Origin of the sequence: Pleionea sp. CnH1-48 (assembly GCF_024124665.1) — a bacterium.
Lineage (GTDB): Bacteria > Pseudomonadota > Gammaproteobacteria > Enterobacterales > Kangiellaceae > JAMXSB01.
The window spans coordinates 1-115343 of sequence record NZ_JAMXSB010000005.1 but is presented as its reverse complement, the minus strand read 5'-3'; the positions used below and the strand labels follow the sequence as shown (position 1 = coordinate 115343).

Below are 115343 nucleotides of genomic sequence, written 5' to 3'. Positions count from 1 at the left end.
TTATTTGGACGTTAGTAAATGGATATTACTCGTGATTACATGCATAGGAGGTGTGGGAACACGGATGGAATTAAATGGGTTATTTCTTAAGGAAGTTAGAGATGAAAAAATTTACTGCTCTTATTTTTGTTATCTTGAGCATTGTTGTTTTCCATGTAATTTTTGATGGCCAGTATGAGAAATCAGAAAGAGAGTCATATCAGCGGATCAGAGATCACTGTTTGCTTCATCAGATGTCTCTCATTTTGAACGACTATTATCAAAAGAAAGGAGAATATCCTAAGCCTGATGAGTGGCAAAAAATTATTCTAGATAACGGCTTTGCTAAGGGACTCGGTTGTGGCAGTTATGGAAATTATCCCTATGGCAACCGTGTTATAAATTCCTTCTCTGAACCGTTTGTGTATGTGTTTTCATCAAAGCAAAAGGTAGAAATTTACTCTGATATCATATATGAGACAGATAAGTTGAAGTATGTGTTAGAAGAAGGACAGTGGAAAAGAGTGGATATTGAATGATGTAGTTGGAAAGAGGAAAAGAGTATTAACGGCTCTCTGATGTTGGTTGAGAACAGTCGTACTTTCGATTTATGTTTTTGGGTCTAATCTTTCCTTTCAAAACTAATAACCGGAGTCCAATTTTCGGCCCAGGTATGATTGGTACTTTCTCCCATAGTGGCTAATGAATCTGTAAGAAAGTCGATGAATACTTTAACTTTGGCTGGAAGATAATCACGTTTAGGGTAGATGGCGAATACGCCGCTGTCTGGTTGTGGAAGTCTGAAGTAAGGATAAAGAGAAATTAGAGTGCCATTGTTTAAATCTTCTTTAGCAAGAAAGTGTGGTAATTGAGCAAAACCTAAACCATCGGCACACATAGATGCCATCGCTTCGCCATCATCAGTGATATGAGTTCTTTCTAACTCATAAGGAATATATTCCCCCTCACTGTCTGGCAAGAAGATAGGCTGTAGTTGCTGTGTTTCTTTGATTCGAAAACCAATCCATTGATGTCGTTGGAAGTCTTCACCGCAGCTTGGTGTTCCATGTGCCTCTAGATAATCAGGTGACGCACAAGTAAGAAAGTCCATTGGGCTGAGACGGCGTGCCACCAGTCGGCTATCTTTTACATAACCCGTACGTAAAGCGACATCAATATCATTTTCAATAATATCCGCGTGTAAATCGTTGAGCTCAATCTCCAACTTAATGTCAGGGTACTGATGGCAAAATGCTCGTAATAAAGGGCGCAGATAAAGATGGCCGTAACAAACGGCAGAGCTGATTCGGAGAGTTCCTCTGGGAGCATCATTCAAGTGCTTCAACTCATCTTCGCAGGAAGATAGGTCTTGAACCAATTTGCGTACGGTATGAGAGTAGTGTTTACCTGCCGTTGTAATGCGTAGCTGTCGAGTAGAGCGCTGAAAAAGGGTTAAACCTAGCTCTGCTTCCAATCGACTGATTGCTTTGCTAACCGTAGATGGATCGCTACCACACATTCTCGCTGCTGCAGCAAAGCTGCCGCCATCGCAAGTTGCTAAAAATATTTCTAAAGATCGTAATTTATCCATTCGAAGAGTATATCAAAAATATTCCTGAATAATATTCATGGCTGCTAGGAATGCTAGCCCATTTTTCGCCGATTTTTAAATCCTTACAATAGGTCAAGCGGAGATAGAAACTTTTTCTTTAGTTTGGATCTGTATCGACAGCTTATTTTAACTATTCCATATTAATGCGGATCAACATGGTTTCTATTTGTCGTCTAACTTACCAGAGAATAATTAAAGGCTCATTATTAATATAGGGTGATTAAAAAATGATTCGATATGTATTCAACAAAATGTTGGTGGCGTTTAAGCATCGTTATAATTACGATGTTCATTACCAGCAGGATATCTTGAAAGCTGACCTTGGCGCATTCCTGAAGTTTATGGGATTTCAAACTATGTCATCTTATTCGGGTAAGTTATCTGCTGGGCCTCTATTCGCCGCGAGAATTCGGGCGGCTTTATGGGATGACTGCGGACCTTGTGCCCAACTAGTTGTTAATATGGCTTTGGAAGCAAAGGTGAGCCCAGATATTATCCATTCAATTATTCGTAGAGAGCTAGACAACTTGCCAGAGGAGATTGCATTAGTGATGCAATTTACTGAACTTGTTTTAGCTCATGACCCCGGGGCTGATGAGCTACGTGAAAAAATACGCACTTTATGGGGGGATCAAGGACTTATTGTTCTTGCCTATAGCATTAGTTCCTGTCGAGTTTACCCTACACTGAAATATGCTTTGGGCTACGGTAAAACCTGCCAACAAATAAAAGTCAATAATTTATCTCTAGTGCCTTACTAAAAGGAAAAAGTCTCTAGGCGAAATAAAATTACCACTACCAGCTTAGGAAAAGGAATTGGTGCACCTTTTCCTAAGTGATATTGCTCATCGATAAACAACTATTAAGGACGACATTCACCAGTCCAAGGTGGAAGAGGTCCAACTCTAGGTACCTGGATTGTGAAATTAATAGGTGCTGACTTTCGAGCATGGATAGAACCCACCGCTACTCGCTCACCAATATATGTACCACAATGGATAGGATCGTAGGGTAATCTTGGTAATACAACAGAAAGAACGCCATTGCCATCGGTATAACCAATGAGCTTAGCGTTCTGATTGTGGATACCTAGTGTGCCATCAAAATTACGATGCTCTCGCCAAGAATACACGGGCTGGTGAGCTTGCACTGGATTTGTATAAATCACCTGAATGGCATAGTGGCCCAGATAGTGAACATTGCCACTTGTATTACGATAAACGTGAGTTCCCGCCATAGTACTTATGCTGGCAAATAGGAACAATACCCCTAATAGCTTTTTCATTTTTCAGTCCTCAGAATAATTTGTTTTAGTAGCTATGCTTAACACAGTTACTGGTGCTGCGAACTTAACCCATCAAGTGCTGTTCCTAATAAAAGCTAAGCTGGCAGCGCTGTCAAAACAACAATATTTCGACGTGAGGAATTGTAACTATTTGTCATTAAAAGAAAATATGAATGTCGCTATAGGTTAACGAGTTGTCGCAATAGGTAAATGCTTTCTGCAGTTAACTAACACCAGCTGAAGTTTTGCTTGCAGAGGATGAAAAATATCGCCTACTAGATTACATCGGCATTAGATTTTTTCTTCTTGAGTTCCTTCTAGGTAGAGTGCTTATGAGGATTTGATATTTTAAAATGATACTATCAATAAGAAGAATATGTTTATTAGAGCTGAACCATTGAGTCCATAAGACTATAGGATTGGATAACTTTTTATGGTTAAAGTTAGGAAGGGAAGTATGAAGATTTTCTCTAATTTATCCAACGACCTTTTATTGGATTATAGTTGCAGTTAGTTGGCTCTGAATATAAGTCTTCTCTGTCAGAACGAGACCATACAGGGTTCTGACAGACAAAACGATATTCACAGTCGCGACATTTCGCTACTTTATTTTTACTTACTTTTTGATAGATATTTGCCTTGCTACTCTTTAAAGTAGTTTCTAATTGCTCAATAGTATGGGCTTGTCCTAGCTTGTAGGATGATTCTAAAGGATGAGGGTAAACGTTCTTATTGAGATCTATGTATAAGCTTTCCATGCCCTTACTTCCGTCAACACACTTTTGGTAGGAAAAAAAGTCACAGGTAAATCTATTGACAGAAACATCAAGAATATCCGAAAGTTCTATGATTTTATATGACTCATCCTCTGTGTTCTTTGATAGGTATCTTTCCTTGAAGTCTGAGTCACAGATGATGAGTTCTATATTCGAAAACAAGGCACGATGGCTTTCTAAATAATAGTCATTTGCTGTTATAAATAAACCGATGCTCTGAAAACCTAATGTGCTCGTAGTGTCTATAGCATCGAGATAGCTGAGCCTTTCTAGATCCGACTGTTCAGAAATAACAAAAATAAGGTTTTTTACGACATTATGCTTTCTTAACCCTACAATGATTCTCGATAACCATTCTAGAGAGGTTTGTCCATCGAGTTTTACATATAAGCTTTGTATAACTCTGTGTGTTGATGTTGAAGACTCTTCATGACGATCTTGATTTTTATCTGAACTCGTTGTGATCCAGCCATTCTCAATCAAGTAGTCAACATAACTTGATACTTGCTCTCGTTGCTTTTGAAACATGTTTTGAATTTGAGTGATATTTTTTGGTTTGCCACTTAAGTAATCCAATAGATAAACAACACCAAGTGGCATTTGCTGAAATCTCTGTTTACTAAGGTCCATTATCAGCGCGTGGCGCTTTCCCTTGCACCATTTAACAACAGGATTGATTTGAATTTGACTGTTTTTGTTCAGGGAAGAGTTCATTATCGACTCTCCTCTGAGCGCGTATTTTCAGTGTCGGCTTGATTTCTTATTCGTCTCAAAAAGCGTTGAGAGGAAGAGAAAGCGGTTGGCGAGGTATTGTGAGTGTTATTGGTTCTGTGTTTGGGAGAGAGGATCGGAGTACCGATAATGCCTCCCGATAATTTGTGTTCCAATGAGCATGCTGACTTGGCTTTATGATATCGAATGGCATTTTTCGGCACTAGTAACAGCATTAAGAGGAAGGAGGGTATTACTGTTGATAGGCGACAGGCCAAAAGTTCTACACGGGAGATATTCTTTGACTTCATCATGTCGGCTCCTTTGTTGATAGAAGACGAGAGCTTGTTACCAAGACACAAAAAGCTTAACTTGGTTTAACCATAACTACTTGTTAATTATAAAGAAATAGCTATGTCGCCATAGGTTAACGAGTTGTCGTAATAGGTAAATAAGAGCGCTAAGAAGGAGGGGCTTTGCTTATTGAGGAGTTGAGGATTGTCTAACTTCGCTGGGAGAAATGTTATAAAGAGACTTAAAGCATTTACTAAAATAAGGCATTGAAGAGAAGCCTGTGCTCAAGGCTGCCTCTTTAACGGTCGTGCCGTTGCTGAGTAATTCGTGGGCTTTGGCCAGGCGAAACGTGCGCATAAAATCTGACACAGATTGTCCGGTTATTGCTTTGATCTTTCGCTGAATTTGGCGTTCACTTAAACCACACTCACTGGCTAATTGGGGTACCTTAAAGGATTGCTCTGTGTAATTTTGAGTCAGTATATGATTCACTTTCTCTAGAAAGGGATCTAAAGAAGAGGGGATATCCGTTGCTTTTTCGGTGGCTCGTTTGGGCTCTGTTTGTTGATATCGCAGCTTCAACATCTCTCTTAGGGACAGCAATGATCGCATTCTCAAAAGAAGTTCCTGCGAACTGAAGGGCTTTGTCATGAAGTCGTCGGCTGTCTCACTCCATCCTTTTAAGCGGCTTTGAGCATCGGTTTTTGCTGTTAAGAGAATCACAGGAATATGTGATGTTATCTCATTACTTCGAATACGCTGTAGCAGCTCAAAGCCATCCATAGAAGGCATCATAATATCTGAAACGATAATATCTGGGATTTGTTCGCTGGCTACTTCAAGCGCCTGGACACCATTAGCTGCTGAGAGTACGAAAAAATGCTCCTGCACAGACTCAATGATAAAAGCCCTTAGTTCTGGGTTGTCTTCAACGATCAGGGCGACGTTTTTGCTATTTGAATCGATATCAATATCGATGAGCTGATTATCATCCACATCCTCCAGGGACATCGACACCTTGTCGTTGAGTTTTTTCAGCGTTTCTTCGTTACTATTATGCGACGAAGGATATAGCTGTTTTGCGAGAGGGAATTGAAGACAAAAGGAAGTACCCTGTTTCGGTGTACTTTTTACCTCTATGGTACCGTGATATTTCTCAACCAGTTCTTTTACCAGTGCGAGCCCAATACCGGTTCCCTGAATTTGATTTTTTGACTTTTCCTGTACTCGATAAAGTGGTTCAAATATTCTTGATAGATCCTCTTCCGGAATGCCAATACCCGAGTCAGTGATTCGTATTCCAACATAACCCTGAGAGGTTTTACTTACGTAAATAGCTAACTCGCCATTCTGTTTATTATATTTGATGCCATTATGAATCAAGTTCGACAGAATCTTTTCGTAAGCATTGTAAGAAATAGCAATCGAGAGATTGGGCTCTAAGTGAGTATGCAACTGAATATTGGCTGAGTCGGCCAGCTCTGTGAAAGCAAGAGCGATGGAGTCAGTCACCTCGGATACGTCAATCGTTGATTCTTCAGTGGGAGCTTGTTTGACGAGGGAGAAATCAAGCAACTCTTCAACGAGGCGTAACAGATGTTGAGCATTGTGCTTTAGCTTGTTGGCAATGTCAGTCACATCTGGAACAAGTATGGCTTGTAGGTTTTCGACACCGGCCTGGATTAAGGTGAGAGGCGTGCGAAATTCGTGTGAAATACCTGTAAATAATCGTTCTTTTTGAGCTAAAAGCTCTGAGATTTCTTGGGTTTTTAGTTTGACTAGTCGGCTTAATTTCTTGCGTTGATAGTTCGTCCAGAAATAGTAGGAGGTCAGCAAAAATAACAGCAGAACTGAGTAGAGAGCGTAAGCTGACGCGCTTCGCCAAAAAGGTGGCGCTACAACAATAGACAGTTGACTGTCTGTACTCCACATATCATCATTATTTGATGCGCGTAAAGATAACTTATACTGACCCTCTCGCACATTCACTAAATTTATTTGTGATTCTGTTGATGTGAAATGAGCAACACCATCAGAAGAAAGTATCCATAACCATTGATTTTTCTCTGTCGCAGCATAGCTACTGTTGCTGCCGTTTATTTCTATATCGTCGCCTTCATTGGCATAAATGTTATGACCTGCTGATATCTTTATAGGTTGGCGATTAACATAGACAGTTTCAAAATCTACTTTAGGCTGGATGGTATTTTCTTTTAGATCACTTAGATTGAGTGTACTTATAAAGTTGCTGGAGCTGAGAGCCAGTTGCTGTTGTTGAGAATCAAGCCTGCAATACTTACCATCGAGTCCTGATGGTGGAATGCCATCGTGTTGGCTAAAGCGCTTAAGTTTATCGGTCGACTTGGTCCAGTGCCAGAGATCCCCTTGTCTGTCAACAAGCCAAAAGTTTTCCAGGTCTAAGCTGGCAAGACACTCAACTCCTGGCCTTGGTAAGTCGATGGTGGAAATTTTAGGGATACCATTGCCTGTCCAAGAGAAGTAAGTGACTCGATAATCGTCGTGATAAGTCCATTGTCTTGTTAGTGTAGACTGTATTTTTCTTGTGTTTAATGTCAAGCCATCGGCAAGTTTTAACCTAATAAACTGATTACTATCTATATCATAGATTCTAGGGAAATTAGCGTTGGTATCGACATATAAACGATCTCGTTCAGGACTAATAGATACATGCAGCCAGTCAAAGGGTTTAACATACATTGGATCGTTAGAGTCATACTCCGAAAAATGTTTTTCATTATGACCGATTCTTAACAGTTGGCTGTAATCAAAACTGGACAAAGCCATCCATACTCGGCCTGTCTTATCTTCCACTAGCGAGGTGACTTTTAGTCCTTTGTTCTTGAGTTCATCGACTTTTACTTGTCTAACCACGTCTTTTGTTATGGTGTCGAACCAAAGAACTGATTGCTTGCTCACCGCAATCACTGAGTCGATACCTTTATAAATAAGTGAAAAGCTTTTATCTTTTTCTAACCAAGATGCTTCTTTGTTAACTACCTTGATGCCCTTATTGGTAGCAATCCAGGTTTCTTCACGCAATTTAATGATATGGGAGATTAAAGTCTTTTTATCAGAGTCAATAGCCTCCAATTCAAACTTATTAACACTTGGTGAGTGTTTAAGTATTCCTCCTGATTTGCTTGTTGCCCAAATGTTTTTCTCTCTATCCAGAAAGAAGCTTTTCGCATCGAGGTTACTTACTATGTTCATCTCTTTGCTAGAGATTGAGTAAGACAGCAAATTAGAGTGTGTCGATAATAGAATTTCTTTGTCAACGAGCAGTAGTGACAGTACGGCCTTACCTGGGTTGATAACTTGGGTGAGTTGATTAGATAGCCCATTAAATTTCCACAAGCCATACTCGCTAGCGATCCATAAAGATTGCCCTTGAGTTTCGCACTGAAAAACTTGTCCTAAAGTACGGCTCGAAGCTGAGGAAAAGGTATTCTTTTCTTTGTCAAATAGGATGAGTTGACCGGATACTGTCACAATATATAAATAGGAGTCAGTATCCAGGAAGCATAGTGCCGTATTTAAATTATTATCATATTGTTTTATTAGCTCATCCGGAAAATAGTAATTCAGAAACTGGTTGTCTTGTTGAGAGTAGTGGCTGATTCCATAGTAGCTACCTAGCCATAATTGATTTTTATTGTCCACAAAGAGCGACCAGATCTCCCCGCGAATAAGGGATTTATCGTTCTTTCGATTATGTTCGAATTGAAAGAAGTCTAATGAATCTCTGTCGTATCGAATGAGGCGCTCCCGAGTGGATATCCATATCGACTCATCCCACTCAATTAAGTCCGTTGCAAACGTTTTTTTTATTCGTGACTCATCATCATAACCTGGAAGTCGCTGCCATATTTTTCCGTTAAAGGTTAAGATGTCATTTTCTGTTGCTGCCCAAAGCTTTCCTTTTGAATCTTGATAATAGCTAACTATTTTTTCTCTTTCAGTAAGCCCTTCTGAAAGCTGCTTTTCTAGCTCAATTGTGTTGCCTGTGCTGGTGACAACACAAAAAAGTAGAAGCAAAGCAACTTTCATCAATGATTAAATTCCTTCATAGCAGCCCGTCTCTTCTGGACAGGTTGGAGAGGGCGTTGGGCTGTTTATTGAAAACGTTGTTTGATATATAAGCTCAACATTTCCGGTAATACCTGGAAAGCGCACTTTTATGCGAAATTGTTCTACGTCAGATACATAGTCTGGATGGTAGTTGCATGAAGCGTGATTGACACTAGAGAAGTTCCAACAATTTGTATCAGCCAGATTAGCAAGATTATTACGACCTAAATGTATTTCGGTTTGCCATGAGCCCAGAACAAAGCCATTCATGGTTGTGCCACTTTCATCCAGTGAGCCCGAAGTAAATGGATTTACAGTGTGGGCTTTTGCCTCATAGAAGTAGGTCTTGCCTCGGCTATCAGGAGTGAAGACTTTGGGTGTTTGCCATTTTAGAGCTTTGACTTCTCGGTCACGCCAAATGGCATCAATCACATCGGTATCAACTTCTGCCGTAACACTTATCTGGGTCTGAACGAGTTTCTTAGTTTGTGCAATAAGCTCTACAAAATAAGTGCCTTTTACTTCCTCCAAGTCACATCGACCTGGCTGATTCTTCTGCACTATGGTTTCGCAAACTGGAAATTGCCCTTTTGCATTATTTTGTGCGTAGACTTTTAAAAGCAGGTCTTCTTCATTTTGTTCAACTAAGAAGGAGAGGCGTTTTCTTGGAAGAGTAAGAGTCTTTAGAACTAAAGAGCCATTGACCTCAACTACTTGGGCTTCATCAAACTTAAGAAGTCCTTGTATAACAAAAGGGTTTTTAGATTTTGGTGGTTTATGTATTTGGTAAGTAACACGTAAATTTGCCTGGGAACCCGGTTGAAAGGCCTTCGCTATGAGGCGGTATTGACCTTTACTCGGCATGGTTAATTGACATTTCTCGTTAGAGTTTTGCCTGCGGTTCTGGCAGAAAGAAAAATCTAAATAGTCTTCTTCTCCGGGGCGATATAAGAAGATATCAACATCACCTCGGTAACCAGAGGACTCAACGGTTAATTGTAATACCTGTTCTGGCAGATCAATAAGAAAAGTGTCACTGTCGCCATCGTTACCAGCGAAGGTATAGAGTAATTCAACTTGTTCATCCGCTTTAGCAATAGCACATGAGAACGCTATCAAGACAATGAGTAAACGCCACATAATCGACCCCTATTTAATATTGGATGAAGCTTTCTTATTATTAGGAGCTTCATTCTAGCTAATTGGCTTCACCAGTTACAATCAGAGATATAAAAAAATGGGTAGTATGAGTATCTCGGATTGTTATTGTGTGTTGTGGATCTGGCTCTCCATCACAGCCTTTGTAGTCAGGGACTGGTTCGACCTTGTCATATTAACCTTTATAGACAGAGCTGGGATTGAGTGTGAAAAAGCTTTTAAATAGTAGGGTTGATGCATAATAAATTAAACTTTGGAGGGTTCAATGAGCTTAAAACGCAAAATATATAAGGTTAAATTAAAAATCGAATTTGAACATGAGTGTGAGGTAGAAGCGGTGAGCGAATCTGCGGCTTGTGAGCTCGCTTTGGATGATGCTATGGACCACTACTGATAAGGTCTTTTCGGATTCTCGTAAGCTTGATATTTTCTGGGAATACGATATTTCCTACGCCCCAATTTCTATGGAGGTGATTCAGTAGGGTAGTTGTTCTGATAGGGAGGTTTTTTCTGATAGAGGGGAGAGAAGTATATTGGCAGTGAGCGCGCTTGTTGCCAAAAAAAAGCTCTGTTATTAACAGAGCTTTTTAATCCAACGAAAGTTACTTGGTCACCAACCAGATAGCGTGAATCATTCCTGGTAAGAACATTAGGATACATAGAACAATATTTATGATTAAATCTTTGCCTAAGCCACTTTTAAGAAAAACGGCAATAGGAGGTAGAAAAATAGCTAATATAATTAATACCAGTTTGTTCATTATGATACCCTCTTTGTGCAAGTGCACTTTTTTATTATGATGGCGATAAGTCTAACGCCGTTTTTAAGCAGCCCTAAATATAGACTGCTTTATGATTCAGAGAAAGCGACTAAAAAACTAATCATCTTTCAATAATTTAACTTCTCGTTGCGGGAATGGTATATCAATACTGTTCGACTTGAGTACGTCCCATATCGCTTTGTTGACTGAAAAGCGAGAGGCGTTCAGCTTTTTAGAGTCTACCCAGACTCTTACTTCGAAATCAACACTGCTGTCACCAAAGCCAGAAATACCTACCAACGGTGCTTTGTCAGTACTTACATCTTGATGATTGTTAACAGCATTTTGCAAGATTTCAGTCACCTTATCCAGATCACTTGAGTAAGCCACCCCAATGCTGAGTTCCAACAAGGAGACTTCGTGAGAGTTATGTATGATCTCACCCACTATATGCTTGTTCGGAATCGTGATTTCTACGTCGTCTTCGGTGACTATGAGAGTATAAGCTAAAAGAATGTCTCTAACCTGACCGCTGACACCTTGCACACTGATGGTATCACCGACGACAAAAGGACGAGTGATGATGATATTTAAGCCTGCACTGTAATTAGATAGCAGGCCTTGTACGGCCAATCCTGCACCAAGCGAAATGGCACCTATTGCGGCTACAATGGGAGTAATGCTAATTCCAACCTTATTTAAGCAAATCACTGCAACCATGGCGATAATAACAATTTTGGATACATTGCCAATAAAGCGAGAAAGGGTGACATCAATGCCTTTGCTTTCGCATACTCGTTGTACAAATTTTGCAAATCGACTGGCTAGCATTAAACCAATCAACAGGACAATAACCGCCCCGATTAATTGAAAGCTGTAATTAATAAAAAAATTAACAATCGTGTCGTAGATGACCTGGAGCTGTTCGAGTTCTTTTTGTATTTCTTGTTCCATTGACATATCCCGATAGTCTTGGCGATTAACTCTGTTGATAGTAAGCGTGTCTAATATTTCGAGTCTATGTCCTTTATTTGAGTAAAACAAGTTATCCTTAGCGACCATACTTATGGGATTGCCTAGATCTAAAGAAACCTTCTTTACTATCAATAGGTTAGATGTTTCCTTGAGAGGGGGAGTCTACATTGCTTATAGAGTACCATTTTGTAAAAGGGCTTGAGCCAATAGGCTCCAGATGCGTGGGCCTATTGATTAAGCAATGAAAGGTGGTGAAACCTTCTCGACGATTCAGTTTTGGTACTTCGAAAAGATGATTATTAGAGAGGTTTTATTGATGGTCGAAAAATTGATAGCTTCCCATTCTTGAGTCATCTAAAGCTTCGAGGTATGATCCGGCCTCACTATCTATATGGATATTGGGATGAATCGCTTAACCTTTGTCGCTCTCTCTTTTTTTCTATTTTTTTGTTCCTTTATTTTCGCTAAAAAAGAATTTTCTACAACTTTAAAGCCATCGTTAAAATTTCAACACTATTCGAAAAAAGATGGTTTAACAAACAACAGCATTAATGAGAACTCCATTATTCAAGACCGTCATGGTTTCTTGTGGATTGGTACACAAGAAGGGCTCAATCGATATGATGGCTATCGGTTTAAGCATTACTTCCACTCCTCGATAGACAAGAATTCATTATCCAATAATTTTGTTTCTGCCATTTTTGAAGACAGCGAAGGGATCTTGTGGATTGGTACCTGGGGTGGAGGTCTTAATCGATTTGATCCTGTTACGGAAACCTTTACTCACTTTGTTCATGACAAAGCATCCCCAGATAGTCTCAGCAGTAATAATGTTACTGACATTGCAGAAGACTCAGAAGGAAACTTATGGGTATCGACTAAAAATGGGTTGAATAAAAAGCTTAAAGATAAAGATTTCTTTGAGAAGTTAACCGGCGGAAAAAATGGTGTTTCATTAAAAGGAGCCAACATTCGAGTATTAGAATATAGCTCGAATGATGAACTATGGATTGGTACCTGGAACGATGGAGCTTACCGTTATGACGTTCGTAACAATATTATGCATGCTTATCGAAACAAGATGCCTGTGGGTCGGCGCATTATACGTAATCAAATTCAGAGTTTCTTTGAAGATTCGGTGGGCAATATATGGATAGGCACATTCAAAGGGCTCAACAAATACGATGCTAAAACTCAAACAATGTTAGAGCCTTTCCGTTTTATTACGGGGCATCCTTTTCAGGGAACAACGATCCGAATGATTGTTGGGGGAGATTCAGGAGCTTTATGGATAAGCTCCAATAAAGGTTTATTCCGATTTGAACCAGAAACTGGTGCTATTGAGCAATATGTTAATGATACAAAAGACGTCGACAGTTTAAGAAGCCATAATATTAATACTCTATATCGAGATTCGGACAGCAATATCTGGGTAGGGATGTATGAAAAAGGTCTAAATCGATTCAATATCCGTCAACGCCGCTTAGGTGGATATAAGTTGCTCTCGTCAGCGCAAGAAAATGTGTCGGTGACCAGTATTCTCCGAGATAAGAAAAAACGCCTTTGGATCGGCAGTATTGAGTCTGGACTGTATCGAAAAGATGAGTCTATGACATCATTTCAGCACTACCGAACTAATCCCAATCGACAGTTTCAAGACGGTGTTTTATCTATTCTAGAAAGCCGTGAGGGAGAGCTTTTTATTGGCACTATCGGAAACGGTTTTGGCATTTATAATGAAGCGAAAGATAATTTCTCTTTTTATCAGGCAAAGGCTGGAAACAACTCTAGTCTGGCGGGTAATTTTATTAATGCTATCGCAGAAGATGAGCTCGGTGGTGTGTGGGTTGGCTCTTCTCAAGGGTTAAGTCGTTTTGATCCAGAAAACAGAGTCTTTAAGCAATTTTTGTATTATGAAAACGATAAGTTCGTCAATGGAAAAAACGCCGTCTGGGCACTGAAACCGACGAAAGATAACAAACTCTGGATTGGGACGAGCAGTGGTCTGCATCAATTTGATTTAGAAAAAAATCAGTACGAGAGTCAATTAAATGCCATTAACGAAGCTTTTCAAGGTATTTGGGTTTCTAGTATTCATACTGATTCAAATGGTAGGGTTTGGGTTGGGAGTTATGGTCAGGGGCTTAAATATTTTTCGAGTAGTGATTTAATTGTTACCAGTATTGGCGTTGAAGATGGACTACCCAGCCTGAATATTTTTGATATTTTAGAAGACGATAATGGGCAGATTTGGTTGACAACGTCTTCAGGTATTGTGCGTTTCGATCCAGAAAGCCAAGAGATACGAATTTTTGATGCTAAAGAAGGCGCCATGGACGACTTCAATCATGGGGCTTTTTTGACTTCTGCGGGAGAGATGATTTTCGGTGGGCCTTCCGGTGTTAATCGATTTTTTCCTGAGAATTTAACGCGCTTGAATAAAGTGGCCCATAAAACTCAACTGACTGACTTTCTTCTTTTTAACAAGTCAGTGCTCATCGATCCTTTAGCTACAAACAACAAAAGAAGCTTTGCATTAAATCGAGCTATTAACGAAACCCAAAGCATCACTTTAAGCCACCTACAAAATTTGTTTGCTTTTGAGTTTTCTGGTATGAACTTTGACCGTCCAAATCAGCGTTATGCGTATCGTTTGAAGGGGTGGGATGACCAGTGGATTACAACCAGCGCCGATAGGCGATACGCTACTTATACAAACATACCTGCAGGTAATTATACCTTTGAGGTTAAAATCGATAATCTGGAGTTTGTACGAAGTATTGAAGTTGAGATTCTGGCTTCACCCTGGCGAACTGCCTGGGCTTACTCGATTTATGTTTCTTTATTATTGAGCATTGTAAGTGTCATTTTGTGGTTGCTGTATCAAAAAAGTGTTGCAGAGAGAGAAAGAGTCCTCGCTTTGGAGCTAGCGAAAACTAAAGAAAATATCCTCGAGAATATTTCTCATGAGTTCAGAACACCGCTCACGCTTATTTCTGGACCTGTAGGATTACTTCGAAAAAAGCGAACTGATGCGGATGATCTAAAATCCTTGGCGATGATAGAACGAAGTGCTCAAAGCTTGCTTGCGATGGTTGAACAAATGCTGAGTATGGCTAAGTTGAGCTGGAATGAGGAGGAAACTTTTTATCCCACTCAAGTAAAGGCTTCTTACGAACCTATTCTGCAGGCATTTTCTGACATTGCTGAGAATAATAAAATTCATTTTCGCCTACTTGGTGATATTGAGCATGAGTGGTGGGTATCCGCTCCAGAGCATGGGCTCGAAACGGTGCTGACTAATCTGCTATCAAATGCGATTAAGTATACGCCACAAGGGCAATCGATAGAGGTCGTGTTTCAAAAGACGGGTACGAGTTTTGAAATGAGCGTATCTGATACTGGTGTTGGTATCAATGAGAAAGACAAGTTGAAAATATTTGAACGCTTTACTCGTTTGGACAACACAAAAATCAAGACGAAAGGTACTGGAATTGGCCTGGCTTTAACCAAAGCTCTTGTTGAGAAAATGAATGGTACGATTGATGTGACCAGTGAGGTTGGGCGGGGCAGTTGTTTTAAAGTGCGTCTGCCAATGGTGAATGTTTCTATCGACTCTTCTACGGAGTCCAGTGCTTTTAGAGAGGAGCTAATCGAAAGAGCTATCCAAGATCTAGCAAAGGATAAAGATCTTGAGTTGAGCTCTATGGCTATTTCTGAGCAGTCTGCTTCGGGCACCTTTGCTCGTAATCTAAATAAAAGTGTAGTTCTTATCGTAGAAGACAATCTCGATATGCAGAGTTACATGTGTGAAGCCTTGAAGCATCGCTTTACTTTGTTACTGGCAAGCAACGGAGTTGAAGGTTTGGAAGTAGCAACTCGTGAATGTCCTGACTTGATCGTTTCTGATGTGATGATGCCAGAGATGGATGGGTTTGGCATGATTCGCCAACTAAGACAAAATATGGTAACCAGCCATATTCCTGTTGTATTGTTAACAGCTAAGTCAGATAGAGAAAGTCGATTGCTTGGATTTTCAGAGTTGGCCGATGATTACATCAGTAAACCGTTTAATACCGATGAACTCATAAGCCGAATAGACAATTTGATTGGTATCAGAAACATCTTACGAGAGCGGTTTAACGCGACCGAGCATACGCCAGTCACCGATAGCGTAGTCGATAATTTCGTAATGCAGGAGGCAGACTTTATTAATAAGTTCAAGACTGCCATCGACAGACGTTTCAGAGAGCCTGAGTTAACTTTGACGGATATTGCATCAGATGTCGCTATGAGTGAGCGTCAGCTCCAACGAAAGCTAAGCGCAGTTCTAGGCGCTGGCTTTTCCGAGTATCTTAGAAACTATCGCCTTGAGCAGTCACTGCACTTATTGGGTGGGAGTATTAAGGTTTCGGCCATCGCCGATCAGGTTGGCTTTAGTTCGAGTTCTTACTTTACTCGTTGCTTTAAAGCAAAATACGGCGAAACGCCGTCTCAATTTAAGAATACTCGGGTTCAAACTATGAAATAGCTTTCAGGGCGGGAGTCAAGTTGGTAAACCTGCCCTGGTGGAGTCAGGATTTTCTGGATTTGCTCCATGGATCCACGGGTGCTTGATTTGTTTGTGTTCTCTTCTTGGTAGTAATATAAAGCTCTTCTACTTTTTGTCGTGCCCAGGGGGTGCGTCTTAAAAACTTCAAGCTAGAGTTAATACTTGGGTTTGACTTAAAACAATTGATATTGATGCGTTGAGCGAGCCCTTCCCAGCCATAACGTTCTTGAAGCTCCGTTACTATTGCTTTCAAGGTAATACCATGGAGCGGATCATTGGGATGGTTTTGAGTCATCTTTCTTTTTAGCCTGAGCTTTTTTGACACGGATTTTATGGCCTGCTACTTCGATGCCATTAAGCATCTTGATTGCGGCTTTAGCATGATAAGGTTTTGGCATATCAACAAAGCCAAAGCCTTTTGATTGGCCTGACTCTGTGTCCATAACCAGTACGCATGACCGTACAGTACCATGTGCTTCGAAGATCGCCCGAATTTCATCTTCGGTGGTTTCGCGATTAAGGTTTCTGACCAGTAGTTTCATGAGCTATCCAAGTAGGAAAAGGTAGGCATTATACAGACTTTAGCATCGAACGATAAAAATATCGCGTTTATCCCCACGCATTAACTTTCTATTGGGATAATGCTTGAATTTAATACACCGTTATCTCAATACATTGAGCTTAAAGACCATCGATTGTTCTAGCTGACTAGGCCCAGAGTTTGTTTGCCCATTTTGTTAACCCCGAGGCCACACTGCCATAATAGTCGCCATCGAGTATTTCGATACCTGGAGCTACTTTTTGGATAGCGTTTCTTACGGTCGGTGATTTTGCTGAACCACCAGTAATGTATATGAGATCCGGCTGACTACCTGCTTGCTTTATGGACTCCCGGATCAGGTTCTGGATCAACGTGAGTGGTCTTTGGATTGCCGTTTCGTACTGTTCTAGTAAAACACTATGATTTAAATCGGCCTCTATATAGTGCAAATCGACTTCTATGTTGGAACGGGTGCTGAGCTCAATTTTTGTTTGTTCTGAGCTTCTCACCAGGCGGTGGTTTTGTTTTGAAGCCTGCAGTTGAATAAAGCGTTCCAGTAAGTCTGGTCGTTGAGCATCTTGCCTGAGTTCATTTAACGTTCTGACAAATGCCTGGCTGGTAAATAATGACTGGTCACCCACATTATTAACAGAAACTGCAGTCCAAAAAGGTGAATGAGGCTGTTCTATGCCTCGCTTTTGTAAACTACCGAGACCAAACAGGGGCATAAAAGCACGATACGCTAGGTGAATGTCTAAGTCATTTCCGCCTATGCGTTGCCCTGTATGAGCCAGAAAGTCGTTACTTCTATCTGACTTCTTTACGTAGGAAGGGCCCATTTTTACCATCGAACAATCGGATGTCCCCCCTCCAATATCAACAACCAACACCAACTTATCTGTTTGCAGGTGTGTTTCAAAGTCAATACCAGCAGCAAGAGGTTCGTAGAGAAATTCTATGTGCTCGTAACCGCAACGTTTTGCTGATTGAGTAAGAATCGCCAGAGCTTGCTGGTTGCTTTTTTCACTATCAACACCCTGAAAATTAACTGGACGTCCGATCACTACTTGATGAATGCTTTGTTGCAGCTGCGCTTCGGCCTTTTTCTTGATGTTTAGCATCATGGCAGAGACGAGATCTTCAAAGAAAGATATCTGCGTTGTCGAGAGGCCCGTAGAACCCAGAAATGATTTGGGAGACTTAATAAAGAGTCCTTCTTCTGGGTGATTGACATAGTTACTGATGGCCTCTTTACCAAAGAAACAACTCGCTTCGTCGGAGCCTAGGCCCAACTCTCTTCGTTCAGCCTGCGCTCGATGGAGCTGAGGAGAGTGCTCTTTTTTATAGTCGGATTGATGTTCGCCAGTTAAATGATGATACAGATATTCCGATACCAGACTTCTACCATAAGTATAGAGTGTAGATGGAATAAAAACGTCATCATGATAGAGAGGTAACAATGTTGGTATCTGGTTTTGATAAACTCCTATAGCAGAGTTGGAAGTTCCATAGTCTAAACCGGCATACATTTTTTGTTCCTCTTTGGGCTGATAAAAAAGGGGCGGCGATTCTACTGGAAATAGGGTGAAATGAAAAGTACTAACGAGCATTTTTTATTCGGCAGTATTGGTCTGAAGATTGTCAATTCAGTTGATAGAGATTTATACTGCAACGCTTTCTATCTTGATAGGTACTATTGTGCGTAAGTTCCATCGATATCTGGGCTTGTTAATGTTGCTGCCTTTTTTAGGTTGGGCGGTAACGGGCGTTTTCTTTTTCGTTAAACCAGGTTATCAGTCGGCTTATGAGCCGTTAAATATAAAAAGCTATCCGTTAGGCAAGTTACCTGAGCTTCCTGAGTCAAATGATTGGCAGCAGGTGAGGTGGATCCGAAGCATACTTGGGCTTCACCTTTTAGTTGAGCAGGATGGCAAGTGGCAGCAACTTGATCCTGATACATTAGAGCCTCGGTCTATGCCAGACGAAGCCAGTCTGCTCCAAATGGTTAACGACGCCATATCTGCAAACCCCGATCGTTACGGCAATGCAAAGACGGTCAGTGAGCAAAAAGTATTAACGGACACCAACATTAATATATCCATAGATTGGCATCAAATGCGCTTGCGGCAGAAAGGAGATGATACAAAGTTTATTAACACGATGTATAAAGTGCATTACTTGCAATGGACAGGGATTAAGTTTGTTGACCGAGTCTTAGGTGTGGTTGGTTTAGGGTTGGTTGTTATCCTTGGTATGTTAGGTTTGGTTATGACCTTGCGGTCTCGTAAAGCTTGATTAGATTGTATTCTTTAATTGGTATATTTTTCTACAGAATGAGTCTTATCTCTACATTATTGGCAATAGTGCAAAAAGAGGTATTTGCGCCAACGTAGCAAAATAATAGAATAGGTTTGTCTTTGGATTTGGGCTATTCATTGTGTTGGGATGCAGTGATAGAAAATGAACTAGGAATGTTTGTGTTATGAGTAGCCCGGTCACATTCAGACATTAGCTTTATATTTTATTTAGAGGTTTGTAGCAGAAGCTACTTTCCTGTCATTGGATATTTATCTTTATATCAGTATTAATCATCTTGGAGTTTATATGAAGAATATGGTAACGATTTCTGTCGCGTTGGCTTTACTGGCTGGTGCTTCTGGCATTCAAGCAAAAGAGTTGAGTATGGTCGTTCAGGGAGTGATTCATAATCAACCAGAGCTGAGCGGAAAAGAAGTTAAAATTCATTTAGCTTACGATTCTGAACATGGCATTACCGAAGATGCCGAAATGAAACCTATGCAAAATTATAGTTTACCAAGCGAGTACAGCATCTTAAAGATTGAAGTCGATGGCGTTACTTATCTGGGCGACTTCCCTCACACGGGAGGTTCTTTTATTGATGCTGTTGTAGAAAATCGTCCTGATTCTAACGACATTGATTTCATTCGTTTTTCTTCGAACCATCCTTACCGTCAAATTGGTGGAGAGTTTACCTATATTGACTCTGTTCATTTAGATTTTCAGGTGAAGGGTTTGTCTTCGGTCAATTTACCGGATTCTATTGATGCCTTTAATCAACCATCAGACGTTCCTCCATCCCATTTATCATTTAATTTAAATGGTCAATCTGTTAATGCCAATATCACGGGTGTTTATTCGTCACTGGATGCGGGTTGTATGCGTCAAACAACTTACGATATTGTGGCTGAAGCACCAGGGCAAAACCCAACGCCAGAAAATCCTAACCCCATAGTAACTTTGAATGCTTCTTTAACTTTGTCGCCGGGATACACCGTTAATGAGTCATCTTTTTATCGGGACTTTGGTTATTCGAGCAAAATAGAGCTAGAGTATTTTGGAGTCACCTATCGATCGATACAGTCGAGCAGAGAGCATAATATTTCGGCAATTGATTTACATTCTTATGATCGTCAGTTGAATATTATTAGCCCCATTCTAAATGCTGATGGCTTTCCTGATGGTGCTGTCGATATTAACTTAACTTTTTTTAACTCATTAAACGAGAAGTTACCCAAAGTACTTCGCCTTGAAGAAATGGGACAGCTGAACTTTCATTCTCCTCAAGGTCCACTAACTGCTGATATTAAATCTATTAAAATCAGCTCGGGATCTTGTAGCGTTGTGCCATACCTACGCCCGAATCCTCAGAGCGTAACGATTCCTTTTCCTGGTGCAGGCCATCAAGAATATGTTTTGATCCCTGAAACTGGTGGCTATCTGTATCTTGATAGAGAGTTTGTTAATGGTTCAGATGAGGCACAAAAGATCCGTCGTTGGGCTGTTATCGAAATGCCTAATGGTCAAATGATTCCTCATGGTGGAGCCGGTACTCGAAAAATTGAACCGGGAATGCCATTACAAGAGTTAGAGACTCGTTTTAATGTCCCTAAGTTTTGGCCTAATGGTCTTTACACCTATCATTTATATACCTTAAGCCATGATCAGGACATAGTGCCAGAGGCAACCTCTATTCGCTTTTATAAAGGTGAACCAAAGTTCTAATTTTTTGTTAACAGGTTCCCGTTCTTAATCTTTTAAGAGCGGGAATTGTTTTTATATACAACAATTTAAGAAGGACTTTTATTGTTCAGTTTTTCCCTTTCCTGATTCGAGATGTATTCATCTTATTCTATACATCTCAAGAAAGTAATAATTATAATGTTCTGTTGGCAAGTGTCATGATCTTGCTGATTAATGTCCTATTGTGTATCTCAAGTTACTAAGTTATTGCATTTTAATTAAACATTTGATGCGAACTTCACTACTCTGTCGATGACAGTCCAATAAAGGGTAGGTAGGGCTGTTGTCTAAAAGTAGGTTTATACAACTGGAGATAATAAATGAGTTTACTCAAAACAAAACCCGTTGTTGTATTTGCCGTATTGACGAGTATGATGTCCGTCGCTGTAGCGGAACAAAACAACAAGCACGTACTGTATAACGAAATTGTTCAAGAAAAATCGACCGAAAATATTTATCGTGTCACCTTTGCATCAGAAGATATTGCACGCAAAGCAGCTATCTCATTTCATGGCCAATTATTGGAGTCTCAGCTTTCTGAGCGTTCGCTGACGCTGGAACTGGATGCTGAAGATCGAAAGAAATTGGCGCCATTTATCAAATCTATTCGTGTGGATCATGATTTCATTCAACGCCGTAATGAACGACTGGAAATGATTCAGCAAAGAATGATGCAGTCTGACGGTAATGCAAGTATTCAGTCAATTCCTGGCTATGAGTGTTACGAAACCGTAGAAGAAACTTTTTCTACAGCTCAATCATTGGTGAGCCAAAACTCAAATATTGCTGAATGGATCGATATCGGTGACTCCTGGGAAAAAACACAAGGCAGTGGCGGTTACGATTTGCAGGTGTTAAAAATCACTAACAAATCCATCAGTGGAAATAAGCCCAAACTTTTTATTAATAGTGCGATTCATGCAAGGGAATATACGACTGCGCCTTTAAACTTAGAGTTTGCTCGTTGGTTGGTAAACGGTTATGGCAGCAATGCAGATGCAACCTGGATTGTTGATCACCATGAAGTGCATTTACTGTTACAGGCAAATCCTGACGGTCGTAAAAAGGCAGAAACAGGATTGTCCTGGCGTAAAAATACCAATCAGAATTATTGTGGATCGAGCTCTAACAGTCGTGGCGCTGATCTCAACCGAAACTTTAGTTCTCGTTGGAACATTACCAATGGACAAGGCTCCAGCGGCAGTCAATGTAGTTTGACATATCGTGGACCTTCTGCGGCGTCAGAGCCAGAAATACAGGCACTAGAAAGTTACGTTCGCTCTATCTTCCCTGATAGTCGTGGACCAAATGATAATGATGCTGCGCCAGCAACAACAAGTGGTATGCATATCGATATTCACAGTTACAGTGAGCTGGTATTGTGGCCATGGGGTGATCAAAGTAGTGTGGCACCTAACGGTGTCGCTATGCAAACTCTGGGACGTAAATTTGCGTTCTTTAACGGCTACAATCCAATGCAGTCCATTGGTCTTTATGCGACGGATGGTACCAGCGATAATATCAGTTATGGTGAGTTAGGCATTGCTGCGTTTACCTTTGAGTTAGGCACCAGTTTTTTCCAGAACTGTTCGACTTACGAAAACACCATCAAGCCAGACAACTTGAAAGCGCTTATCTATGCGGCAAAAGTTGTGCGCACACCTTACATTACACCCAGTGGTCCTGATGTTGCGAGTCTAACGCTTAATGGCAGTAGCGGATCGGTATCCGTACAGCCTGGCAGTAATGTGGCTTTGGTTGCGTCTGTTTCTGATAGCCGTTTTAGCACTCGTAATGGAACTGAGGCTACGCAAAATATTAACGCCGCAGAATATTATATCGATACGCCCCCATGGGCGAATGGTGCCACGCCAATCGCTTTAGCTGCGCAAGATGGTTCTTACAACAGCAAAACGGAATCGGTGGGAGCAACGATCAATACCACGGGTATGTCGAATGGTCAGCATATTATTTATGTTCGTTCCAGAGACACGTCGAATACCTGGGGTGCATTGTCTGCAATCTATTTGAATATTACTGATGAAGTGCCACCTAATGATAACGAGTTAGAGAATAATGTTCCGAAAACTGGATTAAGTGGTGCTCAGGGCGACCAGGTATTCTTTACGATGCAGGTTCCTGCTGATGCGAGCAATCTAAGCTTTAATATTTCTGGTGGTTCAGGTGATGCCGATATGTATGTTCGTTTTGGTAGCCAACCAACAACAGGCGCTTATGATTGTCGTCCTTATCGCAATGGCAACGTCGAAACTTGTAACATTTCTAATGTTCAAACGGGAACTTACCACGTTATGTTACGCGGCTATCGTGCATACAGTGGTGTGAGTTTAGTGGGCAGTTACACAGCGGGTGGTTCTGTTGGCGAAAGTTTCGAAAACACCGATGATGTCAGTATTCCTGATAACAATACGGCTGGAGCATCCAGTAGTATAAACTCGACGCGATCGGGCGCATCTGGAACTGTGGCTGTCGAAGTGGATATTGTGCACACCTATATTGGTGATTTGGTTGTGGATTTAATTGCACCGGATGGAAGCACTTATAATCTACACAATCGCACCGGAGGCACGACCAATAATTTACAACAGACTTACTCCGTTAATGTCGGAAATGTCGACTCTAGCGGCACCTGGCAGTTGAAGGTAGTTGATCGAGCCAGAATCGACACTGGTTATATTAATCGTTGGAAAATAACGTTTAATTAAGACGGCAAGCAAAGCTCTGCGCGTGAGTGCAGAGCTTTTTTATTGAGTGGTCATCCACATCACATTAAAGAATTCTCTGCCAATCTGTGTTAAATCTTCCTGGCAATCGTTGAGCAGCCAACGAATAATCACTCGAGCAACAGCACCGGATGTAATATCTTGAATCAAGGTAAGATTGAGTTCTTTGTTTAACAGTTGTTCTTGTTGAGCTAGGGTGAATTGTTCTACCAGAAGCTCCTGAAATTCTTTTTGCGCACTAGAGTTTTGCTGAATCCAAAAAGCTGCGGGCACATTCATAAAGGCCAATCGTGCAATCGCTGGATGTTGCGCATAAAACTCAAACTGAGCGTTATTGAGGGCTAATAATTTTTGCTGGGTACTATTGGCTTCTGCCATCTTTTGTTTGGCATTGATCGTTAGCTGCGCCAAATCTTGTTCGATGCAGGCAAGCAGTAGCTTTTCCTTTGTACCATAATACTTATAAATGGTTTGAGGGCTGACGCCAGCTTGCTGACAGATGGCACGGATCCCCGTTGTATGGAACTGGCCTTCGGCAAACTGATTGATAATCGTTTGTCGGAGCTTTTCCAGTGCGTTGGCACTTATTTTTCGCTTATCAATATCCATTCGCGGAAGATACCTCGGCTTTATCTGATATTCAACTTTTGAGGACGAGCTATTGATTGGCATCTGATTGGAATTGTAGTATAAATATGGAAACGATGTTTCCGTATTTAGGGCTTAGTTCGAACGAACAATTCAAAAGATGCTTTTTGAGTAACACGAGAGAGTGCAATCTTATGGCTAAAGAATTTAAATCTTTTGCGGAGTTTTATCCTTACTATTTAAGTGAACACAGCCATCCCACATGTCGAAAGTTGCACTACGTGGGGAGCTTTTTAACATTAGCGATACTGGCTTACGGTTTGGTGAGTCAAGAGTATTGGAGTTTATGGTTTATGCCTTTGGCTGGATATGGCTTTGCCTGGATCGGTCATTTTTTTATTGAGAAAAATAAACCAGCGACTTTCACTTATCCTTTTTATAGCTTTATTGGTGATTGGGTGATGTTAAAAGATTTTTTAACGGGAAAACTTCGCTGAAGCAGTGTTGCGGTGACTCCGAGAGCACCGCAACTTCCAAACTTAGTTGCTGGTCAACACTCGTCCATGAATTCGACAATCGTTCATTTCGTTGGCTTGCAAACGGTGTCGTATCGATTCTGCTTTTCGCTTACTGTTAAATGGCCCTAACTGTACTCGATACCAACGTCCGTTTTTGTTGTCTACCGGAAGTACCTGTGCTTCGAAGTTCAAAAAAGCAATACGCGCCTTTAGCGATTCTGCCATCTGTTCATTACGGAATGAGCCACAAGGCATGACATACTCGCGTTTGATGTCGCTATTGGGAGCGCTCAACTCTTCCTCTGGAATTTTAACTTCTTTGCCCATCAGTTCTTTATGATAAGTATACTGAGGTTTCGTTTCTTTCTTTTCTGGTTTGGGTTGAGGTTTCTTTGTTACTTTTTTCTCTGGCTTAGATTGAGTCTTCGTCGCAATCTGCTCAGGTGCCTGGCTTGGTAACCACTTTAAATAGACTAAAAAGCCAATAAAGCCACCCAACACCATGCCCACAATGAGCACGGCGAATATAGGGAAAGGCTTTTGCTTTTTTCGGCTAGCGCCTTTACGGCTTTTGGGTTTTGCTTTTCTTTTTGCGTAATCTTGAGGCATACAACTTACATACTTTCTGGAGCGGAAACTCCCAGTAGGTTTAACCCATTTGCTATAACTTGTCGAGTTGAACTGATCAAATTGAGACGAGCGTCCGTAAGATCTTTGTTACCCTCAACAATCCAGCGTTTGGTTGGATCTTCTTTACCCAAATGATTGTAACTATGAAGATCGTTGGCGAGATCTCTTAAGTAGTGTGCAACCAGATGCGGCTCATGATTACGCGCAGCAGAAGCAACTAAATCAGGGTATTGGCTCATTCGTTCCATCAACTGGGTTTCATGATCCATTGTCAGCAGGTGATGGTGCTTTTTACCATTCTCCGCGTCATGAGTTTGCGCTTTTTCGGCCAGTTTATTAAAGGCGCTGCATACTCTCGCATGAGCATATTGAATGTAGTAAACCGGATTCTCTGATTTTTGCGATGTTGCCAGATTAATATCGAAGGTCAACTGAGACTCGGCTCTTCGTGCAGCAAGAAAATAGCGAGTAGCATCACAGCCCACTTCATCAATCAGATCACGCAGTGTGACATAACCACCAGCACGTTTGGATATTTTAACTTCTTCGCCATCGCGCATGACTGTAACCATCTGGTGGAGCACATAATCTGGGAAGCCTTTCGGTACATCTAGATTGAGTGCCTGTATTCCAGCTCTTACTCGTGTGATGGTGCTGTGGTGATCAGAACCTTGTTCGTTAATGACTTTTTTGAAGCCTCGTTGCCATTTATTAAGATGGTAAGCAACATCAGGAACGAAGTAGGTGTAGCCACCGTCTGTTTTGCGCATAACACGATCTTTGTCATCGCCAAACTCGGTCGTTTTTAACCATAAAGCGCCGTCTTTTTCGTAGGTATAACCATTGTCGATCATGCGCTGAACTGCTTCTTCTACCTTGCCTTCTTCATACAATGAAGATTCCAGGAAGAAGACGTCAAAGTTGACTTCAAAGGCTTTTAAGTCGAGATCTTGCTCGCGGCGCAGATAAGCAACAGCAAATTCTTTGATAGCTTCAAGATTGTCGGCATCAGCAGCACCTGTTACCTGTTTATCTTCGGCGACGACACTTTTGCCTGCCATATAGTCGTTAGCGACATCTTTGATGTACTCGCCCTGGTAACCATCGGCAGGCCAGTTGTCTGTATCAGCGGGACCAAAGCCTTTACAACGAGCCTGGACCGAGAGCGCCAAATTATTAATCTGCTGACCGGCATCGTTGTAGTAAAATTCACGGGTCACATCCCAGCCACTGTTCTCTAGTAATCGACAGATACAATCACCGACGGCAGCCCCGCGACCATGACCAACATGCAGTGGTCCTGTTGGGTTTGCAGAGACAAACTCGACCTGTACTTTTTGTCCTTGGCCATCGTTATTACGACCAAAGTCGGCACCTTGTTTTAGAATGCTGTCGATAATCTGTGTTTGTGCGTCCTGAGCCAGAAAAAAGTTAATGAAGCCTGGGCCAGCAATTTCGGCGCGCTCAATTTCTGGCGTATTCGCCAGTTCATCAACCAATAGCTGAGCTACTTCCCGTGGTGGTTTGCCTGCACCTTTAGCCATCATCATGGCAACATTGGTGGCTAAGTCACCGTGAGACTTTTCTTTGGTGTGAGTAACTTGAATGCGTGGGGCAATGTCAGCTGGAAGTTTTCCTGCTGTCTTCATCTGCTCGATTGCCTGCTCTATTAATTTGCCGATAACGTCTTTCATTAATTTGGTCTGTTAGTAAACGCGAATAGTGGTTAAATGAACCGAGCATTATGCTTTATATAGGTGCTTTTTTCGATAGGGATTTAAGGAAAAAGCTTAATTTTGTTGGGAAATATTGCGCTTTTACAAAAGAATCTCCGTATTTACAACAAATCTTGCGGATCGATGTCGAGAGACCAGCGCACTCGGTTTGCTAAAGGAAGCTTATCAATGTCGTTGAGGTTGTTCTGGATCAATTGATGCAGAGGCTGTCGTTGCTGGCTGTTGAGTAATAGCTGGAAGCGAAATCGGCCAGATTTTCGAGTAATGGTTGAAGCAACGGGACCCAATAATTCTACGGAATGGGACTGACGATTAAGAGTGGCTTTTATCTCGCGTAAAAAGGCTTCGGCTTTTTCTTGATGATTTGATTCGGCACGAAAGATAGCCATGTAACTAAAGGGGGGGAATAGAGCCGCAGCGCGTTCTTGCAATTGAGCTGCGGCGAAGGTGGCGTAGTCCTGACGGCTGAGTGTCACGAGTAAAGGGTGTTCTGGATGATGGCTTTGCACATATACTTCGCCACTTTTCTCTGCTCGCCCTGCACGGCCTGCCACTTGAGTGATCAATTGAGCGGCGCGTTCGGGTGCGCGAAAGTCACTACTGAATAGAGCGCCATCAATATCCAGGATGGCGACCAGAGTGACATTGGGAAAGTGATGTCCTTTGGCCAGCATTTGCGTGCCGACCAGAATACGGGTTTGCCCAGATTTAGCTTCAGCTACATATTGTTCCATAGCTTGTTTACGACGTGTTGTATCGCGATCGATGCGTTGGATGGCATAGCCAGGAAAGCGCTGACCTAAGGCTTGCTCTATACGCTCGGTGCCTTGGCCAATGGCCAGTAACTCTCCCGCATCACACTTAGGACAGTTTGATTTTTGTTTGCTGTAGGCACCGCAATGATGACATTGCAGAAACCCCTTGTTATTGGCCGATTGGTGCAGCGTCATATAGCGATCACAGCGATGACAGTCAGCGATCCAGCCGCAGCGATGGCACATAAGGACGGGGGCAAAGCCTCGACGATTAATAAACACCAAAACCTGACCGTCTTGCTTCAGATGCTTTTCGATCTGTTGTAGTAGCGGGTGGCTCATACCCTCAATCATGGGTTGGTCGCGGCAATCAATGACACGAATAGGTGGCAGAGGCTGAGCCTGTGCTCGTTGTTTTAGATGCAGGTGCTGGTAACGGCCTGACACCGCATTGTTCAGACTTTCTAGAGAGGGGGTTGCACTGCCCAACACAACAGGGATGTTATGGTTTCGTGCTTTGATGATGGCCAGATCTCTTGAGGAGTAACGCAATCCATCCTGTTGTTTAAAGGACAGATCATGTTCTTCATCAATGATAATGACGCCGAGGTCTTGCATATCAGTAAAGATGGCTGAGCGTGTGCCTATGATGACCCGGAGTTGCCCAAGTTGTGCTTTTAACCAGGTTTGTAAGCGCTGATTATCGGTTAAACCTGAGTGCAGTATGCCTACCTGCCCAGGAAAGCGTTGCTCAAATCGAGTCAATGTTTGAGGCGTCAGGCCTATCTCGGGTATTAGCACCAGCGCTTGTTTCTGTTGTTGAAGGACGCCCGCGATAATGCGTAGGTAGACTTCGGTTTTACCACTTCCGGTAACACCTTCCAGCAAGGTTGGAGCAAAGCTTGAAGATTGTTCGAGAACTTTTTCGACGACTTCTCGTTGTTCATCGGTTAGTTGCAGTTCGGATGGTGTGATTTCGCAGGTGTCCGATGGTTGTTCATCACGGGCTTCGAGCCAACCTTTATTACTCAGGTTTTTGAGTTGGCTAAGAGCAATATCGTGTTGAGAAAATTGGGATTGGTTAATGCCATCTTTGCCACTTTCTGTCACCAATTGCATGACTTTGCGTAGTTTGACAGCGTTGGCTGGCAGCTGTTGTTGCCAATCTTCTGGGGCCTCACTCGTGAGATGCCAAAACACCTGTGGCGTCAGGCTCGCGGGTTTGCCTTTCATCAGAGCGTTGGGTAGGGCCGTAGCCAAAACGTCACCCAGAGGATGCTGATAATATTGACCGCACCAATGCAACAGTTTCCATAACGACTCAGATACAACCGGATTAAGATCGAGTATCTGATGAATAGACTTAAGCTTTTCTACCTCAACGGAGCTGATTGCAGGGTGCTCTACAACCAGACCAATCAGCGTTTGTTTGCCAAAAGGGACTTCAACTCGAGTGCCCAGCTCTGGCAGCGAGAAGTGTTCGGGCAGAGTATAATCAAACAAACGCCGCAGTGGGACTGGTAGAGCAACACGTACAATGGCTGGCATAGCGAAGTATCTGTTATTGAATTAAAAATCAAAGCTGGATGAAGGATTGAGTGTAATAGTAGGGTGTTTTGAAGTGCTTAGGAAGCCTCTTTTGAGCGCCTCGGGGCTTAGGCAAAGAGCGCTTGAACTTTGTACGACATAAGAGTATGATCGCGCGTCCTAATCTAGGTTGATGGTGTTTAGGCAAGTGTGCCTAGATAGCGATCTTCCCACAAAATGAGAGTAATGATCATGAGAGATGGTATCCATCCAAATTATGAGCAGATTTCTGCAACATGTAGCTGCGGAAACGTAATCAAAGTTGGCTCAACTCTGTGCCGCGACATTTCTTTGGACGTATGTTCTGAGTGTCACCCATTCTTCACTGGTAAGCAGAAAATCGTTGATTCTGGTGGCCGTGTTGATCGCTTCCGCAAGCGTTTTGGTAGCAGAAAGTCAAAATAAGATTACGATGCGTTATCGTATTCTGAAAAAGGCGCTTTATAGCGCCTTTTTTTGTGCCTGCATTTCGACGGTTGCGGCAGAGTGTTTGACACCAAAGCCACATCATCTAACTCGCGCGCAGGTAACGAAAGTCATTGATGGTGATACTCTCTTACTTACGGATGGACGCCGACTGCGCATGCTATATGTCGATGCGCCTGAGTTAAATACAGCGACAAAGAAACATGCAGAGCCTTACGCCAGATCCGCTAAAAGCTGGCTGCAAAAAAGATTACCCAAAGGTTCGACTATTTACTTAGCTGTTGGTCAACGCAAAAGAGATCGCTTTAAGCGCGTGTTGGCGCAAGTGTATGATTTAGAGCGTCGCTATCTGGCCGCAGAATTGTTAGATGCCGGTTTGGCGCAACTCATCAAAATCCCTCCCGATAACTACCCTCCACAATGCTTGGTTGATGCAGAAAAACAGGCCCGAATTCATAAGAAAGCGATTTGGAACTCGAAGCTCACAGCTCCTATAGCGGCAAGCCAGCTCAAAGGCGCTGAACGAAAAGTGATAGTTGAAGGACGAGTGAGTCGACGTTGGCAAAAAGGAAAACGTTACTATTTAATGTTGGATAAACGTCTTTTGGTAAGCTTTGAGCACAGTGAATTGTTTGCTGCCTCTTTGTATGAAAAAGCGCAAAAAGATAGCAGGATAGTATTAAGAGGATTTGCTTATCGGCATGGCAGACAATGGCGTATGAAGATCAAACATGCTGCTGATGTGTTTGTACCTGAGATTGAATGAGAGAGGCGAGGAGCCTCTCTCTTAAGATTAAAAAATATTAGATGAAGGATCCGCATCCAGATCGGGCAGCGTTTCGTCCACTGGCATTTTCTCTGGTGTGTTTTCTGCTCTAAAGATTTCAAACTCGGCCTTCAGGGTATTGTTGTTGGCGAGCTTTCCTGTTTCGGGATCGATGCGTGCTCTGACAATACCGATAGGCTCAAACATAGTGCTTTGAGGCTTTCCTGCAAGGACCACTTCCATATACTTTTGCCAGATTGGCAGCGCTGCTTTACCGCCATACTCATTCGAGCCTAACGAGATTGAGTGGTCTGCAAAACCTACCCATGCGGTTGCCGCATGATCGCTGTTAAAACCCGAGAACCAAGCGTCTTTTGCGTCATTGGTCGTTCCTGTTTTTCCACCAATGTCACGACGTTTGAGTAGCGGGCTTTTAGAGTTAAAGAGTGTTCGCCAAGCGGTGCCACGATGAATGACATCGTGCATCATACTGGTAAGAATAAAGGCATTGCGTTCTTCGATGACCCGTGGAGCCATTTTATCTTTATCAATGGGCATCTCTGGAGATTGAATCAGCGGTTTGTTGCTGTCGGCAATCAACTGCAATGCTGTTTCTTCTGTTCCATCTGGCTGTTGTATGACTTCTTCTACTGTTGCCTCAGAACCTTCAGCGGGAACATCTTGCTCAGCAGCAGCTAGCGCCTGTTGCTCTAAGATTTCTTCACACTCGATACAAACCGTCATAGGTTCTTCTTTAAATAGAATATCACCGTTGGCTGACTCGATTCTTTCAATAAAATAAGGCTTTACTTGATAGCCACCATTCGCAAAAGTCGCGTAAGCTGTAGCAACTTCGAGAGGGGTAAAGCTTGCACTACCCAGACCTAACGAAGGAACAGCTTTCATGTGTGCAGCAGGTAAGCCAATTTGCTCTAGATAGTTTTTGGCAAATCTTGGAGTGATAGAACGAACCAGACGTGCAGAAATAGTATTGGTTGAATTTCTTAAGGCAACGCGCAGGCGGGTTTGTCCTTTATATCGTCCACTATCATTTTTAGGACGCCAGAAGTTTTCTGATGAAATATCTTCTTCAAATATAGGGGCGTCATTAATAATGCTGGCGGCTGTATAGCCTTTTTCGAAGGCTGCGGAATAGATAAAGGGTTTGATATTTGAGCCAGGTTGTCGACGTGCCTGAGTGACCATATTGAACTGATTTCGAGTAAAGTCAAAACCACCAACCAAGGCTTCAACGGCACCATCCTTCGGGCTAATTGATACAAAACCACCGCTTACTTCTGGGATTTGAGAGAGTTGTAATTGGTTGTTGGCAATACGAACTCTAATCACGTCACCTACTTGCAAAATATCGGCTGCTTGTTTGGGTTTGGGGCCTCGTTTGTTGGTCGAAATAAACTGACGAGCCCATGATAAGCCTTCCCAATCAATCACAGCTTGACTGCCATCAGCAAGAAAAACTGTTGCGGCTTGTTCGGCAATTTCTACAACGAGTGCAGGTGCTAAGTCAGCAACTTTAGGCAGCGTGTCTAAAAAACTTTGCCATTGTTCTGGCGACAAGTTAGCGAAGTCTGCTAGCTGAGTTTCTGCCCCGCGATAGCCATGACGACGATCATAGTCGAGTAAACTATGACGCAATGCATCTTGAGCAGTATGCTGAAGCTTAGACTCTACGGTTGTATAAACTTTAAAACCATCACTGTATGCTGCTTCACGACCAAAACGACCAATCATTTCTTGGCGAATAATTTCGGCGACAAAAGGCGCGTTGACGGAGATTTTTGCGCCATGTTTTTCTGCCGTTAAAGGCGTCGCATTGGCTTCAGTATAAGTCGCTTGATCAATATAACCTTCTGCCAACATACGTCGTAAAACATGACCGCGACGTTCTTTCGCTTTGGTTGGGTTCGAAATAGGGTTATATACCGACTCTCCTTTGGGGATACCTGCCAGTACCGCTAATTGGGGAAGTGTCAGCTCTTTTAGCTCTTTGCCATAATAAACTTGCGCAGCAGCTCCGAGGCCGTAAGCGCGGTGGCTAAAGTGAGCGAGGTTGAGAAACAGCTCCAGTATTTCGTTTTTATTCAACCGTGATTCTATCTTCCAGGCAAGAAAGATCTCGCGGAATTTACGGGTGAAGGTTCGTTTACGATGAAGGTAAACATTACGCGCTACCAGCTGAGTGATGGTACTCGCTCCCTGGCTCTTGGTACCAGTTGTGATGAGGTTCACAAATGCACGCATTACCCCCACAAAATCTACTCCAGAGTGCTCGTAAAATCGCTTATCTTCTGTTGCAATAAGAGCGTGAATAAATTCCTCGGGAACGTCACTTAGGGTGATCGGTATTCGACGATAATCACCAAACTCTGCGATTAGCTCATTATCTTTCGAAAAAATCGTCATGGGGGTTTGCAGCTTGATTTGGCCGATAGAGTCGACATTTGGCAAAGTTGGTCCAAGATTTAAATGTAAACCTGTGAACCCCATAACAATCATTAAACCGATAAGACTGATAAAATAAATGCCTTTTGAGGCGTAACGAAGTAGATATTTCATTGGCTAGAAACTATATATTTAGTGGTGCCGTAAAGATTTAGACACAGTATATCGTTTAATCGTTTCGAATGGATAACTTTTTTAGAAAAAAGGTGAAATAACGCATAGTTAGCGCTATTATTTAATGTTAAAACACACATAAATAATGTAACACTTTAAAGTTATAGGAATTTTACGCTTATGCTGGCTCAGCTAATTGGGACAAAAAAGCCCTCCGTGGTTGGACTCGATATCAGTTCGACTTCCTGCAAACTGCTGGAGTTAGGTCGCGTTGGTTCACGTTATCGTGTGGAAGCTTACGCTGTCGAACCCTTACCCCAGGAAGCCGTTTCTGAACGGGATATCCGTGACCCTGAGGCCGTAGGTGAAGCGATTAAACGCGTTTTAAGTCGCTCCAAAAGTGGACTCAAGCATGCTGCCGTCGCAGTGGCTGGGTCTGCCGTTATTACTAAAATCATTCAGATGGACAAAGGTTTGAATGATGACGATATGGAAAGTCAGATTCAGGTAGAAGCTGACCAATACATTCCTTATCCGTTAGAAGAGGTGGCGCTAGACTTCGAAGTCGTAGGTGAATCTGAAAAAGCTCCCGACAAAGTTGACGTGCTATTGGCCGCTTCTCGATCCGAAAATGTTTACAGTCGCGTTGACGCAGTTGAGTTAGGTGGCATCACCGCTCGCGTGGTTGACGTAGAGGCTTACGCCATGGAGCGAGCCTTCCGCCTGTTGGAAAATCAATTGCCCGACCAAGGTGAGGGCAAAATCATTGCGGTGGTTGATATCGGTGCCAACATGACGAGTCTCAGCGTGTTGGAAGACTTTAAAACGATATACACCCGAGAGCAGGTTTTTGGTGGCGCACAACTTACCGAAGAAATTCAACGTCGTTACGGTCTCTCTTATGAAGAAGCCGGAATGGCAAAAAAGCAAGGCGGACTGCCTGACGATTACGAGCCCGAAGTGCTCGAACCTTTCAAAGAAGCGGTGATTCAGCAAGTAAGCCGTTCTCTCCAGTTCTTTTATTCTTCCAGTCAATATAGCGAAGTAGACCATGTGGTTCTGGCCGGTGGTTGTGCTGTTATTGATGGACTGGACGATATGCTTGAAGAACGCCTTGGGGTGTCAGCGTCCATCGCCAACCCGTTTGCAGATATGTCGATAGCTTCGCGAGTGAATGCTCAGGCATTAAGTGTGGATGCGCCGTCGCTAATGATTTGTTGCGGTTTGGCATTAAGGAGTTTTGACTAATGGCAAAGATTAACCTCTTACCCTGGCGTGAAGAACTCCGCAAGGAGAAGCAGCGACAGTTCCTAAGTATTCTCAGTCTGGTCTTTGTGTTGGGCGCTGTCGGCGTATTTGCCTATCTACACTTGCTTGGACAGAAAATCGATTCGCAACGAGAGCGAAATAACTACCTGGCTAAAGAAATTAAAGCCATCGAGCGACAGATCAAAGAGATTGAAAAACTTGAAAAAGAGCGCGAGCAGTTAATTGAGCGCATGGAAATGATTGCCCGTTTGCAACGCAGCCGTCCTCAAGTGGTTCATATCTTTGACGAGTTAGTGCGTTCTATCCCAGAAGGTTTAAATCTGAAAAATATTTCTCGTGAGGGAGCAACTCTCAAATTTGAGGGGGTCGCAGAGTCATCTCAACGAGTCACCGCGTTCATGCGTAACATTACCGACTCAAAGTGGTTTTTGAAACCTGTACTCAAGGACATTACAACGGATAGTGACTTTGGGGCCAGTCGAAAACTATTTTTGTTGGTTACTAAAGAAGCGTCTGCCGAGGAAGATGAAGATGCAGCACCGGCAGAGGGAGAGTAATCAATGAGCAGTTTAAATGATTTTGATGTCAATAATCTCGACTTTAACAACATGGGCTCTTGGCCCCTGCCTGTTAAAGTTCTGACCGGAGCTATTGTTTTTGGCTTGGTCATTTTGTTGGGATATCAGTTCTTTATTAGTGATGATGAAGACACCTTGGCTCGAGAAGTGAGAAAAGAAGCCCAACTAAAGCAAGAATATGAGCAGAAATACGAGAAAGCCGTTCATCTAGAAGCTTACATAGAGCAGATGAAAAGCATTCAGTCGTCCTTCAAGACTTTACTTAAGCAATTGCCACGTTCAAGCGAAGTGGCTGGTTTGGTAGATGAAGTGACTTACGCTGCTAATGGTGCTGGTCTTGAAGTTAAAAGCATGAAGCTTAAAGAAGAGCAGGATCGTGATATCTATATCGAGAAGCCGATTGAGATTTCTGTAACAGGGAGCTATCACCAATTGGCTGAGTTTGTGAGTCGGGTTTCTAATTTACCGCGTATTGTAACTCTGCATAATTTTGAAATTACAGTTACAGATAAAGAGGTGTTTGGTGCCCCCAACGAGAAGATGTTGGTTATGAATGTGACGGCCAAAACCTATCGTTATGATGATGATCTCGAAGGAGGTGAGTGATGAAGCCGAATGCTCTTCTCTTCGCTGCAACTGCGGCTTTATTGCTTGCTGGGTGTGGCTCATCAACTGAAGATTTGGATGATTGGATCAAAACAGTTAAAGCTCGACCGGCTGGACCAACGGATCCATTGCCAGAAATCAGTCAGGCACCATCTTTCGAATACTCTGCGCAAGATATGCGCAGTCCTTTTGCCGATTTGGAGCCCGATTTAGAAGAAGTGTTAACAGAAATAGCTGAAGGTTGTGATAGCAGCGTTCAACCGGATCCTAATCGTCGTCGTGAAGATTTGGAACGATTCTCTATTGATTCAATGGAGATGGTTGGTGCGATGAGCAACGCTGGTGGTAACTGGGGGTTAATCCAAACAACTCTAGGACCAACAGAAGGCACTATTTTTAAAGTCAGTGTTGGCCAGTATCTGGGTGTTAATCATGGCCGCATTATTGATATTGATGAATTTCGTATAGCGATTGAAACCTTGGTTCCTGATGGCCAGGGCTGCTGGGAAAAACGTGTCATAAACTTGGCGTTAGACGAATAGAGTGAGATCAGGAGAAAGATGATGTTACTGGGTAAATCGGGGAGTCAAATGAATAAAATAAGCCTGACTCAAGTACTCTTTGTATGGTTAATGAGCCTTGCCTCATTGTCCGTCAGTGCTAATGAGCTATCTAAAATTGATTTTAATGTTCTTCCAGGTGATCGCGTTGAGTTGCGTTTCAAAATGTCTTCACCACCTTCAGCACCGCGTGAGTTTACGACGGAAAATCCTGCGCGTATCGCATTGGACTTTGCTGGCACTTCTGTGGCGATGGAAGACCGTTCGTTAGCCGTTGGTGTTGGTGCAACGCGCAGTGTGAGTGCTGTCGAAGCACAAGGTCGAACGCGAGTGGTCATTAACTTGGTCGAAACCACAGCTTATACTAGCCGTGTTGACGGAAATGATTATGTTGTCACTATTGGTCAGGCGAGCGGCGGTAACAGCGCTGCTTCTGCATCAACTGCAACCTCAGGAAGCACTGGCGCAGCATCAAGTTCGTCGAGTTCTTCTCGAGCAAGTGGTGAAGGTATCGCCGGAATTGATTTCCGCCGTGGTGAGCAAGGCGAAGGTCGCGTAATTATTTCTTTGAATGATCCTTCTATCGGTATCGATTTACGTCAAGAAGGACGTGAAGTTGTTGCCGATTTTGTTGGCGTAAATATCAGTAACGATTTGATTCGCAAGTTAGATGTTATTGATTTTGCGACACCAGCAAAAATCATTGAGACTAAGCGTGTTGGCAGCAACGTTCGCGTGAGCATCCAAACGGTTAATGAGTTTGAGTTTCTAGCCTATCAGACCGATGGTATCTACACCATTGAGTTAAAACCACTGACAGAAGAAGAAGTTGAGCGCAAACGTTTGAGCGAGCCTCAATACACTGGCGAGCGCATGTCTTTGACCTTCCAGGACATTTCGGTGCGTGCAGTACTGCAGTTAATCTCGGATGTAAATAAGCTTAACTTGGTGACCAGTGACACGGTTGCAGGTTCTATTACCTTACGTTTGAACAATGTACCTTGGGATCAGGCGTTAGATATTATCTTGAAAACGAAAGGTTTGGATAAGCGTCAAAACGGTAACGTGATGCTGATTGCTCCAGCCGATGAAATCGCCGCTCGAGAAGCTTTAGAACTTCAATCTGAGCAGCAGGTTGAACAGCTATCGCCACTGCGCAGTGAATTTGTTCAGGTTAACTACGCCAAAGCAGCGACTTTGTCAGAAATTATTCAAGGTGAGAAAACTTCTTTCCTTTCTGATCGCGGAAGTATCACCATCGATGAGAGAACCAATACTTTGCTGGTTCGTGATACTGCTCGAAAATTAGACGAAATACGCCAGTTGGTAAGAGCGCTTGATGTACCTGTTCGCCAGGTAATGATTGAATCTCGAATTGTTGTTGCTGATGATGGTGTTGGTAAAAGCATCGGTGCGCGTTTTGGTGTTTCTTCTCAGCTTAACAGCAACGAAGTTTTCACCACTGGTAACTTGGATGCTATTCACTCAACTCAGGCCAGTGGTTTAGGTTTCCCTATCGGTAGTATTCCAATGACAGATACAGCGTTGACCACTATCGAAGATAACTTAAATGTTAATCTTCCTGTTGCTAATCCTGCAGGACAGATTGGTTTAACCTTTGCTCGATTGGCTGATGGCATTATCTTAGATGCTGAATTATCTGCTTTAGAAAGTGAAAACCGCAGTGAAGTTATTGCTTCTCCAAAAGTTGTGACGGCTAATCAGAAAGAAGCTTACATCGAAGCTGGTGAAGAAATACCCTATTTAGAGCAATCTTCTGCTGGTAATACAAATATTTCTTTCAAAAAGGCCGTACTTAGTTTAAAAGTAACCCCTCAAATCACTCCAGATGATAGAATCATTCTTGATTTACAAGTTAATCAGGACACTCGTGGTGAAGTGATCTTGAGCAATGGTGCTCCTTCTATTAATACGCGAGAAGTTGGAACCCAGGTATTGGTTGAAAACGGTGAAACTGTTGTTCTAGGTGGTATTTATCAGCAGCGAACCAATAAAGACGTATCTAAAGTTCCTTTGCTGGGCGACCTTCCTGGCATCGGTGTTCTCTTCCGTCGCATAGAAGAAAGTGAAGCAAAAAGTGAATTGTTGATATTTGTGACTCCAAAAATCATTAAAGAAGGGGTAAGATAGACCCCAAAAAATGGCGCAAGAACCCGCCTAGTGCGGGTTCTTGTATTTATGAGAGGTAAATATCTAACAATTTCAATTGTTTAGGGTTAAGTTGTTAATAAGCGATGAAAAATAAACGCAATGTATTCCTTGTTGGTCCTATGGGTGCTGGTAAAACAACCATAGGAAAACAGTTAGCCGAACTCCTAAAGCTTGAATTTATTGACTCTGATCAGGAATTGGAACGCCGTACTGGTGCTCCAATCGATTGGATATTCGATATTGAAGGTGAAGAAGGGTTTCGAGAAAGAGAACAAAAGGTAATCGAAGAGTTAACTTCGAGTCAGGGCATTGTACTTGCTACTGGTGGTGGCGCGATTTTACGCAAAGAAAACCGCATCCATCTGGCAGGTCGTGGTGTCGTTATTTATCTTGAAGCATCGATCGAACAGCAAATGGAAAGGACTCGTCGAGACAAACGACGACCATTGTTACAAAGCGGCGATCCTGAGGATACGCTGGTGTCGTTAATGGATGAACGCGATCCTATGTATCGTGAAATTGCTGACTATGTGGTGGCTACGACAGATAACACAGTGAAATCGGTTGCTAACCATATAGCCGAATTGATTCTGCAAAATTAAGTTATGCCTATCGAGGGATTAAAGCAGGTTACTGTCCACACAGAAGATTGTCATTACCCAATTTTTATTGGAAGTGACCTGTTTGATTCTGAACTCTCCCTCTCTTCTTATATCGTTTCTCCGCAAGTTCTGCTGGTATCCAATGAAACGGTGGCTCCTTTGTATCTGGAGCATGTCAAAAATCTCATTGATGGTGACGTATCTGTCTACTTGATGCCCGATGGTGAGGAGCATAAATCTTTTGCCACGTTTTCGAGTTTGATGGACTCGTTGATTGAGGGGAACTTCCGTCGAAATGCGACCTTGATTGCCTTAGGTGGTGGTGTGGTTGGCGATATGACGGGGTTTGTTGCTGCTTGTTATCAGCGCGGTGTGCCTTTTATTCAGGTGCCTACCTCTTTGCTGGCGATGGTTGACTCCTCTGTGGGGGGCAAGACAGCCATTAATCACCCTCAAGCGAAGAATATGGTCGGGGCTTTTTATCAGCCTCAGGCTGTTTTTATCGAGCTGAACTTTCTCGACTCACTACCGCCAAGAGAATATCGGGCTGGGCTTGCGGAAGTCGTAAAATATGGCCTGATCGATGACTTCTCGCTGTTTACCTATATCGAAGATAACATCACTGCCATTAATGCTCGAGATAAGCAGGTGCTTGCAACTCTTGTTGAGCGTTGCTGTCAAATTAAAGCAAAAGTGGTAGGGCTCGATGAGAAAGAGTCCGGTATTCGGGCGATCTTGAATTTGGGGCACACCTTTGGCCACGCCATAGAAAAAGTCGGTCGATACAAAGATTATGTACATGGTGAAGCGGTTGCTATTGGTACCTGCATGGCCTTTGACCTGGCGGTCAAATTGGGGCAAATTGATAGTGGATACGCTCTGCGGGTAGAAAAGCTGTTTGAGAGTTTGGGCTTAGCAACTCATGTTGAAGTTGAGTACGATGCCGAAGAGATTATGCGAGCAATGCAATTAGACAAAAAAAATCTAAGTGAACGCATTCGCTTAATTCTTCCTGCCGCAGAAGGCCGTGTTGAAATTGTTGATACTGTTGATATAGAAAAAATAAAAAGCGTAGTCATTAACAAACTCAAGGAGTGAGATCTTCATGGGCAAACAAGTTTCGACCTTTCGACAAATGATAGAGCTTAGTCAGCGTATGTCGCTCGACTCGCAGAAAACCTTGTGCGAAAGACTTGAGCATTATTCTGTATATTCTGATCGCATCATCGCTTTAAAAGGGGCTCCTGGAACGGGACGCTCGACTTTACTTAGCTTATTAATAGAAGCCATTGAGCCACCTATAGCCGTTGCCAAGCTGACTGCAGAAGATCATTTTCAGCAAACTTTTGCTGATCAGCTGTCATTGAACGAGATGGATACTGAGCAGGACTACGGCGACTTTTTAGCGTCGATTCCTGAGTCAAAAGAAGTATTGCTACTTATTGATGAAGCTGATTACCTGCCAGACGAGTTGTTATTTGCTCTTGATGAGAAAGTGAAGTCTGACACTTTTCATTGTGTGGTCGTAGTTAATGAGCACATGGATAAGGACAGTTGGTACCTCCAACACCATGAACAGGTTTTAGAGTTACTGGTCCCTACCATTAGCGACGATGAAGCGGTCGGGCTCATTGCTCACAAAATGCAGCTGTCTGATAGCCAGTTATTGTTAATCGTTGACGAAAAGAAAGTGGATAACATTGTCAGACAGTGTAACGGTAATATCGGTTTATTAACTGAAGCTGCGGAAGAATTGTCGGCCCAATTAAACCGTCAGCAGGCTACCGCATCCAAAGCAGAACCCACTGCTAATCTAATTCGTGGAGCTGGTTTTGTTGCAATAGCCGTATTATTGGCCTTGGTGTTGATTTTTCAGGATTCGGTTAACCAGTTATTTAAAGCTGAAGAAGCGAAACCTGTTGTTGATACTCCTGTGATTGAAGATAAAGCCAGTGAGCCTGAAGAGGTTGTTGCGCTAGCAACAGACTCCGAAACCTCTGATGTTGAGAAAGAATCTCTGGCGGCTACTAGCTGGCGTGACCAAAGTGTTGCGGACCAAGAAACAAAGACAGCAGCAGACGAGGCTACGACACAGGCGCGGGATAACACTGGCAACGCGAATGTAGTACAGAATGCTATTGTTGATGAACCGTCACAACCTAGTGAGCAGACGGTGCCTCAAGACAGTACAGCGACACAGCCTACTGAGCAATTGCCATCCAAGCCATCATCAATGCCTCCCCCCAAACAAAGACTGGTTCCCCCGATTGATGATCCTGTGGTTGACTCTTTGCCTGTTCAAACAAAGCCAGCAGAATCCAAGCCTGCAACAGGATATTCGCTTACTGCGATGGAAAAAGAACTGTTAACGGTCGGTGATGCCGGTGCCTTGATTCAAGTGGCTGGTTTTAGCGAATTGAAAAATGTAGAGACGTTTCTACAAGCACATCAAAATCAGGGCAATCTTCAGTTTTATCGCACCCTGCGCAATAACAAGCTGTGGTTTGTGGTGGTCGTTGGTCCTTATTCATCTATGGATGAGGCTCGTAATCAACGTGGACAACTGGTTGCAGCGCTACAAAAATCAAAGCCCTGGGTGAAAAGCATGCAACAGGTAAAGAGCGAGATCCGTCAGCTAACTACCGCTCGTCGCTAAATCTAATAAGTGAGTATCTTCCTCTGTCATTCAAAAATACAAAGGGGAGCGCTTACTCACCGCAATCACTTAATTATCTTGGCTCAGTGCCCCTGTTTGCGGCTTGCCTGTACTATGAAATACTTTGGGTATTGATGCCTTTTCTGGTGTAAAATAGCGCATCTTAAAACAGTCAGCGATGTACTGTTTGTCTTTAAGTGGAGTTCCTGAAAGTGACAAAATTAAAAAATGATCGTTATCTACGAGCTGCATTAGGTCAGCCTGTTGATTACACGCCTGTTTGGATGATGCGTCAGGCGGGGCGCTATTTGCCAGAGTATCGTGAATTACGAGCAGAAGCAGGCAGCTTTATGGCTTTGGCGACTAACCCGGAGTTAGCATGCGAAGTCACTTTACAGCCTTTGCGTCGATTTGATCTGGATGCGGCGATTCTGTTTTCTGATATTTTGACTATCCCTGATGCGATGGGATTGGGACTGCACTTTGTTCAGGGAGAAGGCCCTGCTTTCGAAAAGCCTGTACGCACAAAAGCAGATGTTGAAGCCTTGTTCGTACCCGACCCTGCAGACAAGCTGAAGTATGTTACCGATGCGGTTTCTGTGATCCGCAAAGAGCTGGATGGCAAAGTGCCTTTGATTGGATTTTCAGGCAGCCCGTGGACATTGGCGACTTACATGATTGAGGGCGGGGCGACTAAAAACTTTTCTGTCATCAAAGAGATGATGTTTAGTGCGCCTGAGTTGTTGCATCAAGTGCTCAGTGTTTTGGCTGACTCTGTGGTTGAGTACTTAAATGCACAAATCGAAGCCGGTGCACAGGCTGTTATGATTTTTGATACCTGGGGTGGTGTGTTAACTCCCAGAGATTACCGTGCTTTTTCATTGGATTATATGGCGCGAATTGTTGATGGCCTCAAGCGTGAGAACGAAGGGCGCCAGGTTCCAGTTACTTTGTTCACTAAAAACGGTGGCCAATGGCTGGATCAAATGGCTGCAACAGGATGTGATTGTCTTGGTGTCGACTGGACAACAAATTTGGCTGACGCTCGTGAACGCGTTGCTGGTAAGGTCGCTTTGCAGGGCAATATGGACCCATCCGTGCTCTATGGTTCTCCTGAGCGCATTCGTGAAGAGGTCGCGACGATTTTAGCCAGTTATGGTAAAGGCTCTGGTCACGTATTTAATCTGGGGCATGGTATCCATCCAACGGTCAATCCTGAACACGCTAAAGTGTTTGTTGATGCTATCCACGAACTCAGTAAACCTTATCATCAGTGATTGTAGAGTCTCAGTTTAAACCCCTGTCTTTATTGGCTAACCGACATTTACAAACGTTGGTTGGCCCGCTCTTTGTGCCTGTTACTCACCAACCTGAGCAGTGGCAGTCTATTGCGTTAGAAGACGATGATTTTCTTGAGCTGGCCTGGTTTGGACTGGAGGCCCAAGGACCTCTGCTTGCTATTGCTCATGGACTGGAGGGGAGTTACGAGTCTCACTATATCCAACGAGTGTTAAGTCGATTGCTGCCAGCAAATTGGCAAGTGGTGGTGATGCACTTTCGTAGTTGTGGCCCTACGATGAACAAAAAAATGCGCAGCTACCACTCTGGATCGAGCGATGACTTAGATAAGGCACTGGAGTTTATTAGTGCGCGTCAACCTGGCCGAGAGCTCTTTGCCTTAGGCTTTTCTCTTGGCGGCAATGTGTTGCTTAATTGGCTAGGTGAGAACCCAAAACAAAAGCTTTTGCGCGCAGCTATGGCGGTGTCGGTACCGCTATTGTTGCATGAGTGTGCAAGCACTATGGAGCGCGGATTTGCTCGAATCTATCAAAAGCACCTTATTGATTCTTTAAAGAAAAAATCGCAGCTAAAACTCGACTTGGCATTGCCTGGTTATGAGATGATTGCGGCGGCCGATATTCATCAACTGGATACCTTCTGGCAGTTTGACGATCAGATCACGGCCCCTTTGCATGGATTTGATGGGGTACATGACTATTACCTACGAGCTTCCAGCTTTTATAAGCTCCCTGCTATCGAAACGCCGACTTTAATATTGCACGCTCAAGACGACCCCTTTATGTCAGAAAAAGTCATACCGGAAAGCCAGTGGCTAAGTGCTTCAACGGTGATGGAGGTGAGTCAGTCTGGAGGTCATGTGGGCTTCATTGATCAAACGCGTTTGCAAGGCGATTGCTTTTTAGCTCGCCGTGTTCAGAACTTCTTTCATCGCTTCTTCTAAACCCTGCTAATCAGTTTCCTAAATCCTGAGGGTGTCCATTTAGGACAAATCTAAACGGCTGTTTTAATTACTATTGTTTCCAATCTCTTAAGTCGCTAAAGTGAAGCCATGTTCTTATAACGGCTTGCGAACCCTATGGTACAACGAAGAGAGTTATTGAAGTGGACGCTTACTAGTGCATCACTGCTTTGTGGTGGTGTGATCGTTAATCAATACTGGCAGTCAGAAGATTATGAGCAACTGCTTGAGGACGAGCATTCTTATGGTTTTTTGCAACAGGAAGATCGCATCATTTTACTGGCCTTGGCTCCTGTCATTCTTGGCCCTTCGTTGCTGCAAAACTGGCAGCAGAAGCGTGTCCCTCTTAGCCGGATGACGAAGAATGTTGATCTAGCGATAGGGTTTCTTCCTGCAAGAACTCAGCAAGAATTGAGAGAATTGTTTGATCTTCTATGGAACCGCCTAGGTAAGCTGCTCTTAGCGGGTGTATGGGCATCGTGGAGTTCTGCTAGCCAAAACACCTTGAATGACTTTTTGACGGGATGGCGCGAAAGCTGGTTGCCGTTACTCAATTCTGGTTACCTGGGGATTCAGCAACTGGTTATGGCTGCTTATTACAGCGAAAAGCCAAGTTGGGAAATGTGTGGTTATGATGGACCTTGGGAGCTTTAACGATGATGGATCTTAAACAACACGTAAATCATCAAGATTTAAGCCGTGGTGAGGCACCTAAGGTTTTAGAAGCTGATGTGATTGTTGTCGGTACCGGTGCTGGTGGCGGTATGGTTGCCGACATCTTGTCTCAATCGGGCTTGCGCTTGATTATGTTGGAAGAAGGGCCGTTAAAAACGGCCCAAGATTTCAAGATGAAAGAAGCTATTGCTTATCCGGATCTTTATCAGGAAGCCATGGCTCGACGTACCAAAGACAAAGCGATTTCTATATTGCAGGGACGCAGCGTCGGTGGTTCAACAACCGTCAACTGGACCAGCAGTTTTAGAACACCTGAACAGACTTTGTCGTACTGGCAGCACGAGTTCGGTTTAACAAGGCTGACACCTGATTCTATGGCACCCTGGTTTGAGCGCGCCGAAAAACAACTCAATATCACTCCTTGGGCTATTCCACCCAATCAGAATAATCAGGTTTTAATGGATGGGGCTAAGGCATTGGGCTGGAAGGCTGAAATCATTCCTCGTAATGTAAAAGGCTGCGCCAATCTGGGCTATTGTGGTATGGGGTGTCCAATCGGCGCCAAGCAATCCATGTTGGTTACCACGATTCCTGCGGCCATGGAGCGAGGGGCTCATCTTTATTCTCGTACCCGTTGCGAACGTCTGATTCAGCGCGCGGGCCGTATCGAACAGGTCGATATCAGGGCTATGGATAATAATGGGCAACCGACAGATAGAGTCTACCGCCTAAAAGCCAACCACATTATTTTAGCGGGCGGTGCAATCGGCTCGCCTGCGGTCATGTTACGCAGCGAACTTGAAGATCCTCATCAACGCATTGGTCGTCGAACTTTTTTGCATCCTGTTGCTGCGACTGTTGCAGATATGAAGCAAAGAGTTGATCCCTATAGTGGCGCGCCTCAAAGCGTTTATAGTGATGAATTTTTATGGCGAGATGGAGTCTCGGGAAAAGTGGGGTATAAATTGGAAGTTCCGCCTATTCATCCTGTTCTGGGCAGTTCGATCATCCCGTTTCATGGCCTGGAACACGCAAAAATCATGGCTGGGCTGCCTCATATGCATGCATCGTTGGCGTTGATGAGAGATGGTTTTCACCATGGCAGTGTTGGTGGACAGGTTGAGCTGGATGATTATCTGGCGCCCGTATTGGATTATCCGGTGACCGATTATTTATGGGAAGGGGTAACTCATGCCATGCTGACGATGGCGGAGTTGCAATTTGCAGCTGGCGCCAAACGGGTTCGTCCAATGCATATGGATGCCCCCTGGGTTAATAGCTGGTCTGAAGCACAGCAGCAAATTCGAGCGTTAACACAGAAAAATATTCGTACCCTATTGTTCTCTGCCCACGTAATGGGGGGCTGTGGCATGGGGGATAAGCTAGAAAACAGCGTAGTTAACGAGCAAGGACGTTTCCATCATCTGGACAATTTGTGGGTTATGGATGGTTCCATTTTGCCTACCAGTTTGGGGGTGAATCCTCAATTAACGTTATATGCGTTGATCAGCCGACTGGCAACTGGCTTCGCTGAAAGTGTAAAATAGGGAATACTGATGCAAAGTGGCAGCAGGTAAGGCCGAATCTTGCCTGCTGTTGATACTTGGAATGATTTTATTATGAAAATAGCATTGTATCCTGGAACCTTCGATCCCATGACAAATGGGCATGCTGATCTGGTGGCCCGGGCTGCTAAAATCTTTGATAAAGTGATTGTGGCTGTTGCCGAAAATCCTGGCAAAGGGCCTTTGTTTAGTGTTGATGAGCGTGTCGATATGGTGCAACGCTCATTAACCCATGTTTCAGGCGTAGAAGTCTGTGGATTTTCTGGATTGCTGGTGGATTTTGCTCGGCAGCATAATGCTCAGGCCTTATTGCGGGGCTTGCGAGCGGTCTCCGATTTTGAGTATGAATTCCAGTTGGCGAATATGAATCGTCGATTACACCCTGAGCTGGAGAGCATATTTTTGACGCCTGGTGAGGCAAATTCGTTTATTTCATCTACCTTGGTAAGAGAAGTTGCGCGATTAGGCGGCAATATTGATGAATTTGTTCCTCCTTATGTAGCAGAGCAACTGCATAAGAAGTTTAATCGCACATCAAGCTAAAGCGAGCAGATCTTCTAACCCAGGCCTTTTAAGATGCAGCCACATCGCTTCGTTTTAAAAGGCGACAAGTATTAATGTCGGTTTGGCATTTGCATTATTAAAATAGAGCAGTACAATACGCGACCAGTGCGTATTGCAGTGAGAGTTGCGCGATGTCTTTGATTATTACTGATGAATGCATCAATTGTGATGTATGTGAGCCTGAGTGCCCTAATGAGGCGATTTCTCAAGGCGAAGAAATTTACGAAATTGATCCGGACAAATGTACGGAATGTGTTGGTCATTATGAGGAGCCCCAATGCCAATTGGTGTGTCCTGTTGATTGCATTCCGTTGGATCCTGAGAATGAAGAAACCAAAGAGCAGCTGATTGTTAAATATGAGAAGCTGACAGGAGAGTCTTTTAGTTAACTCTCTTTCTTAGTGATTGAAAAGGCCGATATTTATCGGCCTTTTTCGTTTTTATGACTTTCTTCTATATTTAGTGATACGAAAAATAAAAAATCAGGAAGGAAGTGTTTCATGCGCATAATGAGCTTGCTTTGGTGTGTCGTCGGATTTTCTATATTACTCGATGGTATAGGTATTCTCATTGGCTCAGCTTCGCTTTCCTTTGTGCTTATAAAGAATCTGATTTTCTTGGTCGTTTTATTCATTGGTGGTCATTTGTGGCTGTATGCTCCACTAACTCATTTATTTAATAAAAGTCGTATGAGTGAGGATTACAAAGTGGATTTGGCTTTACGGCTGGAGCCTGAGCACTCTGGTCCCTTTTTTGGCAAACTCTTTGAGCAGCAGAATGAACAATGGAACGAAGCGGATAAGTTGATGCAGTCGGTTTTGGGCTCTATTTCTCGTTTTGTCCCGATTTCTGAAGGTGTTAGAGACAACCAGATTGAGTTTGAACAGATGGCGCTGATTAATGGGATCCGTAATGAAGAGATATTTACCGGATTAAAGAAAATATTGGCATCGAATCATGTCGTCCAGGCTGATGTGGGAGAGGCGTTCCGTAGCATTGGTGAAGAAAAAGAGCTGGTCACTAGTGCTCGGGAGGTTATTGAGCAGGCTGTAGATAGTATCAATTTACTGGTTGAGAATGTTAGGGAGGCTGGGGCTCAGATTGCCAGTCTTAAGGAGGCCAGCGAAGAGATTGATGGGATCATTCAAGTCATCAATGCCATTGCAGAGCAAACCAATTTATTAGCTCTTAATGCCGCCATTGAAGCCGCTCGAGCGGGGGAATCTGGTCGTGGTTTTGCTGTTGTGGCAGACGAAGTTAGACAACTGGCTACGCGGACTCATGAATCAACTTTAGAAGTCCGAGATAATATTGAGCGCATCCAAACGCTGACTCAATCGGCCTATGACTGTATGAACCGAGGTGAATCGATTTCTGAAGAAGCGGTTCAGCATACTAAAAGCTCTCACAGCCATCTGGCTGAGATTTTTGAAGCTCTGAATCGGGTCAATTCGACCGCCGAACATATTAAATCTTCTGCTGAAAAAGAATATATGGAAACCGAGCAGGTGATTGCCTCTATTGAGGGGCTAGAGCGCCTTAACTCGGTATTGCAGGATAAGGCTAAGGAATCCACTCTGACGGCCGACGACATGATTAATTTGTTTCGTGTCATTAGTGACAAAATGCAGTCCATCGGGCTTTCAAAACGCGAGCAGGATACTTCGATGCGTACCAAACGACGGGTCACTGAATCGACGGAATCAAAGTCGTCTGGCGTTGAATTGTTTGTTTCATCGTAGAGTCATGACATTAGCTGAGGCATAATAAGCTTAATAGCATTATCTAAACGATGGATACACGAGCATGTCACAAGTGCTTTCGGATTGGCTTTCGGAACGTCCTTTTACCTTAACCCTGTCTTCTGGCTTTTTTGGTTTTTTTGCTCATACCGGGGTGCTAACTGCATTACTGGAGCGCGATTTGGTTCCTCATCGGCTTACAGGGTCGAGCGCTGGAGCATTAGTCGCAGGATGTTGGGCATCCGGTGCCGATATTTCTTTGATGAAACAAAAGTTATTTGCTCTACAAAAGCAGGATTTCTGGGACCCTTTTCCTGGTCTTGGATTATTACGCGGGCACAAATTTCGTCAGCTTTTGGGGGAGCTTTTGCAGTGTCGCACTTTTGCTGATTGCAAAGTGCCTCTGGCGGTATCGGCCTGGAATGGTCTATCGCAAAAAACAGAAGTGCTAACAGAAGGTGAACTGGTGACGGCAATTTATGCTTCATGCGCAGTCCCTTTTCTCTTTCAGCCTGTTTGGATAAAGGGTAAGCCCATGTGGGATGGTGGTATTAAAGATCGTCATGGGCTTGCTGCGACAGACTCGCAAGAAAGGGTGCTTTATCACCACCTTTCTTCTCGTTCACCTTGGCGAAGCAAAAACAGTCGTTCTTTAAAAATGCCTGTAAGGGATAATTTGACGGCACTAGCTATTCACGGGCTACCCAGATCGGGGCCGGACAAATTGGCTGTTGGTCCTGAGGCTTATCAGAAGGCCTACGAAAGCACCCTTAAAGCGCTGGATATGCCCTTGGATAATCAGCGGCACATTGAATTAGGCGTTGCCTGATCCTTAATTAAGATGAAAAGGTTCCATATGGAAGTCGACGACATAAAGACCTGCCATCTGAACCCAGCCGCGATAGCGGTGTTCTCGAGTTGAAGTGAACTCAAACTCGTACTTTCGAAACCAGCGCATCTTGTCATTGGCGTCTTTGGCGAACCATTGACGTGACAGTGCGATAGTACCGTCGAGCAGTTCAACATCGGCTTTGTAGCAATGTTTTAGACATTCTTCATAGGCTTTTTCTTTAATCTGTTGGCTACGCCACCAGTAATAAATTAACACACCAAGAAAGAGTAAGAATAAAACACGAAACATAGTTGAAATGTCTTTTGTGAGCTAGAGAGGAGAGTGCCAGCTTAATGCTGGCACAGAGAGCTGATTACTTATTAGGCAAGCGTGCAACGATTGGAGAAGAGATGCCTGCTTCTCGAACACCATCAACAACACTCACTAAGGTTTCTACACCTGCTTCTTCGTGAGCCTGGATGATAACAACAGTTTTAGGGTTTTCTGCTCGCTTACGCTCGATATTCGCCTGAACAGCACCGACATCAATGATACGGCCTTCCATTCGAATTTCGCTTAAATCGGTAATCTCGATGGCTACAGGAGCGCTTGGGTTATCGGTTTGCTCCGACTGATTGTTAGATGGGCGGCTCATATTAATCGTATTTTCTTTAACGAAAGACGTGGTAACGATAAAGAAAATCAACATGATGAAGACGATATCCAACATGGGAGTCATGTCTACATTAGCTTCATCTTGATCATCGCGATGTCTACGCATTGCTTTTCCTTTCTGACAACTGTAAGTGAAAGTCGTTGATTAATTGATGTTTCAAATTATTCAACGACGCAATATAGCGGTTCCGCTGGAGCAAGTCCAGCTTTGCTGGTCGAATCAGGTCTGGCAGCCAGGGCAGTAAACGGTTGCACGCTGACCCTGACGTATACCTTTGAGGGTAGTTCCGCATTGAAAACAGGTTTCTCCCTCGCGCCCATAAACCATCAGCTCTTGTTTAAAATAGCCCGGTTTACCGTCACTGTGAGTAAAATCTTTTAAAGTGGTGCCACCCTGCTCAATGGCTTGTTTTAATACGCTTTTTATCTCGCTAACCAGTGCCTCATATCGGTTAGCACTGATCTTGCCCGCAGCCCGTTTGGGATGAATACCTGCTTTGAACAGAGATTCAGCTGCGTAAATATTGCCCACACCCACAACGACCTTATTATCCATGATGAAATTCTTTATCGCGGTCTTACGGCCACGAGAAGACTGGAAAATATAGTCGCTATTAAATGCATCGGTTAGTGGTTCAGGCCCCAGATTTGATAGCAACATATCGACTTCAGGCTGTTCGCTCCATAACCAGAAACCAAAGCGGCGTGGATCGGTAAAGCGCAAAGCTTTGCCATTGCTAAGGCACAAATCTACGTGGTCATGTTTTGCGGCGGCTTGGTCACTGGTCACAATACGCAAGCTGCCCGACATACCCAGATGAACAATTAAGTCGCCATGCTCAAATTCTATCTTTAAGTACTTGGCGCGCCGTTTGACGGCTTTAACCGGATGCCCTTCGACCCATTGTGCGAGCTGGTTAGAAACTGGCCAGCGCAAGCTAGGGTTTCTCACTACTAACTTTTGAACGATCTGATTGAGCAAATGGGGTTCGATACCTCGTCGCGAGGTTTCAACTTCCGGTAGTTCTGGCATGGTTTTCTATATGTGTTTGTAAACTGGGTGGCAACAATTGTGTCAGATCTTGCTGCGATAAAACAACGGCTTTGCCTGTTTTCTGGTTAACCAGGATGGGATAAGGGTGAGTCAATAACTGCCACTGTTCAAGCTCTTGTGGATTATTCAGTTGGATATTTAAGCCTTGGCTCTCCGGGGCTTGTTGCAGCCACAAATTTGGAATAAAGCTCTGCCAGGATTGCACCATCTGCAAAAGTTCCTGATGGGAGAGAACAGCGGGCTCTTGGTGCCATTGTTCTTGCTGTTGTGATACTGACCATTGAGCTATCGTCAATTTAGTCAATTGAGAAAACAAAGGTGATGGTTGATTGGGCTCGAGCTTTTTCTCAATGATTCGCCCAGTCATCACAAAGACCAGCATCATTACAGCCATCACCATAATGATTATGTTGAGCCATTGGCGCTGTGTCAGCTTTTTTTTCTTATAAGCCATTGGCGGCAACCTATGAGTAATAACAGTACCGGTAAAAAGAACGGAAAGAACCAACCAATAGCATGCTGTACTAACGGCGAAATCGTCAAGGTTTTATCAACCGGTTGCTTTTGCGGAGCGGTGACGTCTGACGCTGCCGTTAAATAGTTGAACAAGTTAATGGCCAGCTGTGTGTTGGCGTAGTTATTGATCGCCGTATTCGCTAAAAAATGACTGTCTCCACTGATCACGATACGCTGGGTATGTGGACCCTGCTGACGTTGCAACTCTACCATGACAGGAAAACGGCCCCGCAGCTCCCCTAGTTCTTCGTTAAAGGCGACTTCTGTTGCCTCTGTGTTCAATTCTGTCCAGGTTTGACTATGACTATTGAGTAGCGTCTGAGCCTGCCATTCTGAGGTCGGCCTTAGAGCAAAAGCGCTGGTCCAGGGAAGGGCGACCAAAGTGGTTAAGTTGGCGGTGATTTCATGGTCTTTAGAAAAAGACTCAATCAGCAAAACACCCGGGTGTGGTGTACCTCGTTGAAACCCTAATGCATCCATCAAGGTGCCGTCGATTTTGGTCACCGGAAGTTGCTCTAATACCTGCGGGGCTACATCTTCTGGATCTCTTAACCACAAAAGATTGCCGCCAGTTTGTAAGTATTCTTTGAGTCGCTCTTCTTCTTGGTCAAACCAGGGCTGGCGTGAGGACGCGATAACTACCAGCTCGACGTTACTGGGGATGCTATTGAGTTGTGACAAAGAAGCGCTCACCAGAGTCCATCCACGAGTGTTTAGTATTTTGGCCAGCTCTGAAAGGTGACGCTGGCCTTTTTGGTTATGGGAGGCTTCATCATGACCTTCTACTAACATGACTACCGATTGATGGCGTTTTTTGAGCGTATTCAATCCATCCAAAAGCTGCATTTGTGGGTGGCTGCTAAAAGGGTAGTCAATCCAAAGTTCTTGTTTGTTATAACGAATCAATAATCCGGTATTTTGTCTGTCCTCCCACAACATGGTGGATTTGTGAGGGGTAAACTGCATATCTGGCAACGTTTGTTGCAAGGGGTGTATTAGACGTTGTTCTACTTCGTTTTGAGCGATGCTGTTGAGTCCATAGCTATCAATGGACAGTTCTGTTTTGTCCGATATATGTTCGGTTAAAGGCGCTATCAAACTAAAACGATGATTGCTGGTTAAATCCCAGTGATGAGAAAGTTGACGACTACCGATTAACAAAGCCGCAAGAACAAAAACGAACAGCCATCCATAATGTTTTCTTTTCGGTTGCAATAACGTAAAACACACGACGATAACAAGTGCTGACAATAAAATAGGAGATATCAGGTTGGCAGCGCTGAGTAAGCCGACTCGAAAATGAGAATACCAGCCTATGAGGTTGAGCCAGGTTAGCCACGCACTTAAGTTTGGCCACTCCGAAAGAACAAGCTGAACAAGCCACAATGCAAACAGTAATGAGTAGCCAAAAATTAACGCGCCGAGTTGACTACGAGTAAAACGCATTATGGCCAGAGTAATCGACAAAAATGTGATGCAAGATAAAGCGTGGCCAAGAATTTGTGCCATAAATACGGGCCAGTCAATATGACTGTTGTAAAGCAGACCCAATTCTAAAGCCGATAATAAGCCATTAAGAATGAACATGGGGAGCATTAACGCTAGCCAGTCAATCCACCACAGCTTAGCCGCAGACAACGGCAGCGTTCTATTTAAACGTTGGATCCCAGATTGCTCATCTTGAACAAAGGTTTGTGCACTTAACATTGGGATAATGATAAATATCAGCAGGAGTGAAAGACTGTTAAGTGGGGCAAAAATAAATCCGCTAATACTCAGACTTTGAGCATTAGCGTTTTGCAGTGATAGATAACTGTAAGTAAAGTTATTTAAAAAAGTGCTGACAATAAATATATAGAGCGCAAGAATAAAATAAAAATGTGGAGCCGTTAATAGTTGCTTAATTCGCAAGGACAACATAGGTTTTACCATTGCCACTCTCCTGTTGCCTGCAAGCGAAAAAGTTGTTTGAGTACATCCAGTGCATTACCTGATAAAAGTAATTGCTCTTGATCTTTTTGTCGCAGTTGGTTCAAGGTTTCTGAATCATTAACCGACAATATTTGAGAGTGAATGCTTGAGGCGGCTAATCTTTCTGGAGCGGAATTTTTGTAGACCACAAAGTAACTGTGAGCGTCAATATTGCAATCAAGAACGATCGATTGTTCGCTCATTAACAACAGGCGTTTACAGTATCGGATAATTTCATGCAGGTTATGACTGGCAATTAAACAAATACAAGCATCTGGCAAATGATCAAGTTGTTGCCAGAAGCTTTCTTGTTGAGCTGGATCGAGACCGTTTAAAGGTTCATCCATTAGTAGTAGTTGTGGTGCATTGAGCAAGGCTTGAGCAAGAGATACTCGTTGCCGTTGTCCGAGCGATAATTGATTGAGCCGACGAGATGCGAGTTCTGACAAATCAAAACGTTCTATTACTGCGTTAACTTTGAGGGGGAGTTCCTGTGATGAAATACCTTTGCCCAGTCCGATCCAGTTCAGCAATTCTTTGACAGTAAAGTGAGCTGCTGCGGGAAACACATCGGGCATATAGCCGAGTAATGTTTTGGTTTGTTCTGGAGTGTGGATGAGGGATTTGTTATTGAGTAAAACATCACCAGAGCTCGCGGATAATTCGCCAACAATCAGTTTAAGTAATGTGGATTTTCCCGCGCCGTTAACACCTAGCAACCCTGCTTTTTCTCCCGGTGACAGAGAAAAGGAAAGTGGTGTGAGGGAATAATTATTTTGCTCGAAAGCAAGTGCATCGACGGTCAGCAATCTATTCGCTTACTATTTGTTTTTCTTTGATTGTGCGTAACTTGATAGTAAAAATCAACCAGTTGAACCGCTAAGTGCGCTGGCGTTCACATCACTCCATTGAATCGCTTCTAGGTAACTTTCGTTAATTATCTTGGCGAGTTCGGGATCGCTGTTGAGTTCGTCCCATTGACCGTGTTCGAAGGACAGTATGAGTTTGAGTATCTCACCCATATAACCCTCATGATTAATAATGGCTTGTTTGAGTGTGTTGTCGAGTGGTAATCCTGAGATTAGAAAGCTGAGATCGGCCCCCATAATGGAATCAATGCCAGAAAGCAGGCCAGCGGTAAAAAACTGATCAGCGTCCTGTCTTTGTAATTTCAGGGCGACACGTTCGCAGGCCTGTCCTCTAATCAGCAGGGTTTTGATGAGCTCTGGAGGCGTGTCGTCGTTTTGAGTCATCGACAGCATGGTTGCCCAGCGTTTTAGCTGGTTCATACCCAAAAACACCACGGCTTGCTGTATCGACTGAACCTGACGCGGCAGGTTGTAGGAGGCACTGTTGATAATGCGCAATAGCTTGTAGCTGAGCTGAGCATCTTGACTGACCTGACGAGCAATATCATCGGTTTTAGCATCGGGATCGTAAAGCTTAGACATCAGCATCATTAACGCTTGCTTGTTATCGGATAATTGCTTGCCGCGAATGATTTGTGGCTTTTCAAAGAAATAGCCCTGAAAGAGATCAAAGCCGATATCCAGATAGCGCTGATAACACTCATGATCTTCGACTTTTTCTGCCAGCAGTTTAAGGTCGTACTGGCGAAAAAGAGCGACTTTCTTTTCTACTTGCTCGATGTCTACATCCATCACATCGACCTTCACAAAGTCAGCATAGGCCAGCAACTGCTCGAATTCTGGAGTAAAGGGGTAGTCATCTAACGCAATCTTAAAGCCCATCTCACGATATCTTTGCACGGCTTTAATCACTTGCTCATCCGGCTCTATGGATTCCAGAAGCTCCAGTACGACGCTTTCGGGCGGAATTGGCAGCATTTCGTCGGCTGTAATCAGGTTTTGTGTAATGTTGATAAATGCGGGGATTCGGTGATGCTCAGTGGCCTGAGGGAAGCTTGTGTAGTTGTTTAACAGTAATCTTGCAGTAGCTTGGTCACCGCATATAAAGCTGGCTTCATTGCTTTTGTTGCTCCGATATAACAGCTCGTAAGCAAACACTTCCATATTGCGGTCAAAAATAGGTTGTCGCGCTAATAAAATATCAGGAATGTCGTTATCTTCTTGAGTCCCCACAGCGAATAACCTTTATGTGATGTGTATTAAAAATGTAGCACATCGTCATTTTTTGAGCGTGGAAGATTTCGCTGCTGGACTAGATATTCTTGAGATGCTTACTGATGCAGAAGGAAAAAATTCTTTAAATATCTCAATAATAAAAAAGCCCAGAGCGATGCTGGGCTTTTTTTGGCAAGCTTGGAGGCGTGCGAATTACTTGATTTTAGCTTCCTTGTAAAGCACGTGCTTGCGTACTACTGGATCATACTTTTTGAATTCCAGTTTTTGAGGAGTATTACGTTTGTTCTTAGTCGTAGTGTAGTAGTGACCAGTGCCTGCGCTGGAAACTAACTTGATTTTATCGCGTGCGCTATTAGCCATGATCTAGCTCCTTACACTTTTTCGCCGCGAGCACGGATCTGCTCGAGAACGGTTTCAATACCTAATTTATCGATGATACGCATGCCTTTAGCAGATACGCGTAATCTTACAAAACGCTTTTCACCTTCAACCCAAAAACGATGGTGGTGTAAGTTAGGTAAAAAACGACGTCGTGTTCTATTTTTAGCGTGAGAAACATTGTTCCCCACAGTCGGGCGTTTACCCGTTACTTGACAAACTCGTGACATGACTGCCTCCAAAACTTCAAAATTCGTTACTAATAGATCTTTCTTTCAAATCCCGACCTGATTGAACGCACCTAAATCAAGTGACTTGATGTGGGTCGAGATCATGATAAATCGAGGGCGCACTTTATACCAGATGCCGTGTTTTTAAGCAATAAAAAGATCGGTTTAGGCCACTTTTTTGCTGCCAACCCCAACATTTTTATTGGTTTGCCCCCTTTATGGGGTTGGCGAGGTCTAAAAGCAATAGTGCGAGATGATTTGTTGATAAATATTTTCTGCCTCCCCGATAGCCGCAATTGGGAGCTGCTCGTTGGGGCGATGGGCCTGATCGATGGAACCTGGGCCCAGCACGATAGAAGGAATTCCCATTTGCTCAAATAAACTGGCCTCGGTGACATAATCCGCAGTTATTGCAGTTGTACCGCTGACATCGCACAGATGTTCAAGATGATGGTGCTGACAACTGGTCAGGAAGCCGTCAATGGGGTGGTAAAGAGGCGCTAGTTGGCGAGAAACTTCAAAGGGAGCGAGGGCACTGATGATCGTTTCTTGAACCAGAGCTTCCAGAGCAGCCCCAGATAAATCTGGCAAAGGACGAATATCGAACTCGAGGGTGGCTTCTGCGCAGATGCGGTTTACTGCATCACCGGCTTTAAGAGTGCCCAGGTTGAGGGTGGATACGGGCACTTTAAATTGTGTGTTTTGGGTTTGATGCGCCAGAGCATTGCGTAGTTGCATGAGTTTTCCCATGACGGAGTGCATCGCATCCAGACAATTATATTGATGTTTATTGAGGCTAGAGTGGCCGCCCTGACTGGTCAAAGAGAGTCGGTAGGCCTGATATCCTTTATGAGAAACAACAGGTACCAGGGAGGTTGGCTCTCCTATAAGGTTCAGTGTGGGCTTGGGTAACTCTTGGCTTTGCAGAGCACGCGCGCCAGCCATGGTGGTTTCTTCATCGGCGGTTGCGATCAGAGTAATGGGTTTATGTTTTGCGGGCAGATCGTTAATGACGCTCAATGCAACCGCAAAAAATGCTTTCATGTCGGTGACTCCCAATCCTGTGAGATGTTGGGAGCTTGCAGTCAACTTCCAGGGATCGGACTGCCATGCCTGCTCGTCGGCGGGCACTGTATCGGTATGTCCACTCAACATGATACCTCCCTGTCCTTTGCCGCGCGTGGCAATGAGGTTCCATTTGTCTTTATGCTCGCATACTGGTTGTAATTTACAGGTGAACTTTAAGTCATCGAGCCAGTTTGCGAGTTGCTCGCACAGCTTTCTGTTCGACATATCAAGTTGTGAGTCATCTGAGCTAACGGACGGTTCCTGTACCAGATGCTGTATTAATTCCATCGACGTAGGTAGTCTTTTCATGTGTATAATCAAACCCATACAAAGTAGTTATATTCCACTTTACGACTGGCTGGCGACAGCTTGAGGTAAGCAACCAATTCATAAACGCTATTTTGTATTTAAATGAATCTCACATTAAGGAAGTTTCATTTTATACTAATACTCATGCATATATTCAAAAGTTATGCATATTTATTCTCATTGTTGCATATTTATGCGGCAGTGTGCTAGTCTAACATTCGTACGGATTGAGTATGTCGGATAAACAAACGCGACAAAGGGTCATACGTGACCTGATCAGTAAACAAATCGTTCAAAACCAAGAGATGCTTGTCTCGCTATTAGCAGAGCAAGGTGTTCGAACGACGCAGACAACCTTGTCTCGTGATTTAAATGAATTAGGTATTTGGAAGGGGCCAGACGGTTATGTTTTGGGTGATGCGGCGCCCTTAAGGGCGAATAAAAATGAATTGAGAAAAGTCCTGCAAACATTGGTGCTTTCTATGGAGCTTGCCAGCAACTTTCTCGTTATCCGAACTAAACCTGGACGTGCACAAGCGATTGGTTATGAGTTGGATAACTCTTCGTTAGAACTGGTTGTTGGCAATATCTCTGGTGATGACACCATTTTTGTAGCGACTCGAAGCGATGAGGACGCGATGCAATTAAAGCGTGAACTTGAAGAAGTAGCACAATAAGCCTGCGGATGACATTCTTCCGCGAGGCGGGAGTTTGTCACCATGAAAAAATGTGCGATTGTTGGAGCCAGCGGGTATACCGGCATGGCTCTGGCGGGACTGATTGCGCAACACCCAGAGTTTTGCCTGACGGCACTGTCTGTGTCGTCGAACAGTGATTATCTTAATCAACCATTCAGCCAATGTGCGCCTGTCTATCAGGGTATTATTGAGCTGCCTTTAACCAGCTGGGAAGATTTAATTTCGTCGCCACTATGGCACGAAATCGATATTGTTTTTCTAGCAACACCCCATGAATTTAGTGCCGATGTTGTACCCAGTTGTCGTATTGCTGGTAAGTTGGTTGTTGATTTATCGGGGGCTTATCGACTCAAAGATCCTGAACAGTTTAATGATTATTATCATTTTCAACATCCTCACCAAGAGTGGTTAACCGAAGCTTGCTATGGCTTGCCAGAAGTCAATGCCAACGCTCTAACATCAGCGCAACTTATTGCTGTGGCAGGTTGTTATCCCACGTCGGCCCTTGTTGCTTTAAAGCCTTTTATTGAGCACCAGTGGGTGACTGGAACCCCTGTTATTCATTCTGTAAGCGGGGTGAGTGGAGCGGGTCGTAAAGCCAGTTTAAAAACCACATTGTGTGAGCTGAGCCTGGAAGCCTACGGCGTAGATACCCATCGTCATCAACCAGAAATCGAGCAATGCCTTAATCATCCTGTGATTTTTACGCCTCATTTGGGCGCCTTCCCCCGTGGCATTCACACCTCGGTTACTGCCGAGCTGACACGACCTTACGAGCAAACGGATGTTTATGCGTTACTCGAGGATATTTATGCGCAACATCCCTTAGTGCGCATTAAAGACTCTTTGCCAGCAATTCACCATGTTGCTCACACCCCGTTTATTGATATTGCTGCCAGAGTCATTAACAGCGGTCAGCATTTGCAGTTGTTTGTTGCCATCGACAATTTATTGAAAGGTGCAGCGTCTCAGGCTGTGCAGTGCGCCAACTTGGCCTCTGGGCTGCCTTCGTCACTCGGATTATTTTCGCCCTCATCTCATGCAATTCAAGGAGCTCGTTCATGAACATTCATGTTTTCAAATTAAGTGGAAAAGTGATCAATCAGCCAAGTATCCTGGAATCGGTGGCGCAAAAAATTGAGCAGTTGCAACGATGTTATGGTTTTAAGGCCGTCATTGTTCATGGTGGTGGAAAATATTGTGATCAATGGTGCGAACAGTGGGAATTCGATGTTCAAAAGCATAAAGGATTGCGCGTCACCCCTGCTAAGCAAATGCCTATTATTGCGGGCGCATTATCTGGTTATGCTCATACTCAAGTGATTGGGGCCTTGTCCAAGGTAGGATTGAATCCCGTGAGCTTTAACCCTTCTACTGGCAATACGCTGAATTGTGAACTGCATCCTGAGCACAAAGCTTTAGGAAGGGTCGGAGTGGTTAAACCAAATCAACCCACTCTGGTTAAACGATTACTGTCATTAGATTACTTGCCCGTTTTTCATTCTTTAGGATTCAGTGAAGAGGGCGAGTGTTTAAATGTGAATGCCGATGACGTCGCGGTTGCGCTAGCCGAATGCATTGGAGCTAGCGAATTAATTTTATTATCAGACGTCGATGGATTACTGGATGCCGAAGGCCAATCCATTGCAAGCCTTAATTACAAACAACTGCCTTCTTTATTGTTGTCTCCCAGTGTGTCTGGCGGGATGAAAAATAAGTTGAGTGTATTGACATCGGACTATGTCGGTTCAATGAATCGCGTCGTCATTACCAATGGGCTCACTCCTAATTTATTAGAAGAACAACTCTATGGATCTTCGAAAGGTGCGACCGTATTAACGGCAGGGGAGGCTGTGTGATGAAGTCCTTATTATCCATTACGGATCTTTCGGCTGAAGATATACACAACATCGTTCAATTGGCCATGGATATGAAAGCGCATCCCCAGCATTACACCAAGAGCTTGGCTGGTAAGCATTGTGTCATGTTGTTTGAAAAACCGAGTCTTCGAACACGAGCGAGTTTTGAAGTCGGACTTCAACAGCTAGGCATGTCGACTCACTTTTTTGATATGCAGCACGATAAAATGGGGGCTCGTGAATCGGTAAAAGACTTGGCCAACAATTTATCGCAATGGTATGACGCTGTTGTCGCACGTGTGGATTGTCATGACAGCCTTGTACAACTGAAAAGTCACGGCAACCTTCCGGTTATCAACGCTTTGTGTGATCGTTTTCATCCTTGTCAGGCATTGGCCGATTTTTTAACGATGGCTGAAATGTCGAGTTTAAAAGAGGGCGTGCATCTGGGGTACGTGGGCGATTTTAACAATGTGTGCTCATCGCTTATTCATGTTGCCGCTTTACTAAATGTTTCTATGACGGTAGTGAGTCCCTCATGCAACCAAGCACAGTTTGATCTTATTGAAACCGCTAAAAGTGCATCAAACGCATCACTGCAATGGTGTTCTTCTGTTGAGCAGCTTAAAGAGGTCGATTTTATTTATACCGATGTTTGGCAATCGATGGGCGCTAAAAATTCCCTCGATGATATCGAGGCAACTTACCTTCCTTATCAAGTTAATCATCGACTGATGCAGCAAACGAACGCACGTTTCTTTATGCATTGTCAGCCTGTGCATCGTGGACAGGAAGCAACCTCAGAAGTATGTGATGGCAGTAACTCGCTTATGTATCAACAAGCGGCCAATCGCATGCACGTTCAGAAAGCACTTTTATATTGGATTTTTAATGGAGCCCACTCATGAATACCTGTCAATCAATTATGCCAACAAAAAAAGTGGTTTTAGCTTACTCTGGTGGCCTCGATACATCGACAATCATTCCCTGGCTAAAAGAAAATTATCACTGTGAAGTCATCGCATTTGTTGCTGATGTAGGACAGGGTGATGATGAGTTGAAAGGCATAGAAGAAAAAGCTTTAAGCTCTGGTGCCAGTGAGTGTCATATTTTTGATCTCAAGGAAGCTTTTGTCAGTGACTATATTTATCCGACGCTTGTTACTGGTGCTATTTACGAAGATGAATATTTGTTAGGTACGGCGATGGCTCGTCCGATTATAGCGAAAGCTCAAGTTGAACTGGCACTCTCTATTGGAGCTGATGCGCTGGCACATGGCTGTACTGGCAAGGGCAATGATCAAGTGCGCTTTGAAGCGGTTTATGCCACTTTGGCACCTCAACTTAAGGTGATTGCACCCTGGCGTGAATGGGGATTAACGTCTAGAGAAGATTGCTTGGAATATCTGGAGCAGCGAGGGATTTCTTGTTCTGCCAGTGCCGAGAAGATTTATAGTCGTGATGCGAATGCCTGGCATATTTCTCATGAAGGTGGTGAGCTGGAACATACCTGGACGGCAGCAACTCAAAAAATATGGACCTGGACCGCGCCCTTAGAAGACACGCCATCACAACCGGAAACACTAACTATCGATATCAATCATGGAAACATAGTAGCGATCAATGGGCAACAAAAAAGTCCGTTAGAGTGTTTAGACGAGCTTAATTTAAAAGCGGCACAACATGGTGTTGGTCGTATTGATATTGTTGAGAACCGTCTTGTGGGTATGAAGTCTCGAGGGTGTTACGAAACACCGGGTGGCACCGTGATGTACAAAGCTTTACGAGCGTTAGAACAGTTGGTTTATGATCGCGATGCCTATCACTTTAGGCAGTCTTTAGCGTTGGAGTTTGCGCAGCTGGTTTATGATGGCAAGTGGTTTTCTGCAAAAGCTCAATCTATTTTGTCAGCCTGTAAAAGTCTGGCGAATGACTTAAGTGGAAAAGTGGTTGTTGAGCTTTTTCGTGGGCAGGCGAAAGTAATTCAAAAGCAATCGGCTAATAGTCTTTATTCAGAAGACTTTGCAACGTTTGGCCAAGATGACGTTTATCGTCAGACTCATGCCGAAGGCTTTATTCGTTTGTTTGCTTTAAGTGGTCGTATTAAAGCGTTAAAAAAGCAAGGAGTACTGCAATGACGATGTGGGGAGGTAGATTTCAAAACTCTGCAAGTCAGCTGTTTAAGTTATTTAACGATTCTTTATCTGTTGATTGTCAAATGGTGCTGCAGGATATTGAAGGCTCAATTGCTTGGGCCGAAGCGCTCACATCCGTCAGTGTATTGGATCATGATGAGTTAGAAAGTATTGTGCAGGGGCTCCATGATATTAAAGAGTCTGTCATATTGCAGCCAGACCAGATTTTACAGTCGCAAGCTGAAGATATTCACTCCTGGGTTGAGCAGCAGTTGGTAGCAAAGATTGGTAGCGCAGGAAAAAAACTTCACACTGGCCGCAGTCGAAATGATCAGGTGGTGACTGACTTCAAGTTGTGGTGTCGTGAGAAAGCCTCTCTGCTGGATTCATTGTTAGCACAACTTATTGAGACCATAGAGTGCAAAGCTTTGGAAGAGGCAGAATCTACAATGCCATCTTATACCCATTTGCAACGAGCACAACCGATTACTTTTGGCTTTTGGTTGCAAGCGATCAGTGCCATGTTGAAAAAAGATCGACAACGTTTAGCATTGTCTTCAGAAATTAATAACCAATGCCCTTTGGGTAGTGGCGCTATTGCAGGGACTGCATTTGCTATTGACCGTCATCAGCTGGCTGAAAAGCTGGGGTTTCAAAACCCGACTGAGAACGCGCTGGAAACGGTATCGGATAGAGACTTTGTTGTGGACTTTTTATATAGCATTGCGACCAATATGCTGCATTTGTCGAGAGCCTGTGAAGACTTGATCTTTTTTAACTCGGACGAGGTGGGCTTTATCAAACTTGATGATTCTGTGACATCAGGCTCATCGCTAATGCCTCAAAAAAAGAATCCCGATGCTCTGGAGTTGATCCGCGGAAAAGCTGCGACGGCTATCAGTGACTTAAATGCTTTAATGATCACATTAAAAGGTTTGTCGTTGGGTTATAATAAAGATCTGCAACAGGATAAATCGGTGTTATTTGCTGCGGTTGAAAGCTGGCAGCAGTGTTTGTTGATGTTTCAGCAGGTAATTTCATGCATCACAACCTGCAAAGAAAAGATGTTGGCTTCGGCACAGCAGAGTTTTGTTAACGCAACAGAACTTGCGGATTATATGGTTTCTTTAGGCGTTCCGTTTCGTCTGGCTCATGAACAGACTGGACAGCTGGTGGTTTTTGCTGAGCATAAAGGCAAGTATTTACAGGAGTTGTCACTAGAAGATTTTCATCAGGTTAATGCAGATATAACCGAGGAGGTTTATCAGTGGCTGGATGTAAAGCATGCCCTGACAAGGCGCGAAGCTTTTGGAGGCACTGCACCTGCCAGAGTTCGTAACGCAAGCAGGTCGGGTGACATTGAGATCGGCTGTGCTCAGGCGGCGGATGCAGAAGAGGTGATTAAGCTAGTTGATTATTGGGCGAAGACAGGAGATAACCTGCCCCGTACCAAAAATAATGTACTGACGAATCTCATGTCTTTTAAGGTTGCTAAAAATAAGCAGGCAAAAGTGGTCGGGTGTGGGAGCTTACACATCTATGATGACTCTCTGGTTGAGATTCGCTCTCTTGGCGTTGCGCCTCAATCACAGGGTGCTGGAGTCGGTGCGGCATTGGTCTTAGAATTGATGAAGCAGGCGGCAGCTTTGGGACTCACTAAGGTATTTGTGCTTACTCGTAAGCAGACATTTTTCTCTCATCTGGGGTTTGAGTTAACCTCACTGGATAGCTTGCCAGAGAAAGTGCTTAAAGACTGTCAGTATTGTTTGCGTAAAGAAGCTTGCGATGAAGTCGCGATGATTTACCATTTGGTTAATCACTAAATTACTGAAGCCTGGTGGCTCAGAGTTTATCACTTTGAGCCTCCACTCAGATTTTACTGATGCCTTTAAGCCAAGCTTTTAGACTTTAGAGAACGCCTTGCTCGGCAAGAGATACCGTACTGTGATCACCCACAATGACATGGTCCAGCACTCGTACATCAATCACCTCCAGCAGTTCTTTTAGTTTAATGGTTATGTCAATGTCGGCATGGCTCGGATCGGGTTGTCCGCTAGGGTGGTTGTGAGCCAGTATCACTGCTGCGGCATTATTGGCTAAGCATTGTTGAACGATGACTCTTGGATGCACACTGGCCTGATTAATGGACCCGCCAAACATTATTTCGAATTTGATCACTCGGTGGCGGTTATCCAGGAACAGGCAGGCAAATTGTTCATTGGGATAATCTCGTAATTTGGTAAACAAAAAATGCCGTGTTGCAGAAGGCGATGTTAATACATCGCCACGCTTGAGCTTTTGTTCCAGACAACGGCGTGTCATTTCCATCGATGCCTGGATCTGAACATACTTAGAAAGGCCGATACCTTTGTGTTGAGCCAGTATGTTCCAAGGTTGGCGCAACAGCTCGCGAACGTCACCGTAGCTGGTAATTAACTCTCGCGCCAATTCCATAACGCCTTTTCCTGAGATCCCTGTACGGAGAAAAATCGCTAACAGCTCAGTATCCGACAGACTCTCTGCCCCATGTTTTATCAGTTTTTCTCGTGGCCTTTCTTCCTGTGGCCAGTCTTTTACTTTCATTGTCTTTCCTTGAGATGATTGGTCGAACACACTTTAGGTAAATCTCAAACGGGCGTCTATCAGAGATTTGCTCCGATCTATGTCGGAGATTGCAGATTTATCAAGGATAATTACTAAAGTAAGTGGTTATTCGCTTACATAGGTTGTAATATTATTAAGATAACTTTTGCTATGCCTTTCGCGGTGATATTTTATTCACTTTTAGCCAAGACGAGCCGTATTTCATTAAGGCTTGGAGCTGGGATATAGCGAAATACTATTGTGGTGGCTGAAGCGTTATGTGGCTGCTCGGCAATTAACGAGATTTCGATGGCAGCTGGTATTGTAGGGTATGCCGTTGGTGTTGAATGTTCGGAAGATTGCTCATTGATGGCCCTTAAGGTTTCTTTATACCTGTTGCCTTTCACTATGCAGCAGTGTTAGCAGCATTGTGAAATATTTGGGGTATATATCTTTTTTATTTCACCACGGGTTGTAGGCATGATGAGTTTGTCTATGATCAAGTAAAGTTCAAGGCTCTAGCAGAGCCGAATCAAGGTCGTTATTTAAAAAAATAAGTAGTTAAATCATTGTGAGTTCTGAATGCTGACAAAACGTATTATATTGGGTGTGACGGGCGGCATTGCGGCTTATAAGAGTGTGGAACTGTGCCGCCGCCTTATTGAGAAGGGATGTGAAGTGCGCGTTGTCATGACAGCGGGTGCAAAAGAATTTATAACCCCTATGACTTTTCAGGCTGTGAGTGGTCACCCGGTTCATCATGAATTGTTTGATGAAGCGGCAGAAGCCGCCATGGGTCATATTGAGTTGGCGCGTTGGGCCGATCAGATTTTAATCGCGCCTGCTAGCGCTGACTTTATGGCTCGAATCGTCGCTGGTATGGCGGGGGATCTTTTGTCGACGTTATGTCTGGCTTCAAATGCACCCGTTACCGTTGCTCCGGCTATGAATCAGCAGATGTGGCGAGCCGCGGCAACGCAACATAACATAGACATATTACGCCAGCGGAATATTGCGATCATTGGCCCTGCCAGTGGCGAACAGGCATGCGGTGATATCGGGCCTGGGCGTATGGTTGAACCATTAGATATTGCTAATCAGATATTGGATACCGTGGAATCTTCGGCTCTGCTGGCTGGTCAGCGCTGGGTTATTACGGCGGGCCCAACACGAGAATCCATTGATCCGGTAAGATTTTTAAGCAACCACAGTTCTGGCAAAATGGGCTATTCCATTGCAGAAGCCGCGGCTGCATTGGGAGCTGAAGTTGAGCTGGTGAGCGGGCCTGTGAATTTGCCAACACCGCATAAAGTTGAGCGTCAATGTGTCACGGGGGCGCAAGATATGCTCGACGAAGTAATGAAGCGTGTTAAGAAGGCTGACGTTTTTGTTGCCTGCGCTGCTGTGGCGGATTATCGAATCAAGCAGGTCGCTGAGCAAAAAATCAAGAAAAATGAAGATACAATGACATTGGAGTTAGTCAAAAACCCTGATATTTTACAGCTGGTTTCTGCTTTAGAGCAGCGCCCACTGTGTGTGGGGTTCGCTGCCGAGACTCAAGATGTCGAGAAGTTTGCCCAAGGGAAACTGAAACGTAAGAAACTTGATTTAATCTGCGCTAACAATGTCAGCCAGGAGGGCGTCGGATTTGATGCTGATGACAATGCCCTGATGCTGTTATTTAAAAACGGTGACAAAGTGTCATTAAAGCGCGATAGCAAGCAGCGCATTGCTGCACAGCTTGTACAACATATCAATGAACTATTGAAGTAAAACGAATGACCCGAATGACAAGGAATCAATCGTGAAGAGAAAAGCCAAAGCACAAAATCAAAAAACAGAGGCTTCGAAGTCTAACGAATATTTACTGGGTTCAAAGAGTATTCTTAGTCTTGGTGGACCCTACATTATCTTCTCTTGTTTAATCATCTGTCTGGTTGCCATACTGCTCTACTATGTTGTTGTCTCCGGTCCTAGTGCTCAGAAAAATCAAATATTTACTCAGGGCGCATTACGAGGCTATGTGGATTCCATTTTAGTCAAAGTAGAAACGGCTCGAGATTATGTTGATCAGTTTGCAAATAGCAGCCCTGTTGTGGCTGCTGTTATCGATCAAGATCTGCAACGTATTCAAGAGTTAGAGCAGCAGTTAAATAATCGCATTCCTTATACAATGGGCGTCAAAATTCTGTTCCCTACTGTGATGACAGAAAACTTATCATCCAAACCCCCTATTACCAATGTGGTTTTAGATCTGGTTCGAGATGTGGTGAAAGGCAAGCCCGTTCATCCAGAGGTCATCAAGCCTGGGTCAAATGACAGTTTTGTTTCTATTATGTCGCCCGTTAAATCTGGAGATAGAGTGTTGGCTGTGGTGGTACTGGCTCTTGAACGACAGTTGATTGATGACACCTTGGAGCGTATTCATTCGGTTCCTGGCTACATTGAATTGCAGCAGAACTTTTATAACAAAGAGCAGATGGTTGGCAGCCAGGGAGATGCATCTCTCAAAAGTGGAAGACCCTTTGCTGTAGGTACTCGTCCTGGCTCTAATTGGTCGGTGGCGTTCTGGCCCAAAGATTTAGATGGATTTTCGGGACGCACTGAGCTGATTTATTTTATCTTAGGCGTTATTACTATTTTAGTGGTGGTGGGCGTTTGTAATTTTATTGGCTTACGTACATTACAGTATGACGTAAAAGCAGACACTGGGCATCTGGCCAAATTGCTGCTGGATACCAAGGGACAGTTTATTGATACTTCTGGCTCATTCAAAATTAATTTCTTCCGTGATTTAATTGTGACCTTAGTTCGTAATGGTTTTAGTGTGGGTATCGAACCGAGTGCTCATGAGCCGGCCGCAGTTAAAACCAAGCCTGCTATGAATGAAGCACCCGTCGAAGATAACCGTCCGTTAATTGCTTCACTAGGCAGTGATGATGGACTCGAAGTTCAAGATCATACACCGATGGTCTCACTCAAAATTCCTGAGTCTATCTTCCGCGCTTATGACATTCGTGGTGTCGTTAACGAAACTCTCACTCCAGAAATCGTAAAAGAAATAGGCCGTGCAATTGGTAGTGAAGCTTTTGAGCGTGGTGAACAAAAAGTTGTCGTTGCGCGCGATGGTCGTCTGTCTGGCCCGAGCTTAACAGACGCTTTAAAAGAAGGTTTGATCGAGAGTGGTCGTGATGTAATTGATATTGGTATGGTGCCAACGCCCATATTGTATTTCGCGACTAATTATTTAGATACGCGCTCTGGTGTTATGGTGACGGGTAGCCATAACCCGGCCAACTACAATGGTTTAAAAGTTGTTATTGCTGGAGAGACGCTATCGAAGGAAAACATTCAGGCTCTGAGAAAGCGCATCGTTAATGATGAGTTTGTGAGTGGGCAAGGCAGCGAAGAAGTGTTGGATTTATTGCCTGATTATTTAGGACAGATTACCTCTGATGTGGCATTGGCGCAGCCATTAAAAGTCGCTGTTGATTGTGGTAATGGTGTTTCTGGTGGCGTGATTCCTCAGTTACTTCAAGCGCTTGGATGTGAAGTGATTGGTTTATATTGCGATGTGGATGGTAACTTCCCTAATCATCATCCAGATCCCAGTAAGCCCGAGAACCTCAAAGACCTGATCAATATGGTTAAAAATGAAGAGGCGGATCTGGGGCTGGCATTTGATGGCGATGGTGATCGTCTTGGCGTGATTGCTTCTGATGGAACCATCATCTGGCCTGATCGACAAATGATGCTTTATGCCATTGACGTTTTATCGCGTAATCCTGGCGCAGATATCATCTTTGATGTTAAGTGCACCAGCCATTTACCTAAAGTCATTTCATCCCATGGTGGGCGTCCTATCATGTGGAAAACCGGACATTCACTTATCAAAGCTAAAATGCGCGAAACGGGTGCATTGCTTGCAGGAGAGTGTAGCGGTCATATCTTCTTTAAAGAGCGCTGGTTTGGCTTTGATGATGCACTTTATACTGCGGCTCGATTGTTAGAAATTTTAGCGGGTGATGTACGTAAGTCGGCCGAAGTTTTTGCTGCTTTGCCTGATAGTGTGGTCACCCCCGAAATCAATGTCTCAATTTCAGATGCTCGAAAATTCACATTTATAAAGAAGCTGTCTGAGAATGCTCATTTTCCTGGAGGGAAGTTGAATACCATCGACGGAATTCGAGTGGATTATGATGACGGTTGGGGACTGGTACGTGCGTCTAATACAACACCTTGTCTGGTGGTTCGATTTGAAGCAGAAAATGAAGACGCATTACATCGAATTCAAGATACATTTAGACAACAAGTTTTAGCGATTGATAGCTCGTTGCAATTGCCATTTTAAATTTTTTGGGGAGATAACTTTATGCCTGCGGTGAAAAAAAGCGGCTCGCGCCGCCAGGAGATTTTGCAATGCCTGGCACATATGTTAGAAACGGAAGTGGGTGCGAGAATAACAACAGCACGACTGGCAAAAGAAGTGGGAGTTTCTGAAGCGGCTCTTTATCGACACTTTCCCAGTAAGGCGAAAATGTTTGAAGGGTTACTCGAGTTTGTTGAAGAAAGTATTTTTACTCGCATCAATGTAATCAATGGCGAGCAGCGCGAGAGCCATGAAAAGTGTCAGATGATTCTGGGCCTTATTCTTGCGTTTGCAGATAAAAATCCTGGCATTTGTCGTTTGTTGACTGGGGATGCTTTGATTGGCGAGCAAGAGCGGCTACGTGAACGGGTGGCTCAGTTGTTTGATCGTGTTGAGTTGCAAATTAAACAGATCTTGCGAGACGCTCAATTAGCTAACAGCAGCATATCGATTGACTCGGCTGTTACCGCTAATTTATTGATGGCTTGTGCAGAAGGACGTATTCAGCAATTTGTGCGTAGTAATTTTAAGCGTTCACCGGTTGAGAACTGGAATACTCAGTGGAATTATCTGGTGCCGATGCTGGGGTAATAAAGTTAGGATAATAGAAATGCAGAAAGCAGCTCGAGTTAGAGCTGCTTTTCTACTAATTGAATAAAGCCATCACGAACACTTCGAATGTGGGAGCTGGCACATAGCTGAGTACCTGCATCACTCGAATGACAACTAATCTCTAATACCACTTGCGTCTGATGACGGCCTGGTACTTTCGAAAAAGACAGGGCAATATCACTCTCTGTGGCTGGCGATGCTGTTAAAATTAATGTGTCTGTAATGATCTCTAATTTGCCCGTTGCGTTATTAGCGGCATAAACCTGCGCAAGCTGCCATATTTTTCCGCACTGTTCGTTGTTTTCGCAGTCGTATATTGCAACGGTGCCTTTGTCATTCTTCTTTGCATCTCTATCAAGTCGATGAGCCAGACGTTTTGCTTGTAGCTCTTTAAAGCGAATGATGTCTTTCTCAAAGCGCTTAGCAATATTTTCTTTTTCTTGCTGTATTAAGGTGGCTGTGTTGATGCGTTGATTGATCTGCTTTTGTGTTTCAACAATGTTTTGTTTGAGTTTGTCAGGAACCTTGGTGCCCAAACGCTCATAGTCTGCTGCACGTCCCTGAAGTTGCTCCAGATTAGACAACAATAGATTCCGTTCGTTAACGTTAATCTCTTTGCGCTGCTCGATACCTTGCATTTGCGCTTCTCGAGCTCGAGTAATGTCATTCACACTGGCAAACAGGCGTAGTAGTTCGGCGTCACGTTTTAGCTGGCGCTGATGATCTCGCTTGGCTTTCTCAATCTCTTTTTGGCGCTTTTTTTCTTCTTCAAGTTCACCAATGGTTTTGGCTGGACTGACACGTTGAATCAGTTTGCCTTCGGCATTCAATACTTCGTAGCCACTGGCAAGAGCTTCTGGCGTTACATAATCGACAACGATGATCTGCCCTTCGCTGTTTTTGAAGCGATAGTAGTTTTTTGCTTCCGCTATAGGGAACAAAGCACATATCAGAATAAATGAGAGCAGTTTTTTCATTATTAACCTTGATATCTTTCTACTACTTAACTGTAGCAAATTAATCGTTTTTGCGTTACCCCAATGCTCTAGTGGGTATTCCATAGAGCTGCTGCACCCTCGGTTGGGTGGTCGAAGATGCAGGCCGTATTTTACGGTTAGGCGACACCGTATTCTGAGCGGTATGCCTCAATTGCTTGACTAAATTGAGCTAACTCTTTGTTTTTTGCGATATAAGCAGACAATCCACTCAGGTTCGCAATCGAATAAACGGGGAGTTGATATTCTTTTTCGACTTCCTGTATGGCAGATAGTTCGCCTTTCCCTTTTTCCTGGCGATCCAATGCAACCAATACTCCTGCTGGTTCGGCACCGTGCTGCTTGATGATATCGATTGACTCTCGAATGGCCGTACCTGCGGTAATCACATCATCGATAATCATCACTTTACCATTGAGCGCTGCTCCTACCAAGTTTCCGCCTTCACCATGGGTTTTAGCTTCTTTTCGGTTATAACATACAGGGTAGTTAGCTTGTTTTATATGATACAGCGAGGTGGCTGTTGTGGTGGCCAGTGGTATGCCTTTGTAGGCTGGGCCAAAAATCATATCAAAATCGGCATTATTCTCGATCAGGGTTTCGGCATAGCATTGGCCTAACAAGCTGAGATCGCGGCCACCTGAGAATAAGCCCGCGTTAAAGAAGTAAGGACTTACTCGACCTGATTTTAATGTGAATTCGCCAAATTTTAAGGCATTACGCTCGATGGCAAGTTGTAAAAATCGATTTTGGGTATCTGACATTTGTTCCTCGTCACAACCGGAATCTATGGCTTTGCAAACATTGGACAGTCTGAACAAAGCTTTTTAAAGGAAATGGGCTGCGATTATAGCCTGAATTGGCGTCAGTGTCCGTTGCATTACTCAGAAAAGAGCGATTTGTTCGACAAATCGAATTGAGAAGAGGGCTTATAAGGTAGAGCGGTTACCAGCGCCGAGGAGCGCTGGTAGAGTGGAGCTGGGATTAAAAATAAGAGCGAATACCGATAGAATAGTTTGTCCAGTCAATATCAGCATTGGCTGTGTGGTATTCTAGATGCCAAACCCAGTCTTTCGACATTTTCCAGCTTGCACCTAAACCCCAGGTGAAGGCATGATCTTCAAACTTCTGGGTGGCATACACCACGCCATTACTCGTGCCATTGGTTCGAGTAAAGTTCTGCTTTTGATAACCAACGCGAGCAAACAGTGCCCATTCGTCAGTCAGTGGCAATCTAGGCTTTGCCGAAACCGATAAAGTCTTTGAATCCCATTGCGTAGTAAAACCTTCAGAGATACACGTTGCCCCATCAGGACAGGTATCAACAAATAGAGTCATTTCGCGTACATTTCCATAGCTGATATCGGCATGGAAGTAAGGAGAAAACTCTTTGCCCAGCGAGAACGAAAAAGAATTATTGGTATCGTCGATGATAGAGGTGTCTATCGTTGATGTGATCAATGATCCTTTTTGATTTGTTGAACTAATATCCAGTTGTGTATACCAATCTCCTGCTTCAACTTGTAGTGAAGACGCAGCGATCAATGCTGAAAATAACCATTTACCCTTTAACATACATCTAACCTTCGTTTATTTTGTTGTGATATGCCGCTAACATACAAGCAGTTGGCGCTATTGCCAATCCCAATAGTTGCAATTATTGAATACTGAGATTATTGCTGTCGATTTTTTACCCACTCGGTAATACGAATAAAGGTTGGAAGGTCTAAATTTTCTGCACGTTCTTTGCTGTTAAGGTCCAGCTGCTCAAAATCCTCTTCACTAAGAAACTCTTTTAAGCTGTTGCGAATGGTCTTGCGGCGCAGGTTAAATGCTGAAGTGACGATTCGATTGAGCAACTTAACGTCGGTTTCAATAAACTTGGCGTCTTTTTTGGGCTCGAGTCGAACAATGGCTGAATCCACCTTAGGCGGTGGATTAAAAGCGCCTGGTTTAACAATAAACAACAGATTGGCCTGGCAATAATATTGCGTCATGATGCTCAGACGGCCATAGTCCTTGGTGCCCGGCACGGCGACAAGCCTTTCTACCACTTCTTTTTGCAGCATAAAGTGCATGTCTTTAATGTAGGCTATTTGTTCAAATAGACGAAACATGAGTGGGGTCGAAATATTGTAAGGTAGGTTGCCTATTACGCGCAGGGAGCCAGGGCCATCGGCTAGCTCGGCAAAATCAATTTTGAGCGCATCGGATTCAATGATGTCCAGCTCACCATCGCCAAAACAGAACATCTTAAGTTTTGGGATCACATCACGATCTAACTCAATTGCTCGCATTCGCTTGGCTTTTTGCAGAATGGGTCGGGTGAGTGCGCCGGGACCAGGACCGATTTCGACAATATTATCCCCATCTTTGGGGTTAATGCTGGCGACAATACGCCCAATCACTTGGGGATCATGTAAGAAGTTCTGCCCGAAGCGCTTACGCGCCTGATGATGAATAGGTTTCATAAATGCTCTAAGTTAGGATAAAGATTGGCAAGCCTGTATGGCATATTTTAACGCATATTCCATGCTTCCTGCATCGGCTTGATAGGAGGCGGCAATATTTAATGCGGTGCCATGGTCTACAGAGGTTCGTAAATAGGGTAATCCAAGGGTGACATTGGCACATTGCCCAAAGCTTGCGAACTTAATAACGGGTAAGACCTGATCATGATACATGCCCAGAAATAAATCCGTATTCTTTAATGTCTGTTGGTTGAACAGAGTGTCGGCAGGAAAAGGGCCAGAAATGTTCGCTGGCAGATGTTGCAGGTTTTGTAATGCGGGCGTTATAAAACGTTGTTCTTCATCACCCAGATGTCCGCCTTCGCCAGCATGGGGATTTAGGCCGCACACTTTGATGTTAGGAGTTTTGATGCCTAACTGTTGTAAACCTTCAACACACAATTTGATAACCAACTCGACTTCGCCTTGAGTCACTCGTTGAGCGACGTCTTTTAAGGGGTGGTGTGTGGTAACTAAAGCCACGCGCATAGCGTCGCAGGCGAGCATCATCACCACTTTGTCTTTGCCGCTGTGTTGCGCGAAAAACTCCGTGTGCCCAGTAAAAGCCTCTCCGGCATCGTTGATAATGCCTTTGTGGACAGGGGCAGTAACAATCCCGTCAACATCGCCACTCATAGCTAGTTGATGGGCATGTTTTAGCAGACCTAACACATAAGATGCGTTATCAACATTGAGTTCGCCTGGAATGTTGGGAGAGCTCAGTGGGTGGTGAAGGACATAAATGTGTTCTGGGTTATGTTTCGGAACTTCATCAACATGGGTAACAGGGATAATTTGTGCCGACAGTTTGGCAGCTTTGGCCGTTTGTTGGAGTAAATCCTGATCGCCTAGAACTAGGCATCGTGCATTGAGAGATTGGTGAGTCAGGGCTTTAAGAGAGACTTCGGGACCAATCCCCGAAGGCTCTCCACTGGTGATGACCAGAGTAGGAGTGGACTCCATTGAATTATTCGAATTCAAATAGAATTTCTACATAAGAAGTGTCGCGGATTTCTTGTAACCAGGCTTCAACTTCTTCGTCAAATTTGCGTGAATGCAAAATACGGCGTGCCTGTTCACGTTTCTTTTCTTTCGTCTGGTCGTTAGAGCGACGCTCCAATACTTCAATAATGTGGAATCCAAATTGAGTTTTAACCGGCTCACTTAACTCATTCAATGGCAAAGTCTGTACAGCGGTTTTAAAAGGACCTACATACTTAGCTGGCTCACTCCAACCTAAGTCGCCACCAAGGTTGGCGCTGCCTTTATCGGCAGAGTGTTCTTTGGCCAGCTCTTCAAAGTCTGCACCGTCGAGAATTTTTTGGCGAATGTCTTTAATTTTGGCCTCTGCTTGAGCTTCGGTCATGATGGCATTCGGCGATAACAAAATATGACGTGCCTTGACCTGATCTACCAGATGCACCTGCTCGCCTCGTTTATCTAGCAGCTTCAAAATGTGGAAGCCGCTGCCGCTGCGTAGTGCTTCACTGATACCACCGATTTCAAGAGCTTTGGTTGAGGCAACGAACAGTGAGGGCAACTCTGCTGCTGAACGCCAGCCAAAATCACCACCTTGCAGGGCATTCTGGCCCGACGAATGAGCAATGGCTGTTTGAGCAAAGTCTGCGCCAGCGCGCAAATCTTTGATGAGGTTTTCGGCTTTGTCTCGAGCTTCCTGAATCGACTGAGGATCCGTCGAGTTTTTGATGGGAAGCAGGATGTGCCCTAGACGGTACTGAATTTTCTCTGAGCCTTCGGCGTCAATCAGTTGGACCATATTATCAACGTCTCGCTCGCTGATTTTGATACGGCGAGATACATGGCCACGACGTACACGTTGGGTCATGATTTCTTTGCGCAGATCTTCACGAAACAGTTCGAAGTCAATGCCTTCTTTTTCTGCCATCTCGATTCGCAGCTGCTCTAACGTCATATTGTTTTGCTCGGCAATACGTTGAACGGCGGCGTTGAGCTCCTGCTCGCTAATACGAACACCTGCGCGTTTGGCCATCTGCAATTGCAAAGAGTCCAGAATCATGCGCTCGAGTATTTGTTGTTGCAACAGTGAAGAAGGAGGGAGAGGCTGCCCCCGCTTTTGGGCCTGAGTCGTAATTTCATTGAGTTTGCGCGTCAACTCGCTGCGCAGAATCACGTCTTTCTCAACCATCGCGATAATTTCATCAAGCTTTTGCGGCTCGGCCTGAACAAGCGAGGTTATTGTGGTCAGTACACTGACGACTAACAAGGTTACAATCTTCTTCATCACTGTTTCCAATAGTTACTGCACGGTTGTTATTTGTAGGGATCTTCAAATCCCTGAATACCTTCTTCCAGTAAGTTTGAGGCTTTCTTCTGGCCTGCACTACCAAGGCCCTTAAAGACAAACTGTAAGAAGATATCATTGTTAAATGGATTCTGACCAGGGATTTTATCCCCTTTTGAGTCCAGACGTATATTTAGATACCGTCGCTTTACCAGACGTATGGCCCAACAACAGGATTCATACTCAAAGCCAGCAAAGATTTCAATGTCCCGCACATTAACCCAATCATAGTTCCAGCGACCATAGAGTGACCATTTATCCGATACGGGGACGGCAAAAGAGATATCACTTTGCCTCGAACGTATTCTCTTGGTTGGATCTGCTGGTTCTGCCGGATCTTGTTGATTTCGATATCTATGTGTCACATTGACCACAAGATTGTCTTTCGGTTCATATTGGAGGCCAAAGAAACCGCGCTCAGTAAACTGTTCATCCGAGTTGTAGAGCAATCCTGTGCGGAACTTTAGATAATCGTTCAAATTCCACTCAATATCAGTGAGGATAGAAGAGTTATCCCGTTTGTTCGACAGTATAGGGCCGTCTGATGACGCGTCACTATCCAGCGTGACCAGCCTATCTTCGGCAAAATAAGCACGTCCAAAAGACACTCTGAGTTTTTGCTTTCCGGTGTTTTTATCCAGAAAACGGCTGGAAAGACCAAGGCTGATCTGCTGAGTATCCCCTATGCGGTCAAAACCAGAAAATCGATTGTTGGCAAATAACTGGGTATAGGTCAGCTCGGGTAGTCGAGTGTCATAGATGCCGGTATTGCGTTGATCACGGTACGGGGTATAAATAAACTTCACTCGCGGTTCCAGTGTTTGCAAAAAACGCGAGCCTTCTCGCCCAAACACCAGTCCTGTGTCCAGGCTAAAGGTGGGTACATTCAGGCTCACATCTTCTTCAAGCAAGGGATCGGTGATTTGGTCTTGGCTATATTTGGCCAGATGGTATTGCAGACCCGGCTTAAGGTATCCCCACTCCTGCGCTAAAGAATACGTCATGGTGGATTGCAGAATATGACGAACAGCAGTGACTTGATCGGTATTTACATGATCAAACTGAGTACTTTCGGTGCGTAAGTTCCAGCTAAATGGAGATTCATCTTCGGTGATCTGCCATTGAAAACCCAGTTGAGGGGCTTTTCGATAAGGCTCTTGCGATAGCGCCAGCGGTTGGTAACGCAACCATTCTAGATAAGCATGAAAATCGTTATTGGCATAGGTCAAACGCCCGCTGCGCTTAAGCTGATCGGTGTTGGTCTGAGAAAGACCCGAGCCCAGATCCAGAAAGTAATCCTGATCACTTACTCCGGCAGCATCAATATCCCAGCGCCAATGTTGACCAAAGTTGGAATGATGTTTGAGTTGATACAACCAGCGGTCACTTTCGTCCACCGTCGCGCGATCTTCTGGCAACCATTCGATATCGGCCTGGCCTTCGCTGCCTTCTGTCAGATAACGAAACTCGACACCCAGTTGGGTACCACGTCGATCAATAAATCGAGGGGTTAAGGTTGCATCGTAGTTAGGGGCGATATTCCAGTAAAAAGGAACCGAAATATCCGTACCATTGCGCGAGTTATTACTGAAGGACGGTGGCAGCAAACCACTATGACGTCGATCATCGACCGGAAACTGTAAGTAAGGCAGATAAAAAACTGGCACTTCGCCCAGCTTGAGCCACAGGTGATAAGCTTCTCCCCAACCTTCTTCGGTGTCTATGTCGAGTTCTGAAGCATTGAAACGCCAGCTTTCGTCACCTTGAGGGCAGGTGGTAAACGTTAAGTCCTGCAAATTCATCATTTGCTGGCTGTCTACCTGAATTAATTCGGCTTTTCCATTGCCACCATGTTCAAACAATCGAAACTGAGTATTGTGTAATTTGGCTTCCTGAGTCTCAGAGTTGCCTTCGGCTTTATCGGCGGCAATCAGAGCGCTGTCGGTTTCTACCAGAATTTTATCCGTGGCAGAAAAGTCGCTGGACTGTCGATCCATGGTCAGGGCGCCTGCGCGAATCGTCATCTGCGCGCTTTTAAGTTCTACGTCTCCTTCAACAACAACTTGTTGCTGATTGGAAGAAGTCACTTTTTCTGCGGTGAGTTTATAAAGATCGTCCGCTGCCTGTTTGACGGCCGTTGAAGTCGGCGTTTCTGATACGGGCGGTGCGGGCAATGGGCAACCCAACGGAGGCAAAAAGTTTCGTTGCAACCATTGTTGCTGGGTCAGGCGTGAGCCTGCTTTTGATGGTTGCTTGAGGGAATTCGACTGGCAATCGGGCAAACTGGAATTTGCTCGACATTGCTCCGACGCCTGTTTATTATCGGCAGCGGTCGTTGTGGTTTGCGCCAGCAGTGGCGCAGAAGCCAATGCCGTTGAGGCCCAGACGATACGATAGAATAATGGTTGTTTTGATTTTTTCATATATCGATAAAGTAAATACTATACCCAAAGTATTTCAAAGTGCATCTAGACGGTAAGCGAGTCCCCTAAGCTTAGATAGACTAAGTCACTGGGGCGGTAGCCGATACTCCTGCGCTTTGAAAAGCGACGGATATACATTTGACTGCCGCTAATACAAGCCTAAAGTCGCGTATGATAAAGCAAAATGACCTGATTGTGGGGACTCATTTGTAATAAAGTCTCCAGCGATGGCAGCAGGCCGACCCGAATGTTCAGGTTCTCTGTGAAGCCGATGGCTTAAGGCGTTCTTAGCGTTATCTTCTTTGCAGTGAATTCATGGTGCTCCTGTTTATCGATTGTTTTTTAATCTTTTATCGGATGATGATGTATGCCGGATATTCGACGTAGTCTGTTACAACAATGGGTAGCTTCCACGCTTAATGAAGCGGAGCTAGAGTTGGAGCCAGTCTCTGGCGATGCCAGTTTTCGCCGCTATTTTCGTTGGCCAGCTCAACCTTCTTTAATTGCTGTTGATGCGCCCATTGAACATGAAAATATTCCTGCATTCGAGCAGACCACTGAGCTGCTAACACAGGCTGGTGTTCAGGTGCCCGTGATCAAAGCCGTGAATAAAGCACAGGGCTTTATGTTGTTATCGGATTTTGGCGATCAACTGCTGTTGCCTCAATTAAACCCAACCTCTGCGGATGCTTTATATTCTGCAGCTATTGATAGCTTGATTCAGATCCAGGCCAATAGTTCCGCTGCCGAAGCTTTATTACCACTCTATGGCGAAGAAAAACTGTGGGATGAAATGGACCTGTTTCGTGACTGGTTGGCGATTCGACATCTTGGCCTGGAGCAAACCATCGAAGATTTTCAGATGTTTGATCGCTGGTTCATTGAACTGAGAGATCGGGCTTATCATCAACCTCGAACCCTGGTTCATCGAGACTACCATTCGCGCAATCTGATGTTGTTGCCAGAGCAACAGATCGGCATTATTGATCATCAAGATGCAGTGTGGGGGCCTTACAGTTACGATATGGTATCGTTGCTGAAAGATTGTTACATCGACTGGCCAAGAGCTAAACAGCTGGAGTGGGTCGATTATTACGCACAACGAGCGAAGAAAAGCGGCATTGTTTTACCTGAGAGAGAGCAACTTATAAAAGACTTTGACTGGATGGGGATGCAGCGGCACTTAAAAGCTGCGGGTATTTTTGCGCGTTTGCTGCACAGAGATAACAAAGATCAATACATTCAAGACATCCCGCGGACACTCGCCTACATTGTCCAAATGTTAGCAATGTATCCTGAATTTAGTGAGATTCGTGAATGGTTTGAACAACGCTTGATGCCATTGTTCAAACAAGCCGATCTTGCTGGGTATGAGCTATCGTGAAGGCGCTGATCCTCGCTGCAGGTTTTGGCAAACGTATGTTGCCTCTAACCGAGCACACACCTAAGCCATTGCTTAAAGTTGGCAAACAGAGCCTGATAGAGCATCATCTTGATGGACTGGCAACAGCGGGTGTAAAAGATGTTGTGATTAATACCGCCCATCTTGCTGAGCAAATAGAACAGACACTCGGCAATGGTCAGCGTTATGGACTTAACATCGAATACTCGCGTGAACCCTATCCCCTTGAGACAGCGGGTGCGATTATTCAGGCATTACCTCTGTTAGGGAGCCAGGAGTTTATTCTGGTTAACGGTGATGTCTTTACGGACTTTGATTTTTCGACTTTGATGTCAAAAAACACTCAATATGCTCATTTAATTGTTGTGCCCAACCCAGAGCAGCACCCAGAAGGTGACTTTGCTCTGCGCGATGGCGTCTTGAATTCTACCGATTTGCCTAAATATACCTATGCTGGTCTTGGTCTTTATCATCCGCAGATGTTTGCCAATTATGAAGCAGGCAGTGTCTTGCCATTGGGGCCCATTCTTAGACAACAGATGTTGCAGCAACACATTTCTGGTCAGCTTTATGAAGGTGTATGGCACGATATAGGTACACCACAGCGACTTGAGCAACTCAATCAACAGATATTACAGGAGACTCACGGTTCATGAACTGGGGGGGAAGAATACTAGGTGGAGTGCTTGGCGCTTTGGTTGCAGGCCCAATTGGTGCATTGATCGGTTTTTACATCGGCTATAAGTTTGATTCTGGCATGAGCCAAAACTTTAATCCGGTGACCGAGTCTGAGCAAGCCCAGATCCAATCCGAATTTTTTAATGCTACCTTTACGCTAATGGGGCGTCTGGCAAAAGCCGACGGTCATGTTAGCGAACAAGAAATTGAAAATGCACGACGTGTGATGGAGCGTCTTGGGCTGAACGATGGGATGAAACAAAGTGCCATTGGTCTGTTTCAGCAAGGGAAAGAAGAGCACTTTGACTGGCGCAAAACCTTGCGTCAATTTGCAGCTGTTACTGCACGCCGTCGTGATATTAAACAGATGTTTCTTGAAATTCAGATCCAGTCTGCTTTTGCCGATGGGCAAATCCATGAAGCCGAAAAACAATTACTCTTGGCCATGGCAACCGAATTAGGTTTTGGCCGTATTTTTGTAGAGCGATTGATCGCACTCGTTCAGGCGCAATTGTATTTTTATCAACAACAGGCGAACTATCAGCATCATCAGGCTGGTGGTTATGCCGTGACCCCACAACACGATCTGGAACAAGCTTACAAGTTACTGGATATTGAACCGAGTGCTAGTGATGCTGAAGTTAAAAAGGCGTATCGTCGTTTAATGTCGCAAAATCATCCTGATAAACTGGTTGCTAAAGGTTTGCCAGAAGAGATGATTAAACTGGCAACCGAAAAAACACAACAGATTCAGTCGGCTTACGATACCATTAACAAGCATCGGAAAGCCTCTTAACATAACTTTAAGCAGTTGGTTCCCGGCGCCCTTAAAACAGTCCGGATGTTAGCACCCATCGTCACAATAAAATAAAAGAGTGGACCTATGAAAAACTTTGTTCTCTGGATGACATTCACAATTGGCAGTATTTTATCGGCGCAGGCCAGTGATCGGTTTTCAGTGATTGGTGGCGTGGGCATGAACGATGCGTTGATTCAGAGCAAAGACATTCGTTCGACAACGGTGCTTGGTCTGGCATTTCAGAAAGACTTAAACAAGCAATGGCGCTTGCCCATATTAGGTAATGGCCACTTTTATTTATCCGGTGAGTATTATCACCTGGAAGGGAGTGATGAAGGTATCGATTATGAATTGAATATCATTGCCTTTAAACCTCTGGCTCGTTTTTATTGGGACGAAGACAAGCAAGGGCCATGGTTTTATGAAGCCGCCTTTGGTCTGTCCTATTTTGATGAAAAAAACTATGAAGGAATTCGCTTATCCACCGACTTGCAGTTTTCTATGCATGGAGGAATTGGATGGCATATTTCGGATAACTCTGAGCTTATTATGCGCTATAACCATTTTTCTAATGGCTATACACGTCGCCCTAATCATGGCTTAGATTTTTTCTCAATCGCTTATACTTTTGGCTTTTAACTGTTTTGATGTACATCGATTAGGTTTAAATAATGACAATGCAAAAAGAAACGCAAATTCAACAGGTCACCACTATGTTGGATATGCAAAATGCAATGAACAGTAAAGTTCATTCGGACTGGTTTGATAAAAACTTTGAGTGGTATCGTGCGATTTGGATCGAGTGCGGCGAAATGCTGGATCATTACGGATGGAAATGGTGGAAGCACCAGCAGCCAGAGCTTGAACAGGTAAAGTTAGAGCTAGTTGATATTTTTCATTTTGGTTTAAGTTGTCGTATTAATGGTCGTGACAGCTTTGAAGTTTTAGCGAGTCAACTGGTGGATGAGATGTCAAACCCATCGATCGGTGAGAACTTTCCGGTAACATTAGAATCACTAGCTGCGTATGCATTGACTGACAAAGCATTCGATGCTCAATCATTTGCAGGATGTATGCAGCAGATTGATATGTCTTTTGAAGAGCTGTTTTGTAGTTACGTAGGAAAGAATACGTTGAACTTTTTCCGTCAGGACCACGGTTATAAAGATGGTTCTTATATTAAGGTTTGGAACGGCAAAGAAGATAATGAGCATTTGGTCGAAGTGCTTAACTCTCTTGATGCCAGCTCAACGACTTTCCGCGATGATGTTTATCAGGGTCTTAAGAGCCGTTATCCTGAATAGCGTTAACCGAGGGGCATCATGAAAAGAACAACCAAAATTATCTTGAGCGTTATTCTTGTTCTGTTTGTGGCTGTGATCATTGCCATTTATTCTTGGTGGCAACAGAGCAAAGAAGAACTCGATCGACAAACTCAAAAGAGTTTTGAAACGGTTCAACGTCTTAGTAAGAACGGTAATAGCCACGATTGCATCAGCGCTTTTAAAGACAATTTAAACGAATGCTCGTCTTTGATTTGTCAGGCGACACAGCGGGTTTTTATCAGCCAGTGTCTTGATGCGGTTACTCTGGCTGATGGCTTTTGTGATGATGTGCCTCAGGATGGAATATTGGAGTCTGTTCAGTGGGCTTCAACACAGTGCAGTGAGATGGGGGATTTGGCTCAGGCTTGTGCACAGGTTTTGGTGGAAGTGCCTCGGTATTGTGAACGACTATCAGAACCTAAGAGTTAAAAACAAAAAAGCCGCTGTAAAGCGGCTTTTTTTATTGGTTGCTTTTAATGGTTAATTAGCCAGCTTAATTTGTGCAGAGGTACCACTGAGTTCTTCTGACATTTGAGCAAGAGAGTCCGCCATCTGGTTAAAGTCTCTGACGTTTGAGTGAATAACTGACATATCATTAGAAATTTCATTCACACTGCGACTGAGTTCTTCTGCTACCGTGGTTTGTTCTTCTGCTGCGGTGGCTATCTGAGTATTCATGGTGTGAATATGATTTACCGAGTTGGTAATTTCAGTCAGTGACTGGCCTGCGGTATTGGCTTGTTCAACACAGGAGGCGGTAGATTCTGAGCCTCGCTCCATTGCGGTCACAGCATTTTTTGCGCCGTTCTGAATGTTCTCTATGATCTGCTGAATTTCCGCGGTCGATTCTTGCGTGCGTTGGGCCAGACTTCTTACTTCGTCTGCAACCACTGCGAACCCGCGGCCTTGTTCACCGGCTCGCGCTGCCTCTATCGCTGCGTTTAACGCAAGCAAATTAGTTTGTTCTGCGATACCACGTATTACATCAAGTACTGTTCCAACGCCGCTGGTATCTTCTTCCAGTTTGCGAATGACCTCTGATGCCGATTGCACTTCGGTAGAGAGTTTGCTGATGGTATCGATGGTACTGTGCATCATTTGCAAACCATTTTGAGCTGCGCCATCGGCACTGGAGGCTGCGTCTGCTGCGCCAGCAGCATTTTGCGCGACTTCCTGAACGGTGGAGGTCATTTCTGTTACTGCGGTAGCGGTAAGCTGCAAATGTTCGTTACTGGTTTGGGTTCCTTGAGACACTTCACTGGATGAGCGATTAATACTGTCAGCACTTTGGTTCAGAGAAGCGGTTGTTTGCTGAATCTGGCGCATTAAGCCGCTGTAGAATTGAGAGGCTCGATTGAGCGCATTGATAATGGCACCTATTTCGTCCTGCTTGTTGTAGTTGAGCGTTTTACTTAAATCACCATTACTGAAATCTTCAATATGTTCCAGCAAACGGTCAATGGGGTGATGAAATTGTGTGAGTAACACCCAGTAAAGAGCGGCAGAAAGAATCAATAGAGAAATCAGGATTGCTGGAAACGATAGAGATACGGAACCACTGGCATCTTCGACCGCTTCTACTGAATGAGCAGCCACAGCATCTGCTATCAATTTGGCGGCTTTTTCTAACGTCTTGGTCGGTTCTCTATCAATACCGCGAACTGCTGTATCGCCAACCTTGGAGTCATAGTTACTGTTTAGATACTGTTGGTAACCTTCTTCGTATTTCTGGATCATGGGGCGATAGCCTGAGAGGAATTTTCGTAGCTCAGAAGCTGCCGGATGGCCTCCCAGTTCGTTTGCCAGAGAGTTCACGCGTTTCTCTATATCACCAGACTTCTTTTGAAATCGTCCCCAATACTTGGTGCGATCTTTTTCTTTGTGGCCTCGGAGCAGGACGTTTTTCCATTCTTGTACCTGGACCTTAAAGTCGACTACGAGTTTTTTTACTTTTTGTTCTTGCACTGTTTCGATATTTAGCAGTGTTTCAAACTCAGAGATATTTTTGTTTAACTGCAAAATGGTTAGCAGTGATATGATCGTCAGGAGAATCAAAGCTCCTATGACTAAAATGAGAATTTTATTTTTCAGTGATAAACCCATTGCGCTACCTACTTGCTCGTTATTATTAAACAGTATCGGCAAACCTAATACTCAGTTTAGAAGGAGTTATTAGAACTTACTAAAAAATAATGGATAAAAATTAGCCGCTTAACTGAAATGTTTATGTATCTCATTAATAAATAAGTTGAATTTTAGCGAAATAAAAATAGGAAGATCGATGCGATGACAGAGAGTGAAAGCTTGATAAAAGAAATTGCTCAATCCATAAAAAATGCTTCTCGTTGCGTCATGTTATCGGGTGCAGGCCTCTCTGCAGAAAGTGGTATTGCTACTTTTCGTCAGAGTGAAGACAGTTTATGGAGTCAGTTTAAGCCAGAAGAATTAGCCAGCCCTGAGGGCTTTTTGCGTCAGCCAGAGGTGGTTTGGGATTGGTATCAATGGCGTCGGCAACAGGTTGAAGAAGCCCAACCTAATGCGGCGCATCATGCCATCGCCTGGTTGCAGCAACGCTATCCAGTGACTCTTGTGACGCAAAACGTGGATGGCTTGCTACAACGAGCTGGCTGTGAGTCAGTGTTGGAAATGCACGGAAATATCATGAAAAACACCTGTTTTTCTGACAATTGTAGCTATGTTGCCGATGTGGTCGATACGCACGCCAAGCTGACTCGGTGCCCTCAATGTGATGAGGGATACCTAAGGCCGGGTGTCGTTTGGTTTGGCGAAGCGCTCAATTACAAATTGCTCCAGCAGATAGAAACGGCCTGCCTCGATTGCGATCTGTTCTTTTCTATTGGTACTTCAAGCCAGGTGTATCCGGCTGCTGGGTTAGCTCAGATAGCCATGTCACGGGGTGCTCGTTGTATTGAAATTAATCCCGAGATGACACCGTTAAGTGCTCAGGCCGATGGGGCTTTGGCGATGGCTGCTACCGCTGCGTTTGAGGCAATAAAAGCAGCCCTTGAGTAACGCCTTAATCGGCGATCGAAGTGGGCGCATGGCTTTTGGCAAAGTGATCTTTAAGGTAATCAATTAGCAACCTGAGCTTTTTGGCCTCGGCTGTGCCAGGTGGAAAAACAGCATAGATACTGATGTCTTTGAACTGATAGTCGTCAAGTAAGGATTCCAGCGTTCCTGCTTGTAGTTTGGGCTTTGCATCATAGGTGGGGATGCGGCCAATACCATGACCTCCTTCAATAAACGCGGTACGAGCTGCGGCGTTATTGGTTTGAATCCCTCCCTGCATCTTGATGCTGTATGAACGTTTGCCCTTCGAAAACTCCAGAGTTGGGCCCGTTAGTTTATAGATGACCCAGTCGTGTTGCTCGAGCTCTTCTGGTTTGGTGGGACGCCCTCGCTGCCGTAAGTAGTCTGGAGCGCCACAGAGACAGGTAGGTAGTGTGGCTAACTTGGAGGCTTGCAGTCCTGAGTCAGCCAGCGGAGCGCCCCGTATGGCCAGGTCAATGCCATCTTTAAGGATGTTGACCACTTCGTCGGTTAATTGAACGTCCAACTGGATTTTGGGATAAAGATGTCGAAATTCATTTAACGCAGGCACGATAAGTTGCAGTCCGACGTTCACTGGACAGGTCAGTTTGATCAAACCTTCGGGCTCATTTTTGAAGTTTTCCATTTGTTGGTTAGCCATCGAAGCCTGTTCGGCGATGACTCGACAGTGCTGATAATATTGCTGTCCTGCTTCAGTAAGGGCAATTGATCGGGTTGAGCGATTCAGTAATTTAACACCAAGCTGCTGTTCAAGTTTTTTAATGTGATAACTCACGACAGCGCGAGTTAAGCCTATGTGTTTGGCTGCTGCACTGAGGTTGCCTTGCTCAATCACCTGAGCAAAAACCACCATACTTTTGAGTTGTTCAAACGAGACATCCATGGTTATGACTCTGTAAGGTAAGTGCTTACCATTAAACTGTATCAATTATTAAAGCAAATGCGGTTACTTAAGTACAATTGTTATAGTTAATATTCTTAAAACGGCATTTAAAGCCACGCTGGCGAAATATTTGCGGGTTTTTTTGCTTTATAATGCGCCTACATTGATAGGTTGACAGGTGTTTTTGTGCCTTACCGGAATTTTGTACAAGCGAATTATCGATTCTTGCTGTTCGGATTTGCCATGGTCTTTGCGGGTAACTATGGACAGACGTTCTTCATTTCTATTTTTACTGCCGAATGGCGGCAGGCTTTTCAACTGAGTCATACAGAACTAAGCGCTTACTACTCTTTTGCTACCTTGGCCAGTGGCTTCTTGATTATGTTTGTCGGTGGTCGCATTGATACCACCGAGCTTAAAACTTTCAGTCTCTGGGTGCTGGTTGGGACCACGGTTGCCTGCGTCTTGCTGGCGACAGCAGGATCGGTGGTAGCTCTGGTTCTGGGATTCTTTTTAATTCGGTTTTGCGGGCAGGGGCTATCTTGTCATGCGGCTTATACGTCGATGGCTCGATACTTTGATGCCAATCGAGGCAAAGCGATCAGCATTGCAGCTTTAGCAATGCCTGTTGGGGAGTTCGTTCTGCCTATCGCTGGCGCTATTGCCATCACTGAAATAGGGTGGCGTTGGAGTTGGGGGCTCCTTGCGATTTCTATTCCTTTGGTTTTCTTGCCGTTGGTGCTGTGGAGTCTAAGGGATGCGCGTATCCATTCTCCTCAGAGTCAAACCAGCAGTCAGGACTCTGAGTCAAAGCAACAGCGGCAGTGGCAGCGTAGCGAGGTTATTCGGGACATTCGCTTCTGGATCGCAATACCTGCCATCTTGGCTCCTCCCTTTTTGGTCACCGGGTTGTTCTTCCATCAAACACATTGGGCTCAGGAACAGGGGTGGGCGTTAAGCTCTCTGGCTTCCAGTTTAATGGTGTACGCCGTCACTCATGCTATTAGTTCATTTATATCGGGGCCCATCGTCGATAGACTCGGGGTGGCAAAAATGTTGCGCCTGTATTTATTGCCGATGACGTTATCAATGGCGGTTTTGGCTGCTTCTAATGAATTTACGGCTTGGGTCCTGTTTATGGCTCTGGCAGGGTTAAGTGTTGGGGCCAGTGGGCCGGTTGTAGGATCTTTGTGGCCAAAAATATACGGCACAGAACACTTAGGCAGTATTCGGTCTCTGGTGACTGCTTTGATGATTTTTTCTACTGCGATTGCGCCGATTCTGTTGGGGATCTTTATTGATGCCCATTATCCAATGGCATCCATCATGGGGTTGCTATTGCTTTACTCTATCGGTACGTTACTCGTCTGTCAGTGGGTATATCAACCAGTACTTAAAACAAACACATCATCCATTTAAACCCTTTTTAATTTTGCCGCGTCAAATGAACAAATGCAGCAAAAACAGCAAAGGATAACGAAAGTGACAAACAAAACTTCAATATTAATTTCTAATCTACGCCGCCTGATTTTAGCTTCTGTAGCACTCTTGAGCCTGCAAGTTATGGCTGGGGGAGAGGTGATCAAAAAGAGCTTTGACGTAAACGCCGGTGAAGAGTTGAGAGTGGCAACGGATGTTGGCTCCATCGAAATCGAAACTCACAGTCGCTCGACAGTGAAAGTTCATGTGGAAATCGAGGGATTTGATAGCGACGACTTCTCTGTTGATATGGATTACAACAGTGGGGTGATGAAAATCGATGGTAAGCGTAATAGTCGCGGTTGGTCTCGTGGCGGTAAGCGTAAAGTACACTTTTTTGTCACTATTCCAGAGCGGTTTAATGTGGATTTGAGCACTCGAGGTGGCTCTATCCGGGTTCAGGATCTAGAAGGAGAAGTACAAGCGGATACCTCCGGCGGCAGTCTTAAATTTGGTAATATCAAAGGCGATATTAACGGACGTACTTCCGGTGGCAGCATTAGTGTTGGCGATGTAGAAGGGAATGTAAAAGTAAAAACCTCTGGCGGCTCACTGCGTATTGGCCGTATCGATGGAAACATTCGTGGTCGTACTTCTGGTGGTAGCATCAGCCTCGACGGTGTTGCTGGTAAAGCCGATGTGGCAACCTCCGGTGGAAGCATTCGCATCGACAGTGTTGGGCGTAGTATCTCGGCAAAAACCTCGGGCGGCAGCATTAAAGCGGTATTCGAAAAACAGCCTGACGGTGACAGTGAGTTATCAACCAGTGGTGGCAGTATTACAGTGACCTTGCCAGATGATGCGGCACTGGACATTGATGCTCGTGGTTCCAAAGTGGTTTCGGACTTTTCTATCGGTGGTGTTAAAAAAGCGAAGAGAAAACTAAAAGGCAGCATCAATGGTGGCGGACCAGAGCTTGAGCTGCATACCAGCGCTGGTAGTGTTTATATCAAGCGAGATTAAAACACTCAGCTAATCGAAAAAGAGAGCTTCGGCTCTCTTTTTTTGGTCTGGCGTTTTTTAACGAGAATCATTCTGCTGATTTTTGCGATGGCTTTGTGGGTGTGAAAGTGGCGAAATTAAAGCGGTAATCTAAGCTTTATTACTACCGTGAGTTGATGAGCATGTGGCATGGACTTTAAAAATTATCTCAAGATTCTTGCTGGAAAAGACGGATCCGATCTCTATTTCAGTACAGGGGCGCCGCCCTGTGCAAAGTTTCAAGGGGCATTAAAGCCTCTGGCCAAAGAGCCATTGACAACTGAGGTCATCAAGCAAACCGCTTATTCGATCATGACGCCCGAGCAACAGGAAGATTTTGAAAAGTTGCTGGAGATGAATTTAGCCATATCAGAAAAAGGCATAGGTCGATTTCGCGTTAACATTTTTAAGCAGCGTAATGATATTGCAATGGTCATTCGCAACATAAAAACCGATATCCCTAATTACAAGTCATTAGGTTTGCCGCCTATTTTGACCAAGGTGATTATGGAAAAGCGTGGGCTCATTCTGTTTGTGGGAGGGACTGGCTCGGGTAAATCGACCTCTTTGGCTGCGCTGATTGATTACCGTAATAGTAATTCTCCGGACGGTGGGCATATTATTACCATCGAAGATCCTGTTGAATTTGTGCATCGACATAAACGCTGCATTGTTAATCAGCGCGAGGTTGGGGTTGATACGCTGAGTTTCCATGAAGCACTAAAAAACACATTGCGTCAGGCTCCTGACGTTATTTTAATCGGAGAAATTCGCGATAGAGAAACGATGGAACATGCTCTGGCCTTTGCTGAAACAGGACATCTGGCGATCTCTACTTTACATGCCAATAATGCCAATCAGGCGCTCGACCGTATTATCAACTTCTTTCCAGAAGAGCGACATAAGCAATTGTTTAACGATCTGTCTCTGAACATTCGTGCATTCGTTTCTCAGCGTTTGATTCCAACCGTCGATGGTAAACGATGTGCCGCCATCGAGATCTTGCTTGGCACGGCGACGGTTCAGGATATGATTAAACGCGAAGCCATTGCTGAAATAAAAGAAGTTATGGAGAAATCGGTCAATCTCGGCATGCAGACTTTTGACCGAGCATTGTTTCAGTTGTGGAGCGATGGCAAAATTACGATGGATGAAGCGTTGAAAAACGCCGATTCTCCTAATAATTTACGCTTAATGATCAAGCTGGCTGATAGCAACAACAATACCACTACAAGCGAGCCTGAGAAGAAGCCATCGGAGCCAGCCGCGACCAATACCGAGAAAAAACCAAAAGCCGTGGCCCAACCCGCAGCCCCTGCTGAACCGCAGGCAAGTTCTGCTCTGACACTGGAGTTAGAGGCTCTTCCTGATGAAGAGGCCGATGATGTTGGTGGAGAATGGTCTGGTAAGGCGGAGTTTCAGATTGATGACTTAGATGACGATGACTAAGTTATTTCCAATCATTGGCGAGGGCCAGAGAATATTGTTTTGTTTGCCACATGAGATGAATTGTATTAAAACGTCTATTTTTGAGTTGTAGAATTAGCGCTAGATGAAACCTTTCTGTGGTTCGTGGTTAAAGGTAAAGCAGCTTCTAATATGGGCTGGGCTTCTGTTTGGCTGTTTTGTGCTGTTGCATGTGCCACCCTTGGCATCGTCAGGGCTAATCGAATACATTCGTGTTAACAAAAGCGATTTGCATGTTTCACAGCAACAAATTGAAGCTTTTCGGAGACAATTAACAGACGAAGAGAAGTTTTGGTTAGAACAACATTCTGAGGTTATCCTGGGCACTGATGCTAATTGGGAGCCGATAGAGTTTATTGATAAGAATGGCGACTTTCAGGGATTTAGTTCAGATATGGTGTACCTGGTGCATCGACTTACGGGATTGGATTTTAAGCTCAAATCACCCACTCATTGGCATCAGGTTATCGAGGATTTTAAACAAGGAAAAGTTGATGTTATTCCTTTGGTGATTAAGACGCCAGAAAGAGAAGATTATATTCGATTCACCGATCCTTATTATTCGTTTCCCTGGGCCATCGTAACTTCTGTACTTTCTTCTGAAGCCATTCGTATTGATGATTTAAACGGAAAAAAAGTGTCTGTGGTTCGCAGCTATGCTGAGCACGATTATCTGGTGCAGCATTATCCAGACATTCAGATCTTGTTAACAGAAAGCAGTGAAGACAGTTTGCAGGCTGTGCTGGATGGCCATGCTCATGCCGCCGTCACTAATTTGGCCATTGCCAACCAACTGTTGCATCAACGGTTTCTCGGTGAGTTAAAAGTGAATGGTATTGTGGATGGCGTGTCGGCTGAGTGGCACATGGGTGTTCGTATGGACTGGCCAGAACTTCACAGCATACTCAACAAAGCGATCGCCAGTATTACTCCCAAACAAAGACGGCGTATGGTCAATACCTGGTTCTCTGTGACCTACAATGAACGCTTGAACTGGGTAGAAATGATTCCCTATGTGGTTCCCTTTATCGTTCTTTTGTCTATTGTCATTATTATCATTCTAAAAGTGAATGCACGACTGGTTACCGATGCTAATGAACGTGCGCAGTATCAAAAAGAGTTGGATAATCAACTAAAGTTTATGACCCAGTTGATGGACGTTTTTCCGAGTCCTGTTTTCGTTAAAGATAGGCAAGGACGATTCATTCGTTGCAATAAAGCTTACGAAAAAGCATTTGGTGTAGAACAACGCAATATCATAGGGAGTTTGGTTGCTCCGCCTTTTTCGGATCTTGAGCACAGTAATTTTGATGACGACGACTTGCAGTCTTACCGACAACACTCAGAGCATCGACTCCAAACGCAGGTTTATTATGCCGATCAAAAGTTACGTCCGGTGCTGTGTCTTAAGCGAGCATTGTTTAACAGCGATGGAGATATTAATGGTATTTTATGCGCCATCATTGATGTTTCTGAGCAAGAGGAAGCGAAACAAGAAGCTGAAGCTGCCGCCGCTGCTAAGTCACAGTTTTTGGCGACAATGAGTCATGAGATCCGCACACCAATGAATGGCGTTCTTGGTATGCTTGAGTTGCTTAACTATAAAGAAAGCAATCAAGATAAGCTCAAAACCATCAATATTATTCGTGAGTCGGCAGAAGACCTGCTAACAATTATTGATGATGTTTTGGATTTTTCTAAAATTGATGCGGGAAAAATGAGCATCAATAATAAGCCCTGTGATATCGCTCTTGTTGTGGAGTCTGTGTTGCGAAATTACAGTCAGATGGCTTACGAAAAGTCGCTAAGTCTTTACTTGTACATCGATCCAGCTATTCGCCATAAACTGGTCACAGATCCCGTTCGGTTGCGACAGATTTTGGTCAACCTGTTGAGTAACGCTATTAAGTTTACGGATAAGGGAAGTATCGCGGTGAATGTGGATGTGATAGAAGAAACAGCAACGCAGCAATCCATCCTGATCAGCATAAAGGATTCTGGATGTGGTATTTCTCATGAAAAGCAAAAGAAGTTATTTACTGCATTTTTTCAGGCCGACTCTTCGATATCAAGACAAGTGGGGGGAACGGGCCTTGGCTTAGCGATATGCAAGCGGTTATCTGACTTGATGGAAGCCAAGCTGGTGCTTAGAAGCTTTCCTGGTCAGGGAACTGAAGTGGTGTTTTCACAAACGATGGACTGTGTAGAAGAAACCTCTTCTGAAGTGGCTAAAGTGAGTGGGACTTTATGGATAGAACAAAGTGATATTTTCTTCAAGCAGAAAAAAGTCGTTTTAGATTATGCCCAGAAACTTGGAGCCTCTATCGAGATGATAGAGCCAAGTGGTGAGTTAGCATGCAGTTTCGATTGGCTGGATTCTTTTGTGCACAAAACCATGCTGTTGTCGGATACTTTTATTCGCGATTCTCTAAGGCTAACACTTGTTGAACTAGAACATTGGGCCATGACCAATCAAACTCATATTATTGTTATTCACAATGATGCCTTTATTACCTCTGAAATTTCGCCCACACATATTCATTTGCTTATGGCATCGCCACTGTATCCGAGCGAGTTAACAGAAACCATCGTTCAGGCTTTTCTGCAGAAACCACCCAATGCGATAAAAGCTCGAAAAATCACTAAACCTGTTGAGCTTGCAGTTGAAAAAGTGGAACAGCAAAGCGAGTTAATTCTTATTGTTGAAGATCATCCTACTAACCGCCTGGTGATTCAACAACAGCTCGGGCTACTGGGGCTTAACTGTCATATTGTTGATAATGGTTACCAAGGATTACAAGCCTGGAAAAGTGGGATTTATTCTCTGATCATTACTGACTGTCACATGCCGGAGCTTGATGGTTATGCTATGGCGACTAAGATTCGAGATCTGGAAGGAGAAGAGCATCATATTCCGATTATTGCGTTGACCGCTAATGTTCTGCCAGGAGAAGAAGAAAAGTGCCGGGCGGCTGGTATGAGCGATTATATGTCGAAGCCTGTCAGCCTTGGAGTGATCGCAGAAAAAATCAATCAATGGTTAGGGCTTGAATTGTCTGTTGATGAAACCAGTGATTTTCCGGTGATGGATGAGCCTCCCAAGCATGACTTTATTCAGTTAAATGGTAATCGCTTGCTCGAGGTTTATAAAGAGAAAGAAAAAGTCTGCGAGTTATTAACGGATTTTATTCACTATAGCCAACAAGACTTGAAAGATCTAAATTCTGCCAGAGAGTCCAAGCAGCTGGATAAAATAAAGCGCATTGCTCATAGAGTAAAAGGGGCTTGTAAAGTCATCATGGCAAAAGATTTATCGTCATTATGTGAGCAGGTTGAACAAGCTTGCGCAAAGCAGCACTGGGAAGCCATCGACTCACTTGCGCAAGATATGACAAATAAATTTAACGCTCTTATTGAAGAGGTCAATGCCTGGAAGTAAAACGTGTTTTATGCTGCCTGTTGAGTGGGCCTCTTTCCCAAAGCATGACAGAGAGTGTAGACCAGACTGTCTCTGTTCAATGTGTAAAAGTGAAAATGTTTTACCCCTTCGTTAACCAAGAACTTAAGTTGCTCAAGTGCTAAACTTAATCCGATAAGTTGGCGAGTAGTTGCGTCATTTTCTAATCCGTCATAGTAGTGTGCCATCCAATGAGGAATAGACACTTTTGTTTGTTCTGCAAATTTTTTCATTTGCTCAAAGTTGTATACCGGAAGAATCCCTGGAACCAACTCTGCGTCAATTCCTCGGGCATTGACTTTATCTCTAAAGTTTAAGAAGACTTCAGGCGAAAAAAAGAATTGGGTAATAGCACGAGTCGCTCCTGCCTCTACTTTCCGCGCAAGGTTATCGATATCGGCCTGTTCGCTTGATGCTTCAGGATGAGTTTCTGGATAAGCTGCCACTGAAATTTCAAAAGGTCGGATGGCTTTCAGTTGTTTCACCAAATCAAGAGCATATCGCGGTGTGGCGTGCTTGTTGTCATTGTCTCCTCGTAGAGCAACAATATGTCGAACGCCATTGTTCCAGTAGTTTAGGACAATTTGTTCAATTTCTTCTGCGCTATGCGAAGTGCAGGTCAGGTGAGCTGCCACCGGAGTGGTTGTATGAGAACGAATAAGCTCAATGGTTTTTTGGGTGTCACTTCGATTGCCATTGAGTGCTCCATAAGTGACAGAAACAAACTCTGGTGAGACCTTACTCAGTCGTTGCACCGAGCGCGTTAAGGTGTCTCTTTGACTCTCACTTTTTGCTGGAAAAAACTCAAAGGAAACCTTGACTTGCTCATGCAGCTGAGACAGTTCCTCATTGAGATGTTGCCATAAATCTCTAGGAAAGGTCATTAATGTTTACCTCCCTGTCGGGTTGCATGGCCAATAACTTGATTTAAATCGGACTGAACTGCTGCTGCGGTCACTTCTTTTCCAGCACCTGGTCCGCGAATAATTAATGGATTTTCTTGATACCATTGGGTAGTGATTTCAAAAATATTATCGCAAGGACTCAACTGCACTAAAGCATCGCTTGAATCTCTGAGCACAAGTCGCGTATAGGCTGTTTGATTGGGAATAAACTTTGCCTCATAGACCAATACCTTGTCTTGTTGTTGTGCCTCTTGCCATTGCTCTTTAAACCAATGATCGATGTCATTTCGCTTTTCGTTAAAGTAGTCTGTTGAACCTAGCAAAAAGTGTTGTGGAACCAATGGCTGAACATCAATATCATTTAAGTCTAAATTAAAGCCTGCGATGCGAGCAGCGATAACCAGTTTTCTTGCGACATCGGTGCCGCTTAGGTCAAGCCGAGGGTCCGGTTCGGTATAACCGAGTTCTTTAGCTTTTTGTAATAGCTCAAAGAAGCTGTTACCTTCATCGAAAGTACTCAATAACCACGACAGCGTTCCAGAGAATACGCCGCGTATTTGCTGTATATTATTGCCGCTATTGGTCAGGTCATTTAGTGCGTAGTTAATTGGCAGACCTGCACCAATCGTTGCATTCTGCTGCCAAAGCACCTGATTGTCAGAAGCTGCTTTTAATAATTTTTTATAGTTATTCTGTGTCGATGATGAACTGATTTTGTTGGCGCAAACAATATGATTTTTGTTGTTCAACCAGTGCTCATAAAGATCAGATATGTCTTCATTAGCGGTAGCATCAATAACAACCTTATGCTCAAAAGGAGCATTGTTGACCAGGCTTTTTAATTGCTTTGCGTAGTTTTGTTGCTCTTCAAAAGCTTGCCCTTTCTCATCAATTAACGTGATTTTCTTTGAGTTGGCTTGAAACACCAATAAAGCTTTCGATAGTTCAGGCTGCTGTGGTTTTAGTTGCTTAAAAAGATCTTGCCAGGTTGCACCAACGTTACCTGTACCCAGCAAAAAAATAGCGATGTGTGAGCAGTATTTACTCCAAGCTTGATAACTATGAGTTGCTAACTTATCGATGCTTGGAGAGTCTATGATAGCGACATGGGCATGTGCTGTTGAGTAAAGCTTGTAGGTGTATTCTGTTTGCTTAAGGTGCTCACTAAAGAAATGTCGATGGTATGGCTTGTTATTGATGTCTTCTGAAATAATCGACAAAGAAGCGCAAGTTTTTATATTTTCTATGGTTTGTGAACGAAAGGTTAAGTAGTCTTTCCAGAAGTCTTCGTCTTCTTTGGCAATAAATAATTCTAGCTGTGTATGATTAGCACCATCTCTGAAGATTTGAAAGTATTTGCAGCCATGAAGGTTCGAGTAGTCTTGACAGTGTTTAATAAAGCGTTGGGCTTCAAGGTCGTTACTCAGTTGAAGAGTGTAGTTGATTAACTCATTTTTGTGAGTAATGATGGCTTCGTTTGACGTTGACTCAAGATTAACCACTTTTGTGCCTGATTGTTCTGGCACAAATGTAGAGCGAACACAGAGTTGGCTATTTGCATCTTGCAAAGGATCGAGCGTTTTCTTATGAAGAACGGGAGAGCCTTGCCTGGCCAGCTCGCTGGCTAAAACCTGGGGCAACTGATTAATTGTGTTGGCTTCATTGTATAGATTGGGATCAAATTGGTAGATGCCTGCCACATCTGTCCAGATGGTTACCTGATCGGCATCTAATAGTTGACCTAACAATGTTGCGCTGTAGTCGCTGCCATTTCTGCCCAACAGAACGGTTGCGCCCTCTGCATCGCTAGCAATAAAACCTGTGACAATGGTGAGTCGTTGTTGACGAGCTCGTTTGTTCAGCGCTAGATGATGCAGTGATCTCTCAATGTCAACTTGCGTTGCCTGGCTGTGTGAAAGTACTTTTAAGAACTGCCGCGCATCGAGCCAGCTGGCAGAGAAGTCATCTTGCTCCAGTTGAGCACAAAGTAATCGTGCCGACCAGACCTCACCATAAGCAATAATATCGTTACTTAAGGCAGATTGATATTGCTTGATAATAAGATGTTTTAATCGCTCTATATCTTGATTAAGTTGTTCCAGTAAACTGTCTTTAAAACTTCCGGATAAACAGCCTTCGATCAAAGCAACTTGATGATGCTGTACTTTGCTTAAAATAAGGTGAGCATCTTCTGATGGTTCACAAAGTTGATATAACCAATCGGTTGTTTGTCCAGATGCAGACACAACAACCCAGTCATCGGTTGTTAGCTTTTTTTCTATCAAACGTGCGACTTTTTTGTAACAACGATAGGTTGCCAAAGAGCTGCCGCCAAACTTGTAGACTTGCTGCTTGTGATTGCTATCGTTAGCAGCAAGATAATCTTTACTATTAAATGCCAGAGAACTCATTGTTAGCTTACCTTACGTTGATATTGACACTGTTGAGCATATAAAAATGCCTGTTTGAGATCGTCAATCAGATCTTTGCTGTCTTCGATACCTACAGACAAGCGCAGCAGATTTGGTTTTATTCCTGCTGTGATCTGTGCTGCTTTATCCATAGCAGCATGAGTCATGGTGGCTGGATGGCATATTAATGATTCAACACCGCCCAGTGATTCGGCAAGAGAGAAGTGTTTTAACGCTGATAAAAATGCTTTTATTTCTTCTTCATCACCTTTGAGTTCAAAGCTCAGCATGATGCCAAAGCCACTTTGTTGTTTGCTGGCGATGGCATGACCTTCGTGAGAAGACAAAGATGGATGATAAATATTGTCGACTTGTGGGTGATGACTTAAAAAGTCGATGATGGTTTCGGTATTGGCTTCGTGTTGTTGCAGGCGCACGCCTAGCGTTCGTAAGCCACGTAGTGTCAGTAAACTATCGAAAGGACTGGCAGTAATCCCTAAACAATTTGCCCACCAGCAAAGTTGTTCATGCAGCTCTTCTGTTTTGGCAATCGCTGCACCACCAACAACATCGCTGTGACCATTGATGTATTTAGTTGTTGAATGAACCACGATATCAGCACCCAACTCAAAAGGCTTCTGGTAAATAGGCGTTAGGAAAGTATTATCGACAGCGACCAGACAATCATGTTGCTTTGCTAACTCAGATAATCGTTGGATATCAACAACCCGTAACAGTGGGTTACTGGGTGTTTCGACCCACAGCAGTTTAGCTCCTTTTGACAAAGCTGATTGAATAGCGATGGGATCATTTTGATCAACAAATCGAATATCAAAATGTCCTTTGTCAGAAAGATTCTTAAATAGACGGTAAGTACCTCCATAGCAATCATGAGGAGCTATCAGAGTGTCGCCAGCCTTAAGTAGGTGGGTTACTAACAAAATAGCTGACATGCCTGTTGAGGTAATGACACCACCTGCGCCACCTTCTAATTCGGCGAGTGCATCAGCCAAAAGGTCACGTGTAGGGTTTCCTGAGCGTGTATAGTCATATTGTCGTGGTTGAGCAAAACCTTCGAAAGTGTAGTTGCTCGAAAGGTAGAGTGGCGGCGTTACGGCTCCAAATGCTTTGTCTGCTTCAATACCGGCTTTGACTGCGGTGGTTGTTAGTTGAGTCATTGCGATTATCCTCGTAGAAATCTTTTCAAAATCCATCCGACCTGTTCGTTCTCTTTTAAAAATGCGTCGTGCCCGTAGAGTGAGTCGATGGTTATTAATGCTGTATGTGCGTGTTGGGCGAGTTCGGCGATCTGGGCTATGGGTATAAGCTGATCGCTATTGACGCCGACACAGGTAATAGGTGTTTTAAGGTCGCCTAGCGGAGTCTGATGGAGATCAATTGACTCTGATAAGCGACAGAAAGCATTCGCATCAAAATGTTTTGCAAAGTTCTGTCCTCGCGCCGATAAATAATGAAGAGCAGGTGTTTGGAAACCCGCCTGGTCAATAAAGGATGGATGAGAGAATCGCTGCACAAACTCTTCTCGTGAGCGATAGGTAATCATGGCCAGTGAGCGTGCTAAAGCGAGCCCTTCTGCAGCCTGTTGGTTATCTAGCCCCAACTTAACAATGGAGCGCTGAATATGACGCAAACTGGTGCTTTGTGGACAGTTTGTGTGAGCGGCACTGATGATTAATGCCTTATTGACTCGTTGGGGATAACGATGGGCAAGTGAGAGCGCCACCATGCCGCCATAAGAACTGCCGATGACGGCTGCTAGAGTTTCTATCTTTAGGTGAGTAAGAAGCTCATCAATGGCTTTGGCCTGGTCCAGTGTACTTATTGCTGAATGGTCGGGTCTTTGCGATGACACTGGTGCTGATGATTGACCATTACCGCCCAAATAATCGATGCCCAGAACACAGTATTGAGTTGAATCAATGGTTTGTTGGGGGCCTATGTGTTGAGACCACCAGCCAGAGGCAAATTCGTTGGTGCAATGCGCCACATCGCGACCTGACGATATGCCACCTAAAACCAGTAAGCAGGGTTTTGAAGCTTCTCCATAAAGCGTATAGGCCAGTTCGCCATGACGGATGGCTCCACCGTGGAACAGTGAGAATGACTCCGAAAGCTTTATGGCTTTTCGGTTGATCTCTGTGTGGGCGTCATGGGCAACTGAGTTTGTGAACATGATTCTTAAAATAGTATAGACGTTTAGATGGCTAAATATATTTGCTGGAAGTGTGGATGTCAAGATGTTTAGATGTCTAAATGTTTCGGTGTCTGGCTGGCTGATTTGACAGATGAGTTCAGCAAGGTAAGATCGCTGCGTCTAAAGTTAGTCGAGGTATACAATGACAGGTGTTAAGCAAGAGAGGATCTGCCCATACGCTGAACATGGCAAGAAGAGCCAGGATGTAAAAAAGATAACCGTATCTATTCCTTTAAAAGTGCTTAAGATTTTGACCGATGAGCGTACTCGTCGCCAGGTGAATAACCTTCGTCATGCCACCAACAGCGAATTATTGTGTGAAGCTTTTTTGCACGCATATACGGGACAGCCTTTGCCTACAGATAAAGACTTAGATAAAGATCTGCCCGAAAGAGAGTTTTGGTCAGATGAGGATGAGTCATCAGAAAGCTAGCCTCGGCTGGCTTTCCTGAAATTTTTTGATGCGAGAAGCTGTGTGCTGAAAGGGATACAACAGCGTGTATGAATTAAGGAAGAAGTGTCACAATCTTGACGCCAAATTTTAAGAGGCCATTTGTAACCATTTGAATAATAAGGATATGTTATATTGGTAACTCTCTTAATTTATTCAAATCTTGTTTTTATTTACTGGTTTTTCGATTTCTATCAATATTCGTTAAAAAATATTTCTTTTTGTTGATATCTGAGGCCTGTCCAGGCGGTTTTTAAAATAAATATTTATAAGAAATGGGCCGTGGTTATTAGTCTTAGAGGCGAATTTCTATTAGAGTCAGGGAGTTAGCTTAAAAAATGCTGAAAATGAGTTATTAGTGGTAGGTTTTATAAAAAGAATAAATTGTGTAATAGTTGGTCTTGACACAAAAAATGTTCTAATACTTAAGAGAGCCAACTGATTAAGGATTGTTATGGTGGGGAATAGTCTGTATCAAAGTGAGCGTAAGATGTATAACATCTTTTACCGCTCTAACAAGGTGTTCTGCAAGAACAATGAATGGTTCTTCGAGGACGATGAAGGTGAGCCCTTTGGCCCTTTTGACTCGAAAGATAAGACGCTAAAAGCGATTCGAATCTATCAGGATGTCAAAAGTAATGGGGTCCAGCTAAACGTCGATAAGATCCGAAAAATTATGTAGTCACCCACCCTTTTGTTGGTGGGATTGATCTTATTGTTCGAGATAAGATTTCATTTTTGCGCGTGTTTCGTCTCGCATCTCATTTAACAACGCCATCTGTTGTTGGCTAAGAATTTCTTCTAATTCTTCATCGATTTACCCAGAGATATTTTTTGCCAAAGACTGAGATCAGGCTTAGTGCCTAATCCTATGCCATATTCTTTAAAAACCTGTTGGCGCTGCTTTTGAGCTTTTTTAAAAACAGGAAAAGCTTTTTGTTTTTGTTGTTCGCTAAGCTGCAGGCGCTGCTCTATTTGTTGGAGTGTGTTTGCCAGTGGCATTGAGTTTGAACGTTCAGAAGTCGTTTCTGCATTCGCTTGGCTAGCAAAGCACATTATTAGTGTTAGTAAACTGACCGTGATTGATTTCATTAAAGGTTCCATCAGTGAGGGGATTATCAGTTAGAACGGATGCTTAACAGATAGGTTGACCTAGGAGCAAAATCCTTTGTATTAAGGCTTACGAGTTAATGGTGACAACGCCCGTGTTGGAGTCGTAGGAAAAAAACAAGCTATTGTTTTTATTCAATAAATATCGGCATCGATTTGAGCCCAGGTATTGAGCCCGATAATCGGTCGCCGTTCCGCTGCTAATACTGTATGAGTTCTGGCCCAGTATGGTATTCCATAAAGACAGGCAGTCTGCAACGTTATTAGTCGTTGGGTTAAGCTCTGGAGGGCCAAGCCAATGCTGAGAAGGCCAGCCCAGATTATTAAAATCCAGCTTTCCATCATCGGTAGTGCCATAAACCTGCAAGTCTTCTGCTGGACCTTGAGAGCCCGTTACCAATAATTTAGCTCGAGCTAATTTTACGGCTTCGGCATAAGAACCCGCGATCGCTGAGTTCATAGCTGCATCCGCATCATCTTTGATGGCAATAAAACGGGCCGAAAGGGTCAGGCTTAATAAAGCAAGAATTGTGATAACAACAATTAACTCAATCAGGGTGAAGCCGCGATAATTAGAATTCGCCATTCAATCTACAAAGGTGATTAACTTGTTATGAAATTATATACGCAAAGTCAGGGAAGCTACATAGCAAGTATGTTGAGAGGTAGAAAGAGGAGGGCTTAGCGGATTCTTATTTATTTGTCATGGCTGTGTAGCCTTGTATCGACTATGCTCAAGGAACAGATGAGAACATGTTCACAAATAGAGATTATTTCTTGTCGCTAATTATGGTTTTTGACGATTAGTTAAGTTTTTGTTCAGAAGATATCCAGTAATCTGCAATCAGTATTTTATGAATAAGCGCTTAGTTTTGATGAGTCTTGGTCATAATGTTGTAGGAGAAAATGATGTTTGAGTTAAAAAATGGTCGTCTTATTGCCTCAAGGCAGATCAGCGTAGGAACGGTATTCAATTTAAAAGCAAAGGTATTGCAACAGCTCATTGACTTTGTCGACCCTTATTTGTTCTGGGATTTCGACCAGCTTTCTCCTATGGAGATAATGAGGCGTTTAGGGTTTATCGTTTTTAGTGACAGCCCTAATGTTGCTTGTACAGAAAATGGACATTTTAGGGTGAAAATACCAATTAAATCTGGAGAGGAAATTCGCCTTAGTGCAGTAGCATTTTCTTAAAAAGTAGTCTAAGCTTTTGATAACTATGAAAAATAGTGCGGTTAATATTCGTTGATTCAAGTTTTTTGATGCGATGAAAATCCTTGAAATTTCAAATTGAAATTTTAGCTTCCTTATTTGCTGCATAATTGCTCCACATTTCAATCATACAATGCATGCATGGAAACGAGATGTAGAGTCGTGGAGGTTGAAACAAATGGCACTGGATAAAGAGAATGTACTGGTTGTTGATGCCGAAAAGGGATTTGCTGGTGATATTGAAGGCTATTTGAAGTATTTTAATCTTAATATGTATCGAGCAGATATGGATGAAGATGCTGCTTATTGGCTCATCAAGTACAGTCCTTTTTTAGTTATCTTTAAAAGTAAAATTGTTAACACGGCAACTTTTCAATTACTTGGCGAGTTTCGAAAGTTCTCTGATGCTGCGTTTATCTTGATTGCTGATTATACCAGTGAAGAAAATCGTGACATTGCCCTGCGTTACTATGTCGATGATGTTATTACTCAACCTTATGATAAGCGAGTGCTTATTGATAAGCTTCGTATGCATAAACGCCGAATTGAGCGTGCTAATTTAGAGCAGGACGAAGCCACCCAGCTAAAAGATCATCGCAGTTCAGTCAGTTTTAAAACGGATTCGATTGGAACTTTTGGCATCTCAGATACAGGTTTCAATCAAAACCATGAAGCTTCTCATGCCGTATTCAAGGGTGTTGAATCTCGAACTTTTGAATCAGAAGTCCCTCATATTAATGGCGATGATGGTTTGGATTTTCTCAGCGCATTAAAGCGCTCTGAGTTTTTGCGCTCTATTAAGCACAACTTTACTCGTACGGTTAATGGCATTGTTTATGAATACAATGCTCGAGACTAATTTTTCCCTGTAATCATCTCGCTCGAACTATTCTTCTGTAGCCCCCTTTTGACTCTTTGAGGAAAATTGGGGGCGTTTTCTTTTCTGTATAGCAAGCCCGAATGTTACTTTTTTGTCTTCACGTATAACGGAACTTTGTGGCGACAAAAGTTGTCCAAGTTAGTGTGCACAATAGACTCCTGGGATGTGACAGATCTTGAGATATTTCTATTTTCGAGTTGTCACTACTATTTACTCTGAATGATGTTTTCTTTATTAGAAAAATAAAGCAAGGAGTATCGTTATGTATCAATTTATCGATGGAAAGTTAGTCGCAACACAAGATATTCGTCCAGGTGATTCTGTTGAGTTTTCTTTTTTACCAGCAGCATCAAATGGCCCTTACGTTTGGTTTGATAAAAACCTTAAGAACCCGATTGTTCTTCTTGATGACTTAAAACATATTTTACACAGTGAGAAACCCAATCTGTCTATATATGGTGATGGTAAAGTCGTGGCAGATAAAGATATCAAAAAAGGTGAAGAAGTAACCTGTGATTATGGTCGTTATTATCAGAGAAATTAATTAGTACACTAAGATCTGTAGGCCGAAATACAAACGTTTCGGCCTACTTGTTTCTGTTCTAATAAAGTTTGATGGTAGGTAGATTATCTCCCATTTCTAAAGCCGGGTTGCCATCTTCGTCTTCTCCATTACCTATACTTTTGTCTTCGAAAAAAGGTATGCCTAAAGTGCCGTATTCTGAATAGCCCCAGCACTTGATTTCAAAGTTATCTAGCAAGCCGCAAGTGTGATAGCCTCGGCCACCAAAGTCGATGACTCTGCGATTTGAACCCATGTCAGGTGAGATGGCTGCCGCTGGCGTTTCGTTTTTGTTGTCTCCCCAGTTCTCAATAATGTCCATACCAGACTCTCCGTATTCGCCGCTTCCCCAGCATTTATAGGTTTCATCAGATAGTATGATACAGGTATGATCCCAGCCAAAATTTACATCAACAACCTGAGCTGATGTACCTAGCTCTATGGCCGGGAGGTTGTCACCCATTTCATTATCAAAGGTGCCATTGTTGCCATGATCGTAACCGTACTCTACACTAATGCCACCAAACTCAGAGCATTGCTCGCTACCAGGAGAGTGGTTAATAACTTGGGAAATAACATTGAGAGTATCACCATGACACACTCTAAAGGTTGTGTTGCTTTCTCCATCATCTAATATTCCGTTCGCAGGATTGTTGTCGTTTCCAATTGAAATATTTACTCCTCCGTTCTCTGAGCAAGAAGCGCCGCCAGGATTGAAGGCTTCAATTTTTGTGACTTTGTTAACTGTCGCTGTATGGCAATCCGTCCATGTACGCTCAATACCGCCGTTGCCAACATATCGGTCTTTAATGGCTAACCCTATTTGGCCGCTTAAGTTTCTTCCCCAACATTTGAACGAAGCATCATCCAGTATTGCACAGGTTATTCTGTCTCCGGTAAAAATATCTGTTGCGGTTCGGTTAGTTCCCAGATTGATGAGCGCCAGGTTGTTGCCCATTTCGTTGTCGTCATCACCAATGTTACCTCCAACATTGTCACCTCGACCCAAAGTATTAGTATTGTTTGCTCCCCAACATTTTATGTTTCCATCGTTGAGAAGTGCACAAGTATGGTCGTGACCTGCTGAGACTTTTTGGGCGGTATAAACTTGACCAAAAGCATCGGTTCCCAGATCTACTGATGCTAGGTTATCACCAATGGTTGTGGCAGAGTGTCCTCGTGGTTCGATATCACCATAACCCAGAATACCTGATTCATTGTTACCCCAACATTTTATTTCGCCTGTATTTAACAAGGCGCAATTGTGTTCGTTGCCAACGCTAAGTTGAGTAGGATATTTATCGGCACCAAAGTTGACGGCTTCTAAAGCGTTGCCGAGTTCTGATGGTGTATCACCAATATATTCGAATTCGCCAGTGTAATCCTGTCCCAGGCCCAAGACGCCGTCTTTGTTTCTGCCCCAGCACTTTATTTCTTGTGTATCAAACAGAGCACAGGTGTGATACTCCCCTAAGCCCATATCAATAACTTTGGCATCACCAATATTGGAAGCTATTACAGCTTGACCCATTTCGTTAGTTTTTAGTTCACCATCGTTATTATCATCCGTACCATACAAAATGCGATAGCCACCGTCTGGACATACATAACTTTCGTTCACTGCTTCTGCTTCAGCAATAAGAAAGGTTCTTGTAGCAGTACTGCATCGATCTTGAGATTGAGTCACTTCACTATCTGACAACTCTTGGTCATTATTTAAGTCGATACCGTATTGATAACCTATACCGCCATGACTATCACATGTCGAGCCGTTGCCTGCACTGTAACGAAATATTTTTGTCAGGCTTTGTTGAGAACCATTGTGACAAGCTATCACTTCTGCTTCAGCTTCTGCATAGTTGTCTCCAATATTTTCTTGCTCGCCTGTTGCAAAGTTATAGTCGTTACCGTACCCCCAACATTTCACCAGGTTGTCTTCTGTTAATGCACAAGTCCCATAATAACCACTGAATAGTTTTTTATTGACAGGATAAATAACAAGCTCGTGAGTGTTATTAAAAATACTTACCTGATCGTTAGAAGAAATACTCAGTGTTGTGGATTCTCGATCTTCTTTGTCATTGTCATCGATGATTGGCAAGGCGATAGTTGCAGTGAGTTCCCCAGCAGGTATTGTTACTTCATTAACTTTTGTGAAATCACTATCTGTAGCAGAGCCACCCGGGTAATCAATGGATACTTTTGTGTCTGTGCAGCTAGCAGAAGAAAGCGCTAGAGCGATGTGGGCGTTACCTTCATTTTCCTTTACTTTCGTGGTGGGTGAAGAAAAAGTCAGTTCTGGTCCTGCGTCTCCATCATAAGTGATGATGCCAAAAGCAGAGTGGTTACCTGTGTTTCCATTCAATTGGAGAAGAAAATATTCATCACACTCATACTCGTTGTCGTCTAATAGATTAACCTTGATAAATCCGCTAAGGCTACCTGCAGGAATCGTCAAGTTGCCAGCCGTCGCTTCATAATCTATGTCTTTAGTTGCTGTACTATCAATGACGCCATAACTAAAATGAGTATCTGCCGTTTGTGTTGTAGATAGCTGCACGGTAAAAGTGAGTTCAGTATTACCTTCTGGCATAGAAACATCATTGATGGTGACAGTAAGAGGTTGTTGTTGATTGCAAACATATTCTGTCTCAGTCACTTCTGAGTCATCAAGGAGACCATTATGATTGTTATCGAGTCCAGACTCGATTCTTAAACCTCCAGCTGCACAGTTAGCGCCAGAAGCCTCTTCTTGAATATTGACTAGACTCGATGTGCCTTGAACACCATCGTCACCATTCATACCGTGGCATATGTATTGAGTATGAAGCACTTCTGTATCCGCAAGCACACCATTTCTATCACTGTCGATACCAGTGTTTATTCGAAAACCGCCAAGCGTACAATTGTTGCCAGCGGCTTCGTTATTAATTGCAACCAGACTCTGAAGACCATTGGTTCCTTGATCACCGTTACAAACATATTGAGTCATGTCGACTTCGTCATCTGACAAAGCTCCGTCTGCATTGTCATCTTGTCCTGACAAAATTTTCTGTCCGCCGTTAGAGCAATGAGCCCCAGCGGGTTCGTCTATAATAGTGACCAAGCTATTAATTGCATCGTTTCCGTTTAAGCCGTTGCAAACATAATCTGTATTGCTGATCTCATTATCGTCGAGAATCGAGTTAGCATTATTGTCTTGCCCTGAGTTGACTTTTAGGCCGCCAGCTTCGCAGTTGCTTCCTGCTGGCTCAGAGATAACGTCTACCAGACTGGCTATTCCACCGCTTCCTGTTGTTCCATTACAAACGTATTGGGTAGCATCAATTTCATCAACAGATAGAGCGCCACTGCGGTCGTCATCGATTCCTGTATCAATTCTTTGTCCACCATGACTGCAATTTGAGCCTGACGGCTCCTGAGTGATTATGGCGAGGCTGTTCAGTCCTGGTGTACCTGTGCCGTCTGCACCGTTACAGAGATAAGCTGTATGCTCAATTTCATCAAGACTAAGTGCGCCATCGTTATTTTCGTCGAGTCCAGTTTCAATTTTCTGGCCTCCATAAGTGCAGTTAGCACCTGCGGCTTCGTTACTGGTTATGGCTAAGCTATTGAGCCCGCCGTTTTGTCCGTCGTTACCATGACAAATAAACTGTGTACTGGTCACTTCGTCTGCGGATAATTCTCCATTGGCATTGAGATCAAAGCCGAGATTGATTCGTTGGCCACCAGCGGAGCAGTTAGTACCTGCTGTTTCTGGAGTGATATCAACCAGACTACTAAGTCCCTGAGTTCCGTTGATTCCGTCAATGCCGTTGACACCATTACAAACAAAATGAACATTGGTTATCTCGTCAGAGTCCAGTATCTGGTTCTGGTTGCGATCAAGGCCTGTGTTAAGGCGCTGGCCTCCAGCAGCGCAATTAGCACCTTGTGGCTCTTCTAATGTATCAATCAGACTGGTTAAGCCATTTTGTCCATCATTACCATGGCAGATGAAGCGTGACTGAGAGATTTCTGAGCTATCAAGCTGGTTGTTGTAATTGCTGTCTAAACCGGTTTCGATGCGAAGACCGCCTGAAGGACAAGCGTTACCTGCTGGCTCTTCTGTGACTTGCACTAAGCTGGTGTAGCCGCGGCCATCAGCACCATTACATACGTATTCCGTCGACTCGATTTCTTCAATATCAAGGGTGCTATTACGATTTTGATCTAAGCCACTGTCGATTCTCTGACCGCCAAAAGCGCAATGTTCGCCCGAAGGCTCTATGGATATATCTAGCAGACTGTTTAAACCGTCTGAGCCATTTTGGCCATCATCAGCAGTATTACACCCCGCTAATACAAGCACAGAAAGCAGCACGCCTAAGTTTAGTTTCACGAATCGACCTCAGTAGAAGTTGGTATTTATATATGAGATTTGCAATTTATGGGGGAAATGTGGAGACAGTGTGGATACGTGAATGATATTTGAACAAAAGTGGTAGGAGCTGCTTACCGCAACTCCCTGAAGGCTATTCGTGGATATAGGTCGGGTTATTGGGTCACTACGTCGGTTTCAAATAACTGCTTAAGCTTGGCTTCATCTTCACTAAAGTGAATCAGTTGTTTTCGTGGCACGCCTTTTTCGGCTATCAAGGCGGCGATTCGTCCCTGTCCATTAAATAAGGTATCGGGTATTTGTGTAGCAATTGGGTCTTCGTAAGCTTTAAGGGGAGGTATGATTTTCCAGCCATCTTTTTTCAAAGCTGTGATCAAGTCACCAATAAAAAGGGCTGCCAGGTCGTTTTCGTGTAACAGTAGTAGATGCTTTGGACTTCTTTCTAAGTGTTTAACCGCCAGATCATTATAGTAGTTTGCTGCGCTAACCAGTGTGTCTACGTAAAAGGATCTAAGCTTTTCTTTGTTTAAGCGAAGTTTATCTTTGGTTGCTTTTTGAAAAAGGCTGTCCATATACCAGTCGTAGTTATCAATGGTGACGTATCCATTTTTGTATCCGTTGGATTTCAAAAACTGCCTTAGGGCGTCGCGTTTTTCGATTGTTCGTCCTTCGTCTAAAAATGGAAAGCGATAAAGTTTTTGGAAGTTTTTATAGTGTGCCAGTTTCTTATCGGCCACCAATATGTCCTGGATATATTCCTTGACAGGCGTACGGTGTAGCCATAAATGACTTTGGCTATGGTTAGCGAGAGGATGTCCTGCATTATGGTAGTTATCGATTCGTTGCTGAGTTTTGGCATTCAAGTTTTTTGTAGTTACAAAAAACATTGCTTTTGTGTCATGTTGTTTAAGCTCATTGATGATTCTTTTGGTTCTTTCTGCACCAGAAAAATAATGACTGTTTGAACGTGGTGCATCATCAAAAGTGATGGCTATTTCTTTTGATTGTATTGAGCAAGAAAAAAGGAGGATATAAAGACTGAGTATTCGATATTTCACTTAAGAGTTCCCATTCGATTATTAATGCAAGTAGTGTAAGTTATTTTGCCCATTGTACTAGCCAACTGTGAAGTTTGTAATTGTAAGGAGACTTATTTTCTCTTTCATAAATATTGATTCTTATCTGATTGCTTTCGAAATAAAGATCACTAATAAATCGATAGGCGTTATCTTTATCTATAGCGATCAAAGGCTCTATCGCTATTTCCTCCAGTTCTCTATTGACCACTCGAAAATTACCACTATCGATAAATGCAATGGATCGATCCTTAAGCACAATAGGCTCTGAAACAGAGCCACAATGCAAGTCGACACCTTTTTCTATTGAACCATCACTTTTCAATCGTACAACATGAGCTTGAGTTGGGTTTCGTCTATCGGCTTCTAGTACAATAATGTCATTCTTATCGACGACATAGTGGCCATAGCTTTTCCATTGTTGTTTTTGATTCCCGTCGCAATCATAAAGCCAGGTGTCAAAGAGGTCATAGCCTTCGAGGCCAAGGAGAAAGTCTCCATTGGCGAGAGTTGCGGCTGTTTCTCCTTTTAACTCTTTAATTAATGCACCATCTTCTTTGTTAAGAAGGTAGACTGGCCCCAATGTACCCCAAGCGTGATAGTCTAAAGAAAAGCTGGTGATTATGACTCTTGACTCAGTTAACTGGGCTCTGTTAATTCTTCCTGCAACTTTAAATGGAGTGCTCCACACTGGACAACCACTATTATCTTGCAAAATAACTTTTGTTCTGTCATCGGTAATAGCTAAAGAAGAGGAGCTTTGTTGACTTTGTTTTTTTTGCAAGCTGGCGTTGTCTTTCTCGAGCTTCTGGATTATTTGAAAGTGGCGTCTCATAAGTAGAGGTTGTTATTTAGTTGTATTTTGTAATAAATCATGGATGCAGGCGACTAGTCAATTGTTATGAGCTAAAGCGGAGAAGTTTGTGAGTCGGAGCTATCTTATTGCAGGGAGTTTTATTTTAATTGGAATGATTGCCTTTATTGTAATGGGAAAACAAGACATTGTTGAACAGGAGATTATTAAAAACAGAGAGAGTATTCTTGTAACATCAGAGTCAGTATCGACTCAACTGCCTGATATTGATGTTAAAGAAACTGAAGAGTCCAATGAACATTATGCCGTTGAGCGGCATCGAAGCCGTTACGAAAATGATTTTCAAAACAGTGATGATTTTTATGCTTTAGCCATTGATTTGAAAAGCAAAGCGCTTAATGGGGATGGCGAAGCTGCTTATATGTTGTCCAGAGTGTTGTTGTCATGCGAGGGTATTCCTGAATTGGAAGAGTTTAGAGTTCGCCAAGACCCACCAGAAACAGCTGTAATGATGGAGTACCAGGATATATACATTCGACTTTGCTCCGGTTTTGAAAGTAATGGTTTCGGCGAAACAGGGCGTTATGAAGAGTGGCTTAAACGTGCCAGTGAGACGAATTATCCTCCAGCCATGATTATTGATACTCTGATAAATACGCCCAACGAAGAAGACCCTATAAAGTGGTTAGATAAACTAAGTGAAGAAAAGTGGCTGGCGATGTTTAAGTCCATTAATGAAGGGAGTTATGAAACTATCGATGGATTGAGAGGGCTTTCTGCTAGTAGGAGTGATACTGAGCTAGGGCTGCGGTTATTAGCTTGTGACTTTGGTAAACCATGTAAAGGCAATGATAGAGGGTATTGGCGACTTGAAGTTGTTCTGGATTGTTCGTTGAAAATTCTAGTAGAAAATGATGGTAATTGTGAGCCTAATGCGAGCTTACAGCAGTTTATTCGAACGCAATATGGTGAGGAAAGATATGAAGCGATTCAAAAAAGAAAAGAAGAAATAAAAAAGCTAATTGAATATGGTATTTCATCAAGAGAAAGCTTGTTAGAGCTCATCAATGATTAAGTTAGATAAGAATATGATATGTCTACCTCTGACTTTCCTCTGGTTAGAAAATAGGTTGCCTTACCTCATGCCTGAGTTGCCTTTATGTTTTAGCTTATCTCAATACTGAATTTTGTGAGCGGTATTTGGCGACTATCTCGATAATCATTAGTTTGAAAAGAAGTGGCGGCATAGCTACCTTTAATGGAGAGCTTTTAGTCATTAAGGTCGCAAAAATAAGGTCTGGTTATGAAGCAGAACAAGGAGCCTCTACCGAAAACGTCAGAGAGTCAGTCTGCTCGTGGCAGTCTTCAGTTAAAATGTGATGGCGGTTGTGCATGTGCCGCTTCTAATGATATCGGCGAACTGCAAGCCACGGCTGATAATAGTCATCAAGCACAGCGTTTACACCAGTTAAAGCAGAAGGTCGACCAGTCTGATGTTGTGCAAAAACAGACGGAGAAAGTAAGTCAGCTAAATCCTCAGGGAGAGGGTAATTTACCAGGAGCCTTAAGAGGAGGCATTGAGTCTCTTTCTGGCATTTCTATGAGTGATGTTAAGGTTCATTATAATTCTTCTCAACCTGCACAACTTCACGCTCACGCTTTTGCGCAGGGTAATCAAATTCATGTTGCTCCAGGACAGGAACAACACCTACCTCACGAAGCTTGGCATGTGGTGCAGCAAAAGCAAAATCGTGTTCAGCCTACGGTACAAACTAAAGGTGTAGGTATTAATGATGATGCAGGGCTGGAACGTGAAGCGGATGTGATGGGAGCCAGGGCGTTATCCATTGGCGAACACTCGACGACACAAAAAAGCAATCGCTTAACTTCGGGAGCTCCTATTCATCAGACTAAGTCCATTGTGCAAAAAGCTGATATCGGTGATAGGCCATTTGAAGCTGGCTACGGAAATATTTTGGATGATCCCATGTGGCTCCCCAAAGCTGAAACTTATGAAAAAAAGCTTGGGTCTTATGCCTCGCACTCTCCCAAAGCGACGGGGGCTTTGCACACCGCAATGGTCAAGATGTACGATGTTTTTGAAAAATACTATAAAGATAACTTTGCCGATGATAAAGCAGGCATTTTAAAGAAGCTATTTTTTAGAGATGATAAAACCAGTGCTGGGCAAGTAGGGCTAGATCTCGATGTTTCCGAAATGCTCAAAGTACTGGGGCAGGGAAACCTGCGAGAACGTATGACTGCATTTTACAATACTTCTTATTATGGTGCGGGGTATGGTGGAAGTCTTAAAGAAGGATTCAAAGCGATACTCCATGATATTGTGCTGAATGGAAAGTGGGATAAAAGTGATGAGCTGGGACTCGATACTGGCTCACTAAAGGATCAAGGAAAATTTATGGATGGATGGAGTCGCACCGCCATTCACAAAGTGGTTAGCACCATTAAGGAAGAAAAATCCTATAACTACAGCAAAGATATTTTTGCTCTTGGTAATCTCACCTATCAAACGGACGATTATTGCCTTACGAACACCAGAGAGATCGCAGAAAGCCAAATGGACCGCAGTGAGCGAGACGATTTAGATAAAGATACACATCGAAAAACACCAGAAGACTATCGAAAAATGGGTGTCGAACTATCGGCTCGAGAACTGGCTTACCAATTCCCTGATGATAAGCCAAAAACCTTTATGGAAAAGCTATTTAATAACGAAGAAGATTTTCGAAAGGATAAGACAAAAAATAAAAGTCTGGGTTGGGAAGAAGGCACTGCCTTGTTCAAGATTTCTCCAGAAAACAGCTGGTACAAGCGCATACATGACAAAATGAAGATGCCTGTTGTGGCTGGCGTATCAGGTACAACGGCTAGGTTATTAAGCTCGTTTAAATGGTTGAACACCACGGCTAATCCACTGAACTTCCGTCTTGCTATTATGGGATGGATGCTAACCTCATGGGATCATTCTTTATATGAAATCCTACGTGGTTCTCATATCGCGGGGGTGAAAGGAGATGGCGAAGAAAGCTCAGTTAAAGACGTGATCCGCATGTATATGAATATTCCTCCACTCACCACTGATGAACTAAGAAGTGGGGTAGCTCAAGATGGTATGTTCCCTCATGAATGGATTTACCACAAACAAACCTTAGAGAAAGACACGTCGAACCCTCAAGCAGTTGTTCCCGGAAAAAGCCCTGGCGGTACGGACATTGCTGAGCAAGGCAAAGACAAAATCTACGGGATGATGGGAGGTAAAAAAGCTGAGTACTCAAAATTAACGGAAGCTCATGCCATTGCGATCCACACTTATACCAGCGGTGCCCATAACATCCTTAATTCTATTATGAGCTTTAACATGTCAGAAACCCTGGCGAAGAAAAGCATTAAAAGTAAGCTCGAGAATATTATTGACTACTATGCGAGACGCTATTTGTTGTCGGCCAAAAAAACGAAGGGAACTATTTCTACTGTTGAAGATGACGAGCTAACAAAACTTAAGTCAAACCCTGTTGAGTGGATTAATGTTCTCACACCCAAAAAAGGCGCTATTAAAGATATTCTGGGCAACCCTGATGTGGGTGACTCTGAGCGACAAAGTTATCGTACGGGGTACATTGATACCTGGCTATCGGATTTGATCGAAAAGATTTATCCTGAGCTACAAATGCATGCCAACATGACAGTCGAAGGACTAAGCAACTTACCCGCAGAAGATGGTGTCACAGTTTGGCGTGGAGATTGGGTGAGTAAGTTTAGCACTCAATACTCTGAGGGAAAAACAGTCGACTTTCCAACGTTTACCAGTTTCTCTCGATTACGTGCAAGGGGAGAGCAGTTTACGACGGCTGGGTCACTTTCTAATAAGATGTTAATCAAACTCGATCTAAAAGGAAAAGGCGGAAAAGACGTCAGTGGGCTGTCAATGTATCAACACGAAGCTGAAGTATTGCTGATGCCCAACTCAAAAATGCAGATCAAGAAAACTTCATGGATAAAACTTGGTAGTGATGATGTCTGGTTTGTTGAGGCAGAGGAAGTGTAAAGTTCAATGTTCATCAAACTAAATTTGGTGGAGCCTGTTGGAATCGAACCAACCTATGCCGGCTTAAAAGACCGGTGCACTGCCACTATGCCAAGACTCCGTTTCTTACTTATAAATTGGCGGAACAAGCAGGGATTGAACCTGCGACCCTCTGCTTAACAGGCAGTCGCTCTACCAGCTGAGCTATTGTTCCAAATATGGTACCCAGGGAGAGATTCGAACTCTCGTGGAGTTGCCAGCCAATAATCAATGAAGTTCTTAGGCAAGGAAATAAAGCTTGTTTACGGATAGTGCTTACAAACCCAAATGTCTTGTGATGACCTTTTGTAGACCTCTATGAGGAGCTACCGAGGTTGGCTCACTTGATGGAGGTTAACTTGGTTTTAGTGAATATGCAATCTCAGTAGTGCGGCCAATTTATGAGGCCCGCCAAGGCTGAGGCAAGGTCAACGCAAAAATTGGAATATGATGTAAAATGAGGTTGCTTATTTTTCTAGCTTGATTAGTGAGAATTAGTTCTTGTTTATATAACGTTTAAGGCCTAGTGCGGTAAAAATTTTAAATGCTGCCAGTACATAAACTATAGCGATAAGTAAAAGGACAAGTCCTGTTGCAATTAAACCTGCCTTTACAAGAGATGTGCTTTCGGGGTTAATGATTCGCAAAGCATATTTACCCATTAAATACAGCGAGAAAGCAACCAAGATATAGAACGCTGAAAGCCCCAGCTCAGCTTTGCCAATAGTCACGCCAATTACTTTTCTAGGACAGGGCTTTAAATATGGGAGAGCAAAGCGTAAGCGCCTACGTAGGTCACTTAGCTTATCTTTGTGAGTGTTATAGAACACTGACAGCAGTTCTCTCATTTCTTTGTCTGCTTTGATTGTTGTTGTAACTTCATAGGCCCCCGCTCTAACAAACTCCTTTGCTTCTTCAAGTTCTTTATCTTTAAGAATGTTCTTCTCTATTAGGCTTGCAATGACTTCAACCCTCTTTAAAGAGAGGGTTTGAAAAGCCAAGAGTGATTTAATAGGACCAAGAATATTCATGTTGTTTACTCCTTGTTATTTGTAGATATTTCTACAAACCTAACACGCGGCATGAAAGAAAATAAAACACAAATTTTGATAATGTTCTTGGATGAGTTGTCGACAAGAAATCAAGAAAATAAAAACAGAGACACAGTTGGCAGTTTTAAGGGCTGAATCTCAAAGTAAAATCAGACGTGCAGAAAATCAGGAAGCCGCAGACATCAATCTCGATTTAGTTGCGTTAAAAACACGAGGCTGGAAAGATGAATACTTATTGGTGATTGGAACAGTTCCAATCATTTTATCGTTTATTCCAGATATGCAGATTTATGTAAAGCAAGGATTTGAAGCGTTAAAAGAAACGCCTGAATGGTACTGGTATTTAATGGCGGGTTTGTTTGTTGACACGCTGGGCTTCCGTTCGCTGCTTCGCGGTATCATTGATAGCACGTTACAAAAGCGCTTGAAAAAGTGACCGATTAATCAATAAGATAACTACTACTAAGAGGTATATCTCAGTTTGTCGACAGCTGCTCGCAGATATATCTCCTATGTGGATTTATTGTAAATTATTTACATATTTTCCTTTTTAAAACTCTATCCATTCTGTAGCATTTCGGCCCAGCAATAAGACCGGATGTTTTATTGCAATTGGCATGACATCAGGAAGTCAAAAGGCATATGCAAGGTTG

100 protein-coding genes and 2 tRNA genes are annotated in these 115343 nt (G+C 43.6%); 54 read left to right on the top strand and 48 right to left on the bottom strand.

Features of this window, described 5'->3' with window-relative positions; genetic code table 11:
* Nucleotides 1–101: 101 nt before the first annotated feature.
* Nucleotides 102–518: a hypothetical protein gene (locus tag NH399_RS09340; protein ID WP_253039378.1), complete on the top strand. Its 417-nt coding sequence runs from the start codon at nt 102–104 to the stop codon at nt 516–518.
* Nucleotides 519–601: 83 nt separating this feature from the next.
* Here the strand turns inward: NH399_RS09340 and NH399_RS09335 are convergent, their stop codons facing one another.
* The gene (locus NH399_RS09335) at nt 602–1570 is read right to left on the bottom strand and encodes a LysR family transcriptional regulator (RefSeq protein WP_253039376.1); all 969 of its coding nucleotides are present in this window, start codon (nt 1568–1570) and stop codon (nt 602–604) included.
* Between the two features lie 248 nt (nt 1571–1818).
* Between NH399_RS09335 and NH399_RS09330 the strand changes: the two genes are divergently transcribed.
* A complete protein-coding gene (locus NH399_RS09330; protein ID WP_253039374.1) occupies nt 1819–2352 on the top strand; it encodes a hypothetical protein in 534 nt (177 codons plus the stop codon).
* A gap of 101 nt (nt 2353–2453) precedes the next feature.
* Here NH399_RS09330 and NH399_RS09325 read toward each other — a convergent pair whose 3' ends face one another.
* The 5 genes from NH399_RS09325 to NH399_RS09305 all read right to left on the bottom strand — a co-directional run bounded on the left by NH399_RS09325 (nt 2454) and on the right by NH399_RS09305 (nt 9886).
* Entirely contained in the window at nt 2454–2876 is a 423-nt protein-coding gene (locus NH399_RS09325; protein WP_253039372.1) for a hypothetical protein, read from the bottom strand.
* A gap of 470 nt (nt 2877–3346) precedes the next feature.
* Entirely contained in the window at nt 3347–4366 is a 1020-nt protein-coding gene (locus tag NH399_RS09320) for a hypothetical protein (RefSeq protein WP_253039370.1), read from the bottom strand.
* On the bottom strand, nt 4366–4677 hold the full coding sequence (locus NH399_RS09315; RefSeq protein WP_253039368.1) for a hypothetical protein: 312 nt from the start codon (nt 4675–4677) through the stop codon (nt 4366–4368). Before NH399_RS09315 ends, NH399_RS09320 begins: the two co-directional genes overlap by 1 nt.
* A 166-nt stretch (nt 4678–4843) precedes the next feature.
* Nucleotides 4844–8725, bottom strand: a complete 3882-nt coding sequence (locus NH399_RS09310) for an ATP-binding protein (protein ID WP_253039366.1) — start codon at nt 8723–8725, stop codon at nt 4844–4846.
* A 6-nt stretch (nt 8726–8731) separates the two neighbouring features.
* Nucleotides 8732–9886 (bottom strand): PPC domain-containing protein, encoded by a 1155-nt coding sequence (locus tag NH399_RS09305; RefSeq protein ID WP_253039364.1) that lies wholly within the window; start codon nt 9884–9886, stop codon nt 8732–8734.
* Nucleotides 9887–10169: 283 nt separating this feature from the next.
* On the opposite strand from NH399_RS09305, the gene NH399_RS25505 reads away from it, so the two are divergent.
* Nucleotides 10170–10298, top strand: coding sequence for a hypothetical protein (locus NH399_RS25505; protein WP_256489431.1), 129 nt, complete (start codon nt 10170–10172; stop codon nt 10296–10298).
* Between the two features lie 208 nt (nt 10299–10506).
* On the opposite strand, the gene NH399_RS09300 is transcribed toward NH399_RS25505, so the two are convergent.
* Both NH399_RS09300 and NH399_RS09295 read right to left on the bottom strand, forming a co-directional pair.
* Nucleotides 10507–10665: a YqaE/Pmp3 family membrane protein gene (locus NH399_RS09300; protein ID WP_253039362.1), complete on the bottom strand. Its 159-nt coding sequence runs from the start codon at nt 10663–10665 to the stop codon at nt 10507–10509.
* Nucleotides 10666–10782: 117 nt separating this feature from the next.
* A complete protein-coding gene (locus tag NH399_RS09295) occupies nt 10783–11619 on the bottom strand; it encodes a mechanosensitive ion channel family protein (protein ID WP_253039360.1) in 837 nt (278 codons plus the stop codon).
* Nucleotides 11620–12043: 424 nt separating this feature from the next.
* Between NH399_RS09295 and NH399_RS09290 the strand changes: the two genes are divergently transcribed.
* Entirely contained in the window at nt 12044–16171 is a 4128-nt protein-coding gene (locus NH399_RS09290) for a two-component regulator propeller domain-containing protein (RefSeq protein WP_253039352.1), read from the top strand.
* A gap of 43 nt (nt 16172–16214) precedes the next feature.
* Here the strand turns inward: NH399_RS09290 and NH399_RS09285 are convergent, their stop codons facing one another.
* From NH399_RS09285 to yegD, 3 genes are all read right to left on the bottom strand, one after another.
* Nucleotides 16215–16487, bottom strand: a complete 273-nt coding sequence (locus tag NH399_RS09285; RefSeq protein WP_253039350.1) for a VF530 family DNA-binding protein — start codon at nt 16485–16487, stop codon at nt 16215–16217.
* Complete coding sequence (locus NH399_RS09280; protein WP_253039348.1) at nt 16465–16734, bottom strand: RNA-binding protein; 270 nt, start codon at nt 16732–16734, stop codon at nt 16465–16467. Before NH399_RS09280 ends, NH399_RS09285 begins: the two co-directional genes overlap by 23 nt.
* Before the next feature lie 166 nt (nt 16735–16900).
* Entirely contained in the window at nt 16901–18262 is a 1362-nt protein-coding gene (yegD, locus tag NH399_RS09275) for a molecular chaperone (protein ID WP_253039346.1), read from the bottom strand.
* 109 nt (nt 18263–18371) lie between these two features.
* Between yegD and NH399_RS09270 the strand changes: the two genes are divergently transcribed.
* From NH399_RS09270 to NH399_RS09260, 3 genes are all read left to right on the top strand, one after another.
* Entirely contained in the window at nt 18372–19028 is a 657-nt protein-coding gene (locus NH399_RS09270; RefSeq protein WP_253039344.1) for a PepSY domain-containing protein, read from the top strand.
* 309 nt (nt 19029–19337) lie between these two features.
* The gene (locus NH399_RS09265; protein ID WP_253039342.1) at nt 19338–20756 is read left to right on the top strand and encodes a hypothetical protein; all 1419 of its coding nucleotides are present in this window, start codon (nt 19338–19340) and stop codon (nt 20754–20756) included.
* A gap of 338 nt (nt 20757–21094) precedes the next feature.
* Nucleotides 21095–23500, top strand: coding sequence for a M14 family zinc carboxypeptidase (locus tag NH399_RS09260; RefSeq protein WP_253039340.1), 2406 nt, complete (start codon nt 21095–21097; stop codon nt 23498–23500).
* A 39-nt stretch (nt 23501–23539) separates the two neighbouring features.
* Here NH399_RS09260 and NH399_RS09255 read toward each other — a convergent pair whose 3' ends face one another.
* Nucleotides 23540–24127 (bottom strand): TetR/AcrR family transcriptional regulator, encoded by a 588-nt coding sequence (locus NH399_RS09255; protein ID WP_253039331.1) that lies wholly within the window; start codon nt 24125–24127, stop codon nt 23540–23542.
* Between the two features lie 173 nt (nt 24128–24300).
* Between NH399_RS09255 and NH399_RS09250 the strand changes: the two genes are divergently transcribed.
* Nucleotides 24301–24603 (top strand): DUF962 domain-containing protein, encoded by a 303-nt coding sequence (locus NH399_RS09250; RefSeq protein ID WP_253039329.1) that lies wholly within the window; start codon nt 24301–24303, stop codon nt 24601–24603.
* A 42-nt stretch (nt 24604–24645) separates the two neighbouring features.
* Here the strand turns inward: NH399_RS09250 and NH399_RS09245 are convergent, their stop codons facing one another.
* The 3 genes from NH399_RS09245 to NH399_RS09235 form a co-directional block, all read right to left on the bottom strand.
* Nucleotides 24646–25233: an SPOR domain-containing protein gene (locus NH399_RS09245; RefSeq protein ID WP_253039327.1), complete on the bottom strand. Its 588-nt coding sequence runs from the start codon at nt 25231–25233 to the stop codon at nt 24646–24648.
* Between the two features lie 5 nt (nt 25234–25238).
* Nucleotides 25239–26948: an arginine--tRNA ligase gene (gene argS, locus NH399_RS09240; RefSeq protein ID WP_253039316.1), complete on the bottom strand. Its 1710-nt coding sequence runs from the start codon at nt 26946–26948 to the stop codon at nt 25239–25241.
* Nucleotides 26949–27091: 143 nt separating this feature from the next.
* Nucleotides 27092–29293 carry a primosomal protein N' gene (locus NH399_RS09235; RefSeq protein ID WP_253039314.1) on the bottom strand — a complete coding sequence of 734 codons (2202 nt, stop codon included), beginning with the start codon at nt 29291–29293 and terminating at the stop codon, nt 27092–27094.
* 231 nt (nt 29294–29524) lie between these two features.
* Between NH399_RS09235 and rpmE the strand changes: the two genes are divergently transcribed.
* Together rpmE and NH399_RS09225 are read left to right on the top strand one after the other, a co-directional pair.
* A complete protein-coding gene (gene rpmE, locus NH399_RS09230) occupies nt 29525–29737 on the top strand; it encodes a 50S ribosomal protein L31 (protein ID WP_253039312.1) in 213 nt (70 codons plus the stop codon).
* 7 nt (nt 29738–29744) lie between these two features.
* Complete coding sequence (locus NH399_RS09225) at nt 29745–30524, top strand: thermonuclease family protein (RefSeq protein WP_253039302.1); 780 nt, start codon at nt 29745–29747, stop codon at nt 30522–30524.
* Between the two features lie 27 nt (nt 30525–30551).
* On the opposite strand, the gene NH399_RS09220 is transcribed toward NH399_RS09225, so the two are convergent.
* Entirely contained in the window at nt 30552–33101 is a 2550-nt protein-coding gene (locus NH399_RS09220) for a penicillin-binding protein 1A (RefSeq protein WP_253039300.1), read from the bottom strand.
* Nucleotides 33102–33284: 183 nt separating this feature from the next.
* On the opposite strand from NH399_RS09220, the gene NH399_RS09215 reads away from it, so the two are divergent.
* The 16 genes from NH399_RS09215 (at nt 33285) to NH399_RS09140 (ending at nt 49179) form a co-directional block, all read left to right on the top strand.
* Complete coding sequence (locus tag NH399_RS09215; protein ID WP_371876070.1) at nt 33285–34349, top strand: pilus assembly protein PilM; 1065 nt, start codon at nt 33285–33287, stop codon at nt 34347–34349.
* Nucleotides 34349–34927, top strand: a complete 579-nt coding sequence (locus tag NH399_RS09210) for a PilN domain-containing protein (RefSeq protein ID WP_253039296.1) — start codon at nt 34349–34351, stop codon at nt 34925–34927. The genes NH399_RS09215 and NH399_RS09210 overlap by 1 nt, the downstream gene beginning before the upstream one ends.
* A gap of 3 nt (nt 34928–34930) precedes the next feature.
* Entirely contained in the window at nt 34931–35554 is a 624-nt protein-coding gene (locus NH399_RS09205; protein WP_253039295.1) for a type 4a pilus biogenesis protein PilO, read from the top strand.
* Nucleotides 35554–36096 carry a pilus assembly protein PilP gene (locus NH399_RS09200; RefSeq protein ID WP_253039293.1) on the top strand — a complete coding sequence of 181 codons (543 nt, stop codon included), beginning with the start codon at nt 35554–35556 and terminating at the stop codon, nt 36094–36096. The genes NH399_RS09205 and NH399_RS09200 overlap by 1 nt, the downstream gene beginning before the upstream one ends.
* Before the next feature lie 48 nt (nt 36097–36144).
* Nucleotides 36145–38265: a type IV pilus secretin PilQ gene (gene pilQ, locus NH399_RS09195; protein WP_253039292.1), complete on the top strand. Its 2121-nt coding sequence runs from the start codon at nt 36145–36147 to the stop codon at nt 38263–38265.
* A 104-nt stretch (nt 38266–38369) separates the two neighbouring features.
* Entirely contained in the window at nt 38370–38888 is a 519-nt protein-coding gene (aroK, locus tag NH399_RS09190) for a shikimate kinase AroK (protein WP_253039290.1), read from the top strand.
* 3 nt (nt 38889–38891) lie between these two features.
* Nucleotides 38892–39986, top strand: a complete 1095-nt coding sequence (gene aroB, locus NH399_RS09185) for a 3-dehydroquinate synthase (RefSeq protein ID WP_253039280.1) — start codon at nt 38892–38894, stop codon at nt 39984–39986.
* 7 nt (nt 39987–39993) lie between these two features.
* Complete coding sequence (locus NH399_RS09180; RefSeq protein WP_253039278.1) at nt 39994–41544, top strand: SPOR domain-containing protein; 1551 nt, start codon at nt 39994–39996, stop codon at nt 41542–41544.
* A gap of 212 nt (nt 41545–41756) precedes the next feature.
* On the top strand, nt 41757–42821 hold the full coding sequence (gene hemE, locus NH399_RS09175) for a uroporphyrinogen decarboxylase (RefSeq protein ID WP_253039268.1): 1065 nt from the start codon (nt 41757–41759) through the stop codon (nt 42819–42821).
* The gene (locus tag NH399_RS09170) at nt 42818–43786 is read left to right on the top strand and encodes a hydrolase (RefSeq protein ID WP_253039266.1); all 969 of its coding nucleotides are present in this window, start codon (nt 42818–42820) and stop codon (nt 43784–43786) included. The genes hemE and NH399_RS09170 overlap by 4 nt, the downstream gene beginning before the upstream one ends.
* 156 nt (nt 43787–43942) lie before the next feature.
* Nucleotides 43943–44458 (top strand): hypothetical protein, encoded by a 516-nt coding sequence (locus NH399_RS09165; RefSeq protein WP_253039264.1) that lies wholly within the window; start codon nt 43943–43945, stop codon nt 44456–44458.
* Nucleotides 44459–44460: 2 nt separating this feature from the next.
* On the top strand, nt 44461–46026 hold the full coding sequence (locus tag NH399_RS09160; protein ID WP_253039262.1) for a GMC family oxidoreductase: 1566 nt from the start codon (nt 44461–44463) through the stop codon (nt 46024–46026).
* Between the two features lie 72 nt (nt 46027–46098).
* Nucleotides 46099–46587 carry a pantetheine-phosphate adenylyltransferase gene (coaD, locus tag NH399_RS09155; protein ID WP_253039260.1) on the top strand — a complete coding sequence of 163 codons (489 nt, stop codon included), beginning with the start codon at nt 46099–46101 and terminating at the stop codon, nt 46585–46587.
* 152 nt (nt 46588–46739) lie between these two features.
* Nucleotides 46740–46997 (top strand): YfhL family 4Fe-4S dicluster ferredoxin, encoded by a 258-nt coding sequence (locus tag NH399_RS09150; protein ID WP_253039254.1) that lies wholly within the window; start codon nt 46740–46742, stop codon nt 46995–46997.
* Between the two features lie 111 nt (nt 46998–47108).
* On the top strand, nt 47109–48350 hold the full coding sequence (locus tag NH399_RS09145; protein WP_253039253.1) for a methyl-accepting chemotaxis protein: 1242 nt from the start codon (nt 47109–47111) through the stop codon (nt 48348–48350).
* Between the two features lie 64 nt (nt 48351–48414).
* Nucleotides 48415–49179 (top strand): patatin-like phospholipase family protein, encoded by a 765-nt coding sequence (locus NH399_RS09140; RefSeq protein ID WP_253039250.1) that lies wholly within the window; start codon nt 48415–48417, stop codon nt 49177–49179.
* A gap of 3 nt (nt 49180–49182) precedes the next feature.
* On the opposite strand, the gene NH399_RS09135 is transcribed toward NH399_RS09140, so the two are convergent.
* The 10 genes from NH399_RS09135 to argE form a co-directional block, all read right to left on the bottom strand.
* The gene (locus tag NH399_RS09135) at nt 49183–49491 is read right to left on the bottom strand and encodes a DUF3301 domain-containing protein (protein ID WP_253039248.1); all 309 of its coding nucleotides are present in this window, start codon (nt 49489–49491) and stop codon (nt 49183–49185) included.
* A 64-nt stretch (nt 49492–49555) separates the two neighbouring features.
* The gene (locus tag NH399_RS09130; protein ID WP_253039246.1) at nt 49556–49963 is read right to left on the bottom strand and encodes a biopolymer transporter ExbD; all 408 of its coding nucleotides are present in this window, start codon (nt 49961–49963) and stop codon (nt 49556–49558) included.
* A 114-nt stretch (nt 49964–50077) separates the two neighbouring features.
* Entirely contained in the window at nt 50078–50890 is an 813-nt protein-coding gene (gene mutM, locus NH399_RS09125; protein ID WP_253039244.1) for a bifunctional DNA-formamidopyrimidine glycosylase/DNA-(apurinic or apyrimidinic site) lyase, read from the bottom strand.
* Nucleotides 50868–51365: a hypothetical protein gene (locus NH399_RS09120; RefSeq protein WP_253039235.1), complete on the bottom strand. Its 498-nt coding sequence runs from the start codon at nt 51363–51365 to the stop codon at nt 50868–50870. The genes mutM and NH399_RS09120 overlap by 23 nt, the downstream gene beginning before the upstream one ends.
* The gene (locus NH399_RS09115) at nt 51341–53359 is read right to left on the bottom strand and encodes a Gldg family protein (RefSeq protein ID WP_253039233.1); all 2019 of its coding nucleotides are present in this window, start codon (nt 53357–53359) and stop codon (nt 51341–51343) included. Before NH399_RS09115 ends, NH399_RS09120 begins: the two co-directional genes overlap by 25 nt.
* Nucleotides 53353–54207 carry an ABC transporter ATP-binding protein gene (locus NH399_RS09110; RefSeq protein ID WP_253039231.1) on the bottom strand — a complete coding sequence of 285 codons (855 nt, stop codon included), beginning with the start codon at nt 54205–54207 and terminating at the stop codon, nt 53353–53355. Before NH399_RS09110 ends, NH399_RS09115 begins: the two co-directional genes overlap by 7 nt.
* Nucleotides 54208–54261: 54 nt before the next feature.
* On the bottom strand, nt 54262–55500 hold the full coding sequence (locus NH399_RS09105; RefSeq protein ID WP_253039229.1) for an HDOD domain-containing protein: 1239 nt from the start codon (nt 55498–55500) through the stop codon (nt 54262–54264).
* Between the two features lie 195 nt (nt 55501–55695).
* A complete protein-coding gene (rpmG, locus tag NH399_RS09100) occupies nt 55696–55863 on the bottom strand; it encodes a 50S ribosomal protein L33 (protein WP_253039227.1) in 168 nt (55 codons plus the stop codon).
* A gap of 11 nt (nt 55864–55874) precedes the next feature.
* Entirely contained in the window at nt 55875–56111 is a 237-nt protein-coding gene (rpmB, locus tag NH399_RS09095; RefSeq protein WP_253039225.1) for a 50S ribosomal protein L28, read from the bottom strand.
* Nucleotides 56112–56345: 234 nt separating this feature from the next.
* Nucleotides 56346–57488, bottom strand: a complete 1143-nt coding sequence (argE, locus tag NH399_RS09090) for an acetylornithine deacetylase (RefSeq protein ID WP_253039223.1) — start codon at nt 57486–57488, stop codon at nt 56346–56348.
* A gap of 233 nt (nt 57489–57721) precedes the next feature.
* Here argE and NH399_RS09085 point away from each other — a divergent pair, with 233 nt between their 5' ends.
* From NH399_RS09085 to argH, 6 genes are read left to right on the top strand one after another with little or no spacing between them, the layout of a single operon-like run.
* Nucleotides 57722–58165, top strand: a complete 444-nt coding sequence (locus tag NH399_RS09085) for an arginine repressor (RefSeq protein WP_253039221.1) — start codon at nt 57722–57724, stop codon at nt 58163–58165.
* Nucleotides 58166–58207: 42 nt separating this feature from the next.
* Nucleotides 58208–59251: an N-acetyl-gamma-glutamyl-phosphate reductase gene (argC, locus tag NH399_RS09080; RefSeq protein ID WP_253039219.1), complete on the top strand. Its 1044-nt coding sequence runs from the start codon at nt 58208–58210 to the stop codon at nt 59249–59251.
* Complete coding sequence (argB, locus tag NH399_RS09075) at nt 59248–60045, top strand: acetylglutamate kinase (protein ID WP_253039217.1); 798 nt, start codon at nt 59248–59250, stop codon at nt 60043–60045. The genes argC and argB overlap by 4 nt, the downstream gene beginning before the upstream one ends.
* Entirely contained in the window at nt 60045–60953 is a 909-nt protein-coding gene (argF, locus tag NH399_RS09070) for an ornithine carbamoyltransferase (RefSeq protein ID WP_253039215.1), read from the top strand. Before argB ends, argF begins: the two co-directional genes overlap by 1 nt.
* Nucleotides 60950–62182 carry an argininosuccinate synthase gene (locus tag NH399_RS09065; RefSeq protein WP_253039214.1) on the top strand — a complete coding sequence of 411 codons (1233 nt, stop codon included), beginning with the start codon at nt 60950–60952 and terminating at the stop codon, nt 62180–62182. The genes argF and NH399_RS09065 overlap by 4 nt, the downstream gene beginning before the upstream one ends.
* Nucleotides 62179–64002, top strand: coding sequence for an argininosuccinate lyase (gene argH / locus NH399_RS09060; protein WP_253039213.1), 1824 nt, complete (start codon nt 62179–62181; stop codon nt 64000–64002). The genes NH399_RS09065 and argH overlap by 4 nt, the downstream gene beginning before the upstream one ends.
* A gap of 85 nt (nt 64003–64087) precedes the next feature.
* Here the strand turns inward: argH and radC are convergent, their stop codons facing one another.
* On the bottom strand, nt 64088–64762 hold the full coding sequence (gene radC / locus NH399_RS09055; RefSeq protein WP_253039211.1) for a DNA repair protein RadC: 675 nt from the start codon (nt 64760–64762) through the stop codon (nt 64088–64090).
* Nucleotides 64763–65344: 582 nt separating this feature from the next.
* Here radC and coaBC point away from each other — a divergent pair.
* Genes coaBC through slmA form a run of 3 tightly spaced genes read left to right on the top strand, consistent with a single transcriptional unit; the run spans nt 65345 to nt 69722 of the window.
* Nucleotides 65345–66535 carry a bifunctional phosphopantothenoylcysteine decarboxylase/phosphopantothenate--cysteine ligase CoaBC gene (gene coaBC / locus NH399_RS09050; protein WP_253039209.1) on the top strand — a complete coding sequence of 397 codons (1191 nt, stop codon included), beginning with the start codon at nt 65345–65347 and terminating at the stop codon, nt 66533–66535.
* A 31-nt stretch (nt 66536–66566) separates the two neighbouring features.
* The gene (locus NH399_RS25745; RefSeq protein WP_371876068.1) at nt 66567–69113 is read left to right on the top strand and encodes a phosphomannomutase/phosphoglucomutase; all 2547 of its coding nucleotides are present in this window, start codon (nt 66567–66569) and stop codon (nt 69111–69113) included.
* A gap of 21 nt (nt 69114–69134) precedes the next feature.
* A complete protein-coding gene (gene slmA / locus NH399_RS09040) occupies nt 69135–69722 on the top strand; it encodes a nucleoid occlusion factor SlmA (RefSeq protein WP_253039200.1) in 588 nt (195 codons plus the stop codon).
* A 38-nt stretch (nt 69723–69760) separates the two neighbouring features.
* On the opposite strand, the gene NH399_RS09035 is transcribed toward slmA, so the two are convergent.
* The 7 genes from NH399_RS09035 to NH399_RS09005 form a co-directional block, all read right to left on the bottom strand.
* Nucleotides 69761–70720 carry a hypothetical protein gene (locus NH399_RS09035; RefSeq protein ID WP_253039198.1) on the bottom strand — a complete coding sequence of 320 codons (960 nt, stop codon included), beginning with the start codon at nt 70718–70720 and terminating at the stop codon, nt 69761–69763.
* A 137-nt stretch (nt 70721–70857) separates the two neighbouring features.
* On the bottom strand, nt 70858–71502 hold the full coding sequence (gene pyrE / locus NH399_RS09030) for an orotate phosphoribosyltransferase (protein ID WP_253039196.1): 645 nt from the start codon (nt 71500–71502) through the stop codon (nt 70858–70860).
* A gap of 220 nt (nt 71503–71722) precedes the next feature.
* Entirely contained in the window at nt 71723–72313 is a 591-nt protein-coding gene (locus NH399_RS09025) for an outer membrane beta-barrel protein (protein ID WP_253039185.1), read from the bottom strand.
* A 98-nt stretch (nt 72314–72411) separates the two neighbouring features.
* Nucleotides 72412–73209 (bottom strand): 16S rRNA (adenine(1518)-N(6)/adenine(1519)-N(6))-dimethyltransferase RsmA, encoded by a 798-nt coding sequence (gene rsmA / locus NH399_RS09020; RefSeq protein ID WP_253039183.1) that lies wholly within the window; start codon nt 73207–73209, stop codon nt 72412–72414.
* Nucleotides 73210–73221: 12 nt separating this feature from the next.
* Nucleotides 73222–74229 (bottom strand): 4-hydroxythreonine-4-phosphate dehydrogenase PdxA, encoded by a 1008-nt coding sequence (pdxA, locus tag NH399_RS09015; protein ID WP_253039173.1) that lies wholly within the window; start codon nt 74227–74229, stop codon nt 73222–73224.
* Nucleotides 74216–75511, bottom strand: coding sequence for a peptidylprolyl isomerase SurA (gene surA, locus NH399_RS09010; RefSeq protein ID WP_253039165.1), 1296 nt, complete (start codon nt 75509–75511; stop codon nt 74216–74218). Before surA ends, pdxA begins: the two co-directional genes overlap by 14 nt.
* Nucleotides 75512–75540: 29 nt before the next feature.
* On the bottom strand, nt 75541–77994 hold the full coding sequence (locus tag NH399_RS09005) for an LPS-assembly protein LptD (protein WP_253039148.1): 2454 nt from the start codon (nt 77992–77994) through the stop codon (nt 75541–75543).
* Nucleotides 77995–78361: 367 nt separating this feature from the next.
* Between NH399_RS09005 and NH399_RS09000 the strand changes: the two genes are divergently transcribed.
* From NH399_RS09000 to NH399_RS08975, 6 genes are all read left to right on the top strand, one after another.
* On the top strand, nt 78362–79378 hold the full coding sequence (locus NH399_RS09000; protein ID WP_253039137.1) for an aminoglycoside phosphotransferase family protein: 1017 nt from the start codon (nt 78362–78364) through the stop codon (nt 79376–79378).
* Entirely contained in the window at nt 79375–80052 is a 678-nt protein-coding gene (gene murU / locus NH399_RS08995) for an N-acetylmuramate alpha-1-phosphate uridylyltransferase MurU (RefSeq protein ID WP_253039135.1), read from the top strand. Before NH399_RS09000 ends, murU begins: the two co-directional genes overlap by 4 nt.
* Complete coding sequence (gene djlA, locus NH399_RS08990; protein WP_253039133.1) at nt 80049–80870, top strand: co-chaperone DjlA; 822 nt, start codon at nt 80049–80051, stop codon at nt 80868–80870. The genes murU and djlA overlap by 4 nt, the downstream gene beginning before the upstream one ends.
* 87 nt (nt 80871–80957) lie before the next feature.
* A complete protein-coding gene (locus NH399_RS08985; protein WP_253039121.1) occupies nt 80958–81512 on the top strand; it encodes an acyloxyacyl hydrolase in 555 nt (184 codons plus the stop codon).
* Between the two features lie 32 nt (nt 81513–81544).
* Complete coding sequence (locus NH399_RS08980) at nt 81545–82177, top strand: dUTP diphosphatase (protein WP_253039119.1); 633 nt, start codon at nt 81545–81547, stop codon at nt 82175–82177.
* Nucleotides 82178–82195: 18 nt separating this feature from the next.
* Nucleotides 82196–82627 carry a hypothetical protein gene (locus NH399_RS08975; protein ID WP_253039117.1) on the top strand — a complete coding sequence of 144 codons (432 nt, stop codon included), beginning with the start codon at nt 82196–82198 and terminating at the stop codon, nt 82625–82627.
* Nucleotides 82628–82678: 51 nt separating this feature from the next.
* On the opposite strand, the gene NH399_RS08970 is transcribed toward NH399_RS08975, so the two are convergent.
* Complete coding sequence (locus NH399_RS08970; RefSeq protein ID WP_253039115.1) at nt 82679–84301, bottom strand: methyl-accepting chemotaxis protein; 1623 nt, start codon at nt 84299–84301, stop codon at nt 82679–82681.
* Between the two features lie 183 nt (nt 84302–84484).
* On the opposite strand from NH399_RS08970, the gene NH399_RS08965 reads away from it, so the two are divergent.
* Complete coding sequence (locus tag NH399_RS08965; RefSeq protein ID WP_253039113.1) at nt 84485–85231, top strand: NAD-dependent deacylase; 747 nt, start codon at nt 84485–84487, stop codon at nt 85229–85231.
* 4 nt (nt 85232–85235) lie between these two features.
* On the opposite strand, the gene NH399_RS08960 is transcribed toward NH399_RS08965, so the two are convergent.
* Nucleotides 85236–86153 carry a LysR family transcriptional regulator gene (locus NH399_RS08960; RefSeq protein ID WP_253039111.1) on the bottom strand — a complete coding sequence of 306 codons (918 nt, stop codon included), beginning with the start codon at nt 86151–86153 and terminating at the stop codon, nt 85236–85238.
* A 186-nt stretch (nt 86154–86339) separates the two neighbouring features.
* Between NH399_RS08960 and NH399_RS08955 the strand changes: the two genes are divergently transcribed.
* The 4 genes from NH399_RS08955 (at nt 86340) to NH399_RS08940 (ending at nt 93519) form a co-directional block, all read left to right on the top strand.
* Nucleotides 86340–87572 (top strand): MFS transporter, encoded by a 1233-nt coding sequence (locus tag NH399_RS08955; protein WP_253039109.1) that lies wholly within the window; start codon nt 86340–86342, stop codon nt 87570–87572.
* Between the two features lie 63 nt (nt 87573–87635).
* On the top strand, nt 87636–88595 hold the full coding sequence (locus NH399_RS08950) for a DUF4097 domain-containing protein (RefSeq protein ID WP_253039107.1): 960 nt from the start codon (nt 87636–87638) through the stop codon (nt 88593–88595).
* Nucleotides 88596–88763: 168 nt separating this feature from the next.
* Nucleotides 88764–90062 carry a PilT/PilU family type 4a pilus ATPase gene (locus NH399_RS08945; protein WP_253039105.1) on the top strand — a complete coding sequence of 433 codons (1299 nt, stop codon included), beginning with the start codon at nt 88764–88766 and terminating at the stop codon, nt 90060–90062.
* Nucleotides 90063–90165: 103 nt separating this feature from the next.
* Nucleotides 90166–93519: an ATP-binding protein gene (locus tag NH399_RS08940; RefSeq protein WP_253039103.1), complete on the top strand. Its 3354-nt coding sequence runs from the start codon at nt 90166–90168 to the stop codon at nt 93517–93519.
* A gap of 8 nt (nt 93520–93527) precedes the next feature.
* Here NH399_RS08940 and metF read toward each other — a convergent pair whose 3' ends face one another.
* From metF to NH399_RS08920, 4 genes are read right to left on the bottom strand one after another with little or no spacing between them, the layout of a single operon-like run.
* Nucleotides 93528–94421, bottom strand: coding sequence for a methylenetetrahydrofolate reductase (gene metF, locus NH399_RS08935; RefSeq protein WP_253039101.1), 894 nt, complete (start codon nt 94419–94421; stop codon nt 93528–93530).
* A complete protein-coding gene (gene metL / locus NH399_RS08930) occupies nt 94421–96853 on the bottom strand; it encodes a bifunctional aspartate kinase/homoserine dehydrogenase II (RefSeq protein WP_253039091.1) in 2433 nt (810 codons plus the stop codon). The genes metF and metL overlap by 1 nt, the downstream gene beginning before the upstream one ends.
* 2 nt (nt 96854–96855) lie before the next feature.
* Nucleotides 96856–98031, bottom strand: a complete 1176-nt coding sequence (metB, locus tag NH399_RS08925; RefSeq protein WP_253039089.1) for a cystathionine gamma-synthase — start codon at nt 98029–98031, stop codon at nt 96856–96858.
* A 5-nt stretch (nt 98032–98036) separates the two neighbouring features.
* Nucleotides 98037–99047: a homoserine O-succinyltransferase gene (locus NH399_RS08920; RefSeq protein ID WP_253039087.1), complete on the bottom strand. Its 1011-nt coding sequence runs from the start codon at nt 99045–99047 to the stop codon at nt 98037–98039.
* Between the two features lie 163 nt (nt 99048–99210).
* Between NH399_RS08920 and metJ the strand changes: the two genes are divergently transcribed.
* Nucleotides 99211–99501 carry a met regulon transcriptional regulator MetJ gene (gene metJ / locus NH399_RS08915; RefSeq protein WP_253039085.1) on the top strand — a complete coding sequence of 97 codons (291 nt, stop codon included), beginning with the start codon at nt 99211–99213 and terminating at the stop codon, nt 99499–99501.
* Nucleotides 99502–100009: 508 nt separating this feature from the next.
* Complete coding sequence (locus tag NH399_RS08910; RefSeq protein ID WP_253039083.1) at nt 100010–100201, top strand: DUF6316 family protein; 192 nt, start codon at nt 100010–100012, stop codon at nt 100199–100201.
* Between the two features lie 119 nt (nt 100202–100320).
* On the opposite strand, the gene NH399_RS08905 is transcribed toward NH399_RS08910, so the two are convergent.
* Together NH399_RS08905 and NH399_RS08900 are read right to left on the bottom strand one after the other, a co-directional pair.
* The gene (locus NH399_RS08905) at nt 100321–100611 is read right to left on the bottom strand and encodes a hypothetical protein (RefSeq protein WP_253039081.1); all 291 of its coding nucleotides are present in this window, start codon (nt 100609–100611) and stop codon (nt 100321–100323) included.
* An 88-nt stretch (nt 100612–100699) separates the two neighbouring features.
* The gene (locus tag NH399_RS08900) at nt 100700–101215 is read right to left on the bottom strand and encodes a type II secretion system protein (protein WP_253039080.1); all 516 of its coding nucleotides are present in this window, start codon (nt 101213–101215) and stop codon (nt 100700–100702) included.
* A 320-nt stretch (nt 101216–101535) separates the two neighbouring features.
* On the opposite strand from NH399_RS08900, the gene NH399_RS08895 reads away from it, so the two are divergent.
* The 3 genes from NH399_RS08895 (at nt 101536) to NH399_RS08885 (ending at nt 103265) form a co-directional block, all read left to right on the top strand.
* Entirely contained in the window at nt 101536–101823 is a 288-nt protein-coding gene (locus NH399_RS08895) for a hypothetical protein (protein WP_253039078.1), read from the top strand.
* A 196-nt stretch (nt 101824–102019) separates the two neighbouring features.
* On the top strand, nt 102020–102700 hold the full coding sequence (locus NH399_RS08890) for a hypothetical protein (RefSeq protein WP_253039076.1): 681 nt from the start codon (nt 102020–102022) through the stop codon (nt 102698–102700).
* A gap of 283 nt (nt 102701–102983) precedes the next feature.
* Nucleotides 102984–103265 (top strand): SET domain-containing protein-lysine N-methyltransferase, encoded by a 282-nt coding sequence (locus NH399_RS08885; protein ID WP_253039074.1) that lies wholly within the window; start codon nt 102984–102986, stop codon nt 103263–103265.
* A 58-nt stretch (nt 103266–103323) separates the two neighbouring features.
* Here NH399_RS08885 and NH399_RS25905 read toward each other — a convergent pair whose 3' ends face one another.
* The 3 genes from NH399_RS25905 to NH399_RS08870 form a co-directional block, all read right to left on the bottom strand.
* Nucleotides 103324–107664, bottom strand: a complete 4341-nt coding sequence (locus tag NH399_RS25905) for a Calx-beta domain-containing protein (protein ID WP_253039072.1) — start codon at nt 107662–107664, stop codon at nt 103324–103326.
* A 155-nt stretch (nt 107665–107819) separates the two neighbouring features.
* Entirely contained in the window at nt 107820–108722 is a 903-nt protein-coding gene (locus tag NH399_RS08875) for a polysaccharide deacetylase family protein (protein WP_253039070.1), read from the bottom strand.
* 40 nt (nt 108723–108762) lie between these two features.
* Nucleotides 108763–109524 (bottom strand): hypothetical protein, encoded by a 762-nt coding sequence (locus tag NH399_RS08870; protein WP_253039060.1) that lies wholly within the window; start codon nt 109522–109524, stop codon nt 108763–108765.
* 139 nt (nt 109525–109663) lie between these two features.
* Between NH399_RS08870 and NH399_RS08865 the strand changes: the two genes are divergently transcribed.
* Both NH399_RS08865 and NH399_RS08860 read left to right on the top strand, forming a co-directional pair.
* Entirely contained in the window at nt 109664–110629 is a 966-nt protein-coding gene (locus NH399_RS08865; protein WP_253039057.1) for a hypothetical protein, read from the top strand.
* Nucleotides 110630–110857: 228 nt separating this feature from the next.
* Entirely contained in the window at nt 110858–113620 is a 2763-nt protein-coding gene (locus tag NH399_RS08860; RefSeq protein ID WP_253039055.1) for a DUF4157 domain-containing protein, read from the top strand.
* 25 nt (nt 113621–113645) lie between these two features.
* Here the strand turns inward: NH399_RS08860 and NH399_RS08855 are convergent.
* From NH399_RS08855 to NH399_RS08845, 3 genes are all read right to left on the bottom strand, one after another.
* Nucleotides 113646–113720: transfer RNA gene (locus NH399_RS08855), tRNA-Lys, on the bottom strand.
* 17 nt (nt 113721–113737) lie between these two features.
* Nucleotides 113738–113813 (bottom strand) — tRNA-Asn (locus tag NH399_RS08850).
* Between the two features lie 319 nt (nt 113814–114132).
* Entirely contained in the window at nt 114133–114669 is a 537-nt protein-coding gene (locus NH399_RS08845) for a hypothetical protein (protein ID WP_253039053.1), read from the bottom strand.
* Nucleotides 114670–114805: 136 nt separating this feature from the next.
* Between NH399_RS08845 and NH399_RS08840 the strand changes: the two genes are divergently transcribed.
* Nucleotides 114806–115126, top strand: coding sequence for a hypothetical protein (locus NH399_RS08840; protein WP_253039051.1), 321 nt, complete (start codon nt 114806–114808; stop codon nt 115124–115126).
* Nucleotides 115127–115343: the final 217 nt, after the last annotated feature.

Coding starts and splice junctions, on each gene's coding strand:
- NH399_RS09150 (WP_253039254.1), top strand. CDS start 46,740: ATGTCTTTGATTATTACTGATGAATGCATCAATTGTGATGTATGTGAG.
- mutM (WP_253039244.1), bottom strand. CDS start 50,890: ATGCCAGAACTACCGGAAGTTGAAACCTCGCGACGAGGTATCGAACCC.
- NH399_RS08960 (WP_253039111.1), bottom strand. CDS start 86,153: ATGGATGTCTCGTTTGAACAACTCAAAAGTATGGTGGTTTTTGCTCAG.
- NH399_RS08920 (WP_253039087.1), bottom strand. CDS start 99,047: ATGTTCACAAACTCAGTTGCCCATGACGCCCACACAGAGATCAACCGA.
- NH399_RS08900 (WP_253039080.1), bottom strand. CDS start 101,215: ATGGCGAATTCTAATTATCGCGGCTTCACCCTGATTGAGTTAATTGTT.
- NH399_RS09025 (WP_253039185.1), bottom strand. CDS start 72,313: ATGTTAAAGGGTAAATGGTTATTTTCAGCATTGATCGCTGCGTCTTCA.
- NH399_RS09225 (WP_253039302.1), top strand. CDS start 29,745: ATGCGTTATCGTATTCTGAAAAAGGCGCTTTATAGCGCCTTTTTTTGT.
- NH399_RS09000 (WP_253039137.1), top strand. CDS start 78,362: ATGCCGGATATTCGACGTAGTCTGTTACAACAATGGGTAGCTTCCACG.
- NH399_RS08940 (WP_253039103.1), top strand. CDS start 90,166: ATGAAACCTTTCTGTGGTTCGTGGTTAAAGGTAAAGCAGCTTCTAATA.
- NH399_RS09300 (WP_253039362.1), bottom strand. CDS start 10,665: ATGAACAAACTGGTATTAATTATATTAGCTATTTTTCTACCTCCTATT.
- slmA (WP_253039200.1), top strand. CDS start 69,135: ATGCCTGCGGTGAAAAAAAGCGGCTCGCGCCGCCAGGAGATTTTGCAA.
- NH399_RS09255 (WP_253039331.1), bottom strand. CDS start 24,127: ATGGATATTGATAAGCGAAAAATAAGTGCCAACGCACTGGAAAAGCTC.
- rpmG (WP_253039227.1), bottom strand. CDS start 55,863: ATGGCTAATAGCGCACGCGATAAAATCAAGTTAGTTTCCAGCGCAGGC.
- NH399_RS08845 (WP_253039053.1), bottom strand. CDS start 114,669: ATGAATATTCTTGGTCCTATTAAATCACTCTTGGCTTTTCAAACCCTC.
- NH399_RS09310 (WP_253039366.1), bottom strand. CDS start 8,725: ATGAAAGTTGCTTTGCTTCTACTTTTTTGTGTTGTCACCAGCACAGGC.
- NH399_RS08905 (WP_253039081.1), bottom strand. CDS start 100,611: ATGAAATCAATCACGGTCAGTTTACTAACACTAATAATGTGCTTTGCT.
- NH399_RS08970 (WP_253039115.1), bottom strand. CDS start 84,301: ATGGGTTTATCACTGAAAAATAAAATTCTCATTTTAGTCATAGGAGCT.
- NH399_RS09180 (WP_253039278.1), top strand. CDS start 39,994: ATGGGCAAACAAGTTTCGACCTTTCGACAAATGATAGAGCTTAGTCAG.
- radC (WP_253039211.1), bottom strand. CDS start 64,762: ATGAAAGTAAAAGACTGGCCACAGGAAGAAAGGCCACGAGAAAAACTG.
- argS (WP_253039316.1), bottom strand. CDS start 26,948: ATGAAAGACGTTATCGGCAAATTAATAGAGCAGGCAATCGAGCAGATG.
- argB (WP_253039217.1), top strand. CDS start 59,248: ATGAACATTCATGTTTTCAAATTAAGTGGAAAAGTGATCAATCAGCCA.
- NH399_RS09200 (WP_253039293.1), top strand. CDS start 35,554: ATGAAGCCGAATGCTCTTCTCTTCGCTGCAACTGCGGCTTTATTGCTT.
- NH399_RS09140 (WP_253039250.1), top strand. CDS start 48,415: ATGTCACAAGTGCTTTCGGATTGGCTTTCGGAACGTCCTTTTACCTTA.
- NH399_RS09330 (WP_253039374.1), top strand. CDS start 1,819: ATGATTCGATATGTATTCAACAAAATGTTGGTGGCGTTTAAGCATCGT.
- aroK (WP_253039290.1), top strand. CDS start 38,370: ATGAAAAATAAACGCAATGTATTCCTTGTTGGTCCTATGGGTGCTGGT.
- coaBC (WP_253039209.1), top strand. CDS start 65,345: ATGCTGACAAAACGTATTATATTGGGTGTGACGGGCGGCATTGCGGCT.
- pilQ (WP_253039292.1), top strand. CDS start 36,145: ATGAATAAAATAAGCCTGACTCAAGTACTCTTTGTATGGTTAATGAGC.
- NH399_RS09005 (WP_253039148.1), bottom strand. CDS start 77,994: ATGAAAAAATCAAAACAACCATTATTCTATCGTATCGTCTGGGCCTCA.
- surA (WP_253039165.1), bottom strand. CDS start 75,511: ATGAAGAAGATTGTAACCTTGTTAGTCGTCAGTGTACTGACCACAATA.
- NH399_RS09260 (WP_253039340.1), top strand. CDS start 21,095: ATGAGTTTACTCAAAACAAAACCCGTTGTTGTATTTGCCGTATTGACG.
- NH399_RS08980 (WP_253039119.1), top strand. CDS start 81,545: ATGACAATGCAAAAAGAAACGCAAATTCAACAGGTCACCACTATGTTG.
- NH399_RS09035 (WP_253039198.1), bottom strand. CDS start 70,720: ATGAAAAAACTGCTCTCATTTATTCTGATATGTGCTTTGTTCCCTATA.
- NH399_RS09135 (WP_253039248.1), bottom strand. CDS start 49,491: ATGTTTCGTGTTTTATTCTTACTCTTTCTTGGTGTGTTAATTTATTAC.
- NH399_RS08945 (WP_253039105.1), top strand. CDS start 88,764: ATGGACTTTAAAAATTATCTCAAGATTCTTGCTGGAAAAGACGGATCC.
- metJ (WP_253039085.1), top strand. CDS start 99,211: ATGACAGGTGTTAAGCAAGAGAGGATCTGCCCATACGCTGAACATGGC.
- NH399_RS09335 (WP_253039376.1), bottom strand. CDS start 1,570: ATGGATAAATTACGATCTTTAGAAATATTTTTAGCAACTTGCGATGGC.
- NH399_RS09115 (WP_253039233.1), bottom strand. CDS start 53,359: ATGGTAAAACCTATGTTGTCCTTGCGAATTAAGCAACTATTAACGGCT.
- NH399_RS09340 (WP_253039378.1), top strand. CDS start 102: ATGAAAAAATTTACTGCTCTTATTTTTGTTATCTTGAGCATTGTTGTT.
- NH399_RS09290 (WP_253039352.1), top strand. CDS start 12,044: ATGAATCGCTTAACCTTTGTCGCTCTCTCTTTTTTTCTATTTTTTTGT.
- metL (WP_253039091.1), bottom strand. CDS start 96,853: ATGAGTTCTCTGGCATTTAATAGTAAAGATTATCTTGCTGCTAACGAT.
- argF (WP_253039215.1), top strand. CDS start 60,045: ATGAAGTCCTTATTATCCATTACGGATCTTTCGGCTGAAGATATACAC.
- argC (WP_253039219.1), top strand. CDS start 58,208: ATGAAAAAATGTGCGATTGTTGGAGCCAGCGGGTATACCGGCATGGCT.
- djlA (WP_253039133.1), top strand. CDS start 80,049: ATGAACTGGGGGGGAAGAATACTAGGTGGAGTGCTTGGCGCTTTGGTT.
- argE (WP_253039223.1), bottom strand. CDS start 57,488: ATGAAAAGACTACCTACGTCGATGGAATTAATACAGCATCTGGTACAG.
- NH399_RS09120 (WP_253039235.1), bottom strand. CDS start 51,365: ATGGCTTATAAGAAAAAAAAGCTGACACAGCGCCAATGGCTCAACATA.
- NH399_RS09245 (WP_253039327.1), bottom strand. CDS start 25,233: ATGCCTCAAGATTACGCAAAAAGAAAAGCAAAACCCAAAAGCCGTAAA.
- NH399_RS09325 (WP_253039372.1), bottom strand. CDS start 2,876: ATGAAAAAGCTATTAGGGGTATTGTTCCTATTTGCCAGCATAAGTACT.
- NH399_RS09315 (WP_253039368.1), bottom strand. CDS start 4,677: ATGATGAAGTCAAAGAATATCTCCCGTGTAGAACTTTTGGCCTGTCGC.
- aroB (WP_253039280.1), top strand. CDS start 38,892: ATGCCTATCGAGGGATTAAAGCAGGTTACTGTCCACACAGAAGATTGT.
- yegD (WP_253039346.1), bottom strand. CDS start 18,262: ATGTATGCCGGTTTAGACTATGGAACTTCCAACTCTGCTATAGGAGTT.
- NH399_RS08890 (WP_253039076.1), top strand. CDS start 102,020: ATGGCACTGGATAAAGAGAATGTACTGGTTGTTGATGCCGAAAAGGGA.
- NH399_RS08860 (WP_253039055.1), top strand. CDS start 110,858: ATGAAGCAGAACAAGGAGCCTCTACCGAAAACGTCAGAGAGTCAGTCT.
- argH (WP_253039213.1), top strand. CDS start 62,179: ATGACGATGTGGGGAGGTAGATTTCAAAACTCTGCAAGTCAGCTGTTT.
- NH399_RS08985 (WP_253039121.1), top strand. CDS start 80,958: ATGAAAAACTTTGTTCTCTGGATGACATTCACAATTGGCAGTATTTTA.
- NH399_RS08885 (WP_253039074.1), top strand. CDS start 102,984: ATGTATCAATTTATCGATGGAAAGTTAGTCGCAACACAAGATATTCGT.
- NH399_RS09320 (WP_253039370.1), bottom strand. CDS start 4,366: ATGAACTCTTCCCTGAACAAAAACAGTCAAATTCAAATCAATCCTGTT.
- NH399_RS09145 (WP_253039253.1), top strand. CDS start 47,109: ATGCGCATAATGAGCTTGCTTTGGTGTGTCGTCGGATTTTCTATATTA.
- rpmB (WP_253039225.1), bottom strand. CDS start 56,111: ATGTCACGAGTTTGTCAAGTAACGGGTAAACGCCCGACTGTGGGGAAC.
- NH399_RS09160 (WP_253039262.1), top strand. CDS start 44,461: ATGATGGATCTTAAACAACACGTAAATCATCAAGATTTAAGCCGTGGT.
- metF (WP_253039101.1), bottom strand. CDS start 94,421: ATGACCTTTCCTAGAGATTTATGGCAACATCTCAATGAGGAACTGTCT.
- rsmA (WP_253039183.1), bottom strand. CDS start 73,209: ATGAAACCTATTCATCATCAGGCGCGTAAGCGCTTCGGGCAGAACTTC.
- NH399_RS09210 (WP_253039296.1), top strand. CDS start 34,349: ATGGCAAAGATTAACCTCTTACCCTGGCGTGAAGAACTCCGCAAGGAG.
- NH399_RS09065 (WP_253039214.1), top strand. CDS start 60,950: ATGAATACCTGTCAATCAATTATGCCAACAAAAAAAGTGGTTTTAGCT.
- NH399_RS09280 (WP_253039348.1), bottom strand. CDS start 16,734: ATGAAACTACTGGTCAGAAACCTTAATCGCGAAACCACCGAAGATGAA.
- NH399_RS09085 (WP_253039221.1), top strand. CDS start 57,722: ATGTCGGATAAACAAACGCGACAAAGGGTCATACGTGACCTGATCAGT.
- NH399_RS08910 (WP_253039083.1), top strand. CDS start 100,010: ATGTATAACATCTTTTACCGCTCTAACAAGGTGTTCTGCAAGAACAAT.
- NH399_RS08895 (WP_253039078.1), top strand. CDS start 101,536: ATGATGTTTGAGTTAAAAAATGGTCGTCTTATTGCCTCAAGGCAGATC.
- NH399_RS09250 (WP_253039329.1), top strand. CDS start 24,301: ATGGCTAAAGAATTTAAATCTTTTGCGGAGTTTTATCCTTACTATTTA.
- NH399_RS08975 (WP_253039117.1), top strand. CDS start 82,196: ATGAAAAGAACAACCAAAATTATCTTGAGCGTTATTCTTGTTCTGTTT.
- NH399_RS09235 (WP_253039314.1), bottom strand. CDS start 29,293: ATGCCAGCCATTGTACGTGTTGCTCTACCAGTCCCACTGCGGCGTTTG.
- pyrE (WP_253039196.1), bottom strand. CDS start 71,502: ATGTCAGATACCCAAAATCGATTTTTACAACTTGCCATCGAGCGTAAT.
- NH399_RS25505 (WP_256489431.1), top strand. CDS start 10,170: ATGAGCTTAAAACGCAAAATATATAAGGTTAAATTAAAAATCGAATTT.
- NH399_RS09285 (WP_253039350.1), bottom strand. CDS start 16,487: ATGACTCAAAACCATCCCAATGATCCGCTCCATGGTATTACCTTGAAA.
- rpmE (WP_253039312.1), top strand. CDS start 29,525: ATGAGAGATGGTATCCATCCAAATTATGAGCAGATTTCTGCAACATGT.
- NH399_RS09205 (WP_253039295.1), top strand. CDS start 34,931: ATGAGCAGTTTAAATGATTTTGATGTCAATAATCTCGACTTTAACAAC.
- NH399_RS09130 (WP_253039246.1), bottom strand. CDS start 49,963: ATGCGTAGACATCGCGATGATCAAGATGAAGCTAATGTAGACATGACT.
- coaD (WP_253039260.1), top strand. CDS start 46,099: ATGAAAATAGCATTGTATCCTGGAACCTTCGATCCCATGACAAATGGG.
- NH399_RS09295 (WP_253039360.1), bottom strand. CDS start 11,619: ATGGAACAAGAAATACAAAAAGAACTCGAACAGCTCCAGGTCATCTAC.
- NH399_RS09265 (WP_253039342.1), top strand. CDS start 19,338: ATGAAGAATATGGTAACGATTTCTGTCGCGTTGGCTTTACTGGCTGGT.
- metB (WP_253039089.1), bottom strand. CDS start 98,031: ATGACTCAACTAACAACCACCGCAGTCAAAGCCGGTATTGAAGCAGAC.
- NH399_RS09220 (WP_253039300.1), bottom strand. CDS start 33,101: ATGAAATATCTACTTCGTTACGCCTCAAAAGGCATTTATTTTATCAGT.
- NH399_RS09305 (WP_253039364.1), bottom strand. CDS start 9,886: ATGTGGCGTTTACTCATTGTCTTGATAGCGTTCTCATGTGCTATTGCT.
- NH399_RS08965 (WP_253039113.1), top strand. CDS start 84,485: ATGACAGAGAGTGAAAGCTTGATAAAAGAAATTGCTCAATCCATAAAA.